The 113,785-nt window shown below is 66.9% G+C and carries 100 protein-coding genes (1 of these 100 cut by a window edge); 65 read left to right on the top strand and 35 right to left on the bottom strand.

Features of this window, described 5'->3' with window-relative positions:
• The 18 genes from O5O54_RS05270 to O5O54_RS05185 form a co-directional block, all read left to right on the top strand.
• A protein-coding gene (locus O5O54_RS05270) for an NADH-quinone oxidoreductase subunit D (RefSeq protein WP_279479623.1) crosses the window boundary here: on the top strand, window positions 1-878 show its 3' portion. 313 nt of this gene lie to the left of the window's left edge; only the last 878 of its 1,191 coding nucleotides appear in the window; its start codon lies off the left edge, out of view; its stop codon occupies window positions 876-878.
• A gap of 155 nt (window positions 879-1,033) precedes the next feature.
• On the top strand, window positions 1,034-2,221 hold the full coding sequence (gene nuoE / locus O5O54_RS05265) for an NADH-quinone oxidoreductase subunit NuoE (protein WP_279479621.1): 1,188 nt from the start codon (window positions 1,034-1,036) through the stop codon (window positions 2,219-2,221).
• 14 nt (window positions 2,222-2,235) lie between these two features.
• The gene (nuoF, locus tag O5O54_RS05260; RefSeq protein WP_279479619.1) at window positions 2,236-3,543 is read left to right on the top strand and encodes an NADH-quinone oxidoreductase subunit NuoF; all 1,308 of its coding nucleotides are present in this window, start codon (window positions 2,236-2,238) and stop codon (window positions 3,541-3,543) included.
• Between the two features lie 4 nt (window positions 3,544-3,547).
• Entirely contained in the window at window positions 3,548-3,817 is a 270-nt protein-coding gene (locus tag O5O54_RS05255) for a hypothetical protein (protein ID WP_279479618.1), read from the top strand.
• Window positions 3,818-3,826: 9 nt separating this feature from the next.
• The gene (gene nuoG / locus O5O54_RS05250) at window positions 3,827-5,902 is read left to right on the top strand and encodes an NADH-quinone oxidoreductase subunit NuoG (protein WP_279479616.1); all 2,076 of its coding nucleotides are present in this window, start codon (window positions 3,827-3,829) and stop codon (window positions 5,900-5,902) included.
• 15 nt (window positions 5,903-5,917) lie between these two features.
• A complete protein-coding gene (gene nuoH / locus O5O54_RS05245) occupies window positions 5,918-6,964 on the top strand; it encodes an NADH-quinone oxidoreductase subunit NuoH (RefSeq protein WP_279479614.1) in 1,047 nt (348 codons plus the stop codon).
• Between the two features lie 98 nt (window positions 6,965-7,062).
• Window positions 7,063-7,554, top strand: coding sequence for an NADH-quinone oxidoreductase subunit NuoI (nuoI, locus tag O5O54_RS05240; RefSeq protein ID WP_279479610.1), 492 nt, complete (start codon window positions 7,063-7,065; stop codon window positions 7,552-7,554).
• Between the two features lie 117 nt (window positions 7,555-7,671).
• Entirely contained in the window at window positions 7,672-8,289 is a 618-nt protein-coding gene (locus O5O54_RS05235) for an NADH-quinone oxidoreductase subunit J (RefSeq protein WP_279479608.1), read from the top strand.
• Between the two features lie 19 nt (window positions 8,290-8,308).
• Complete coding sequence (nuoK, locus tag O5O54_RS05230; protein ID WP_055884692.1) at window positions 8,309-8,617, top strand: NADH-quinone oxidoreductase subunit NuoK; 309 nt, start codon at window positions 8,309-8,311, stop codon at window positions 8,615-8,617.
• A 10-nt stretch (window positions 8,618-8,627) separates the two neighbouring features.
• Complete coding sequence (nuoL, locus tag O5O54_RS05225; protein ID WP_279479599.1) at window positions 8,628-10,607, top strand: NADH-quinone oxidoreductase subunit L; 1,980 nt, start codon at window positions 8,628-8,630, stop codon at window positions 10,605-10,607.
• Complete coding sequence (locus O5O54_RS05220) at window positions 10,607-12,118, top strand: NADH-quinone oxidoreductase subunit M (protein ID WP_279479596.1); 1,512 nt, start codon at window positions 10,607-10,609, stop codon at window positions 12,116-12,118. Before nuoL ends, O5O54_RS05220 begins: the two co-directional genes overlap by 1 nt.
• 21 nt (window positions 12,119-12,139) lie before the next feature.
• Entirely contained in the window at window positions 12,140-13,585 is a 1,446-nt protein-coding gene (nuoN, locus tag O5O54_RS05215) for an NADH-quinone oxidoreductase subunit NuoN (RefSeq protein ID WP_279479594.1), read from the top strand.
• Window positions 13,586-13,592: 7 nt separating this feature from the next.
• Window positions 13,593-14,363 (top strand): biotin--[acetyl-CoA-carboxylase] ligase, encoded by a 771-nt coding sequence (locus O5O54_RS05210; protein ID WP_279479593.1) that lies wholly within the window; start codon window positions 13,593-13,595, stop codon window positions 14,361-14,363.
• Between the two features lie 149 nt (window positions 14,364-14,512).
• Window positions 14,513-16,126 (top strand): ribonuclease J, encoded by a 1,614-nt coding sequence (locus tag O5O54_RS05205; protein ID WP_279479918.1) that lies wholly within the window; start codon window positions 14,513-14,515, stop codon window positions 16,124-16,126.
• Between the two features lie 81 nt (window positions 16,127-16,207).
• Complete coding sequence (locus O5O54_RS05200; protein WP_279479591.1) at window positions 16,208-16,474, top strand: DUF1467 family protein; 267 nt, start codon at window positions 16,208-16,210, stop codon at window positions 16,472-16,474.
• 393 nt (window positions 16,475-16,867) lie between these two features.
• Window positions 16,868-18,190, top strand: coding sequence for a proline--tRNA ligase (proS, locus tag O5O54_RS05195; RefSeq protein ID WP_279479590.1), 1,323 nt, complete (start codon window positions 16,868-16,870; stop codon window positions 18,188-18,190).
• An 80-nt stretch (window positions 18,191-18,270) separates the two neighbouring features.
• Window positions 18,271-19,497, top strand: a complete 1,227-nt coding sequence (locus O5O54_RS05190; RefSeq protein WP_279479917.1) for a lipoprotein-releasing ABC transporter permease subunit — start codon at window positions 18,271-18,273, stop codon at window positions 19,495-19,497.
• A complete protein-coding gene (locus tag O5O54_RS05185; protein ID WP_279479587.1) occupies window positions 19,494-20,186 on the top strand; it encodes an ABC transporter ATP-binding protein in 693 nt (230 codons plus the stop codon). Before O5O54_RS05190 ends, O5O54_RS05185 begins: the two co-directional genes overlap by 4 nt.
• Window positions 20,187-20,229: 43 nt before the next feature.
• Here O5O54_RS05185 and O5O54_RS05180 read toward each other — a convergent pair whose 3' ends face one another.
• Entirely contained in the window at window positions 20,230-21,147 is a 918-nt protein-coding gene (locus O5O54_RS05180; protein ID WP_279479585.1) for a DMT family transporter, read from the bottom strand.
• Window positions 21,148-21,224: 77 nt separating this feature from the next.
• Here O5O54_RS05180 and O5O54_RS05175 point away from each other — a divergent pair, with 77 nt between their 5' ends.
• Together O5O54_RS05175 and dnaE are read left to right on the top strand one after the other, a co-directional pair.
• A complete protein-coding gene (locus O5O54_RS05175) occupies window positions 21,225-21,821 on the top strand; it encodes a TetR family transcriptional regulator C-terminal domain-containing protein (protein ID WP_279479583.1) in 597 nt (198 codons plus the stop codon).
• A 788-nt stretch (window positions 21,822-22,609) separates the two neighbouring features.
• On the top strand, window positions 22,610-26,209 hold the full coding sequence (gene dnaE / locus O5O54_RS05170; protein ID WP_279479582.1) for a DNA polymerase III subunit alpha: 3,600 nt from the start codon (window positions 22,610-22,612) through the stop codon (window positions 26,207-26,209).
• Between the two features lie 30 nt (window positions 26,210-26,239).
• Here the strand turns inward: dnaE and O5O54_RS05165 are convergent, their stop codons facing one another.
• Together O5O54_RS05165 and O5O54_RS22340 are read right to left on the bottom strand one after the other, a co-directional pair.
• Window positions 26,240-26,920 (bottom strand): hypothetical protein, encoded by a 681-nt coding sequence (locus O5O54_RS05165; RefSeq protein WP_279479580.1) that lies wholly within the window; start codon window positions 26,918-26,920, stop codon window positions 26,240-26,242.
• Window positions 26,917-27,360, bottom strand: a complete 444-nt coding sequence (locus O5O54_RS22340) for a DUF3572 domain-containing protein (RefSeq protein WP_347814869.1) — start codon at window positions 27,358-27,360, stop codon at window positions 26,917-26,919. Before O5O54_RS22340 ends, O5O54_RS05165 begins: the two co-directional genes overlap by 4 nt.
• Between O5O54_RS22340 and O5O54_RS05155 the strand changes: the two genes are divergently transcribed.
• Window positions 27,344-27,715: a response regulator gene (locus tag O5O54_RS05155; protein ID WP_279479578.1), complete on the top strand. Its 372-nt coding sequence runs from the start codon at window positions 27,344-27,346 to the stop codon at window positions 27,713-27,715. The genes O5O54_RS22340 and O5O54_RS05155 overlap by 17 nt on opposite strands.
• A gap of 404 nt (window positions 27,716-28,119) precedes the next feature.
• On the opposite strand, the gene rpmG is transcribed toward O5O54_RS05155, so the two are convergent.
• The 10 genes from rpmG to O5O54_RS05105 all read right to left on the bottom strand — a co-directional run bounded on the left by rpmG (window position 28,120) and on the right by O5O54_RS05105 (window position 39,888).
• Window positions 28,120-28,287: a 50S ribosomal protein L33 gene (gene rpmG / locus O5O54_RS05150; RefSeq protein WP_119538359.1), complete on the bottom strand. Its 168-nt coding sequence runs from the start codon at window positions 28,285-28,287 to the stop codon at window positions 28,120-28,122.
• A gap of 193 nt (window positions 28,288-28,480) precedes the next feature.
• Complete coding sequence (locus O5O54_RS05145; protein ID WP_279479575.1) at window positions 28,481-29,665, bottom strand: MFS transporter; 1,185 nt, start codon at window positions 29,663-29,665, stop codon at window positions 28,481-28,483.
• Entirely contained in the window at window positions 29,662-30,360 is a 699-nt protein-coding gene (locus O5O54_RS05140) for an NUDIX hydrolase (RefSeq protein WP_279479573.1), read from the bottom strand. The genes O5O54_RS05145 and O5O54_RS05140 overlap by 4 nt, the downstream gene beginning before the upstream one ends.
• A complete protein-coding gene (locus tag O5O54_RS05135; protein ID WP_279479570.1) occupies window positions 30,357-30,767 on the bottom strand; it encodes a DUF983 domain-containing protein in 411 nt (136 codons plus the stop codon). Before O5O54_RS05135 ends, O5O54_RS05140 begins: the two co-directional genes overlap by 4 nt.
• Window positions 30,764-33,040: a ribonuclease R gene (gene rnr / locus O5O54_RS05130; protein WP_279479569.1), complete on the bottom strand. Its 2,277-nt coding sequence runs from the start codon at window positions 33,038-33,040 to the stop codon at window positions 30,764-30,766. The genes O5O54_RS05135 and rnr overlap by 4 nt, the downstream gene beginning before the upstream one ends.
• Window positions 33,041-33,045: 5 nt before the next feature.
• Window positions 33,046-35,766 carry a type I DNA topoisomerase gene (topA, locus tag O5O54_RS05125; protein ID WP_279479567.1) on the bottom strand — a complete coding sequence of 907 codons (2,721 nt, stop codon included), beginning with the start codon at window positions 35,764-35,766 and terminating at the stop codon, window positions 33,046-33,048.
• Window positions 35,767-35,878: 112 nt separating this feature from the next.
• Window positions 35,879-37,009 carry a DNA-processing protein DprA gene (gene dprA / locus O5O54_RS05120; RefSeq protein WP_279479565.1) on the bottom strand — a complete coding sequence of 377 codons (1,131 nt, stop codon included), beginning with the start codon at window positions 37,007-37,009 and terminating at the stop codon, window positions 35,879-35,881.
• On the bottom strand, window positions 37,009-37,617 hold the full coding sequence (gene plsY / locus O5O54_RS05115) for a glycerol-3-phosphate 1-O-acyltransferase PlsY (protein ID WP_279479563.1): 609 nt from the start codon (window positions 37,615-37,617) through the stop codon (window positions 37,009-37,011). Before plsY ends, dprA begins: the two co-directional genes overlap by 1 nt.
• A gap of 4 nt (window positions 37,618-37,621) precedes the next feature.
• Entirely contained in the window at window positions 37,622-38,938 is a 1,317-nt protein-coding gene (locus O5O54_RS05110; RefSeq protein ID WP_279479562.1) for a dihydroorotase, read from the bottom strand.
• Window positions 38,935-39,888, bottom strand: coding sequence for an aspartate carbamoyltransferase catalytic subunit (locus O5O54_RS05105; protein ID WP_279479561.1), 954 nt, complete (start codon window positions 39,886-39,888; stop codon window positions 38,935-38,937). Before O5O54_RS05105 ends, O5O54_RS05110 begins: the two co-directional genes overlap by 4 nt.
• Before the next feature lie 156 nt (window positions 39,889-40,044).
• On the opposite strand from O5O54_RS05105, the gene O5O54_RS05100 reads away from it, so the two are divergent.
• Window positions 40,045-40,551 carry a hypothetical protein gene (locus O5O54_RS05100; protein ID WP_279479560.1) on the top strand — a complete coding sequence of 169 codons (507 nt, stop codon included), beginning with the start codon at window positions 40,045-40,047 and terminating at the stop codon, window positions 40,549-40,551.
• Complete coding sequence (locus tag O5O54_RS05095; RefSeq protein ID WP_279479559.1) at window positions 40,551-40,868, top strand: DUF6105 family protein; 318 nt, start codon at window positions 40,551-40,553, stop codon at window positions 40,866-40,868. Before O5O54_RS05100 ends, O5O54_RS05095 begins: the two co-directional genes overlap by 1 nt.
• On the opposite strand, the gene ruvX is transcribed toward O5O54_RS05095, so the two are convergent.
• On the bottom strand, window positions 40,820-41,299 hold the full coding sequence (gene ruvX, locus O5O54_RS05090) for a Holliday junction resolvase RuvX (RefSeq protein WP_279479558.1): 480 nt from the start codon (window positions 41,297-41,299) through the stop codon (window positions 40,820-40,822). The two genes, O5O54_RS05095 and ruvX, sit on opposite strands and share 49 nt — an antisense overlap.
• An 86-nt stretch (window positions 41,300-41,385) precedes the next feature.
• On the opposite strand from ruvX, the gene O5O54_RS05085 reads away from it, so the two are divergent.
• The 8 genes from O5O54_RS05085 (at window position 41,386) to O5O54_RS05050 (ending at window position 47,391) form a co-directional block, all read left to right on the top strand.
• Window positions 41,386-42,087, top strand: a complete 702-nt coding sequence (locus O5O54_RS05085) for a metal-dependent hydrolase (protein WP_279479557.1) — start codon at window positions 41,386-41,388, stop codon at window positions 42,085-42,087.
• Between the two features lie 87 nt (window positions 42,088-42,174).
• Window positions 42,175-42,462 (top strand): Asp-tRNA(Asn)/Glu-tRNA(Gln) amidotransferase subunit GatC, encoded by a 288-nt coding sequence (gatC, locus tag O5O54_RS05080; RefSeq protein ID WP_279479556.1) that lies wholly within the window; start codon window positions 42,175-42,177, stop codon window positions 42,460-42,462.
• Window positions 42,459-42,986, top strand: coding sequence for a GNAT family N-acetyltransferase (locus tag O5O54_RS05075; RefSeq protein WP_279479555.1), 528 nt, complete (start codon window positions 42,459-42,461; stop codon window positions 42,984-42,986). Before gatC ends, O5O54_RS05075 begins: the two co-directional genes overlap by 4 nt.
• Window positions 42,983-44,464 (top strand): Asp-tRNA(Asn)/Glu-tRNA(Gln) amidotransferase subunit GatA, encoded by a 1,482-nt coding sequence (gene gatA, locus O5O54_RS05070; RefSeq protein WP_279479554.1) that lies wholly within the window; start codon window positions 42,983-42,985, stop codon window positions 44,462-44,464. Before O5O54_RS05075 ends, gatA begins: the two co-directional genes overlap by 4 nt.
• A gap of 61 nt (window positions 44,465-44,525) precedes the next feature.
• Window positions 44,526-46,025, top strand: a complete 1,500-nt coding sequence (gene gatB / locus O5O54_RS05065; RefSeq protein WP_279479553.1) for an Asp-tRNA(Asn)/Glu-tRNA(Gln) amidotransferase subunit GatB — start codon at window positions 44,526-44,528, stop codon at window positions 46,023-46,025.
• Complete coding sequence (locus tag O5O54_RS05060) at window positions 46,022-46,525, top strand: GNAT family N-acetyltransferase (protein ID WP_279479552.1); 504 nt, start codon at window positions 46,022-46,024, stop codon at window positions 46,523-46,525. The genes gatB and O5O54_RS05060 overlap by 4 nt, the downstream gene beginning before the upstream one ends.
• Window positions 46,526-46,582: 57 nt before the next feature.
• On the top strand, window positions 46,583-46,963 hold the full coding sequence (locus tag O5O54_RS05055; RefSeq protein WP_279479551.1) for an NADH:ubiquinone oxidoreductase subunit NDUFA12: 381 nt from the start codon (window positions 46,583-46,585) through the stop codon (window positions 46,961-46,963).
• Window positions 46,964-46,992: 29 nt separating this feature from the next.
• Complete coding sequence (locus O5O54_RS05050; RefSeq protein WP_279479915.1) at window positions 46,993-47,391, top strand: DUF2155 domain-containing protein; 399 nt, start codon at window positions 46,993-46,995, stop codon at window positions 47,389-47,391.
• Here O5O54_RS05050 and aat read toward each other — a convergent pair.
• From aat to O5O54_RS05025, 5 genes are all read right to left on the bottom strand, one after another.
• Window positions 47,334-47,921, bottom strand: a complete 588-nt coding sequence (gene aat / locus O5O54_RS05045) for a leucyl/phenylalanyl-tRNA--protein transferase (protein ID WP_407061666.1) — start codon at window positions 47,919-47,921, stop codon at window positions 47,334-47,336. The genes O5O54_RS05050 and aat overlap by 58 nt on opposite strands.
• Before the next feature lie 91 nt (window positions 47,922-48,012).
• Window positions 48,013-49,365, bottom strand: coding sequence for an acetyl-CoA carboxylase biotin carboxylase subunit (accC, locus tag O5O54_RS05040; protein ID WP_279479548.1), 1,353 nt, complete (start codon window positions 49,363-49,365; stop codon window positions 48,013-48,015).
• Window positions 49,366-49,409: 44 nt separating this feature from the next.
• Window positions 49,410-49,892, bottom strand: a complete 483-nt coding sequence (accB, locus tag O5O54_RS05035) for an acetyl-CoA carboxylase biotin carboxyl carrier protein (RefSeq protein ID WP_407061665.1) — start codon at window positions 49,890-49,892, stop codon at window positions 49,410-49,412.
• A gap of 212 nt (window positions 49,893-50,104) precedes the next feature.
• Window positions 50,105-50,878, bottom strand: a complete 774-nt coding sequence (locus O5O54_RS05030) for a DsbA family protein (protein ID WP_279479544.1) — start codon at window positions 50,876-50,878, stop codon at window positions 50,105-50,107.
• A complete protein-coding gene (locus tag O5O54_RS05025) occupies window positions 50,875-52,218 on the bottom strand; it encodes a M48 family metalloprotease (RefSeq protein WP_279479542.1) in 1,344 nt (447 codons plus the stop codon). The genes O5O54_RS05030 and O5O54_RS05025 overlap by 4 nt, the downstream gene beginning before the upstream one ends.
• A gap of 140 nt (window positions 52,219-52,358) precedes the next feature.
• Between O5O54_RS05025 and O5O54_RS05020 the strand changes: the two genes are divergently transcribed.
• Window positions 52,359-53,534: a pyridoxal phosphate-dependent aminotransferase gene (locus O5O54_RS05020; protein WP_279479538.1), complete on the top strand. Its 1,176-nt coding sequence runs from the start codon at window positions 52,359-52,361 to the stop codon at window positions 53,532-53,534.
• 40 nt (window positions 53,535-53,574) lie between these two features.
• Here the strand turns inward: O5O54_RS05020 and O5O54_RS05015 are convergent, their stop codons facing one another.
• Window positions 53,575-56,346, bottom strand: a complete 2,772-nt coding sequence (locus O5O54_RS05015) for a ribonuclease E/G (protein ID WP_279479537.1) — start codon at window positions 56,344-56,346, stop codon at window positions 53,575-53,577.
• A 547-nt stretch (window positions 56,347-56,893) separates the two neighbouring features.
• Between O5O54_RS05015 and O5O54_RS05010 the strand changes: the two genes are divergently transcribed.
• The 3 genes from O5O54_RS05010 to prfB all read left to right on the top strand — a co-directional run bounded on the left by O5O54_RS05010 (window position 56,894) and on the right by prfB (window position 61,967).
• The gene (locus tag O5O54_RS05010) at window positions 56,894-58,072 is read left to right on the top strand and encodes an N-acetylmuramoyl-L-alanine amidase (RefSeq protein WP_279479535.1); all 1,179 of its coding nucleotides are present in this window, start codon (window positions 56,894-56,896) and stop codon (window positions 58,070-58,072) included.
• Between the two features lie 186 nt (window positions 58,073-58,258).
• A complete protein-coding gene (locus tag O5O54_RS05005) occupies window positions 58,259-60,700 on the top strand; it encodes a penicillin-binding protein 1A (RefSeq protein ID WP_279479533.1) in 2,442 nt (813 codons plus the stop codon).
• A 138-nt stretch (window positions 60,701-60,838) separates the two neighbouring features.
• A protein-coding gene (gene prfB / locus O5O54_RS05000) for a peptide chain release factor 2 (RefSeq protein ID WP_279479532.1) occupies window positions 60,839-61,967 on the top strand; the annotation gives its coding sequence in 2 pieces (ribosomal slippage) (window positions 60,839-60,907 and window positions 60,909-61,967; 1,128 coding nt in all).
• A 71-nt stretch (window positions 61,968-62,038) separates the two neighbouring features.
• Here the strand turns inward: prfB and O5O54_RS04995 are convergent.
• The 3 genes from O5O54_RS04995 to O5O54_RS04985 all read right to left on the bottom strand — a co-directional run bounded on the left by O5O54_RS04995 (window position 62,039) and on the right by O5O54_RS04985 (window position 64,629).
• The gene (locus tag O5O54_RS04995) at window positions 62,039-63,241 is read right to left on the bottom strand and encodes a M23 family metallopeptidase (RefSeq protein WP_279479530.1); all 1,203 of its coding nucleotides are present in this window, start codon (window positions 63,239-63,241) and stop codon (window positions 62,039-62,041) included.
• Between the two features lie 87 nt (window positions 63,242-63,328).
• Complete coding sequence (locus O5O54_RS04990; protein WP_279479528.1) at window positions 63,329-64,150, bottom strand: ferritin-like domain-containing protein; 822 nt, start codon at window positions 64,148-64,150, stop codon at window positions 63,329-63,331.
• On the bottom strand, window positions 64,147-64,629 hold the full coding sequence (locus O5O54_RS04985) for a peroxiredoxin (RefSeq protein WP_279479526.1): 483 nt from the start codon (window positions 64,627-64,629) through the stop codon (window positions 64,147-64,149). Before O5O54_RS04985 ends, O5O54_RS04990 begins: the two co-directional genes overlap by 4 nt.
• 175 nt (window positions 64,630-64,804) lie before the next feature.
• On the opposite strand from O5O54_RS04985, the gene O5O54_RS04980 reads away from it, so the two are divergent.
• Window positions 64,805-68,155 carry a hypothetical protein gene (locus tag O5O54_RS04980; RefSeq protein WP_279479523.1) on the top strand — a complete coding sequence of 1,117 codons (3,351 nt, stop codon included), beginning with the start codon at window positions 64,805-64,807 and terminating at the stop codon, window positions 68,153-68,155.
• 2 nt (window positions 68,156-68,157) lie between these two features.
• On the opposite strand, the gene tyrS is transcribed toward O5O54_RS04980, so the two are convergent.
• Both tyrS and O5O54_RS04970 read right to left on the bottom strand, forming a co-directional pair.
• Window positions 68,158-69,408 carry a tyrosine--tRNA ligase gene (gene tyrS / locus O5O54_RS04975; RefSeq protein WP_279479521.1) on the bottom strand — a complete coding sequence of 417 codons (1,251 nt, stop codon included), beginning with the start codon at window positions 69,406-69,408 and terminating at the stop codon, window positions 68,158-68,160.
• A 59-nt stretch (window positions 69,409-69,467) separates the two neighbouring features.
• Window positions 69,468-70,142: an alpha/beta hydrolase gene (locus tag O5O54_RS04970; protein WP_279479520.1), complete on the bottom strand. Its 675-nt coding sequence runs from the start codon at window positions 70,140-70,142 to the stop codon at window positions 69,468-69,470.
• A 239-nt stretch (window positions 70,143-70,381) separates the two neighbouring features.
• Between O5O54_RS04970 and O5O54_RS04965 the strand changes: the two genes are divergently transcribed.
• From O5O54_RS04965 to O5O54_RS04930, 8 genes are all read left to right on the top strand, one after another.
• Window positions 70,382-71,536: a cysteine desulfurase family protein gene (locus O5O54_RS04965; protein ID WP_279479518.1), complete on the top strand. Its 1,155-nt coding sequence runs from the start codon at window positions 70,382-70,384 to the stop codon at window positions 71,534-71,536.
• 136 nt (window positions 71,537-71,672) lie between these two features.
• Entirely contained in the window at window positions 71,673-73,211 is a 1,539-nt protein-coding gene (sufB, locus tag O5O54_RS04960; protein ID WP_279479516.1) for a Fe-S cluster assembly protein SufB, read from the top strand.
• A 73-nt stretch (window positions 73,212-73,284) separates the two neighbouring features.
• A complete protein-coding gene (gene sufC / locus O5O54_RS04955; protein ID WP_279479512.1) occupies window positions 73,285-74,040 on the top strand; it encodes a Fe-S cluster assembly ATPase SufC in 756 nt (251 codons plus the stop codon).
• Window positions 74,040-75,275 (top strand): Fe-S cluster assembly protein SufD, encoded by a 1,236-nt coding sequence (gene sufD / locus O5O54_RS04950; protein WP_279479511.1) that lies wholly within the window; start codon window positions 74,040-74,042, stop codon window positions 75,273-75,275. Before sufC ends, sufD begins: the two co-directional genes overlap by 1 nt.
• A gap of 53 nt (window positions 75,276-75,328) precedes the next feature.
• On the top strand, window positions 75,329-76,573 hold the full coding sequence (locus O5O54_RS04945; RefSeq protein ID WP_279479509.1) for a cysteine desulfurase: 1,245 nt from the start codon (window positions 75,329-75,331) through the stop codon (window positions 76,571-76,573).
• 11 nt (window positions 76,574-76,584) lie between these two features.
• Window positions 76,585-77,010 carry an SUF system Fe-S cluster assembly protein gene (locus O5O54_RS04940; protein ID WP_279479508.1) on the top strand — a complete coding sequence of 142 codons (426 nt, stop codon included), beginning with the start codon at window positions 76,585-76,587 and terminating at the stop codon, window positions 77,008-77,010.
• Between the two features lie 73 nt (window positions 77,011-77,083).
• Window positions 77,084-77,467, top strand: a complete 384-nt coding sequence (gene sufA, locus O5O54_RS04935; RefSeq protein ID WP_279479506.1) for a Fe-S cluster assembly scaffold SufA — start codon at window positions 77,084-77,086, stop codon at window positions 77,465-77,467.
• 7 nt (window positions 77,468-77,474) lie between these two features.
• Window positions 77,475-77,849 carry a TfoX/Sxy family protein gene (locus O5O54_RS04930; protein WP_279479504.1) on the top strand — a complete coding sequence of 125 codons (375 nt, stop codon included), beginning with the start codon at window positions 77,475-77,477 and terminating at the stop codon, window positions 77,847-77,849.
• Between the two features lie 6 nt (window positions 77,850-77,855).
• On the opposite strand, the gene O5O54_RS04925 is transcribed toward O5O54_RS04930, so the two are convergent.
• From O5O54_RS04925 to parE, 3 genes are all read right to left on the bottom strand, one after another.
• The gene (locus O5O54_RS04925; protein WP_279479503.1) at window positions 77,856-79,394 is read right to left on the bottom strand and encodes a DEAD/DEAH box helicase; all 1,539 of its coding nucleotides are present in this window, start codon (window positions 79,392-79,394) and stop codon (window positions 77,856-77,858) included.
• 241 nt (window positions 79,395-79,635) lie between these two features.
• The gene (locus tag O5O54_RS04920; RefSeq protein WP_279479500.1) at window positions 79,636-80,223 is read right to left on the bottom strand and encodes a hypothetical protein; all 588 of its coding nucleotides are present in this window, start codon (window positions 80,221-80,223) and stop codon (window positions 79,636-79,638) included.
• A 38-nt stretch (window positions 80,224-80,261) separates the two neighbouring features.
• Window positions 80,262-82,301, bottom strand: coding sequence for a DNA topoisomerase IV subunit B (gene parE / locus O5O54_RS04915; protein WP_279479498.1), 2,040 nt, complete (start codon window positions 82,299-82,301; stop codon window positions 80,262-80,264).
• A gap of 217 nt (window positions 82,302-82,518) precedes the next feature.
• On the opposite strand from parE, the gene O5O54_RS04910 reads away from it, so the two are divergent.
• Together O5O54_RS04910 and O5O54_RS04905 are read left to right on the top strand one after the other, a co-directional pair.
• Window positions 82,519-83,415, top strand: a complete 897-nt coding sequence (locus O5O54_RS04910; protein WP_279479495.1) for an alpha/beta hydrolase — start codon at window positions 82,519-82,521, stop codon at window positions 83,413-83,415.
• Between the two features lie 43 nt (window positions 83,416-83,458).
• Window positions 83,459-84,397, top strand: coding sequence for a glutaminase (locus tag O5O54_RS04905; protein ID WP_279479493.1), 939 nt, complete (start codon window positions 83,459-83,461; stop codon window positions 84,395-84,397).
• A gap of 10 nt (window positions 84,398-84,407) precedes the next feature.
• Here O5O54_RS04905 and O5O54_RS04900 read toward each other — a convergent pair whose 3' ends face one another.
• On the bottom strand, window positions 84,408-84,593 hold the full coding sequence (locus O5O54_RS04900) for a DUF2735 domain-containing protein (RefSeq protein WP_279479491.1): 186 nt from the start codon (window positions 84,591-84,593) through the stop codon (window positions 84,408-84,410).
• A 373-nt stretch (window positions 84,594-84,966) separates the two neighbouring features.
• On the opposite strand from O5O54_RS04900, the gene O5O54_RS04895 reads away from it, so the two are divergent.
• On the top strand, window positions 84,967-86,007 hold the full coding sequence (locus tag O5O54_RS04895; RefSeq protein WP_279479489.1) for a glutamine synthetase beta-grasp domain-containing protein: 1,041 nt from the start codon (window positions 84,967-84,969) through the stop codon (window positions 86,005-86,007).
• A 369-nt stretch (window positions 86,008-86,376) separates the two neighbouring features.
• Here O5O54_RS04895 and glnA read toward each other — a convergent pair whose 3' ends face one another.
• Together glnA and O5O54_RS04885 are read right to left on the bottom strand one after the other, a co-directional pair.
• The gene (glnA, locus tag O5O54_RS04890) at window positions 86,377-87,786 is read right to left on the bottom strand and encodes a type I glutamate--ammonia ligase (protein ID WP_279479487.1); all 1,410 of its coding nucleotides are present in this window, start codon (window positions 87,784-87,786) and stop codon (window positions 86,377-86,379) included.
• Between the two features lie 58 nt (window positions 87,787-87,844).
• Window positions 87,845-88,183 carry a P-II family nitrogen regulator gene (locus tag O5O54_RS04885; protein WP_279479485.1) on the bottom strand — a complete coding sequence of 113 codons (339 nt, stop codon included), beginning with the start codon at window positions 88,181-88,183 and terminating at the stop codon, window positions 87,845-87,847.
• 250 nt (window positions 88,184-88,433) lie between these two features.
• Here O5O54_RS04885 and O5O54_RS04880 point away from each other — a divergent pair, with 250 nt between their 5' ends.
• Window positions 88,434-89,870, top strand: a complete 1,437-nt coding sequence (locus tag O5O54_RS04880) for an NAD(P)H-hydrate dehydratase (RefSeq protein WP_279479482.1) — start codon at window positions 88,434-88,436, stop codon at window positions 89,868-89,870.
• A gap of 6 nt (window positions 89,871-89,876) precedes the next feature.
• On the opposite strand, the gene uvrA is transcribed toward O5O54_RS04880, so the two are convergent.
• Complete coding sequence (uvrA, locus tag O5O54_RS04875; protein ID WP_279479480.1) at window positions 89,877-92,753, bottom strand: excinuclease ABC subunit UvrA; 2,877 nt, start codon at window positions 92,751-92,753, stop codon at window positions 89,877-89,879.
• Between the two features lie 324 nt (window positions 92,754-93,077).
• On the opposite strand from uvrA, the gene ssb reads away from it, so the two are divergent.
• The 10 genes from ssb (at window position 93,078) to O5O54_RS04825 (ending at window position 104,371) form a co-directional block, all read left to right on the top strand.
• Window positions 93,078-93,629, top strand: coding sequence for a single-stranded DNA-binding protein (ssb, locus tag O5O54_RS04870; RefSeq protein WP_279479479.1), 552 nt, complete (start codon window positions 93,078-93,080; stop codon window positions 93,627-93,629).
• 313 nt (window positions 93,630-93,942) lie between these two features.
• Window positions 93,943-94,995, top strand: coding sequence for a tyrosine-type recombinase/integrase (locus O5O54_RS04865; RefSeq protein WP_279479477.1), 1,053 nt, complete (start codon window positions 93,943-93,945; stop codon window positions 94,993-94,995).
• Window positions 94,992-96,554: a site-specific integrase gene (locus O5O54_RS04860; protein WP_279479474.1), complete on the top strand. Its 1,563-nt coding sequence runs from the start codon at window positions 94,992-94,994 to the stop codon at window positions 96,552-96,554. Before O5O54_RS04865 ends, O5O54_RS04860 begins: the two co-directional genes overlap by 4 nt.
• Window positions 96,551-98,524 (top strand): hypothetical protein, encoded by a 1,974-nt coding sequence (locus tag O5O54_RS04855; protein ID WP_279479472.1) that lies wholly within the window; start codon window positions 96,551-96,553, stop codon window positions 98,522-98,524. Before O5O54_RS04860 ends, O5O54_RS04855 begins: the two co-directional genes overlap by 4 nt.
• 454 nt (window positions 98,525-98,978) lie before the next feature.
• On the top strand, window positions 98,979-99,374 hold the full coding sequence (locus tag O5O54_RS04850; RefSeq protein WP_279479471.1) for a hypothetical protein: 396 nt from the start codon (window positions 98,979-98,981) through the stop codon (window positions 99,372-99,374).
• Window positions 99,375-99,409: 35 nt separating this feature from the next.
• Window positions 99,410-99,823, top strand: a complete 414-nt coding sequence (locus tag O5O54_RS04845; protein WP_279479469.1) for a hypothetical protein — start codon at window positions 99,410-99,412, stop codon at window positions 99,821-99,823.
• A gap of 35 nt (window positions 99,824-99,858) precedes the next feature.
• A complete protein-coding gene (locus tag O5O54_RS04840; RefSeq protein ID WP_279479468.1) occupies window positions 99,859-101,736 on the top strand; it encodes an AAA family ATPase in 1,878 nt (625 codons plus the stop codon).
• A 32-nt stretch (window positions 101,737-101,768) separates the two neighbouring features.
• Window positions 101,769-102,518 carry a phage Gp37/Gp68 family protein gene (locus O5O54_RS04835; protein WP_279479466.1) on the top strand — a complete coding sequence of 250 codons (750 nt, stop codon included), beginning with the start codon at window positions 101,769-101,771 and terminating at the stop codon, window positions 102,516-102,518.
• 7 nt (window positions 102,519-102,525) lie between these two features.
• On the top strand, window positions 102,526-103,656 hold the full coding sequence (locus O5O54_RS04830) for a three-Cys-motif partner protein TcmP (RefSeq protein ID WP_279479464.1): 1,131 nt from the start codon (window positions 102,526-102,528) through the stop codon (window positions 103,654-103,656).
• A gap of 103 nt (window positions 103,657-103,759) precedes the next feature.
• Entirely contained in the window at window positions 103,760-104,371 is a 612-nt protein-coding gene (locus tag O5O54_RS04825) for a hypothetical protein (RefSeq protein ID WP_279479462.1), read from the top strand.
• Between the two features lie 145 nt (window positions 104,372-104,516).
• Here O5O54_RS04825 and O5O54_RS04820 read toward each other — a convergent pair whose 3' ends face one another.
• Entirely contained in the window at window positions 104,517-104,666 is a 150-nt protein-coding gene (locus O5O54_RS04820) for a hypothetical protein (protein WP_279479460.1), read from the bottom strand.
• Window positions 104,667-104,822: 156 nt separating this feature from the next.
• Between O5O54_RS04820 and O5O54_RS04815 the strand changes: the two genes are divergently transcribed.
• Window positions 104,823-105,542, top strand: a complete 720-nt coding sequence (locus O5O54_RS04815) for a TIR domain-containing protein (RefSeq protein WP_279479458.1) — start codon at window positions 104,823-104,825, stop codon at window positions 105,540-105,542.
• Window positions 105,543-105,840: 298 nt separating this feature from the next.
• Here O5O54_RS04815 and O5O54_RS04810 read toward each other — a convergent pair whose 3' ends face one another.
• Complete coding sequence (locus O5O54_RS04810) at window positions 105,841-106,479, bottom strand: MarC family protein (RefSeq protein WP_279479914.1); 639 nt, start codon at window positions 106,477-106,479, stop codon at window positions 105,841-105,843.
• A gap of 283 nt (window positions 106,480-106,762) precedes the next feature.
• Here O5O54_RS04810 and gyrA point away from each other — a divergent pair, with 283 nt between their 5' ends.
• Complete coding sequence (gene gyrA, locus O5O54_RS04805; RefSeq protein ID WP_407061664.1) at window positions 106,763-109,444, top strand: DNA gyrase subunit A; 2,682 nt, start codon at window positions 106,763-106,765, stop codon at window positions 109,442-109,444.
• A 56-nt stretch (window positions 109,445-109,500) separates the two neighbouring features.
• Here the strand turns inward: gyrA and O5O54_RS04800 are convergent, their stop codons facing one another.
• The gene (locus O5O54_RS04800; protein ID WP_279479454.1) at window positions 109,501-109,629 is read right to left on the bottom strand and encodes a hypothetical protein; all 129 of its coding nucleotides are present in this window, start codon (window positions 109,627-109,629) and stop codon (window positions 109,501-109,503) included.
• Window positions 109,630-109,823: 194 nt separating this feature from the next.
• On the opposite strand from O5O54_RS04800, the gene coaD reads away from it, so the two are divergent.
• The 5 genes from coaD (at window position 109,824) to tgt (ending at window position 113,678) form a co-directional block, all read left to right on the top strand.
• Window positions 109,824-110,318, top strand: a complete 495-nt coding sequence (coaD, locus tag O5O54_RS04795) for a pantetheine-phosphate adenylyltransferase (protein WP_279479451.1) — start codon at window positions 109,824-109,826, stop codon at window positions 110,316-110,318.
• A 20-nt stretch (window positions 110,319-110,338) separates the two neighbouring features.
• Window positions 110,339-110,881: a peptidylprolyl isomerase gene (locus O5O54_RS04790; protein ID WP_279479448.1), complete on the top strand. Its 543-nt coding sequence runs from the start codon at window positions 110,339-110,341 to the stop codon at window positions 110,879-110,881.
• 100 nt (window positions 110,882-110,981) lie between these two features.
• Window positions 110,982-111,452, top strand: a complete 471-nt coding sequence (locus O5O54_RS04785; protein ID WP_279479446.1) for a peptidylprolyl isomerase — start codon at window positions 110,982-110,984, stop codon at window positions 111,450-111,452.
• Window positions 111,453-111,462: 10 nt separating this feature from the next.
• Window positions 111,463-112,542 (top strand): tRNA preQ1(34) S-adenosylmethionine ribosyltransferase-isomerase QueA, encoded by a 1,080-nt coding sequence (gene queA, locus O5O54_RS04780; RefSeq protein ID WP_279479444.1) that lies wholly within the window; start codon window positions 111,463-111,465, stop codon window positions 112,540-112,542.
• The gene (gene tgt, locus O5O54_RS04775) at window positions 112,539-113,678 is read left to right on the top strand and encodes a tRNA guanosine(34) transglycosylase Tgt (RefSeq protein WP_279479442.1); all 1,140 of its coding nucleotides are present in this window, start codon (window positions 112,539-112,541) and stop codon (window positions 113,676-113,678) included. Before queA ends, tgt begins: the two co-directional genes overlap by 4 nt.
• Window positions 113,679-113,785 lie beyond the last annotated feature (107 nt).

Here is a 113,785-nt window from a genome sequence, read left to right as displayed (position 1 = left end):
AGATCGGCCGTATCCTCTCGCACCTCCTCAACGTGACGACCCAGGCCATGGACGTCGGCGCGCTGACCCCGCCGCTGTGGGGCTTCGAGGAGCGCGAGAAGCTCATGGTCTTCTACGAGCGCGCGTCCGGCGCGCGCCTCCATGCGGCCTATTTCCGGCCCGGCGGCGTCCACCAGGACCTCGACCCGAAGCTCGTCGACGACATCGGCGTCTGGTGCGACGAGTTCCTGCCGCGCCTCGCCGACATCGACGAGCTCCTGACCGAGAACCGCATTTTCAAGCAGCGCAACGTCGATATCGGCGTCGTCAGCCTCGAGGATGCCTGGGCCTGGGGCTTCTCTGGCGTCATGGTGCGCGGTTCGGGCGCCGCATGGGACCTGCGCAAGTCGCAGCCCTACGAGTGCTACGACCAGATGGAATTCGACATTCCCATCGGCAAGAACGGCGACTGCTACGACCGGTACCTCATCCGCATGGAGGAGATGCGTCAGTCGACCGCCATCATGAAGCAGTGCGTCGAGCGGCTTCAAGGCCGCGACCGGGCAGGGCCGTTCGCTTCGACCGAGGGCAAGGTCGTGCCGCCCAAGCGCGGCGAGATGCGCCGGTCGATGGAAGCGCTGATCCATCACTTCAAGCTCTACACCGAGGGCTTCCACGTGCCTGCGGGCGAAATCTACGCGGCCGTCGAGGCGCCCAAGGGCGAGTTCGGCGTCTATCTTGTGGCGGACGGCACCAACAAGCCCTACCGCTGCAAGATCCGCGCCCCCGGCTTCGCCCATCTCCAGGCTATGGACTTCCTCTGCCGCAACCACATGCTAGCCGACGTTTCGGCCATCCTGGGGTCGTGCGACATCGTGTTCGGCGAGGTCGATCGCTAGCCGGTCCGGCCTGACCGAAGCGCCCCGGTCCGGGGCGTTCGAAATTCGAGGAGACACAGTGTCCGGCAAGGGTTCGGGCGCTGGTCTTTCATGCTTAATGTGTTAGAACGCGCCGCAACACGGGTGTGTTGGAACCGTTCTGAAGTCGAGGTCCGATGTCCGTCAGACGTCTTGCGGAAGATGCCGTTCAGCCTCAGGGTTTCGCCTTTTCGGCGCAGAACGCCGAATGGGCCGAGGCGACGATCCGCAAATATCCCGAAGGGCGCCAGCAGTCGGCCGTCATTCCCTTGCTTATGCGCGCGCAGGAGCAGGACGGATGGGTGACCAAGGCCGCGATCGAGCATGTGGCCCAGCGGCTGCGCATGCCCATGATCCGCGTCCTCGAGGTGGCCACCTTCTACACGCAGTTCCAGCTCGCGCCGGTCGGCACCCGCGCCCATGTCCAGGTCTGCGGCACGACGCCCTGCATGCTGCGCGGCTCGGATGACCTCAAGCGCGTCTGCCGCGAGAAGATCCACGAGCATCCGTTCCACCTGAACGAGAGCGGCACGCTCTCGTGGGAGGAGGTCGAGTGCCTCGGCGCCTGTGTCAACGCGCCGATGGTGATGATCTTCAAGGACACCTACGAGGATCTGACGGGCGAACGCCTGGCCGAGATCATCGACGCGTTCGATCGCGGCGAGGGCGCTTCCGTGAAGAAGGGTCCGCAGATCGACCGTCATCTGTCGGTGCCGGTCGGCGGCCTGACGACGCTCAACACGTTCGACGACGAAGAGGGCGAGGGTGAGGACGAGGCTCGCAAGGCGCCTCAGTCCGAGGGCTCGTCCGCGCCGAGTGCCGGAGGCGCGGGTGTCGCGCCCTCGCAGGCCGGCCGGGTCGATACGCATGCGCCCGAGACCGACCCGACGATCAAGGGTCCCGAGGGCGCGCCGAAGACCCATCCCGCCGCCGAGGAAGCCAAGAGCGTCGATCTGACCGACGGGGCCGCCGAAGGGCGGACCGGCGGCACGCAGCAGGGTCCGACGGGCGCGGCGTCCACCGATGCCGCAGCAGAGCAGAAGAAGGCCGAGACGGTGGACGGCGAAGCCCGCACCGACGGCCCGCTGAGCAGCAAGGGCGCCGCCGCCGAGGATGCCGTGGTGCAGGAGCACAAGCGCGTGGACGACGAGGGTCGTCCGTCGCCGGCCAGCGGCTCGGAGGACCTTTCGGGCAAGGACCACACGGCGACCGGCACGCTGGAGGCCAACCGCACCGAGACGTCGGACGTTCAGCCCGGCCCGGACATGGGCAAGGGCGAGCCGGCCAAGGGGCGCCGGGGCACCAAGCCCAAGGCGTCGGAATAGGCGAGGATCGGAACATGCTTCAGGACAAGGACCGGATCTTCACCAACATCTACGGCCTTCGGGACAAGAGCCTGAAGGGCGCGATGAAGCGCGGCCATTTCGACGGGACGGCCGACATCATTGGCAAGGGCCGCGACTGGATCATCAACGAGATGAAGGCGTCCGGCCTGCGCGGCCGCGGCGGCGCGGGCTTCCCGACGGGTCTCAAGTGGTCCTTCATGCCGAAGGAAGTCGGTGAGCGGCCGCACTATCTCGTCGTCAACGCCGACGAATCCGAGCCCGGGACCTGCAAGGACCGGGAGATCATGCGCAACGACCCGTTCACGCTGATCGAAGGCTGCGTGATCGCCGGTTTCGCCATGGGCGCGCATGCCGCCTACATCTACGTTCGCGGCGAATACATCCGCGAACGCGAGGCGCTGCAGCTCGCGATCGACGAGTGCTACGATGCGGGGCTGCTCGGCCGCGACAACAAGTGCGGCTGGGACATGGACGTCTTCGTCCACCACGGCGCCGGCGCCTATATCTGCGGCGAGGAGACCGCGCTGCTCGAGAGCCTTGAGGGCAAGAAGGGCCAGCCGCGCCTCAAGCCGCCGTTCCCGGCCAACATGGGCCTCTACGGCTGCCCGACGACGGTCAACAACGTCGAGTCGATCGCGGTCGCGCCGACGATCCTGCGTCGCGGCGGCGGCTGGTTCGCCGGCATCGGCCGTCCCAACAACACGGGCACCAAGCTCTTCTCGATCTCGGGCCACGTGAACCGGCCCTGCACGGTCGAGGAGGCGATGGGCATCCCGTTCCGGGAGCTGATCGACCGCCACTGCGGCGGCGTGCGGGGCGGCTACGACAATCTCCTGGCGGTGATCCCCGGCGGCTCATCCTGTCCGCTGGTGCCCGGCGAGCAGATCCTCGACGCGCCAATGGACTTCGACGGCATGCGCGAGGTGAAGTCCTCGTTCGGTACGGCCGCCGTGATCGTCATGGACAAGTCCACCGACATCGTCCGCGCGATCGCCCGGCTCGCCTATTTCTACAAGCACGAGAGCTGCGGCCAGTGCACGCCGTGCCGCGAGGGCACGGGCTGGATGTGGCGCGTGATGGAGCGCATGGTCGTCGGCAACGCGCAGAAGCGCGAGATCGACATCCTGCTCGACGTGACCAAGCAGGTCGAGGGCCACACGATCTGCGCGCTGGGCGACGCGGCCGCTTGGCCGATCCAGGGCCTGGTGCGCCATTTCCGCCCGGAGATCGAGCGCCGCATCGACGAGTTCTCCCGCAACGCCGACGCGGATCGCAAGCCGATCCTCCAGGCTGCGGAGTAAGACCGTGAGCGAGAGCGATACGCTCCAGAGCATGTTCCGGCTTCTCCATGAGATCCGGTCGAAGCAGGGCGAACACGACTCTCGCTTCAGTCGTATCGACAACCAGCTTGCTGGACTGAACAAGAGATTCGACGACTGGCAGGAAACGACGGCCACCCGACTCGGCCTCGCTACCCACGCCAACCTCCGCAACACGGCCATCGAGGCCGAACTCGAAGCCCTGAAGCGCCGCGTTGAGGCGCTGGAAGGCTCGCTGCGCCCGACGGGGCACTGAGAGAAGCCAATGGCAAAGATCAAAGTCGACGGCAACGAGATCGAGGTTCCCGACCACTACACGCTGCTGCAGGCGGCGGAGGAGGCGGGTGCCGAAATTCCGCGCTTCTGCTTCCACGAGCGCCTGTCGGTCGCCGGCAACTGCCGCATGTGTCTGATCGAGGTGAAGGGCGGCCCGCCCAAGCCGGCGGCCTCCTGCGCCATGGGCGTGCGCGACCTGCGTCCCGGCCCGAACGGCGAGGCGCCCGAGATCTTCACCAACACGCCGATGGTGAAGAAGGCCCGCGAGGGCGTCATGGAATTCCTGCTGATCAACCACCCGCTGGATTGCCCGATCTGCGATCAGGGCGGCGAGTGCGATTTGCAGGACCAGGCCATGGCCTTCGGCGTCGATTCCTCGCGCTACAAGGAGAACAAGCGCGCGGTCGAGGACAAGTACATCGGCCCCCTCGTGAAGACGATCATGACGCGCTGCATCCACTGCACGCGCTGCGTCCGCTTCACGACCGAGGTCGCCGGCATTTCCGAGCTCGGTCTCGTCGGCCGCGGCGAGGATGCCGAAATCACGACCTATCTCGAGCAGGCGATGACCTCCGAGCTCCAGGGCAACGTGATCGACCTCTGCCCGGTCGGCGCCCTGACCTCGCGTCCCTACGCCTTCCAGGCGCGGCCGTGGGAGCTGTCGAAGACGGAATCCGTCGATGTGATGGACGCCGTCGGCTCGGCCATCCGCGTCGATACGCGCGGCCGTGAGGTCATGCGCATCCTTCCGCGCATCAACGACCTCGTCAACGAGGAGTGGATCTCCGACAAGACGCGCTTCGTCTGGGACGGCCTTCGAACGCAGCGCCTCGACCGGCCCTATGTGCGCCGCGACGGGCGGCTGCAGCCGGTCTCCTGGCCGGAGGCCTTCGAGGCGATCCGCCAGAAGCTGTCCGGTGTCGCGGCCGACCGCGTCGGTGCCATCGCCGGCGACCTGTCGGCGGTCGAGGACATGTGGGCGCTCAAGCGCCTCATGGGCCAGCTCGGCTCGGCGAATCTCGACTGCCGCCAGGACGGCGCGAAGCTCGACCCGGCCGACGGCCGGTCGTCCTATCTGTTCAACACCACGATCGCCGGTATCGAGGAGGCGGACGCGCTCCTGATCATCGGCGCCAACCCGCGCTTCGAGGCGCCCGTCCTCAACGCGCGCATCCGCAAGCGCTGGCGCCGCGGCGACTTCCCGGTCGGCTTCATCGGCGAGAAGGTCGACCTGCGTTACGCGACCACCTATCTCGGCGCCGGCCCGCAGACGCTTTCCGACATCGAGAACGCCAACGGCGAGTTCTTCGACGCGTTGAAGAATGCCGCCAAGCCCATGATCATCGTGGGGCAGGGCGCCATCTCCGGCGAGAACGGCGCCGACGTCCTGGCGAGCGTCGCGGCGCTCGCCCGCGAGATCGGTGCGGTCACCGACGGCTGGAACGGCTTCAACGTCCTGCACACCGCCGCCGCGCGCGTCGGCGGTCTCGACATCGGCTTCGTGCCGGGCGAGGGGGGCAAGACGGCGGCCGAGATGGCGGTTGGTGGCGTCGACGTCCTGTTCAATCTCGGCGCGGACGAGATCGAGATCGCGCCGGGCGCCTTCGTGGTCTATGTCGGCACCCATGGCGACAAGGGCGCGCATCGCGCCGACGTCATCCTGCCCGGCGCCGCCTATACCGAGAAGTCGGGCACCTGGGTCAACACCGAAGGCCGGGTCCAGACCGGCTCGCGTGCTGGCTTCCCGCCGGGCGACGCGCGGGAGGAGTGGGCGATCTTCCGCGCGCTCTCGGCAGTTCTCGGCCAAGCGCTGCCCTTCGACTCGCTGGGTGCCCTGCGTCGCGACCTCGCGGCCGCGCATCCGGTGTTCGCCGGAGCCGAACTCCAGGCCGCGGATGCCGGAGCGATCACGACGCTGGCCGACCGGGCAGGGGCGCCTTCCGGCGCCGCGTTCCGCCCGAGCATCGGCGACTTCTATCTGACGAACCCCATCGCCCGGGCCTCCAAGGTCATGGCGGAATGCTCGCGCCTCGCGCATGCCGAGCATCTCGAAGCGGCCGAGTAAGGACGGTACGAACCCATGGAGCTGTTCTCCGCCTATATCTGGCCCGCCCTCGTCATCATCGGACAGAGCCTTCTGTTCCTGGTGGTCCTGCTGGTTCTGATCGCCTACATCCTGCTCGCCGACCGCAAGATCTGGGCGGCCGTCCAAATGCGTCGCGGTCCCAACGTCGTCGGCCCCTTCGGCCTGTTCCAATCCTTCGCCGACCTTCTGAAGTTCGTGCTGAAGGAGCCGGTGATCCCGGCCTCGTCCGACAAGGTCGTGTTCCTGCTTGCGCCGCTCGTCGCGGTGACGCTGGCGCTCGCAACCTTCGCGGTCGTGCCGGTGGCGGACGGCTGGGTGATCGCCGACATCAATATCGGCATCCTCTACATCTTCGCGATCTCGTCGCTCGAAGTGTACGGCGTCATCATGGGCGGCTGGGCATCGAACTCGAAATACGCCTTCCTCGGCGCGCTCCGCTCGGCGGCGCAAATGGTGTCCTACGAGGTCTCGATCGGCTTCGTGATCGTCACCGTCCTGCTCTGCGCGGGATCGTTGAACCTCAGCGAGATCGTCCTGTCGCAGTCCACGGGCGTCGGAACGGCCGTCGGCCTGCCGTCGAGCTTCCTCGACTGGTACTGGCTGCCGCTCTTCCCGATGTTCATCATCTTCTTCATCTCAGCGCTCGCCGAGACGAACCGGCCGCCCTTCGACCTTCCGGAGGCCGAGTCCGAACTGGTCGCCGGCTTCATGGTCGAGTACGGCTCGACCCCGTACATGATGTTCATGCTCGGCGAGTATGCGGCCATCACCCTGATGTGCTGCCTGATGACCATCCTGTTCATGGGTGGCTGGCTCCCGCCCTTCGGCTTCGCGCCGTTCACCTGGGTGCCCGGCGTCATCTGGTTCCTCGCCAAGGTCGCGCTGTGCTTCTTCATGTTCGCGATGGTGAAGGCCTTCGTGCCCCGCTACCGCTACGACCAGCTCATGCGCCTGGGCTGGAAGGTCTTCCTGCCGCTCTCGCTCGGTATGGTGGTCCTGGTCGCCCTCGTCCTCCAGCTGACCGGCTGGGGCGCCGCCTGATCCGGCGCGGGGCCTGATCGGCCCCGCCGCCCGCCTATGAATGCAACGGCGAGGCGCCGCCTCGCACCAAGCTCCGCTTTCGGAGATCGGATCGTTCGATGAGTGCTCTGGCTCAGTCCGTCAAATCCCTGTTCCTGATCGAGTTCGTGAAGGCGTTCCGCCTGTCGATGCGCTACTTCTTCGCGCCGAAGGCGACGGTGAACTACCCGTTCGAGAAGGGTCCGGTCAGCCCGCGCTTCCGCGGCGAGCACGCGCTGCGCCGCTATCCCAACGGCGAGGAGCGCTGCATCGCCTGCAAGCTCTGCGAGGCGATCTGCCCGGCGCAGGCGATCACGATCGAGGCCGGCCCGCGCCGCAACGACGGCACGCGCCGCACGGTTCGCTACGACATCGACATGGTGAAGTGCATCTATTGTGGCTTCTGCCAGGAGGCCTGCCCGGTCGATGCGATCGTGGAAGGCCCGAACTTCGAGTTCTCGACGGAAACGCGCGAGGAACTCTACTACGACAAGGAAAAGCTGCTCGCGAACGGCGACCGTTGGGAGCGTGAAATCGCCCGCAACATTGCGCTGGACGCGCCGTACCGCTAATCCGCACCGTGTGGCGCCCCGCTCGGCGCCGCGCTCCGAACCGAATCTTCCGGCGGCGAACGGGCCATCCGTCCGCCCGCCGCGTCATGCTACCGCGATTTCAGGGGGAGCCCGACAATGTTGGGGCTGCAAGCCTTCTTCTTCTACGTCTTCGCCATCGTCTCCGTCGGTTCGGCGATGATGGTGGTGCTCTCCCGCAATCCGGTCCACTCGGTCCTGTTCCTGATCCTGACCTTCGTGGCGGCGGCCGGGCTCTTCCTCCTGACGGGGGCCGAGTTCCTGGCGCTGATCCTGATCGTCGTCTATGTCGGCGCGGTGGCGATCCTGTTCCTGTTCGTCGTCATGATGCTGGACCTCGACTTCGGTCGCATCAAGCAGGGTGCCCTTCAGTATGCGCCCATCGGCGCGGTGATCGGCCTGATCCTGCTCGCCCAGCTCGTCATCGCCGTGACGGGGAGCTACTACGACCCGCAGCTGAGCGCACAGACCGTCCTGCCGACGCCGCCGCTGGAGCAGCTTTCCAACATCGAAGCGCTCGGGCACGTGATCTACACCCGCTACATCCTGTTCTTCCAGATGGCGGGCCTGATCCTCTTCGTCGCTATGATCGGCGCGATCGTGCTGACCCTGCGCCACAAGCCGGGTCTGAAGCGCCAGTCGATCCCGACCCAGGTCGCGCGCAACCCGGCCACCGCGATCGAGGTGGTGAAGGTCGAGAGCGGCAAGGGCATCTGAGGCGGATAGGAAAAGAACCATGGCTGTCGGTCTCGGACATTATCTCACGGTCGCCGCGATCCTCTTCGTTACGGGGGTCTTCGGCATCTTCATGAACCGCAAGAACATCATCACGATCCTCATGTCGGTCGAGCTGATCCTCCTGTCGGTGAACCTCAACCTCGTCGCCTTCTCGGCCTTCCTGAACGATCTGGCGGGGCAGGTCTTCGCCCTGTTCATCCTCACGGTTGCGGCCGCCGAGGCTGCGATCGGCCTGGCGATCCTGGTCGTCTTCTTCCGGAATCGCGGCTCGATCGCCGTCGATGACGTCAACACGATGAAGGGCTGAGCGCGCGGCGATGTATACCCTGATCGTCCTCCTGCCGCTGGTCGGCTTCCTCATCGCCGGCCTGTTCGGCAACCGGATCGGCGCCGCGGCGTCCGAATACGTGACCAGCGGCCTCGTGATCGCGGCGGCCGTCCTGTCCTGGATCGGCTTCCTGTTCTTCGGCGGCGAGACCCTGCACATCCCCGTTCTTCAGTGGATGCAGGCCGGCAACCTCGACATCGCGTGGCAGCTGCGCATCGACCGCCTGACGCTCGTCATGCTGGTCGTCGTCAACACCGTGTCGGCGCTCGTCCACGTGTACTCGATCGGGTACATGCACCACGACGACTCCCGTCCGCGCTTCTTCGCCTACCTCTCGCTCTTCACCTTCGCGATGCTCACGCTCGTGACGGCCGACAACCTCGTGCAGATGTTCTTCGGCTGGGAAGGCGTCGGTCTCGCGTCCTATCTCCTGATCGGCTTCTGGTACCAGAAGCCCTCGGCCAACGCCGCAGCGATGAAGGCCTTCGTGGTCAACCGCGTCGGCGACTTCGGCTTCCTGCTCGGCATCTTCGGCCTGTTCGTGGTGTTCGGCTCGGCCAACCTGAACGACATCTTCGCCGGTGCCGGTCAGATGGTCGGCACGATCTATCCCGAAGGCGGAGAGGCGGCCGCCAACGCCGCCGCGCCGATCCTCGAGTTCGCGGGCTACTCGCTCTCGGCCGGCGGCGCGATGACGGTGATCTGCCTGCTGCTCTTCATGGGCGCGATGGGCAAGTCTGCGCAGATCGGCCTCCACACCTGGTTGCCGGACGCGATGGAAGGCCCGACCCCGGTCTCCGCGCTGATCCACGCGGCGACCATGGTCACCGCCGGCGTCTTCATGCTGGCCCGCCTGTCGCCGGTCTTCGAGCTCAGCCATTCGGCGCTAACCTTCGTCACCTTCATCGGCGCGACCACGGCCTTCTTCGCGGCCACGATCGGCCTCGTCCAAAACGACATCAAGCGCGTCATCGCCTATTCGACCTGCTCGCAGCTCGGCTACATGTTCGTGGCGCTCGGCGTCGGCGCCTACGGCGCGGCGATCTTCCACCTGTTCACGCACGCCTTCTTCAAGGCGCTCCTGTTCCTCGGCGCCGGCTCGGTGATCCACGCCGTCGACGGCGAGCAGGACATGCGCAACATGGGCGGCCTCCGGAAGCACATCCCGATCACCTACTGGACCATGATGATCGGGACGCTGGCGCTGACCGGCTTCCCGTTCACGGCCGGCTACTACTCCAAGGACGCGATCATCGAGAGCGCGTTCGCGGGCGAGAACGCCTTTGCCATGTACGGCTACATGATGACCGTGATCGCCGCGGCGCTGACGAGCTTCTACTCCTGGCGCCTCGTCTTTCTCACTTTCCACGGCAAGCCGCGCGCGAGCCACGAGGTGATGCACCACGTCCACGAGTCGCCGCCGGTCATGACCGTGCCGCTCTACGTGCTGTCCGTCGGCGCGCTGCTGGCCGGTATCGTGTTCTATCCCTTCTTCCTGGGCGACAACTACGAGACCTTCTGGCACACGGCGCTCTTCGCCGGCCCCGAGAACCACATCATCCACGAGTATCACCACGTTCCGGCGCTGGTAGTGTGGTCGCCGACGATCGCGATGGCGCTCGGCTTCGTCCTCGCCTACGTCTTCTACATCCGTCAGCCGCAGCGCCCCGCGCAGATGGCCGCGCGAAACCCGGGCCTCTACCAGTTCCTCCTCAACAAGTGGTACTTCGACGAGCTCTACGACTTCCTGTTCGTGCGCTCGGCCAAGTGGCTCGGCCGCTTCCTGTGGAAGAAGGGCGACGTTGCGGTCATCGACCGGCTCGGCCCGGACGGCATCTCGGCGCGGGCGCTCGACGTCTCGGGCTGGGTGGTGCGCCTCCAGACCGGTTACCTCTACCACTACGCCTTCGTCATGCTGATCGGCGTCGCCGCGCTGGTGACCTTCATGATGTTCCGGGGAATGCTCTGATGTCCGGCTGGCCGATCCTATCGACCATCACCTTCGCGCCGCTGGTCGGCGTGCTGATCATCCTCTTCACCCGGGACGATTCCGAGCTCGCGCGCCGCAACATCCGCAACGTCGCGCTGCTCGTCACCATCTTCACCTTCGTCCTCTCGCTCTTCATCTGGATCGGCTTCGACAAGTCCGTCGCGGGCTTCCAGTTCGTGGAAGAGGCCGAGTGGCTTTCGGGCGGCATCGCCTACCGGATGGGCGTCGACGGCATCTCGATGCTGTTCGTGATCCTCACGACCTTCCTGATGCCGATCTGCATCCTGGCCAGCCGCGACTCCATCACCGTGCGGGTGAAGGAGTACATGATGGCCTTCCTGGTGCTCGAGACGCTCGTCATCGGTGTCTTCTGCGCGCTCGACATCGTGCTCTTCTACCTCTTCTTCGAGGGCTCGCTGATCCCGATGTTCCTGATCATCGGCGTCTGGGGCGGCAAGCGGCGCGTCTACGCGTCCTACAAGTTCTTCCTCTACACGTTCCTCGGCTCGGTGCTGATGCTCGTCGCCATCATGGCGATGTACTGGACCGCCGGCACGACCTCGATCCCCGAGCTGCTGGCCTACCAGTTCCCGGCCTCCATGCAGACCTGGCTCTGGCTCGCGTTCTTCGCCTCTTTCGCGGTGAAGATGCCGATGTGGCCGGTCCATACCTGGCTGCCGGACGCGCACGTCGAGGCGCCGACGGCGGGCTCGGTGATTCTGGCGGGCATCCTCCTGAAGCTCGGCGGCTACGGCTTCCTGCGCTTCTCGCTGCCGATGTTCCCCCTGGCCTCGGCCGACTTCGCGCCCTTCGTCTTCGTGCTTTCCGTCGTCGCGATCATCTACACCTCGCTGGTCGCGCTGATGCAGGAGGACATCAAGAAGCTGATCGCCTACTCTTCGGTCGCGCATATGGGCTTCGTGACCATGGGCATCTTCGCGGCCAACGAGCAGGGCGTGCAGGGCGCGATCTTCCAGATGCTCAGCCACGGCCTCATCTCGGGCGCGCTGTTCCTCTGCGTCGGCGTCGTCTACGACCGCATGCACACCCGCGACATCGCGGCCTATGGCGGCCTCGTGAACCGCATGCCCGCCTATGCCGCGATGATGCTGCTGTTTACCATGGGAAATGTCGGCCTTCCGGGCACGTCCGGCTTCGTCGGCGAGTTCATGACGCTGATGGGCGTATTCCGCGTGAACTCCTGGGTCGCGATCTTCGCCGCGACGGGCGTCATCCTCTCGGCCGCCTACGCGCTGTGGCTCTACCGCCGCGTGATCCTCGGTGCGCTCGACAAGGACAGCCTCAAGTCGATCCTCGACCTGACGCCGCGCGAGAAGGCGCTTCTCTATCCGCTGGCCGTCCTGACCATCTTCTTCGGCGTCTATCCGATGCCTGTCTTCAACGTGACGACGGCCTCCGTCGACCAGCTCCTGTCGAGCTACACGGCAGCCATCGAAGCGGCGTCCAGCGTCGCCTCGATCCAGAACTAAGAGAACGGGCAGGGCGAACCGATGTTTTCGCAATTCGTGGCTGACAGCCTTCCCATCGTCGGACCGGAGCTGATCCTCGCGGTCGGGGCGATGGCCCTGCTGATGATCGGAACCTTCCTCGGCGAAAAGAGCGCCGGGCTCGTCACGTCGCTGACGGTCGGCACGATCCTCTTCGCGCTGGTCTGGCTCCTGTTCGCGACTCCGCTCGGCGTCGCCTTCGGCGGCTCGGTCATTCTCGATCCGTTCGCCCGCTTCATGAAGGCGTTGGTGCTGATCGGCGCGGCCGCCGCCGTCCTGATGTCCACGGGCTACGCGCAGCGCGAGCGCTTCGCGAACTTCGAGCTGCCGGTCCTGATCGTGCTCTGCACCACGGGCATGCTGGTCATGGTCTCGGCGGGCGACCTGATCGCCCTCTATATGGGCCTCGAACTCCAGTCGCTCGCGATCTACGTCATTGCAGCGATCCACCGCGACCACGTGAAGTCCACGGAGGCCGGCCTCAAGTACTTCGTGCTCGGCGCGCTGTCCTCCGGCATGCTGCTCTACGGCGCCTCGCTGGTCTACGGCTTCACCGGCCAGATCGAGTTCCGCGCCATCGCCGAGGCCGTCGCGCAGGACGGTGCCCGCACGCTCGGCCTGATCGTCGGCCTCGTCTTCGTCCTCGCGGGCCTCGCGTTCAAGATCTCCGCCGTGCCGTTCCACATGTGGACGCCCGACGTCTACGAAGGCGCTCCGACGCCGGTCACCGCGCTTCTCGCGGGCGCGCCCAAGGTCGCGGCCATCGCGCTCCTCACGCGCTTCACCGTCCAGAGTTTCGGCCCGATGACGGCCGACTGGCAGCAGGTCGTGGTGTTCCTCTCGATCGCCTCGATGCTCTTCGGCTCCTTCGCCGCGATCGGTCAGCGCAACATCAAGCGGCTGATCGCCTATTCCTCGATCGGCCACATGGGCTACGTGCTGGTCGGCCTCGCGGCCGGCACGCAGGCCGGCGTCCAGGGCGTCCTGATCTACATGGCGACCTACATCACCATGACCCTCGGCACCTTCGCGCTGATCCTCGCGATGCGCCGCCGCGACGGCATGGTGGAGGACGTCTACCAGCTCGCCGGCCTGTCGCGCACCAACCTGCCGATGGCGGTCGCCATGACGATGCTAATGTTCTCGCTGGCTGGCGTGCCGCCGCTCCTCGGCTTCTGGGGCAAGTGGTACGTCTTCAGCGCGGCCGTCGGCGCCGGGCTGATCCCGCTCGCGGTGATCGGCGTGATCGCCTCGACGGTCGGCCTGTTCTACTATCTGCGCGTCGTGAAGGTGATGTGGTTCGACGAGCCGCTCGCCGGGTTCGAGCCGATGAGCATGGAACTGAAGCTGGTGGCGGGCGTCGCGACGCTCTTCATCTTCCCCGCCTACATCGTCTTCGCCGGTCCGCTCTTCGCGGCGGCTGCGGCGGCGGCGCAGACTTTCTTCTGATCGGGGAATGATGAAGCGGCCCGCCGGGCTCAGGCGACATCTCGCGCTGGACGAAGTGGGCTCGACGAACGTCGTCGCGCTGGAGGCTGCACGGTCGGGCGATCCCGGCCGGCTCTGGATCACCGCGGCCCGCCAGACGGCGGGTCGTGGCCGTCGTGGCCGCAGTTGGGCGTCCGAGCGGGGCAATCTCTACGCCACGCTGCTCCTCGTCGATCCGGCGTCGGACGAGCATGTCGTGGACCTGCCGCTGGTGATCGCGCTGGGCGTGCGCAACGGCCTTGCGAAGCTCCCGGGCCTCGATCCCGATGTCGTGCGCATCAAATGGCCGAACGACATCCTGTTCGCAGGTGCCAAGTCGGTCGGGATCCTCCTGGAAAGCGAGCGGGGGGCCGATGGGCGCCGCGCCGTTGCCGTCGGCTGCGGCATCAATGTCACGACCGTGCCGGATGGGACTCCCTACGCCGTCACGAGCCTTCGCGCCGCCGGCTACACCGGCACGCTGGACGCGGTTTTTGCTAGCGTCGCGGAAGGTGTCGAGGCGGCTCTGGACTTATGGGACGCGGGTCGCCACTTCAGCGAGGTGAGGGCGGAATGGCTGCGCCATTCGGTCGGCCGCGGCGAAGCCTGCCGGATCAACCTGCCAGACGGAACGGCGGTCGAGGGCGTCTTCGTCGATCTCGACGCCGGCGGCCGCCTGGTGCTCGATCGGGGGCAGGGCGAGCGGCGCCACTTTTCGGCCGGCGATCTGTTCTTTCTGCGCAACGCGCCCGGCGCTTGAGCCTTTCCGGCTCGCGCCGCAACGAATCTCCGGGAAGCCCCCGGCCTGTGAATGACGAAAGACGGCATGCGTCCGCATGCCGACAAGGAAAGTGTGAACGCTTGAACGAGCTAGTTTTCGTGCCGCTGGGCGGCATCGGCGAAATCGGAATGAACTTCGGCCTCTACGGCTACGGCCCTCCGGGCCAGCGGGAATGGATCGCGGTGGACTGCGGCGTCTCCTTCGCCGGGCCGGAATTTCCGGGCATCGACCTCGTGATGCCCGACCTGTCCTTCATCGAGGCGCGCCTCGACCGGCTGAAGGCCATCATCATCACCCATGCGCACGAGGACCACTACGGCGCCGTCCTCACGCTCTGGCCGCGCCTTAAGGCGCCGGTCTACGCAACCCCCTTCACCGCCGCGCTGCTCCAGGCCAAGCGCGAGGGCGAGCCCGGCGCGCCCAAGGTGCCGCTGGAAATCTTCAAGGCGGGTGACCGCTTCGACATCGGCCCGTTCTCGATCGAGGCGATCAACGTCACGCACTCGATTCCCGAACCGGTGGCGCTCGCCATCCGCACCCCGGCCGGCACCGTGCTTCACACGGGCGACTGGAAGATCGACGCGACTCCGGCGCTCGGCGCCCCGACCGATGAGAAGCGCCTGCGCGAGATCGGCGACGAGGGGGTCTTGGCGCTGGTCTGCGATTCCACCAACGCCATGCGCGAGGGCGTCTCGCCTAGCGAGCAGGACGTGACGCAGTCCCTCTCGCAGATCATCCGCGAGGCGAAGGGGCGCGTCGCCATCACCACCTTCTCCTCCAATGTCGGGCGCGTGCGCTCGATCGCGAAGGCCGCGGCCGACGCCGACCGGCAGGTGCTCCTCCTCGGCCGTTCGATGAAGCGCGTCGCCGATGTGGCCGAGGAGCTCGGCTATCTCGAAGGCATTGCGCCCTTCGTCAGCGAGCAGGACTTCGGCTACCTGCCGGCCGACAAGGCCGTCATCGTCCTCACCGGCAGCCAGGGCGAGCCGCGCGCGGCGCTCGCCAAGCTCGCGCGCGATGAGCACCCGACGGTAGCGCTCTCCAAGGGCGATACGGTGATCTTCTCGTCGCGCTCCATTCCGGGCAACGAGAAGGCGATCCTCGACATCAAGAATGCCCTGATCGAGCGCGGCGTGCGGGTGATCGAGGACCACGACCAGCTCGTTCACGTCTCCGGCCACCCCCGCCGGAGCGAGCTGCGCCAGATGTACGAATGGGTGCGGCCGAAGATCGCGGTGCCCGCGCATGGCGAGGCGGCGCACCTGATGGCCCATGCGCAGCTTGCGCGCGAACTCGGCGTGTCCGAGGTCGTCACCATCCGCAACGGCAAACTCCTGCGCCTCGCGCCCGGCGCCGCGACCGTGATCGACGAGGTGCCGGTCGGCCGCATCTACAAGGACGGCCACCTCGTCGGCACGGCCGACCAGATGGGCATCGGCGAGCGCCGCCGCCTGTCCTTCGCCGGCCACGTCTCCGTGCTGGTGGAGCTCGATCCGAAGCTCGAGCTCGACATCGACCCCGAGGTCGTCGCCATGGGGCTGCCCGAAAAAGACGAGGAGGGCGAAGAGTTCGTCGACGTCCTGATGGAGGCGGCCGCCGGCGCGGTGGAGAGCATCCCGCGCGGTCGGCGCAAGGATCTCGAACTCGTGCGCGAGGCGGTGCGTCGCGCGGTGCGCGGCGAAGCCTACGACGTCTGGGGCAAGAAGCCGGCGGTCACCGTCTTCGTCACCCGCGCCGGCTGACGCCACGCTAAAGCCGCATCGGTCGGCTTCCTGATCCGGGTGCAGTCGCTCGGATCCGGGCGTTTCGAAGGGGAGGGACGCATGGGCATTCTTACCGCGATCGCGATCTACTTCGTCATCTGGTGGACGGTTCTGTTCCTCGTCCTGCCCATCCGGATGCGGTCCCAGGCGGACGAAGGCGACATCGTGCTCGGCACCGCCCACAGCGCGCCCGCGCAGTTCAGCCTGGCCCGCACGGCGTTCTTCAACACGCTTCTGGCGACCGCTGTCTTCGCCCTGTTCTATCTCGTGACGGAGGTCTGGGGCATCGGCCCGGGCTCGTTCCCGCACATCGTGCCCGGAACCTGATCCGGAAATCTGCACAAAAAAAATGCGAAGCTCGCGCTTCGCATTTTTAGGTGCTCCGTCCGGGTTTTCATCCGATGTCGAGATCGGGGCAGCGCCTACAGCGCGCCGAAAACCGCGTCCTCCCAAACTGGACCGAGCGAGTCGCGCCTTGAAAGCGCTTGTCGTGACAGGCCCTATCTATGCGGCTGCAAGGGGTGTTGTCGACTCGAATGATGACGTTTGTGACATTTTTCCGTCGCCCTGCCTTAAATCTCGGCAAGCTCGTTTCTCGGTCGGCTTGGCTTGCTTCAAACCGTCCGGCGCCGCGCCCGATCGCTTCCCAAGGTCGGGGCGAGTGGTTAAGAGCAGGCTGACGTCTCGTCTCCCGTCCGAACGCGAACCTCGCGAGTTTTCATGCGTCTGTCCCGCTACTTCCTCCCGATCCTGAAAGAGACCCCGAAGGAAGCCGAGATCGTGTCGCATCGGCTGATGCTGCGCGCCGGCATGATCCGCCAGCAGGCGGCTGGCCTTTATTCCTTCCTGCCGCTCGGCAAACGCGTGCTCGACAAGGTCACGAAGATCATTCGCGAGGAGCAGGACCGGTCCGGCGCCATCGAGCTGCTCATGCCGACCATCCAGTCGGCCGACCTCTGGCGCGAGAGCGGGCGCTACGACGACTACGGCAAGGAGATGCTGCGCATCCAGGACCGCCATGAACGCGATCTCCTCTTCGGCCCGACCAACGAGGAGATGATCACCGACATCTTCCGGTCCTACGTGCGCTCCTACAAGGATCTGCCGCTCAACCTCTACCACATTCAGTGGAAGTTCCGGGACGAGGTGCGCCCCCGCTTCGGCGTGATGCGCTCGCGCGAGTTCCTGATGAAAGACGCCTACTCGTTCGACATCGACTACGAATCATCCAAGACCGCCTACGACCGCATGTTCGTGGCGTATCTGCGCACCTTCGCCCGCATGGGTCTGAAGGCGATCCCCATGCGCGCCGACACCGGCCCGATCGGCGGCGAACTCTCCCATGAGTTCATCATCCTCGCCTCCACCGGCGAGTCGGAAGTCTTCTGCCACAAGGACTATCTGGAAATGGCCGTGCCGGGCGAGGGCGTCGATTTCGGCGACGCCGCCGCGCTGGCTGCCACCGTCCAACAGTGGACGACGCCCTATGCGGCGACGGAGGAGATGCACGACGAGGCGGCCTGGAACGCCGTGCCCGAAGCCGATCGCCTCGCCGCGCGCGGCATCGAGGTCGGCCACATCTTCCATTTCGGCACCAAGTATTCCGAGCCGATGGGCGCGACGGTCACCGGGCCGGACGGCAAGGAAGTGCCCGTGCAGATGGGCTCCTACGGCATCGGCCCGAGCCGCCTGATCGCCGCCATCATCGAAGCGAGCCACGACGAGAACGGCATCGTCTGGCCGAAAGGCGCCGCGCCCTTCGACGTCGGCCTCATCAACATGAAGCCCGGCGATGCCGACTGCGACGCCGTCTGCGAGCGGCTCTATGCCGAGTTGCAGGCCGCCGGCCACGACGTCCTCTACGACGACGAGGATACGCGCGCCGGCGCCAAGTTCGCCACGATGGACCTGATCGGCCTGCCGACCCAGGTTATCGTCGGCCCTCGCGGCGCCAAGGCCGGCGAGCTCGAGCTCAAGGATCGCGCGACAGGCGCCCGCGAGACGCTGCCCGTCGGCGACCTCCTGGCCCGGCTGTCCGCGTGAACCGCAGCGAGACCCTGGAGGCCGCCGTCCACGGCGGGGAGGCGCCGGGCAAGACCCGCCCCTTCTCGCGCTTCGAGTGGATGATCGCGGGCCGCTACCTGCGCTCGCGACGCCGCGACGCGGGCGTGTCGGTGATCGCCGGCTTCTCCTTCATCGGCATCATGCTGGGCGTCGCCGCGCTCATCATCGTCATGTCGGTGATGAACGGGTTTCGCGGCGAACTCCTGACCCGCATTCTCGGCGTGAACGGCCATGTGATCATGCAGCCGATCGACACGCCGTTGACCGACTACGACGCGGTGGCCCAACGCGTCGCGGGCGTGCCGGGCGTCGCCTACACGATGCCCCTCGTTCAGGGTCAGGTGCTGGCGACCGGCGCAGGCTCGACCTCCACCGGCGCACTGGTCAAGGGCGTGCGTGGCGCCGACCTCCAGAAGCTGACGCCTGTCTCGAGCAACATCCAGCTCGGCTCGATCGACCATTTCGACACGAGCCAGGGCGTGGCCATCGGCTCGCGGCTGGCCGAATCCCTCGGCCTGACGCTGGGCGCCTCGATCACGCTCGTGTCGCCCGAAGGCGACGTCACCCCGCTCGGCGTCACCCCGCGCGTGAAGGCCTATCCGGTGGTCGCGATCTTCGAGATCGGCCTCTCGGAATACGACGCGTCCTATGTCTACATGCCCTTGTCGGAGGCGCAGCTCTTCTTCAACTCGGAGGATAAGGCGCAGTCGATCGAGATCTTCCTCGACAATCCCGATCAGGTCGCCTCGATCCAGGCCGCGATCGAGCAGGCCGCCGGACGCCCGAACTACACCGTCACCTGGCAGCGCATGAACGAGAGCTTCTTCTCGGCGCTGGAGGTCGAACGGAACGTCATGTTCATCATCCTGACGCTGATCGTGCTGGTCGCCGCGCTGAACATCATCTCCGGCCTTTTCATGCTGGTGAAGGACAAGGGCCGCGACATCGCCATCATGCGCACGATGGGCGCGACGCGGGGCTCGATCATGCGCGTCTTCCTGATCACCGGCGCCTCGATCGGGGTCGCCGGCACGCTCGCCGGCTTCGTACTCGGCACGCTCTTCTGCCTCAACATCGAGAACCTCCGGCAGTTCTTCTCCTGGGTGTCCGGCACCACGCTCTTCAACCCGGAATTCTACTTCCTGTCGCGCCTGCCGGCCGAGATCGACCCGAGCGAGGTCGTCACCGTGGTCGCCATGGCCATCGGCCTGTCGTTCCTCGCCACGATCTTCCCATCCTGGCAGGCCTCGAAGCTCGATCCGGTCGAGGCGCTGCGCTACGAATGAGCACGAATCCCTCTCTTCGCCTGACGGAGGTCGAGCGGCACTACAGCCAGGGCGAGACCCGTCTGACGATCCTCGACAGGGCCGACATGGAGATCGGCGCCGGCGAGATGGTCGCGCTCGTCGCCCCGTCCGGCGCCGGCAAGTCGACGCTCCTTCACATCGCCGGCCTCCTGGAGAAGCCCGACGGCGGCGACGTCTTCGTCAACGGCACCTCCTGCGCCGGCCTGGACGACGCCGGCCGCACCGAGATGCGCCGTTCCTCCATCGGCTTCGTCTACCAGTTCCACCACCTCCTGCCCGAGTTCTCGGCGCTGGAGAACGTGATGCTGCCGCAGCTCATCCGCGGCCTGCCCCACAAGGTCGCGTCAGACCGGGCGCGGATGCTGCTCGAATACATGCGCCTCGGCCAGCGGGTCACGCATCGCCCGGCCGAGCTGTCGGGCGGCGAGCAGCAGCGCGTGGCCATAGCCCGCGCCGTCGCCAACAATCCCTATGTGCTCCTCGCCGACGAGCCCACCGGCAACCTCGACCCCTCGACTTCGTCCTACGTCTTCGAGGCCATGACGGCCCTCGTCCGCCAGTCCGGCGTCGCGGCCCTGATCGCGACCCACAATCACGACCTCGCCCGCCGCATGGACCGCGCGGTGACGCTCAAGGGCGGAAAGATCGTGGACCACGTGCTGGGGTAGGGGGCGGGTCCATCGCTCCTCCGCTAGCCCGCGCCGCGCCCAGTCATGACGCGCGTGTCCGGCTGTCCACGCAGGCGTGCGTCGCGCCACACGGCGCTGAAACCGTGACATCCCGCTGCCGTCCGAGACCCGGGCTGAGGTACCAGATCACGGCGGCCAGAACGATGGCGCCTCCCACGAGCGCTCCCATGCCCGGGCGCTCCGAGATTACAAGCCACACCCAGAGCGGACCCAGCACCACGTCGAGCAGCGATATGAGCGCCGCTTCCGTGGACGGAATGTGACGTCCCCCTTCCAGGAACAGTAGGAAGGACAGGGCCGTCGTCAGGATGCCAAGTCCGGCGGCAAACAGAAGGGTCCTGGGGTCGGGCACCGTGCCCGAGACGAGCGGAGCCGCCACGAGGACGCAGAGACACGCGGCAACGGCATTGACCCGCGTCAGGTGGAGACGGCCGAAGCGGCGTGTCATGACGAGAAGCCCGGCAAAAGTGACGGTCATCACGACCGCGAGCCCGTTCCCCGCCAAATCCGCCAACCGAAGCGACTGGCCAGCGACCAGCACGACACCCGCCAGCGACACGGCGCTGGCTACGAGCATTCGCGCCGTACAGCGCTCCTTCAGCAGGATCCAGGCAAGGCCGGCGGTCATGAAGGGAAGGGTGGCGTAGACGATGAGGACGTTCGCCACGCTCGTCAATGTCAACGAGGCGGCATAGGCGGCCATTGTGACGGCCGCGAGGATCGAGGCGCCGACCCCTATCCAACCGAACGTCGCACCCGGCGAAGGCCTCAAGATCGAGATCGCGAAAAGTGCCGCTCCGGCGAAGGCGCATCGCCAGAAAATCAGATCCCAGACCGGTAGATCGATCAGGCGCACGAAAAGGCCGGCCAAGCTCCAGAGAAGAGCCGCAACCGTTACGAGCAGGAGCCTGTACCTGCGTCGATGCGTAACTGCGTGCATGCTTCTCCTCCACGAATCTAAGACGACCGGTCTAATGGTAGCGTTGACTATCCAAGACGACCAGTCTATTTTTTGGTATGGCCAAAAGAGACACACGCGAGATCCTGATTGAGGAAGGCGTCAAAGCCTTTCTGGCGCGAGGCTTCGAAGGGATCGGGATTCAGCCCATCCTCTCAGGCGCGGGCGTCCCGAAGGGCTCCTTCTACAATTTCTTTCCGAGCAAGGAGGCCTATGCGATCGCGGTGATCGATGCCTATGCGGCACGATACCAGGCGATTCGGCGGGCGGCCTTCGAATCCTCCGGCTCGCCGCTGCAGCGGATGCGGCGATACTTCGAGGCGTTGGAGGCCAAGGGGGAGCAGCCCGGCGAAACGGCGGGGTGCCTTTACGGCGTCCTGTCGCAGACCAGCGCCCCGCACAGCGAGGCCTTGAGAGCGCGGCTGAAATCCGCCTTCGCCGACTGGCGCTCCGACATGACGAGCCTTCTCGACGAGGCGAGAGCGTTCGGCGAGCTGGCGCCGACGGCCGACACGGTGGCTCTGTCCGATGCTATCATCGACGCCTACGAGGGCGCCGCCGTGCGAATGCGCGCGGAAGGCGATGCGGCCCCGATGCGACGCTTTCGCGAGAAGACGATGGAAGCGCTTCTCGCCGCCAATGCCAGACGCCTCTGACGGAAGAATTCCCTCCAGCTCGGCCGACGGCTTAGCCCAGGAAAAGCTGAAACTTAATCTCGTTCTATCCCCGCCCTCCCGCGCCTCGCCTAACCTCTTCCCATCGCCCCCCATCGAATGGGCGCGAATGATCACCGGATCGTTCGGAGGGGTGGCGAGCGGTGTCCGCGATGCGTCTCCTGCCGGAGGAGGCGTGGCCCGGACGGTTCCTATCGGCACATGGGGGTTGGCTGCCCAAAACGAGGCGGCTCTTCGACAACTCGGCGTTGGAGACAGCCCAAGGCAAGCGGGGTGACAGACCGCCGCCAGATCGGGCCGAGACGCCCTGCGTAATCCCCGAACAAAAGGCCAGGGCCGGCTTCGCATCCCGGTCCGGAACCGCAACCACCGCGCGGGTCGCCGGAGGCGGACCACTTCTATCGCATACCCACGGAGGTTCGCCTCCGGCGGCCCGTCGCCCGTTCCGAGGAACGGCGGCACAAGACGGAACCACGCCATCACCCCGGCCGCGATCAGCGGTGCGGGCGCTTTCGCGCGTCCGTTCCAGTTTTCAGAAAACTTTCACCATATGCGCCGTCCCCCCTTGATCTCCCGACCCCGATGGAACAAAAAAGGAACATAGGAACGAAAGGGGAACGACATGCTGATCCTGAAGGAACTCGCTTCGCTGACCGCTCTCTCGCTCTTCTTCGGAAGCTTCGCGCTGGTGATCCACATTCTCTGATCTTATCTGGGGATGGGTCCTCGGGGGCGGGTCCATCCCGAATTCCGAGGCTGGACTCCGCCCTATGGATTGGAACACTGACGAATCTTCTGACGCCGAGAGGGCACCCGAGTCGTTCTACGACGACATCGGCTACCTCCGGCCGGTCGGCGAGTTGTCCGAGGACGACGCGCCGACGATCGAGGAGATCGCCGTGTCCGACCAGCTCGAACCGATCGCGCCGCCGCGTTTCGTCCACCTTCGGGTTCACAGCGCCTTCTCCCTCCTCGAAGGTGCGTTGCGGATCGACCAGATCGTCAAGTTCGCCAAGGGCGACGGCGCGCCGGCCATCGGCATCGCCGACACCAACAATCTCTTCGGCGCGCTGGAGTTCTCGGAGAAGGCGGCCAAATCCGGCATCCAGCCGATCATCGGCTGCCAGCTCGAAGTCGATTTCGCCGATGCCGAGGTCAACCCGCGCGACCGCTCGGGCTTCGGTCCCTCGGCCCCGATCGCCTTCATCGCGGCGACGGAGCGCGGCTACGAGAATCTCGTCGAGATCGTCTCGCTTTCTTATCTCGCGCACGACGGCAACGTGCGCCCGCATGTGCCGGTGGCCTGGCTGGAAGGGCGCACCGAAGGGCTGATCGTCCTGTCCGGCGGCCCGCTCGGGCCGATCGGGGCGGCCATCGCGGCGGGCCAGGGCGGTCTCGCCCGCGCCCGGCTGGAGAAGCTCGCCGCGCTCTACGGCGACCGGCTCTATGTCGAGCTGCAGCGCCACGGCGGACGCGAACGGCGCACGGAGCACGAGACGGTCTCGCTCGCCTACGAGCTCGGCCTGCCGCTCGTCGCCACCAACGAGCCCTTCTTCTTCTGCGACGAGGATTTCGACGCCCACGACGCCCTGATCGCCGTCGCCTCCAACCGCCTCGTTAGTCACGAGGACCGGCGTCGCCTGACGCCCGATCATTGCCTGAAGAGCCAGGACAAGATGGTCGAGCTTTTCGCCGACCTGCCGGAGGCGCTGGAGAACACGGTCGAGATCGCGCGGCGCTGCGCCTATCGCGTGCGCACCCGAAAGCCGATCCTGCCGCGCTTCGCCGGTGCGGATGCCGACGCCGCTGAGGCGGAGCTGGCCGAGGCCGCCGAGCTTCGCCGCCAGGCGGAGGAGGGGCTGGAGGCGCGCCTCGCCGCCCACGGTCCGGCACCCGGCCAGACCGTCGAGATCTATCGCGAGCGTCTGGAGTTCGAGCTCTCCGTCATCGAGCGGATGAAGTTCCCCGGCTACTTCCTGATCGTGTCGGACTTCATCAAGTGGGCGAAAGCCAACGGCATCCCCGTCGGCCCGGGTCGCGGCTCGGGCGCGGGTTCGCTGGTGGCCTACTCGCTCACCATCACCGACCTCGACCCCTTGCGCTTCGCGCTCCTCTTCGAGCGCTTCCTCAATCCCGACCGCGTGTCGATGCCCGACTTCGACATCGACTTCTGCCAGGACCGGCGCGAGGAGGTGATCCGCTACGTCCAGGAGAAGTACGGCCGCCAGCAGGTCGCCCAGATCATCACCTTCGGCTCGATGCAGGCCCGCGCCGTGCTGCGCGACGTCGGCCGCGTGCTCGAGATGAGCTACGGCCATGTCGACAAGCTCTGCAAGCTCGTGCCGCAGAACCCGGCGAACCCGGTGACGCTCGCCCAGGCTCTGGAGGACGAGCCGCGCCTCCAGGAAGCGCGCAAGGCCGAGGAGGTGGTCGATCGCCTCCTCGCCATCTCGCTGAAGCTCGAAGGCCTCTACCGCCACGCCTCGACCCATGCCGCCGGCATCGTGATCGGCGACCGGCCGCTGTCGAAGCTGGTGCCGATGTATCGCGATCCGCGCTCCGACATGCCGGTCACCCAGTTCAACATGAAATGGGTGGAGCAGGCGGGCCTCGTGAAGTTCGACTTCCTCGGCCTCAAGACGCTGACGACGCTGAAGACCGCGGTCGATCTGATCGCCCGCCGCGGCATCGACATCGACCTCGGCGCGCTGCCGCTCGACGACGTTGCGACCTACCAGCTCCTGACGCGCGGCGAGACGGTCGGCGTCTTCCAGGTGGAATCGGTCGGCATGCGCAAGGCGCTGATCGGCATGCGGCCCGACTGCTTCGAGGACATCATCGCCCTCGTCGCGCTCTATCGCCCCGGCCCGATGGAGAACATCCCCGTCTACAACGCGCGCAAGCACGGCGAGGAAGAGGTCGAGATCATCCACGAGAAGATCGAGCCCATCCTGCGCGAGACGCAAGGCGTCATCGTCTACCAGGAACAGGTGATGCAGATCGCCCAGGTCCTGTCGGGCTATACGCTCGGCGAGGCCGATCTCCTGCGCCGCGCCATGGGCAAGAAGATCCGCGCCGAGATGGACGTCCAGCGCGTGCGCTTCGTCGAGGGCTGCGAGCGGGGCGGCATCAAGAAGGCGCAGGCCAACACGATCTTCGACCTTCTGGCCAAGTTCGCCGACTACGGCTTCAACAAGAGCCACGCGGCCGCCTATGCGCTGGTGTCCTACCAGACCGCCTATCTCAAGGCGAATTATCCCGTGGAGTTCCTGGCGGGCTCCATGACGCTCGACATGGGCAACACCGACAAGCTCAACGACTTCCGCCTCGACGCCAAGCGGCTGGGCATCGAGGTCGTTCCGCCCTCCGTTCAGACCTCGTACAAAGCCTTCGAGGTCCGGGACGGCAAGATCATCTATGCGCTCGCGGCCATCAAGGGCGTCGGCGAACAGGCGGTCGAGCACATCGTGGAGCGCCGGGAAGACGGCGGGGACTTCCAGAGCCTGGAGGACTTCTTCGCGCGCATCGACCCGAAGATCGTCAACAAGCGGACGCTGGAGCATCTGATCTGCGCCGGCGCGCTCGACTGCTTCGGCCACGACCGCGCGCGCCTCTGCGGCAATCTCGAGCGGCTGGCGGGCTATGCGGCGCTGGCGCAGACCGGCCGCACCTCCGGCCAGCACGACATGTTCGGCGGCGCCAACGCCGGGCCTGAGCCGCTGCGCCTCGTCGAGGTGCAGGGCTGGACCTCGGCCGAGCGACTCCTGAAGGAGTTCCAGGCGATCGGCTTCTACCTCTCGGCCCATCCGCTGGACGAGTACAAGGCCGCGCTGAAGCGCCTGAAGGTGCAGTCCTATGCCGAGGTGGTCGCGGGCGTGCGCCGGGGCCAGACGGCGGGGCGCCTCGCCGGCACGGTGACCTCGCGCCAGGAGCGCAAGACCAAGAGCGGCGGCAAGATCGGCATCGTGCAGCTGTCCGATTCCACCGGCCAGTACGAGGTCGTGCTCTTCACCGAGACGCTGATCCACTTCCGCGACATGCTGGAGCCCGGCGCCTCGGTCATCGTCACCGTCTCGGCCGAGGACCGCCCGGAGGGCATCTCGCTGCGGGCCTCCGCCGTCCAGTCGCTGGAGGGCGAGGCGGAAAAGATGCAGAAGGCGCTTCGCGTCACCCTGCGCGACTCGAAGCCCTGGCCGGCGATCATGGCCCATCTGAAGCCCGGCGGCGAAAGCCAGGTCTCGCTGATCCTGCTGCGCAACGACGGCGAGCGGGAGGTCGAGATCGACCTCGAAGGTCGCTTCCGCGTCTCGCCGCAGATCGCCAGCGCCATCAAGGCCGCGCCCGGCGTCGTCAACGTCGAGCTCGCCTGATCCAACGAAGCGGGGCGCGTCTCAGCGCCCCTACTTGTCCTCGACCGTCGCCCCATCGCCTAGGATGTCGGCGAGGATCGCCTCCAGGCCCGTCCAGTCGTCCGCACGCAGCGTGCCAGGCGGCATGGGCGGCAGGTGCGGGCGGAACTCGGCATTGGCCATGAAGTGCACGAGATGGGCGCGCGGCAGGCTGCGGCGGACGCCTTCGAGGTTCGGAGGCAGGTCGTCCACGAAGGCGACGGGACCGTCTTGGCGCTCGGCCAGTTCCGCGACGAGTCCGCCCTTGGAGCGCTCCGTCGCGATCATCGGATAGGGCAAACCGGCCGCGTCGAGGAGACGTCGCCGATGGTCGTAGAACGAAGGCGTCATCGCCGTCAGGAACACGATATCGGCCGTCTCCGACAGCCGCCGCAGGGCCGGCGCGACGCCCTCCACCGGGGCCTGCCGCCGCTCCTGCTCGGCGTAGAGCCGCTCGGTCACGCCGTCGAGCTCGTGCCCCGTCAGCGCGGCGCCGGTGGAGATCGAGCGCACGTTGCCCGTGAGCCGGAAGCTGTCGAAGTGGAGGCGCGCGCCGTACTCGGCCAGCAGCTCGCAGAAGGGGGCGATGAAGTGCAGCACGACCTCGTCGACATCGAGGATCGCGAGGCCAGCGTGCCGCCGCTCGATTTCGGCCGGTGAAGGTCCGCGCGTCACGGGCGCAGACTTCGTCAAGAGAAGGACTCGGCGTAGTCCGTGCCGAGCGCCCGGCGTGCGGCGACCACGGCCTGCGGCTCGACGCCGGCTTCGGTCGCGAAATCGATCAGCGTCGCCTCGTCCGCGATGACGAAATCGAGCACCCCGGCGAGGAAAGCCGGCTCGCCGGCGGCGGCACGCAAGTTCTCCAGTTCCAGTCCCGTCAGGCGGAGGAACCGGTTGAACAGGACCGTGTCGGCCGCCACGAACGACAGGGCATCGATCGCTAAGGAAGACGCATGATCTTCCGACGGAGGATCCATCCCGAAGCCTTTTTTAACCATGATGATGTCTCTCACGCCTGGGTGATGCATTTCCACCTTTGTTAAATCAAATGTCGGGTACTTTTGCGAACCGGTACAGGAGCGGAAGCGACTGGATTCTGCCAGGAAGGTTGCGACAATGACCAAGACCGTCATGATCGTCGAGGACAACGAGCTCAACATGAAGCTCTTCCGCGACCTCATCGAGGCCCATGGCTACCGCACCGTCCAGACCCGCAGCGGCCTGACCGCCATGGACCTCGCGCGCGAAAGCCAGCCGGACCTGATCCTGATGGACATCCAGCTTCCGGAAATCTCTGGCCTCGAGGTCACGCAGATGCTGAAGGCCGACCCGGATCTCAAGCGCATCCCCGTCATCGCCGTGACGGCCTTCGCCATGAAGGGTGACGAGGAGCGCATCCGGCAGGGCGGGTGCGAGGCCTATATCTCGAAGCCGATCTCCGTCACCAAGTTCATCGAGACGATCAAGTCGTTCCTCGGCGAGTCCTGACGAGTCTTCGCGGACCGCTCGACCTTAGCGCGCCGGACTCGGCCGCAAGGTTAACCATTCATGAAAAGATCACGTCGGCATTTTGTCGTTCGGATTGATTCCCGAACGATTCTCGGCAAGTCTAGGGGCGTGGGAAAAAGGGCGCAGGCAAGCTTCTCCCTTCCAGTTTCCCCATGGAATGCTCAGGTCCGCCGCATCTCCTGGGTCCCGTGGGGCGGTCGGCCGGCATCTGGTCTTCAACGGTTTCCTCGTACCGTGACCCGATCGCCGGCCGGCCACTTATCCCGCCGATCTCCCATCGCCTCTATCATGGCCGGACTTGCGCAGCCGGCGTGAGACGATCGCCCAACGCAAAACGCCGCCCCGAAGGGCGGCGCTGCGACATCGTCGAAGCCGGTTTGGGCTTACTTGATCTTGGTCTCGCGGAACTCGACGTGCTTGCGCGCGACCGGGTCGTACTTGGTCTTCACGAGCTTGTCGGTCATGGTGCGGCTGTTCTTCTTGGTCACATAGAAGAAGCCGGTATCCGCCGTGCTCAGCAGCTTGATCTTGATGGTCGTTGCCTTGGCCATGGTCTTCGGTCCGTCCGTCTGTCAATTGTCGCATCCTGCGCCGGGCGGTGCGATGGACAACCGTCGCACGGGGCATGCAGGACTCGGGGTTCGAGAAGATTCGAGTACCGGACCGGGTTCAGGCTCGATGCTCGACGGGGCGGACGAGCCGCCTCGACTATCGCGGCGGACACTACGCATGGCGGCGCTCAAGTCAAGAGGGACGCACGACGGTGCGCGCCCCGATCGTCACGAGATAGGCCAGAAAACACACCGCGAGCGCGTAGGCGAAGCCGCTCGGGCCGAACAGATCCATCGACAGGCCGAGGGATTGCGGACCGACGAGCATGCCGAGCGAGTAGCAGAAGATGAAGGCGGCGTTGGCGGCCGCGAGATCCGCGCCGCTGAGGCGCGAGCCGAGATGGGCGAGTCCGACCGTGTAGAGGCCCGCCACGACGCCGCCCCAGACGAAGAGCACCAGCGCGAGGAGCACCCAGTTCGTCTCCAGGTGCGGCAGGAGCAGCGAGCCGGCGAGCCCGATCGCGGCGAATGCGAGGAGAAGGTGCCGGCGGTCCCGCACCCGGTCGCTGAGGAGGCCCAGCGGGATCTGGAGCGCCACGCTGCCGAGCCCGACGGCGGTGAGCAGGCGCGCCGCCCCGCCTTCGCTGAAGCCGATCGACAGGCCGTAGATGGGAAACAGCGCCAGCCCGCCCGATTCCACCGCTCCGAACACCAGGACCGCGCCCGTCGCCGCCGGGACGACCCAGAGATAGCGGTGAAAGGGCGTCCGATGCTCCGCTTCCAGTTCGGGCTCCGACCGGCCCGCGAAGAGGAGCGGGAACGCCGACAGGAGGATCATGCCGGCCCCGAGGCCGAATGGCAGGAAGCCCCGGCTGCCCACGAGGGAAAACAGGAACGGGCCGATGGCAAAGCCGAGCGCGAGGACGGTGGCGTAGATGCCGAGGATCAGGCCGCGGCGGTGGGGCGGCGAGACCGACCCGATCCAGAACTCCGACAGGATGAACATCAGCGTCACGGAGAAGTGGAAGACGAGGCGCAGCGGGAACCACGTCCAGAACGGCTGGAGGAGATAGAAGCCGACAGCCGAGGCGGCCCCGGCGAGGATCGCCAGGAACATGGTCCCGCGCACGCCGAACCGCCGCGCCAGGGGAATCACGGCCGGCGCCGCCAGCAGGGAGGCGACGCCCGCCACCGCCGTGTTCAGGCCGATCATCGTGTTGGAGATGCCGCGATTCTCGAGGACGACGCTCAGCAGCGGCAGTCCGAGGCCGAGTGCCAGCCCGACCGCGCCGATGGACCCGATGGCGGCGATCAGACCCGGCCAGTCGATACGTTCGCGCCCGGCACCGGCCGAAAGGTCCTGAACGTCTGCCGTCATAGATGCTCGACCGTGTGCGTCAGGCCGCGGCGGCGGAAGAAGGGAATCGGCGCCGAGACGTCTCCATGCGATCCCTCGTCGATACGGGCAAAGGCGGCTTCCAGGATGAGTCGCGTGATGTCGGCGACGCGAAAGGCCTTAAGCTCTTCCGATCCCACCCATATGACGGTCTCGAACTCGTCGGACGGCGGCGCGATCGGGTCGGGCCGCTCCAGCAGACAGTCGGCGGGCGCCAGAAAGAACCGGGCGTCGAAACGGCGCGGCATGCCGGGCGGCGTGACGGCGCGGGCGAGCGGCACGAGAGCGCGTGGGCAGGGCACGGCGCCGGCCCGCGCGAAGGGTGCGAAGGCATCCGGCAGCGGCGGTGAGGCACCGCGCTCGGCGAAGAGCAGCCCGGTCTCCTCCTGCGTCTCGCGAATGGCGGCGAGCGCGAGCGCCGCTGCCCGGCGGCGCGACGCGAGCTTCGGGCTGCCGCGCATGAGCCGCTCCGTCACCGCCGCGTCGAGTGGCAGATGGCGGGCAAGCGCGACGTCCGACGCTTCGAGGCGGCCGCCGGGAAACACGAGATGGCCGGGCATGAAAAGGTGGCCGCTGGCGCGCACCCCCATCAGGAAGCGCGTGCGCCCGCCGCTCCGATCGAACAGGACGAGGGACGCGGCGTCCCGGATGCGAACGCGCGGAGCCGCCCCGCTCAATGATCGGCTTCAGCCGGAGCGCCGCCGAACCCGTGCATCCGGATCGCCCATTGCAGGCCGATCGTCGCGCCCTTAAGCGGCTGGAGGAGAACCAGGGATAGGATCAGGGTGACGGGGATCCAGATTGCGAGATGGGCGGCGAGCGACAGGTCGCCCCAGGTCTCCGCGCCCATGAACAGCGCCACCACGATGTGGCCGACGATGAAGACCGTGAGATAGGGCGGCAGGTCGTCGGCGCGGTGGTGCGAATAGGTCTCGCCGCAGCGCTCGCACTGGTCGACGCTCTTCAGGAAGCCGCGGAACAGTTTGCCTTCGCCGCAATGGGGGCAGCGCATGCGAAAGCCGCGCCACATGGCCGGCAGAACGTCGCGCCGCTCGGGCGCCGTGTGCTGGGAATCGGAGCTCATCGCTTCTTCCTCACCTTGCCCGCCACGTTCTTGGCCCGGAACGGGCGGTCCGGGCGGCGGCTGCGGGTACGCGTCTTGTGGAACGAGCCCGTCGTGCCCGGAAGCTCGCGCGCCTCGGTCAGCATCTCGAAGCGCATGGCGCCGGAAAGCGGCGCCGCTTCTACGAGCCGGACCTCCACCGTGTCGCCCAGCCGGTAGCCGAGGCGCGTGCGCTCGCCGACCAGCGTATGGGCGGCCTCGTCATAGTGGAAGTAGTCGCGGCCGAGGGTGGAAATGGGAACGAACCCGTCCGCCCCATAGGCCGGAAGCTGAACGAAGAGTCCGGCGCGGGTGACGCCCGTGATGCGGCCGACGAACTCCTCCTCGATCCGCCCGGCCAGATGCTGGGCGATCAGCCGGTCCACCGTGTCGCGCTCGGCCGCCATGGCGCGGCGCTCGGCCTGGCTGATCTCCTCGGCGGTCCGGTCGAGCTCGACCTCCTCCTCGCGCGTGATGCCGCCAGGCCCGAGTTCCAGCGCCTTGACCAGCGCGCGGTGAACCACGAGGTCGGCGTAGCGCCGGATCGGCGAGGTGAAGTGCGCATAGCGCATGAGGTTCAGGCCGAAATGGCCGATATTTTCCGGCGAGTAGTTCGCCTGGCTCTGCGAGCGGAGCACGACTTCGTTGACGAGGCTCTCGTGCTCGGTGCCGCGCACCGCCTTGAGGATGCCGTTGAAATGGACCGGCCTGAGGTTGCCGCTCTTCGCCAGAGGCAGTTCCAGCGTGCGCAGGAAATCGCGCAGCGACTCCATCTTGGCCATGGAGGGCGCATCGTGCGCCCGATAGATCAGGGATTGCTTTTGCCGCTCGAGCGTCTCGGCCGCCGCGACATTGGCCTGGATCATCATCTCCTCAATGAGGCGATGGGCGTCGAGCCGGTCGGGCACGATCACGCGGTCGACCTTGCCCTCGCCGCTGAGGAGGATCTTGCGCTCCGGCAGGTCGAGGTCGAGCGGCTGGCGCTCGCTGCGCGCCGTCACCAGCGTGCGATAGGCCGCCCAGAGCGGGCGCAGGACGGTGTCGAGGATCTCCGGCGCGACGCCGTTCTCGCGCCCGTCGATCGCGGCCTGCGCCTCCTCGTAGGCGAGCTTGGCGTGGCTGCGCATCATGATGCGGAAGAACGTGTGCTTGCGCTTCTCGCCTTGCGCGTCAAAGACCATGCGGACGGCGAGCGCGGGGCGATCGACGCCTTCGCGCAGCGAACACAGGTCGTTGGAAATGCGCTCCGGCAGCATCGGCACGACGCGGTCGGGGAAGTAGACCGAGTTGCCGCGCAGGCGCGCCTCGGCGTCGAGCTTGGTGCCGGGGCGGACGTACCAGGAGACGTCGGCGATCGCCACGATGACGACGAAGCCGCCGGGATTGGCAGGGTCCTCGTCTGGCCGCGCGTGCACGGCGTCGTCGTGGTCCTTGGCGTCGCGCGGGTCGATGGTGACGAGGGGCAGGTCGCGCCAGTCCTCGCGATGCTCCATCGTCGCCGGCCCGGCGCGCTCGGCCTCGGTGAGAACGGCGTCCGGGAAGACATGCGGGATCGAGTGGGCGTGGAGGGCGATGGTGGAGATCGCGCGCTCGGTCGCCATCGAGCCGATCACGTCGGCGATCGAGCCGGTCGGGAGGCCGCGGCGCTGATGCTCGGCCGGTTCGACCTCCACAAGGTCGCCGTCCTCCGCGCCGCGCGTCGCGCCGGGCGGGATCATGTATTCGAGCTGGCGCCGCTCCACGGGCTCGACGCGGCCGCCGCCGCCCGGCGTCTTACGGAACACGCCGATGGCGCGCGCCGTGCGCCGCTCCAGCTTGCGGATGACCTTGGCGTTCGCGCCCTCGTCGTCTTCGGCATAGGTAAGCTGAGCCAAAACCCGGTCGCCGATGCCGACCGCCGGGCCGGACTGCGTGCCCGCCAGAGCGAAGCGGGGGCGGGGGCCGCGCTCCTCCTCGTCCCAGCCGACGGGGTCGGCGAGGAGGCCCCCGTCCGCGTCGCGCGCGCGGATCTCGAGGACGCCGACGGTCGGCAGCTCTCCAAGCCGGCGATAGCTCCTGCGCCCGCCTTCCAAGACACCCTCGGACTGCAGGTCGGCGAGGATGTCCTTGAGGACGTAGCGCTCGTCGCCCTTCACGCCGAAGGCCTTGGCAAGGTCGCGTTTGGTGGCGCGGCCGGGATTCTCGGCGAGGAAGCGAAGCACCGCCTCCCGGCTCAGCGAGCGCGTTTCTCCACCGGGTTTCGCTCGCCTTGCCATGTCGTTCAGTCCGCCTTCGCCTTGGCCTTGGCGGCCGGCTTCTTGGTTGCGGCGGGCTTCTTGGCCTCGCCCGTCTTGGCTGTCGCCGTTCGCCGAGCGGCGGGCTTCTTGGCCGCCGTCTCGTCGCCTTCGGCCTTGGCGGCCTTGGCCGTCTTCTTGGCCGGCGCCTTCTTAACCTTGGTTCCGGTCTTCTCGGCGCGCTCGTTGAGGATCTGGATCGCCTCTTCCAGCGTCACGCTGGCCGGGTCCTTGCCGCGCGGCAGCGTGGCGTTGACCTTGCCGGCGTTGACGTAAGGCCCGAAACGCCCTTCGCGCACGGTGATCGGCCCGCCGATCGTCGGATGCTCGCCGAGCGTCGCCAGCGCCGCCGGCGTCGAGCGGCCGCGGCCGCCGCGCTCCTTCTTCTCGGCGATCACCGTGACCGCGCGGTTGAGGCCGACCGTCAGCACGTCCTCGATCGATTCGAGATTGGCATAGGCGCCGTCGTGCTGGAGGAACGGCCCGTAGCGGCCGAGGCCGGCCAGGATCGGCTTGCCGGTCTCGGGATGGAGCCCGACCTCGCGCGGCAGCGACAGGAGCTGTCGCGCCTTCTCGAAGTCGATATCGGCCACCTGCCAGCCCTTCGGCAGGGACGAGCGCTTGGCCTCCTTGCCCTCGCCACGCTGAACGTAAGGTCCGAAGCGTCCGGAGCGCAGGGTCACGGGCTCGCCCGTCTCCGGGTCGGTGCCGAGTTCCTTGGGCTCGTTCAGCCCGCCGTCGCCCTCGACGCCCTCCGCCTGGAGGTTGGAGCCGAGCTGCCGCGTGAAGCCGCATTCGGGGTAGTTCGAGCAGCCGACGAAGGCGCCGAACTTGCCGAGCTTGAGGCTGAGCCGTCCGTCGCCGCAGCGCGGGCAGGCGCGCGGGTCCGTCCCGTCGCCCTTGTCGGGGAAGACGAGCGGGGCGAGCTCTTCGTTCAGGGCGTCCAGCACGTCGGAGACGCGCAGTTCCTTGGTCCCGTCCACCTGGGCCGAGAAGTCGCGCCAGAACTCGCGCAGCACGTCCTTCCAGGAGAGCTCGCCCGCCGAGATGCCGTCGAGCTTGCCCTCGAGATCGGCCGTGAAGTCATACTCGACGTAGCGCTCGAAGAAGTTGTGCAGGAAGGCCGTCACCAGCCGACCCTTGGAATCGGGGAAGAGCTTGCGCTTGTCCTGAACGATGTATTCGCGGTCCTGCAGCGTCTGAAGCGTCGCGGCATAGGTCGAGGGACGCCCGATGCCGAGTTCCTCCATCCGCTTGATGAGGGAAGCCTCGGAGTAGCGCGGCGGGGGCTCGGTGAAGTGCTGGGTCGGGTCGACCGACAGCCGCTTCAGCGGGTCGCCCGACGCGATCTCGGGCAGGCGGGCGCTCTCGTCCTCCTCCTCCGGCGCTTCGGTCGGGGCCTTGGAATCGTCGCGGTGGTCCTGATACGCGCCGATGAAGCCGTCGAAGCGGATCACAGAGCCGGTGGCGCGCAGCATCGCCTTGCGTCCCGCTCCGGTCGCCTCGATCTCGGCCGTCGTGCGCTCGATCTCGGCCGAGGCCATCTGGCTGGCGATCGCGCGCTTCCAGATCAGGTCGTAGAGGCGCGCCTGGTCGCGATCCAGGAACTTCTCCATCTCCTTCGGATGGCGGTCGAAGCTCGTCGGGCGGATGGCCTCGTGGGCCTCCTGCGCGTTCTTGGCCTTGGTCGAATAGAAGCGCGGCTTCTCCGGCACGTAGCGGGCGCCGAAGGTCTTGGTCACCGCCTTGCGAGCGTCGTCGATGGCTTCGGGCGCCATCTGCACGCCGTCGGTTCGCATATAGGTGATGAGGCCGACCGTCTCGCCGCCGATGTCCATGCCCTCGTAGAGACGCTGGGCGATCTGCATGGTGCGCGAGGCGCCGAAGCCGAGCTTGGCGGACGCGGCCTGCTGGAGGCTCGACGTGGTGAACGGCGGCGAGGGGTTGCGCCGCGTCGGCTTCGCCTCGACCGACACCGCCTTGAAGGAGGCGCCGTTCAGCATGTCGCGGATGGCGAAGGCGCGCGCCTCGTTGCCGATCGACAGGCGCTGCAGCTTCTCGCCGTCGAAGGCGGTGAGGCGCGCGGTGAAGTCCTCGCCCCGCGGGGTCGAGAGCCGGGCCGCGATCTGCCAGTACTCATCGGTCTTGAACCGCTCGATCTCGGCCTCGCGGTCGCAGACGAGGCGCAAGGCGACGGACTGGACCCGGCCGGCAGAGCGGGCGCCGGGAAGCTTCCGCCACAGGACCGGCGAGAGCGTAAAGCCGACGAGATAGTCGAGCGCGCGGCGGGCGAGATAGGCGTCCACCAGCGGCACGTCGATTTCGCGCGGGTTCGCCATCGCGTCCAGCACCGCCTTCTTGGTGATGGCGTTGAAGACGACGCGGCTGACCGGCTTGTCCTTAATGACCTTCTTCTGCTGCAGCACCTCCAGCACATGCCAGGAGATGGCCTCGCCCTCGCGATCCGGGTCGGTCGCGAGGATCAGACCGTCGGCGCCCTTCACGGCCTGCGCGATCTCGGTCAGGCGCTTCTGCGAGGGCTTGTCGACCTCCCAGTCCATGGCGAAGTCGTCGTCCGGGCGCACGGAGCCGTCCTTGGGCGGCAGGTCGCGCACATGGCCGAAGGAGGCGAGCACCTTGTAGTTGCTGCCGAGGTATTTGTTGATCGTCTTCGCTTTGGCCGGCGATTCGACGATAACGACTTCCATGAGCGGACGGTCCTGGGGAACGGGGCGGGCGCGAACGGGGACCGCCAAAAACTTTAAGCTTCGCTCACATGGACAGGCCGGACGCGCCGGTCAACCCCGCGTCGCATCTGGCTCAGGGCAAGAGGCTCAGGCGTCCGCCGCTGTGGCGCTGGAGCCGACCGGCGAGATCGAGTTCCAGGAGAACCACTTGCGCGGCGCTCCATTCGACGCCGGAATGGGCGACGAGATCGTCGAGCGAGACGGGCGTCGTGCTCAAGGAGCGGACGAGACGCGCGCAGTCGCTCTCGCCGGGCTCCTCGAATCGTTCCTCCTCTAACGTCTCCTCGAAGAGGCCGGAACCGCGGGCGGCACGCGAATCCAGCGGCGCGAGGGCGGCGATGATGTCGGACGGCTCGGTCACGAGGGTCGCGCCATCCTTGATCAGCGCGTTGCAGCCGGCGGACTTGGCGTCGAGCGGCGAGCCCGGCACGGCGAAGAGCAGGCGACCGAGTTCGCCAGCAAGCCGGGCGCTGATGAGGGTGCCGGAGCGCATCGCCGCTTCCACCACGAGCACGCCCATGGACAGCGCCACGACCACACGGTTGCGGCGGGGGAAATCGACCGCGCGCGGCTCCCAGCCGAAGGGCATCTCCGTGACGAGGCAGCCGCCGCCGTCCACGATCCGGCGCATCAGCGGCCGATTCTCCGGCGGGTAGGGACGGTCGAGCCCGCCGGCGAAGACGCCGATCGTGCCTGTGGCAACGCTCGCCTCGTGCGCCGCCGTATCGATGCCACGCGCGAGGCCCGAGACGACCGCATGGCCTTCCGAGCCCAGACCTTCGGCGAAAAGTCGCGCCAGCTTCGCGCCGGCGGCGGTCGCCGAGCGGGCGCCGACGATCGCGACGGCCGGTCGGCGAAACAGCGCGGCCTCGCCCATGACGGCGAGCACCGGCGGCGCCGCCTCGGTGCGCAGGAGCATCGGGGGATAGTCGGCCTCGCCCCGGACGACGAAGCGCGCGCCCATGCGGCGGGCGGTCGCGAGTTCGGCCTCGACGGCATTAGGCGTGGCGATGTCCACCCGCCGCCGCGCGCCGCCCCGGGCGGCGAGTTCGGGCAGGGCCTCCAGCGCCGCCGCGGCGGAGCCGAAGCGGGCGACGAGCTTGGCGTAGGTGACGGGGCCGACATTCTCGCTGCGGATCAGCCGAAGGGCCGCAAGGCGCTCCGGCTCGGGCATGACCGGCGAAGATGTCGCCGGCTCGGCCATCAGCCTTTCGATCCGATCCGGCTTTCCGTCCCGGCCAGCAGCCGGCGGATATTGGGAGCGTGCTTGATATAGACGAGCACCGAAAGAAGCGCGGTCAGCCCCGCCGCCAGCATGTTGCCGAGGAGGAGGTAGGCGACCGGGACGATCAGCGTGGCGAGAAGCGCAGCGAGCGAGGAATATTTCCAGATCTTCGCCGCGCCGAGCCAGACGGCAGCGAACACCAGGACGCCGACTGGCGCGAAGCCGAGCAGGACGCCGAGATAGGTCGCGACGCCCTTGCCGCCCTTGAAGCCGAGCCAGACGGGGAAAAGGTGCCCGAGGAAAGCGCCGAAGCCCGCGACGGCGGCGGCCGGCGCGCCCCAGCGCCAGAAGATGAGGACCGGCACGGTGGCCTTCAGGAGGTCGCCGAGCAGCGTCAGCGCCGCGACCTTCTTGTTGCCGGTGCGAAGGACGTTGGTCGCGCCGATATTGCCCGAACCGATCGAGCGGAGATCACCGAGGCCGAAGAGCCGCGTCAGGATCAGGCCGAAGGCGATCGTGCCGCAGAGATAGCCGACGAGGAGGGCGGCGAGGAGGATCGTCGGTTCGGTGCCCGCGAAGATGCCCATGGTCTCAGGCGGCCCCGTGCTGGAGGGAGAAGACCTCGCGGCCCCCGACGAAGGTCTTCACGACTTCGCCCTGGAAGCGCGCGTTCTCGAAGGCGGTGTTCTTGGAGCGCGAGCGGATGCGGCTCTTGTCGAAGACGTAAGGCGCATCGAGATCGACCAGCGCGAAGTCGGCCGGGCGACCGACCTGCAGCGTGCCTCGGTCGATCTTGAGGAGCTTCGCGGGCGCCACGGTCAAGGCTTCGACGATGCGCGCGAGGCCGACCTGGCCGGAATGGTGGAGCCGCAGCGAAGCGGGCAGGAGGGTTTCGAGTCCGATGGCACCCGCCTCGGCCTCAGCGAAGGGGCGGCGCTTGCCGTCGGCGTCCTGCGGATCGTGCGCCGAGCAGATGACGTCGATCGTGCCGTCGGCGAGCGCCGCGATCATCGCCTGCCGGTCGTCCTCGTGGCGCAGTGGCGGCGACAGGCGGAAGAACGTTCGGTACTCGCCGATGTCGTTCTCGTTCAGCGACAGGTGGTTCACCGACACGCCGGCCGTGGCGTCGACGCCTCGCGCCTTGGCGGCGCGCACGGCATCGGCCGAAAGCTCGGTCGAGATCTGCGCCGCGTGGTAGCGCACGCCCGTCAGCGCGGCGAGGCGAAGGTCGCGCTCCAACGGGATCAGTTCCGCTTCGCGCGGAATGCCGGGCAGGCCAAGCCAAGAGGCGAGAAGCCCCTCGTTCATGACGCCGGAGCCGACGAGGTCGGCGTCCTGGGTCTCGTGCGCGAACAGGGCGTCGAAATCGCGCATGTAGGTCATGATGCGGCGGATGAGGCCGCTGTCGCGAAGCGTGCGGCGGCCGTCGGTGAAGGCGCGGACGCCGGCCTGGGCGAGGAGGCCGATCTCGGTCATCTCCTTGCCCTTGAGGCCCTTGGTGAGCGCCGCCGCCGGAAAGACGTTGACCGACGCCGTCTCGCGCGCGGTGCGCATCACGAACTGGACCAGCGCCTGGTCGTCGATCACCGGGTCGGTGTCGGGCATGGTGAGGATCGAGGTCACGCCGCCGGCGGCCGCCGCGCGGCTGACGGAGCGGATCGTCTCGCGGTGCTCGCTGCCCGGCTCGCCTATATGGACGCGCACGTCCACGAGGCCAGGAATCAGTAGGAGCCCACCGGCATCCACCACCTCGGCGCCGTCCGGGATTCCCTGGTTGGCCGCGGCGGCACCGACGGCCGCGATGGCGCCGTTCTCGACCAGGAGGTCGCCGCGCTCGTCCAGCCCCTGCGATGGGTCGAGGATGCGGGCGTTGCGGACGAGGAGGGGGCGGGCGTCGGAGCCGGTCACGATGCGGTCTCCTCGTTGCCCATCATCCATTCCATCACCGCCATGCGCACGGCGACGCCCATCTCGACCTGTTCCTCGATGACGCTCTGCGGCCCGTCGGCGACTTCCGACGCGATCTCGACGCCCCGGTTCATCGGCCCGGGATGCATCACCAGCGCGTCGGGCTTGGCGCGCGACAGGCGCTGGGCGTCGAGGCCGAAGAGGCGGAAATACTCGCGCACCGAGGGGACGAAGGAGCCCTCCATCCGCTCGCGCTGGAGGCGCAGCATCATGACGACGTCCGCGCCTTCCAGGCCGCGATCCATGTCGTGAAAGACGCGCACGCCCATCTGCTCGATGCCCTTCGGCAGGAGCGTCGAGGGACCGACCACGCGAACGTCGGCGCCCAGCGCATTGAGGAGGAGGATGTTGGAACGCGCGACGCGGCTGTGCAGGACGTCGCCGCAGATCGCCACCGTCAGGCGGGCGACACGACCCTTTCGGCGGTGGATCGTCAGGGCGTCGAGAAGCGCCTGCGTGGGGTGCTCGTGCGCGCCGTCGCCAGCATTCACAACCGAGCAGCCGACCTTCTGCGACAGAAGGGCGACGGCGCCCGCCGCGTGATGGCGCACGACCAGGATGTCGGGGCGCATGGCGTTGAGGGTCATCGCCGTGTCGATCAGGGTCTCGCCCTTCTTCACCGACGAATTGGCGACCGACATGTTCATGACGTCGGCGCCGAGCCGCTTGCCGGCGAGTTCGAACGAGGCCTGCGTTCGCGTCGAGGCCTCGAAGAAGAGGTTGATCTGGGTTCGGCCCTTGAGTGCCGTCTTCTTCTTGTCGCGCCCGAGGCTGACGGCGATCTCGCGCTCGGCGAGCTCCATCAGCGTGTGGATGTCGGGGAGCGACAGGCCCGCGATCCCTAGAAGGTGGCGACGCGGGGCGGCGGAGGGGGGCGAGGACGCTGTCATGGCGAGCACCGCCTATAGGAGAAACCGAGAAGAGCCACAAGCGGAGGGCGGCTGAGGGCTCGGGAATTAACCATGCCGGAGGGTTCGCGTTGCGGGCCGGGAGCGAAGGGAGGATGTTGGCGTTAAGGTTTCGTTAACTGTTCGGAGGAGCGGCCCGTGAAGCGCATACCCACGACCTTCGCCCTCTCGGCCTGGGCCGGCTTCTTGGCCGTGACCGGCGCCAACGAGATCTTCCATCTCAACGGCGACGTCGCGATCGCCGGCGTCGCCCTGGAACTACCTGCCGCCGCGGGTGCTGTAAGCTGGGGCGTCGCGCTCCTCTGCGTCGGCACGGCGGCGCTCCTCGCGGTCGGCCTGATCCGGCTGCACGGCGCGAGCGATGCCGACGTCCGGCAAGGCGAGATGATGGGCTTTGCCGGGATCGGCATCTGCTCGGCCATGGTGTTCGCGGCCGCCTTCTTCGGCGTGCCCTTCGCCGCCGTCTTCGACCGGATCGACCTAGCCGTCTGGGCGATCGGCCTGAGCCTCTTCGCCCTGGCCTTCGACGCCTGCATCTTCGCCCCGGACGACGAGGACGACGAACTCGCCTTCCGTCGGACGGTCGCGGCGATCAACGCCTCGATTCCTCGCAAGAGCGACGAGCGCGGCCAGGGCGAAAGCTGATGCGCTGGCTCCTGTCGTTCTGGTTCGTGCCGATCGCCTTCCTGGTCCTGTGGCTGACGCTCGGGGCCAACGACTGGAGCTTCGGCATCCACTTCTTCTCGCGCGACATGTACGACACGGTCTTCGGCGTCTACGCCGGGGTGCTCGGCGTCCCTGCCGAATCCCTGCCGCCGCTCGTGGTCCGCGCGCTGTTCCTCGACAGCCTGATCGTCCTGGCGCTCCACGCGTTCCGCCGCCGCAAGACGATCGCAAGCTTTCTGCGGGAGCGCTACTCGCGCGGCTCGGCCAGTCTCGAGAGCCTGTCCAAGGCGCCTTGAAGGATGAAGGACGCGGCGGCCGAATCGATGCGTTCGGCGCGCTGGCGGCGGGAGACGTCCATCTCCAGGAGCCCCCGCTCGGCCGCCACCGTGGAGAGACGTTCGTCCCAGAATACGACGGGGCGGGGATCGACGCGCTCGTAGTTCCGGACGAAGGCGCGTGTGGACTGGACGCGCGGCCCTTCCGACCCGTCCATGTTGAGCGGCAGGCCCATGACGAGGATACGCGCGTCGATCGCGTCGAGAAACGCTTTCAACGCAAGGGCATCAGCCTGGAACTTCACGCGTCGGATGACCGGCCGCGGCGTCGCGAAGCGCCAGCCGAGGTCGGACGCGGCGAGGCCGATCGTCTTGGTGCCGAGGTCGAGCCCCACCGCCGTTCCGCCGGCGGCGCGCAGGGGCAGGATATCCGCGAGATCGGAGATCGGCATGTCGCATCCTTGATGTGAGGGCGGTTGCGCTAGCTTCCACGGCCGAACGATACGATCGTCGGCGGGCGAATCTGGAGATCCCTAGCATGAAGATGACCTATTTCGGCCACTCGGCCTTCCGCATCGACACGAGCCGCTCGGTCATCCTGATCGACCCGTTCCTCTCGGGGAACCCGCATTTCCAGGGCGACGTCGCAGCGGCGAGCGAGGGAGCGACACATATCCTCCTGTCGCACGGCCATTCCGACCATGTCGGCGACACGGTGGAAATCGCCAGGCGGACCGGCGCGCGGGTTGTCGGCACCTATGAACTGGTGAGCTGGCTGAAGGGCAAGGGCGTCGCCGATATCGAACCCGCCAACACCGGCGGTACGGTGAAGTTCGCCGACTTCTCCGTCACCCTCACCCAGGCCTTCCACTCCTCGGCCGACATTTCCGAGAACGGCACGGTCACCTATCTGGGCATGCCCAACGGCATCGTGATCCATTTCGACGATGGCAACAGCGTCTACCACATGGGCGACACCGACATTTTCGGGGACATGGCCCTGATCGAGGAGCTGCACCAGCCCAAGATCGGCCTCGTGCCGATCGGCGACCGGCTGACCATGGGCGGCGCGGTGGCGGCGCTTGCCTGCCGCCGCTACTTCAATTTCAAGACCATCATCCCACTGCACTACGGGACGATGCCGATCCTCGACGCCGACCCCGGCCGCTTCCTCGAGGCGATGGAGGACGAGGCCTCGCGCGTGCGCCTGCCGGAGATCGGGCAGCCGTTCGACATCTGAAACGGCCGCGCTCGGGCCTTCGACGGCGTTGCCTCCGGGCAACCCCGTCGATATAGCACCGTCTCGACCATCAGTTCGGGAAAGCGCATGTCCGTCGATACCGCCACCGTTCGTCGCGTCGCCCGTCTTGCCCGCATCGCGGTCACCGAGGACGAGGTCGCGACCATGCAGGGCGAGCTGAACGCCATTCTCGGCTTCGTCGAGCAGCTCGGAGAGGTGGACGTGTCCGGCGTCGAGCCGATGACCTCCGTCACGCCCATGGCGATGAAGAAGCGCGACGACGCGGTCACCGACGGCCACAAGGCCGAGGACATCGTCGCCAACGCGCCGGCCACGCAGGAGCATTTCTTCCTGGTGCCTAAGGTCGTGGAATGACGGCCGGCGACGTCGCGATCGGCATCGAGACGCCGCTGCAGGACGATCTGCGCGCGCTGATCGCCGAACTCAACGACGCGATCGACGCTCAGGAGCCGGAAACGCCGGACGAGTTCAAGTTCCGCATGACCGCCGAGGAGATGGCGCGCCCCGACACGGTGACGTTTTTGGTGCGGATCGACGGCGAGGCGGTCGGCTGCGGCGCGCTGAAGCGCCACGACGACCGGCTCGGCGAGGTGAAGCGCATGTATCTGCGGCCCGCGGTGCGCGGCCGCGGTCTCGCCGCGCGCCTGCTCGATCGGATTGAGGCCGAAGCGCGCTCCCAAGGCCTCACCGAACTCGCGCTGGAAACCGGCATCGGCTTCGCTGCCGCGCGCCGGACCTACGAACAGGCCGGCTTTTCGACCTGCGGTGCCTTCGCGGACTATCCCGACAGCGGCTATGCCGCCTTCTATCGAAAGACGCTCGCGCGACGCGAGGCCGAAGAGGCCGCGTCCCGACCATTCGACCCAGCGAGACCATGACCGATCTGACCGACCTCACCATCGCCGAAGCCCGTGACGCGCTGAAGGCCAAGACCTTCAAGGCCGCCGAGCTGACCGACGCCTATCTCGGCGCCATCTCGGCCGCCAACGGGGCACTCAATGCCTACGTGGCCGTGACCGAAGACAAGGCGCGTGCGATGGCCGCCGCCTCGGACGAGAAGCTCGCCGCCGGCCAGGGCGGTGCCCTGGAGGGCATTCCGCTCGGCGTGAAGGACCTCTTCGCGGTGGAAGGCGTGCGCACGCAGGCCTCCTCGCACATCCTCGACGGCTTCAAGCCGCGATACGAATCGACCGTCACCGCCAACCTCTGGTCGGACGGCGCGGTGATGCTTGGCAAGCTCAACATGGACGAGTTCGCCATGGGCTCGTCCAACGAATCCAGCCATGACGGGCCGGTGGTCAGCCCCTGGCGCCGCCAGGGCTCGGACGTCGCATTGGTGCCGGGCGGCTCGTCCGGCGGCTCGGCGGCGGCCGTCGCCGCGCGGCTTTGCGCCGGCGCCACGGCCACCGACACCGGCGGCTCCATCCGCCAGCCCGCGGCGCTGACCGGCACGGTGGGCATCAAGCCGACCTACGGCCGCTGCTCGCGCTGGGGCGTCGTCGCCTATGCCTCGTCGCTCGACCAGGCCGGCCCGATCTCGCGCGACGTGCGGGACGCGGCGATCCTCCTAAAATCGATGGCCTCCGTCGACCCGAAGGACACGACCTCGGTCGATCGTCCGGTGCCGGACTACGAGGCGGCCGTCGGACGTTCGGTGAGGGGCCTGCGCATCGGCATCCCGCGCGAATATCGCGTCGAAGGCATGCCGGCCGAGATCGAGGCGCTCTGGCAGAAGGGTATCGCGACGCTGCGCGATGCCGGCGCCGAGATCGTCGACGTCTCCCTGCCGCACACGAAATACGCCCTGCCGGCCTATTACATCGTCGCCCCCGCCGAAGCCTCGTCCAACCTCGCGCGCTATGACGGCGTGCGCTACGGTTTGCGGGTGCCCGGCAAGGACATCGCCGAGATGTACGAGAACACCCGCGCCGCCGGTTTCGGCCGCGAGGTGAAGCGGCGCATCATGGTCGGCACCTATGTGCTCTCTGCTGGCTACTACGACGCCTACTACCTGAAGGCGCAGAAGGTCCGCACGCTGATCAAGCGCGACTTCGAGACCGTCTTCAACGAGGGCGTGGACGCCCTGCTGACGCCGACGACGCCCTCGGCGGCCTTCCCGATCGGCGACGCCGCGCTCGCGGCCGATCCGGTCGCCATGTATCTCCAGGACGTCTTCACGATCACGGTGAACCTCGCCGGCCTGCCGGGCATCGCCGTGCCTGCCGGTCTGTCGAGTGAGGGTACCCCGCTGGGCTTGCAGCTCATCGGCCGCCCGTTCGACGAGGAGACGCTCTTCGCCACCGCGTCCGTCATCGAGAAGAGCGCCGGCCGCCTCGCACCGACGCGCTGGTGGTGACCGGCCGGACCGACAGGCTGCCTGCCATCCGCTTGGACCCAGAAATTTACGAGTTCGCCCGATGACCATCGTCGATACCCGCACCCCCGATCCGAAGAAGCTGATCCCCGGCGCGACCGGCGACTGGGAGATCGTGATCGGCATGGAGGTCCATGCGCAGGTCCTGTCGGAATCCAAGCTCTTTTCCGGCGCTTCCACCGAGTTCGGAGCCGAGCCCAACGACAACGTCTCGCTGGTCGACGCCGCCATGCCCGGCATGCTGCCGGTGATCAACGTCGAGTGCGTCCGCCAGGCGGTGCGCACCGGGCTCGGGCTGAAGGCGCAGATCAACAACCGCTCGGTCTTCGACCGCAAGAACTACTTCTACCCCGATCTGCCGCAGGGCTATCAGATCTCGCAGTTCAAGCAACCGATCGTCGGCGAGGGCACGGTGATCGTTTCCGTCGGTCCCGATTCCAAGGGCCAGTTCGAGGAGATCGAGGTCGGCGTCGAGCGCCTGCACTTGGAGCAGGACGCCGGCAAGTCGCTCCACGACCAGCACGCGACCATGTCCTTCGTGGATCTCAACCGTTCGGGCGTCGCGCTGATGGAGATCGTCTCCAAGCCGGACATGCGCTCGGCCGACGAGGCGCGCGCCTATCTCACCAAGCTGCGCACCATCCTGCGCTATCTCGGCACCTGCGACGGTAACATGGACGAGGGCTCCATGCGCGCCGACGTGAACGTGTCGGTGCGCCGACCGGGCGGCGAATTCGGCACGCGCTGCGAGATCAAGAACGTCAACTCCATTCGCTTCGTCGGTCAGGCCATCGAATCCGAAGCCCGGCGCCAGATCGCGATCCTCGAGGACGGCGGGGCCATCGACCAGGAGACGCGCCTGTTCGATCCCGCCAAGGGCGAGACGCGGGCCATGCGCTCCAAGGAGGACGCGCACGACTATCGCTACTTCCCCGACCCGGACCTGCTGCCGCTGGAATTCGACGACGCCTTCGTGGAGGAACTGAAGGCCCATCTTCCGGAGCTGCCGGACGACAAGCGCCTGCGCCTGATGAACGAGGCGGGCCTTTCCGCCTACGACGCCTCGATCCTCGTGTCGGAGAAGTCGATCGCCGACTTCTTCGAGAAGGTCGCCAAGGGGCGCGACGCCAAGCAGGCGGCGAACTGGGTGATCAACGACCTTCTCGGCGCCCTGAACAAGAGCGGCAAGGGGATCGAGGAGACGCCGGTCTCGGCCGAGCAGCTCGGCGCGGTGCTCGACCTGATCCGCGAGGGCACGATCTCGGGCAAGATCGCGAAAGACCTGTTCGAAATCGTCTGGAACGAGGGCGGCGACCCGCGCGAGCTGGTCGAAAGCCGCGGCCTGAAACAGGTGACCGACACGGGTGCCATCGAGAAGGCCGTGGACGAGGTGATCGCGGCCAATCCCGACAAGGTCGCCCAGGCACTCGCCAAGCCGACGCTGGCCGGCTGGTTCGTCGGTCAGGTGATGAAGGCGACGGGCGGCAAGGCCAACCCGCAGGCGGTCAACGATCTCGTCAAGGCAAAGCTCGGGCTCGAATGAGCACGTTCTTCATCCGCACGGCAACGCCGCGCGACATGGCCGCCGTCAGCGAGCTTCTCGCCGAGACCTGGCAGGCGACCTACGGGGCGATCTACGACGCCGAGCGCGTCGCCGAGATCACGGGCATGTGGCACACCGAGAAGGCCCTGCGCGCCCGCCTCGGCCAGCCGGACTCGGAGTTTCTCGTCGCCGACGATGGAACGCGCCTCGGCGGCATGGCCTTCGCACGGGCGGCTAGCGACGATCGGACGCTGCTCGTGCTGCACCACCTCTATGTGCGCCCGGACGCACAGGGGCAGGGCGTCGGCACGGACCTCTTCTCCGAGATCGCCGGCTGCTTTCCGCAGGCGACCCGGATCCGCGTCGAGGTGGAAGAGGCCAACGACAAGGCGGTCGGCTTCTATGTCGGCCTGGGCTTCGCGCGGGTCGGCACGTCGGACGGCGGGATCGGCCTGCCGGCCCTCGTCTTCGAGCGTCCGCTGGGCGCTTTCGACGCCTAGACTTTTCCCCGCCCCGGCAGCATAACCGCCGCGACGGCTCCTTACGGACATGATGCGATGAAACCCTGGCTGCTGCAGATCTTCACCTGGTGGAACGGGCAGACGATCGGAACGCGCTTTCACACCTGGCGCTTCGGCAAGCGTGTGGGCGAGGACGAGCGCGGCAACGTCTACTACCAGTCCGCCGACGGCAAGCGCCGGTGGGTGATCTATGCGGGCGAGGCCGAAGCCACGCAGATCGGTCCCGGCTGGCACGGCTGGATGCACCACCGCGTCGACACCCCGCCGGTGGACGAGAACTACAAGCCCCGCGACTGGCAGAAGCCGCACGTGCCCAACCAGACCGGCACGCGCTTCGCCTACCGGCCCAAGGGCTCGCTCCTCAACACGGCCGAGCGGCCGCGCGTGACGGGCGACTACGACGCCTGGACGCCCTGACGGGGCCGGGCATCCGCATGCGCTTTCCGATGTCCGCCCGCCGGGCCGCCCTCGTGGCGGCGGCGCTCGCCTGCGCGCTTCCGCAGGTCGCCTCTGCCGCCCGGATCGAGAACCGGGAGGCGGTGTTCTCCGGCCTCGACAAGATCACCGGCCGCATCACCACCTTCGACGTGGCGATCGGGGAGACCGTCCAGTTCGGCGCCCTGCAGGTGACCCCGCGCGCCTGCTTCACGCGCACGCAGGACGAGGCGCCGAAGACCGACGGCTTCGTCGAGGTGGACGAGATTACGCTGGAGCGCGAGATCCGCCGCATCTTCACGGGCTGGATGTTCGCGGACTCGCCCGGCCTCAACGCCGTCGAGCATCCCGTCTACGACGTCTGGCTCAAGGACTGCAAAACCGATTCAAGCGTCCCGCCTGCGCAGTGAAAATCGGCCTCGCGGGCGATCGCGTCCTCCAAGAGGGCACGGTATTGCGCGCGGCGGATCTCGATCGCGCCGAAGCGCTGGAGGTGGCCGGTGATGAACTGCGTGTCGAGCAGGGTGAAGCCGCCCCGCCTCAGCCTGTCCCACAGGTAGACCAGCGGCACCTTGGAGGCGTCGGTGCGGCGCGAGAACATGCTCTCGCCGAAGAAGGCGGCGCCCAGGCTGACGCCGTAGAGCCCGCCGACCAGCTCGCCATCCGCCCAGGCCTCCACCGAATGGGCATGGCCCATGCGGAACAATCCGAGATAGAGCTCGCGGATTTGCGCGTTGATCCAGGTCTGGTCGCGGCCGGGCGCCGGCTCGGCGCAGGCATCCACGACGGCCGCGAAGGCGGTGTCGAAGCGGATGTCGAAGGGCTGCTGGCGGATCGTCTTGCGCAGCGAGCGCGGCACGTGGAACCCGTCGAGCGGCAGGATGCCACGGAAGGTCGGGTCGACCCAGTGGATCGACGGATCGCCCGCATCCTCCGCCATCGGGAAGATGCCGGCGGCATAGGCGCGCAGCAGGATTTCGGGTGTGATCAGCGGCTCGTCGCCGTCCCGCGTGCCGCGCGCCAATGGAGTGTCAGGCCGCCTTCGCGGCCGCGGCGAGATACTGCTCCAGCCAGTGGATGTCGTAGTTGCCGGCCTGAATGTCCGGATTCTCCACGAGGTCCTGGAAGAGCGGCAGCGTCGTCTTCACGCCGTCCACGATGATCTCGTCCAGCGCGCGACGCAGGCGCATCAGGCACTCATTGCGCGTGCGCCCGTGCACGATCAGCTTGCCGATGAGCGAATCGTAGAAGGGCGGGATCGTGTAGCCCTGGTAGACGCCGGAATCGACGCGAACGCCGAGTCCGCCGGGCGCATGGTAGTAGCTGATCTGGCCGGGCGAGGGCGCGAAGGTGCGCGGGTCCTCGGCGTTGATGCGGCACTCGATCGCGTGGCCGTTGAACTTCACGTCGTCCTGGGTCACCGACAGGCCGAGGCCGGCGGCGACGCGGATCTGTTCGTGCACGAGGTCGAGGCCGGTGATCGCCTCCGTCACGGGATGCTCGACCTGCAGGCGGGTGTTCATCTCGATGAAATAGAACTCGCCGTTCTCGTACAGGAACTCGATCGTGCCGGCGCCGCGGTACTTCATCTTGGCCATGGCGTTGGCGCAGATCTCGCCGATCCGCTGGCGCTGGGCGTCGTCCAGCGCCGGCGAGCGGGCCTCTTCCCAGACCTTCTGGTGGCGGCGCTGGAGCGAACAGTCGCGCTCGCCGAGGTGCACCGCCTTGCCCATGCCGTCGCCGAAGACCTGCACCTCGATATGGCGCGGCTTGCCGAGATACTTCTCGAGATACACGGCGTCGTCGCCAAAGGCCGCGCCGGCTTCGGCGCGCGCCGTCGAGAGGGCCAGCGACAGGTCGGCCGGCGTGTGCGCGACCTTCATGCCGCGCCCGCCGCCGCCGGCCGAAGCCTTGACCAGCACGGGGAAGCCGATCTCAGTCGCCACGCGCATCGCCTCGGCGTCGTCCGTCACCGCGCCGGCCGAGCCGGGCACGACGGGGATGCCGAGGGCCTTGGCCGTGCGCTTGGCCTCGATCTTGTCGCCCATCACGCGGATATGCTCGGCCGTCGGGCCGATGAAGGCGATGTTGTGCGCCTCCAGGATGTCGGCGAAGCGGGCGTTCTCGGACAGGAAGCCGTAGCCGGGATGCACGGCGTCGGCGCCCGAGATCTCGCAGGCGGCGAGGATCTGCGGAATATTGAGATAGCTGTCGCGCGCGGGCGGCGGGCCGATGCACACGCTCTCGTCCGCGAGGCGCACGTGCATGGCCGCGTTGTCGGCGGTGGAGTGCACGGCCACCGTCGCGATGCCGAGCTCCTTGCAGGCCCGCAGCACGCGGAGCGCGATCTCGCCGCGATTGGCGATGAGTACCTTGTTGAACATGAATGCCTTTCCGATCCTCGCCCGCCCGAACCGATCTTCGAGGATCAGCCGATGACCACCAGCGCCTCGCCGTATTCGACCGGCTGGCCGTTGTCGACGCAGATGCGCTTGATGGTGCCCGAGCGCGGCGCCGGGATCTGGTTCATGGTCTTCATCGCCTCGATGATGAGGAGCGTATCGCCCTCGTTCACCGTCTGGCCGATCTCGATGAACTGCTTGGCGCCGGGCGCCGAGGCCAGATAGACCGTGCCGACCATGGGCGAGGGGACGGAGCCGACCTCGGGGCCGCTGGAAGCGGCGGGCGCGGCCGGCGCGGCGGCGGGCGCTTGGGGCGCTGCGGCCGGCATCGGGGCCGGAGCGGGTGCGCCGTAGCTGTAGCCTGTGGCGGCCACGTATTCCTTCTGGCGCGAGACGCGGATCCGCAGGTCGCCCTGCTCGATCTCGATCTCCGTCAGGTCCGTGTCGTTCAGGATGTCGGCGAGCTCGCGCACCAGCGAACGGTCCACAGTCGAATCCTTTTCCATAATGGTCCTTCGAACTCGCCGAGCAGGCGGTCCGGGGAAAGGCCCGGCCGCCGTCGGTCAATCATGCAACGACGAGCCGGAGGGCTCGTGAGGTTCGGGCGTCGGCCTGCCCGGCATTGGCGTGTGACGGAGCCAACGCCGAAGCGTCGCGTCCGTTTCGATCCGTGCCGTATAAACACTTGCGGGCGGCGGGAAAAGCGCCGATGCGCCCCCGATCAGTTCGCGGTGGGCGGGCAGGTGGCCGATCCGCAGGCGCGAACGCTCGCGATCTTCTCGGCCAGGGCATCGGCACCGACGGCGCCGGGCACCAGCTCGTCGCCGATGACGTAGCTCGGCGTGCCGTTGATGCCGAGTGCCGTGGCGAGTTCGCCGCTCTCCGAGAGGGCCGCGTTGACGGCGGCGCCGGCCATCAGCGGGCGCAGCGTCGCCTCATCGACGCCCATGCCGGCGGCGACTTCCAGCGCCCGCGCTTCGTCCACCTGCGCACGGGAGGCGAGGAGCGCCTTCTGGTAGGCCGGGTAGCTCTCCGGCTTGGCCTCGCGGAAGGCAAGGCTGACGCGCGCGGCGGCCTCGGACGCCGGCCCCAGGACCGGAATCTCCTTGTAGACGACCCGCAGCTTCGGATCGCTTTCCAGAAGGACCTGCAGGTCGCTGGCCGCGCGACGGCAATAGCCGCAGTTGTAGTCGAAGAACTCGACCAGCGTGACGTCGCCCTCCGGGTTGCCCGCCACTGTGCCGGACGGCGAGGTCTCCAGCCGCTGGCGAAGCTGGGCGATCGTCTCGCTCTGACCGGCCTTCGCCTCGGCCGCGCGCTTCGTCTCCAGCGCCTGCAACGATTCGAGCAGCACTTCGGGATGCGCGATCAGGTAGTTGCGGACGATCGTCTCGATCTCGCCCGTCTGCGCCTCGTCGAACGCGTGCGCGGGTGCGGCCAGAAGCGTGGCGCCAAGGAGGAGCGGCGCGAGCGCGCGCAGCCGGGCAGGGGTCATTTGCGGTTCACCTTCGTCGTGATGATGTCCTGCGCCTGCCGCCACTGCGGGGAGTTCGGACGGAATTTCTGCTGGGCGCGCGCCGCGAAGATCTTGGCTTGCCGGAAGTTGCCGGCCTCCCAGTAGCCTTCCGCCGTGGCCAGCTCGGCCGCGCCGACGTCTCCCGTCTTGCCGTAGGCCATCGCGAGGAACTGGTAGGCGGTGGAATTGCCGGGATCGCGTTCGAGGCCCTTCCGGATCTGCGAGATCGCGTCCTTCATGCGCTCCGGTTTGCCGCCCGTCACCAGAGCCTGGCCGACCGCGGCCTCCAGGATGCCGGAATCCGAGGGATCGAGCTTGGCCGCCTTGGAGAAGGCCGCCGCGGCTTCGTCCGAGCGGCCGGCGGCCATCAGGATCTCACCGCGCACCTCGTGGAACCAGGGCGTGCCCGGCGACTCGGCGATCAGCGCGTCGATCTTGGTGAGCGCCGCCTTGGGCGAGCCGGCGAGATGGGTCGCGATCGCGTCGCCGTAGCGCGCGGGGAGGCTCGTCAGGTTGCGGCCGAAGGCGCGTCGAACCTGACCGGCGCCGCCGTTATAAGCCGCGATCTTCGCGCGGGCGAGATCGTGGCGGAGCTGCAGGGCCGGCGGGTCCACCTTGTCGAAATAGGGGCTTTCCTTGGCCGCCGTCTGGAGGAAGCCGATCCGGTCCTGCGGCGCCGGGTGGGACGAGACGTAGCGGTCGGACGAGACGCCCGACAGCATGTTCTTGCGCATCAGCCCGGCGAAGCTGTCGAGCAGACCTTTAGGCGACTGCTGCGTCTTCAGGAGATAGGTGAGGGCGGAGCGGTCGGCGGTGGTCTCTTCCGTCCGCTGGTAGGCGAACAGGCTGCGCTGCGCGATGCCGCCGCCGCTACCCATGAGGCCGCTGCCGATGGCCGCCGCGCCGCTGGAGCCGCCGGCAGCGCCGGCCACTGCGACGCCCGCTCCCAGAAGGCTCGCGACCACGGCGATGGTCTTGGCGCGCTCGATCTGCTCGCGCAGCCGTTCCTGGTGGCCGCCGGCCAGATGCCCGACCTCGTGCGCGAGCACGCCGATCGTCTCGTTCGGCGTTTCCGAATCGAGGATCGTGCCCGTGTTGATGAAGATGCGCCGCCCAGCGACGAAGGCGTTGAAGGCGAGGTCGTTGACCAGCACGATCTCGACCCGCGACGGCGACAGGCCCGCCGCCTTGAGGATCGGTGTCGAATAGTCCCGGATCAGGCTCTCGATCTCGGCATCGCGCACCACGGGCAGCGAACGCCGAGCGGTCTGCGCCTCGGCCGCCGGCATCGCGATCGTCAGCGCGAGTACGGCAGTCATCCCCTTCGCGAACAGGCGCTTGAACAAAAAAACCATCCCAAGTCTTCCCAGGCTTGTCCGCGGACTTCTAGAACGCGGGTTCCCGGCCGGCCATCCCTCCTTTGGGAAGCACATCCTTTTCCGGCGTTTATGAGGCTTTCATGTACGAGAATCAGCCGATTCCGGCGTCGCGCCGCTCCGACGTCGATCCGTTCCGCGCCATGGACGTGATGGCGGCGGCGAACCGGATGATCGCGGCCGGCGAGGACGTGATCTCGCTCGCGGTCGGGCAGCCCTCGGCGCCGGTGCCGTCCGTCGTCGCCGAGGCGGTCGGTGCCTTCCTCGCGAAAGGGCGGGTCGGCTATACCGACGCTCTGGGACGCGCGAGCCTGCGCCATCGCATCGCCCGGCACTACGGCGAGGCCTATGGCGTCGAGGTTTCGCCCGAGCGGGTGATGGTGACGACGGGGTCCTCGGCGGGCTTCAACCTCGCCTTCCTCACCGCCTTCGACGCCGGCGACCGCGTCGCGATCTCGACGCCGGGATATCCGGCCTACCGCAACATTCTGAAGGCGCTGGGCATCGTGCCCGTCGAGATCCCGGTCGGCCCGGAGGACGATTACATCCTCACCGCCGCCGCGCTGGAGCGCGCGCATTGGGACGCGCCTCTGAAGGGCGTGCTGATCGCAAGCCCCGCCAACCCGACCGGCACCGTCACGCCGCTGGACGAGCTGCGGCGGCTGATCGAATTCGCGGACGCCGAAGGCATCGTCTTCGTCTCCGACGAGATCTATCACGGCCTCGCCTTCGGTCGCGAGACCGCCTCGGCACTTCAGTTTTCCGAACGGGCGATCGTGGTGAACTCGTTCTCCAAGTACTACTGCATGACGGGCTGGCGCATCGGCTGGCTGGTCCTGCCGCCTCATCTGGTGCGGCCATCCGAGCGCGTCGGGCAGAGCCTCTACATCTCGGCGCCCGAGCTCAGCCAGGTCGGCGCGGAAGCGGTGTTCGGGGCGACGGACGAGCTGGAAGCCGTGAAGCTCGGCTACGAGCGGAGCCGGCGGCTGCTGATGGAAGCCCTGCCGCAGCTCGGCTTCGGCGACATCGCGCCGATCGACGGCGCCTTCTACGCCTATGCCCGCATTCCCGAAGCTTTCGAGGACGCGACGGCGCTGGCGAAGCACATCCTGGAAACGGCGCATGTCGCCGCGACACCCGGCCTCGACTTCGACCTCCAACGCGGCCATCGGACCATGCGTCTGTCCTATGCCGGCGATCCCGACGAGATCGCGGAAGCCGTCCGACGGCTGCGGGCGGTGCCCGGCCTCGGGAGCTAAATCCAAACGAAAAGGGCGGCCTTTCGGCCGCCCCTGATTGTCACTCGGCGCTCTTGCGCGACCACCAGCCGCGACGCTTCGGCTTTTCCTCGGCTGCCTCGTCCGAGGCTTCCTCGCCGTTGGCGATCAGGCGAAGGCCGCGGCGGACCTCGACCACTTCGGCCTCCGGCTCGTCGCCGGGGAAGACGGCGTCCAGCGGCGGATTGCCGTCGATCGCGGCGCCGGCCTCGGCGGTCGCGGCCATCACCTCGTTCTCGTCCGGCACGGCAACATCGGCGCTCGTGCGGGCCTCGTCGATCTCCGACGCGTCGCCCTCGATCGCCTCAACGGCCTCCGTCATCTCCGGCTCGAAGGACGCATCCGGCTCGGCTGCGGCGAGAGCAGGCAGTTCGGGCGCAGCGTCCTCGTCCGCGACGGCGGTCGTCCCGGTGCCGTCGGCTTCGGACTCGTCCGATGCCTCGCTGCGGGTCTCTTCGTCGCGGTTGCGACGACCGCCGCGACGGCCGCGACGGCGGCGCTTGCGATCGCCCCCGTTGCCTTCGTCGTCCGACGTCTCGGCCGTCACCGACTCGCCGGCAGCCTCGTCGGTCGCGACATCGGAGACGGCGTCGTCTTCGCTCTCGTCATCGGAGCGGGCCGAAGTGCCGTTGCCGTTCTCCTCGTGCCGGCGCCCACCCCGGCGGCGGCGCCGACGACGACGCGAACCGTCGCGCGCTTCCTCGGTTTCCGAACCGTTGGCCCGGGCCGACGCAGCCTCGGGCTCCTCCGCCGTTTCGGCGTCCGCCTCGATCACCGCGTCCTCGATCTCCACCGTGTCGGGCGCGACGGTCGAGAGGGTCGCGATCGCTTCCGGCTTCACGCGACGCGTCGCCTCGGCGCCATGCTCGATGGCGACATGCTGATGGCCGAAGCCTTCCACGGCCTCCAGAAGGATGCGCAGGCCGTAATGGCGCTCCAGCTCGTCCAGCGTCGAGCGCTTCTCGTTCAGGACGTAGAGCGCGGTCGCGGTCGGCACCTTCACGATCAGGTCGTGCGTGCCGTGCTTCTGCAGGTGCTCCTCGATCGAGCGCAGCACGTGCAGCGCCAGCGAAGACGCGGACCGGATGAAGCCGTTGCCGTTGCAGATCGGGCAGGTCTGCGTCGTGGATTCCAGCACGCTGGCGCGGATGCGCTGGCGGCTCATCTCGAGCAGGCCGAAATGCGAGATCCGGCCGACCTGGATGCGCGCGCGGTCGTCCTTCAGCGAATCCTTGAGCCGCTTCTCGACGTTCCGGTTGTTGCGCTTCTCCTCCATGTCGATGAAGTCGACCACGATGAGGCCGGCAAGGTCGCGCAGGCGGAGTTGGCGGGCGACCTCCTCGGCCGCCTCCAGGTTGGTCTGGTAGGCCGTGTCCTCGACCGAGTGCTCGCGCGTCGAGCGGCCGGAGTTCACGTCGATGGCGACCAGCGCCTCGGTCTGATTGATGATGATGTAGCCGCCGGACTTCAGGGTCACATGCGGCTGCATCATCTTGTCGAGCTGGCCCTCGATCCCCTGGCGGGCGAAGATCGGGCTCGGGTCGCGATAGGGCTGCACCACCTTTGCCTGGCTCGGCATCAGCATGCGCATGAAGTCCTTGGCCTCGCGGTAGCCGGCCTCGCCAGCCACGAGGATCTGGTCGATGTCCTTGTTGTAGAGGTCGCGGATCGACCGCTTGATAAGGCTGCCTTCCTCGTAGACGAGGGCAGGGGCGGTGGACTGGAGCGTCAGCGTGCGCACCGTCTCCCACAGGCGCATCAGGTATTCGTAGTCGCGCTTGACCTCGGCCTTGGTGCGGTTGGCGCCGGCCGTGCGCAGGATGATGCCCATGCCCTTCGGCACTTCGAGATCGCGCGCGACCTCCTTGAGGCGCTTGCGGTCGGCCGCGTTGGTGATCTTGCGCGAGATGCCGCCGCCGCGCGCGGTGTTGGGCATCAGCACGGAATACCGGCCGGCCAGCGACAGGTAGGTCGTGAGAGCCGCGCCCTTGTTGCCACGCTCTTCTTTAACGACCTGAACAAGCAGGATCTGGCGGCGCTTGATGACCTCCTGGATCTTGTACTGTTTGCGCGGCGCGCGGTTGCGGACCGGCACCTCCTCCATCGCGTCCTCGCTGCCGAGGTCGTCCACCTCGTCGGCTTCGTCGGTGGCAGGCTCTTCCTCGGTCTCGCGCGAGCGGCGCGACCGGCGGCCGCGGCGCGGCTTCTCGTCCTCGTCGCCCTCGGACTTCGCATCAGTGGGCTCGCCGGCATCGTCGCCTTCGGGCGCGGCTGTCGCTTCGGTCTCGGTGCCCGCCTTGTCCGTCGCTTCCGCGACGGCACCCTCGGTCACGTCCGCCGGGGCCTCGGCCGGCGCGGCGTCGTCGCCGGCCTCGCCCTCGACCACTTCGGACACGCTGTCGTCGCTGGCCTCGGCGGCCTTGGCCTCGCCCGAACGCGACCGGCGGCCGCGCGTGCGGGCGGCCTTGGCGGGCTTGCGCTCCTCGGCCTCCTCGTCCTCCTCGGCCTGGGCGAGGTCGTGCTCGATCAGCGCCTGACGGTCGGCGTGCGGGATCTGATAGTAGTCGGGATGGATCTCGTTGAAGGCGAGGAAGCCGTGGCGGTTGCCGCCGTATTCCACGAAGGCCGCCTGGAGCGAGGGCTCCACGCGGGTCACCTTGGCGAGGTAGATGTTTCCCTTGATCTGCTTCTTGTGTTCGGACTCGAAGTCGAACTCCTCGACCCGGTTACCCTTGACGACGACGACCCGGGTTTCTTCCGGGTGGGCCGCGTCGATCAGCATCTTGTCTGCCATGTAATCTCAACTCCGGGACCCGCCGCAGCCCGGATCGCGCGACGTGGAACGTCGGCCCTGGCGCTGTCGTGTGGGGGTCCGCAATGGTTCGTTCAGGGCGCGGTGGGGCAAGCATCCGCGACGCACGGGCGTCCGGCCCGGAGGGGCGGAGCGCAGGCATCGATGGGAGCCGGTATGCCGAAGACACGCGTGAACGACCTGCAACAATGAATGGCTGCTCACGCAGCCGACGAAAGCGCGAAGTCGGCGGAATCCTATCCATGCCTCGTTCGCGTGGCGACCGGAGAGCGTGTGAGACCCTTCCGGCGAAATCTGTTCGAGTTTCCTGCGCCGGGCGGATTGTGCGACGGTCGAGGAGGTCGGCCCAATGGGACGATGAAATCGACGACGCACCCGCTCTGATGACGCGAGAGCCTCAATTAAGCTTGTAAGGCGCTATAGTCGCGCAAACAAGGGGAAAGCCTTTCGAAGCGGCAGCGTCCCGGTTTGCCGCTCTCGTGGTCGGTTCCTCGTCACGAAACCTCCATCCTTCGACGGCCGCCGCCCAGTGACCCGACGTCCCGACCGCATCACCTCCGCCTTCCGATTCGCCGTCCTCGCGCTCGCGCTCGCGCTTTTCTGCCTGCCGCAGGGGCGGGCGCTGGCGGATGATCCGTCGATCGTCACGGCAATCGCCAAGGCCGACGACGCAAGCGCCTTCGGGCTCGACATCGACGTGGCGGGCCCGGCCAAGCCCGCTCTCGTGCTCCTGCGCCATCCCTATCGCGTCGCGCTGGACTTCGACGCCACGCTGGCGGCCGCCAAGCTTCCGGAGCTGAAGGGCGACAAGCTGGTCAAGGACATGCGCCACGGCCTGATCGGCGCGGACCGCTACCGTCTGATCCTGACACTCACCGGCGCCGCGCGGCCCGAGCTGACCGTGACGCCGCAGGCCACCGGATCGCGCGTCGGGCTGCGGCTGATGCCCGGCGACGACGCGGCCTTCGCCGCCGCCGCGGCGACGACGACCCGGAAGATCGAGGCGAGCGCCAAGGTCAGCGCCCGGCCGCAATTCGTCGTCGTGCTCGACCCCGGCCACGGCGGGATCGACAACGGCGCGACCGGCGAGAAGGGCACGGAGGAAAAGACAGTCAATCTCGCCTTCGGGATCGCCCTGCGCGACGCGCTGGCCGAGTATCCGGAAGTGAAGGTACTCATGACGCGGGAGGACGACACGTTTATTCCGCTCAACGAGCGCGCGGCGATCGCCCGGCGGGCGGGCGCCAATCTCATGCTTTCGCTGCACGCCGATTCGATCCGCTACCGGGACCTGCGCGGCGCGACGGTCTACACCCTGTCCGAGAAGGCCTCGGACAGCCTGTCGCGCGAAATCGCCGACTCGGAAAACTCGTCGGACCGCTTCGCCGGACCGGAATGGGACCAGGACGCGCCGGAGATCCACGACATTCTCGTCGACCTCGTCCGGCGCGAGACCGAGGGCCTGTCGGAGCATTTCGCCCTTCGGCTGGTGACGGACCTGCGCAACGGCCAGATCCGGCTGATCAACAACCCGAAGCGGTCGGCGGGCTTTCGGGTGCTGCGAGCGCCCGACGTGCCCTCCATCCTTCTGGAAATGGGCTATCTCTCCAATCCCGACGACGAGAAGGACCTGACCTCGGAACGCTGGCAGAAGCGTCTGGCCGGGATCCTCGCCCATTCGATCGCCGACTTCGCCAAGAGCCGCTGACGCAGAGATCGTTGCACGGGCGCAACAGTCGCATCGGCAAGGGCCCCCGACCATCCGTCCGCCGCATTCTCCGCGCATGCACGATGCGTTAGGAATTCGCGCGATGCGGGTCGATCCCGCCTTGCCGGGCCGACCATGCCGAACGGCAGTTCGGGCGCCGTGCAGACGGCGGCCCATGGAGAGACGATGATCAGACTTCTCGGCTACCTGTTCGGCATCGGAACCGTGTTCGCGCTGATCGTCGCCGGCGGCGTCGCCTGGTACGTGGCGGACATGAGCCAGGACCTGCCGGACTATCAGGTGCTGGAGCGCTACGAGCCGCCGGTCACGACGCGCATCCACGCCTCCGACGGCGCGCTCATGGCCGAATATGCCAAGCAGCGGCGGCTCTACCTGCCGATCCAGGCCATCCCGCAGCGGCTGAAGAGCGCGTTCCTCTCGGCCGAGGACAAGAACTTCTACAACCATCCCGGCATCGACCTCGAAGGAATCGGTCGCGCGGCGCTTCTCTACGTGCGCGGCGGCCCGATGCAAGGCGGCTCGACCATCACGCAGCAGGTCGCCAAGAACTTCCTCCTCACCAACGAGCGCTCGATGGAGCGCAAGGTGAAGGAGGCGATCCTCTCGCTGCGCATCGAGCAGGCCTATTCCAAGGACCGCATCCTCGAGCTCTATCTCAACGAAATCTATCTCGGCATGGGCTCCTACGGCGTCGCCGCCGCCTCGCTCGCCTATTTCGACAAGTCGGTGAACGAGCTGGAGATCCAGGAAGCGGCCTATCTCGCCGCGTTGCCCAAGGCGCCGGAGAACTACAACCCGTTCCGCAGCCCGGACGAGGCGATCGGCCGCCGCAACTGGGTGATCCAGCGCATGGCCGAGAACGGCTACATCACGCAGGACGAGGCGCTGGAGGCGATCGCCAAGCCGCTTGGCGTGAACCCGCGCCCGGGCGGCACCTATCTCGCCTCCGCCGAGTACTTCACGGAAGAAGTGCGGCGTCAGGTTATCGCGCGCTACGGCGTGGACGCGCTCTACGAGGGCGGGCTGTCCGTTCGCTCGACGCTCGATCCGCAGATGCAGGTCGAGGCGCGCACCTCGCTGCAGCACGCGCTGGTGCAGTACGACCAGACGCGCGGCTATCGTGGTCCGGTCGAGTCGATCGAACTGGCCGGCGACTGGGGGCCGGCCCTCAACAAGATCGAGCCCTATGCCGACGTGCCGGAATGGCGCCTCGCCGTGGTCCTGTCGGCCGACGACAACTCGGCCAGCATCGGTCTGCAGCCCAAGCGCGAGATTTCGGGCCGTCGCGGCCCCGAGCGCGACATCGCGACCCTGAACCTGTCCGACATGAAGTGGGCCATGCGGCAGGACCGCGACGGCAAGCGCAGCACGGCGAAGGCGGTCGACCAGGTCCTGGCGCGCGGCGACGTGGTCTATGTCGAGCCCAAGGCGAACGGCGAGGGCTACGTGCTGCGCCAGCCGCCGAAGGTGCAGGGCGCGCTGGTGGCCATGGACCCGCATACGGGCCGCGTGCTGGCCATGGTCGGCGGCTTCTCCTACGCCCAGTCGGAGTTCAACCGCGCGACGCAGGCGATGCGCCAGCCCGGCTCATCCTTCAAGCCCATCGTCTACGCCGCGGCGCTCGACAACGGCTATACCCCGGCATCGGTGATCCTCGACGCGCCGGTCTCGATCCCCGACGGTCGCGGCGGCTTCTGGGAGCCGAAGAACTACGGCGGCGAAGCGGCCGGCCCTTCGACACTGCGGCTCGGCATCGAGAAGAGCCGCAACCTGATGACCGTGCGCCTCGCCGACGATATGGGCATGAAGCTCGTCGCCGAATATGCCGAGCGCTTCGGCGTCTACGACAAGATGGCGCCCTATCTGCCGATGGCGCTGGGCTCGGGCGAGACGACCGTCATGCGCATGGTCACGGCCTATTCGGTCATGGCCAACGGGGGCCGCTCCATCGACCCGTCGGTGATCGACCGCGTGCAGGATCGCTACGGGCGCACGGTCTACCGCCACGACAACCGCAAGTGCGAAAGCTGCAACGCCGCCGCCTGGGACGGTCAGAGCGAGCCCGAGCTCGTGGACGAGCGCCAGCAGGTGCTCGACCCGATGACGGCCTACCAGATCACCTCGATGATGGAAGGTGTCGTCCAGCGCGGGACGGCCACTGTCGTGCGGGAGCTCGGCGTACCCGTGGCCGGCAAGACCGGCACCACCAACGACGAGAAGGACGCCTGGTTCGTCGGCTTCACGCCGAACCTCGTGACCGGCGTCTATCTCGGCTACGACAACCCCGAGCCGCTCGGCCACGGCCAGACGGGCGGCGGCTTCGCGGCGCCGGTGTTCAACGAGTTCATGAAGCAGGCGCTGGCCGGCAAGCCGGTGGTGGACTTCCGCATCCCCGACGGCATGACGCAGGTGGCGGTGAACCGCTCGACCGGCATGGCCGCGGCGCCCGGCGCCGAGGGCTCGATCATCGAGGCCTTCAAGCCGGGCACCGGCCCGTCGGACCAGTATCAGGTCATCGGCGGAACCTATGCCAGCGCGCCGGCCGAACAGGCGATCTCGCCCGAAGCCGCGCAGGCGATCGCGAGCGGGGCCGGCGGCTTGTTCTGACGCTCCGGCTCTTCGCCGACCGTTCATTTACCGGCCCCGGCGGCTCCATCCGTCCGGGGCCGATCCGCTTTACAGCCCGGCGTGCCGTCCCTATGGTCCGCGCCACTCACCCAAGACCGTTACGAGGGGAATGCCGGCATGCGTGCCGAAATCGAATCCATTGTCTCCGACATCAAGCAGGCCGTAAGCCTGCTGAGGAGGCATCTTTGACTGGGATCAATCGGTCCGAGAACTCGATCGCCTGAACGCGGCCGCCGAGGATCCGTCCCTCTGGAACGATCCCGCCGAGGCCCAGCGCCTGATGAAGGAGCGCCAGCGCCTGGAGACCGCCATCACCGGCATCCGCGCGCTGGAGCAGAGCCTTCAGGACAATATCGAACTCATCGCCATGGGCGAGGAGGAGGGCGACGCCGAGGTCGTAACGGAGGCGGAGAACGCCATCCGCGGCCTGGAAAAGGACGTCGCGGAGCGCCAGATCGAGACCCTGCTCTCGGGCGAGGCCGACGCCAACGACACCTATGTGGAAATCCACTCGGGCGCCGGCGGCACGGAAAGCCAGGACTGGGCGTCGATGCTGCTGCGCATGTACATGCGCTGGGGCGAGCGCGCGAAGATGAAGGTCGAGGTGCTGGAGCAGAACTCCGGCGAAGAGGCCGGCATCAAGTCCGCCACCATCCTGCTGAAAGGCCACAACGCCTACGGCAAGATGAAGGTGGAATCGGGCGTTCACCGGCTCGTGCGCATCTCGCCCTACGACAGTCAGGCGCGGCGGCACACGTCCTTCGCCTCGGTCTGGGTTTACCCGGTGGTCGACGATTCGATCGAGGTGGACGTCAGCGAAGGCGACGTGCGCATCGACACATATCGCGCTTCGGGCGCGGGCGGCCAGCACGTCAACACGACCGATTCGGCGGTGCGCATCACGCATCTGGCGACCGGCATCGTGGTCCAGTGCCAGAGCGAGCGCTCGCAGCACAAGAACCGCGCCACGGCATGGAACATGCTGCGCGCGCGGCTCTACGAGGAGGAGCTGAAGAAGCGCGAGGAGAAGGCCAACGCCGAGGCCGCGTCCAAGACCGACATCGGCTGGGGCCACCAGATCCGCTCCTACGTCCTCCAGCCCTACCAGATGGTCAAGGACCTGCGGACGGGCGTCGAAAGCACCGCTCCGGACGACGTCCTGGACGGCAAGATCGACGGCTTCATCGAGGCGGCGTTGGCGCAGCGCGTGTTCGGCGGGGACGTCGAGGTCAGCGACGTCGACTGACTCTCAAGTTGAAAGCCGCAACGAAGAAGGGCCGGCCGTCGCCGGGCGGCCCTTCTTCGTTTGGGAGACGTTCAAAGAGCGGCCCAGCGGTGGCCGGCGTCGATGTAGCGCTGTGGGTTGACCGGCTCGCCGTTGACGCGGACCTCGTAGTGAAGGTGCGGGCCGGTGCTGCGGCCGGTCGAGCCGATGAGTCCGAGGCGCATGCCCGGCTGCACCGTTTGGCCGACGCTGACGTCGATGCGCGACATGTGGGCGAAGCGGGAGGTGAGGCCGTTGCCATGGTCGATCTCGACGGCCAGGCCGTAGCCGCCCTGGTCGCCGGCCGAGACCACGCGCCCTTCGCCGGTGGCGCGGATGGGCGTGCCTGACGCGCCGGCGAAGTCGATGCCCGTGTGGAGCGCCTCGCGCCCCAGAAACGGATCTGTGCGCAGGCCGAAGGTGGAGGTGCGCACGGTGCCTTCCGGCTTCGGATCACCAAGGGGTAGACGCTCGGCTGCGCCGCGCAGGTCGTCCATGCGCGAGAGCATGTCGCCGAGCTGCCGGATCTGGGCGTCGAACGAGGCGTCCGCCGGCGGCGGGACGAAGATGCCGCCTTCGCCGGTCTCCAGTCCCAGCGGCCGCAGGAGCTCGCTCATCCGATCGACGCGCTCGGCCGCGTCCTGCGAGAGCTTGGCGATGCCAGCCACCTGCTGGCCTTCCACGAGGCCGACGCTTTCGCGGATCGAAGGGAGGACGACGTCGCGGATATGATCGACGGGGTCGGCCTTTGTCGTCTTCAGCGGCGTGAAGATCTCGCCGATGCTGTCCAAAACGCTTCGAGAGCCGGTCTGGGGCTTGGTCGAACCGTTGCTTGCCGCGTCGATCAGGCCTTCGCTCGCCGCCTGGTCGAGCAGCGGCTCCAGCTTCTCGAAGCGGCCGACGAGCTGCGCCTGCTGCGACAGGAGCGATTCGAGCTGCTTGGCGATCTGCTCGCGCTCGATGTGCTGGCGGGTGGTGAGCCGGTCGAGCTCCTGGCGCAGCCCGCTGATGCGCTTTTCATAGGTGTTGGTGGCGCGGATTTCGCGGTCGATCATCATGCGCACGACGCTGTCGCCGGACAGCGATAGGCCCACGGCCCCGACGCCGCCGATCACCGTGACCACCGCACCCACGGCGATCGTGCCGAGAAGCCAGGACGGCACGGTCCAGTGACGCACGCGCTCGCCGCGGGCGATGACGATCGTATGGGATCTGGCCCGGTTTCCGAAAACCGAGCCGCGAAGCTGCGAACTCATGCACCCGCTCCACGCCGGCCGGGTCGTCGGCCATGGAGAGGAATTAGAAACCGTTAAGGTTAAGGGCGCGTTAGCGGCGCGCGCCGGCTACTGCGAGAGCGAGGAGAGGCTGCGGTAGAAGGTCGGGGTGAGGCCGGCTTCGGCGCGGGCGCGGTCGTTGAAAGGCGCCTTGACCTCGCCCCGGAAGCACTCGCGCACCAGTTCCTGGAATCGGCGCGCCGGATCGATGCGCTGGCGCGCGCACAGGAAGCGGAACCACTTGGCGCCGACCGCGACGTGGCGTTTCTCGTCGTTGTAGATGACCTCGAGGATAGCCGCCGTTTCGGGGTCGCCCACCTCGTGAAGCTTGGCGAGGAGCGAGGGCGTCACGTCGAGACCGCGCGCTTCGAGAATCAGCGGCACCACGGCGAGACGGGCAGCGAGGTCGTGGGCGGTGACCTCCACCGCCTGCCATAGGCCGTCGTGGGCGGGCATGGCGCCGTAGCGCGAGCCGAGGCGGTGGAGGCGGTCCTCCAGGAGGCCGAAGTGCCGCGCCTCGTCGGTCGCCACCATCATCCAGCCGTCGAAGAACGAGCGCGGCACGGGCTGGCCGCAGAAGCGGGCCACGATGTCGAGCGCGAGGTCGATGGCGTTGAGCTCGATATGGGCGAGCGCGTGGATCATGGCGATGCGCCCTTCGACCGTATGGGCCGAGCGGCGCGGCACATGCCGCGGCGATACGAGCGGCGGCTCAACCGGGCGGCCGGGCCGCGCGGGCAGGGGCGGGTCGGAGGGTGCGGACAGGCCGAGCGTGCGCGCGGCCCAGCGCTCGCCGGCAAGCCGCGTCAACCGCCGCTTCTCGTCGAGGTCGGGCTCGCGCAGCGCCTCGATGGCGAGGCCGCGAAGCGTCGGCGTCGTCAGTCGGCTCAAGCTTTCGCACCCGCGAGCTGGCGGGCCTCCGCGAGCACTTCCTTCGCGTGCCCGTCCACCTTCACCTTGGGCCAGACGCGGTGGATGCGGCCCTCGGCGTCCACCAGGACAGTGGTGCGTTCGACGCCCAAGTAGGTCTTGCCGTACATGCTCTTCTGGACCCAGACGCCAACGGCTTCCAGAAGGGCATGCTCCTCGTCGGCGAGAAGCGGCACCTGGAGGCCGTGCTTGTCCCGGAACTTGCAGTGCTTGGCGACTGGGTCCGGCGAGACGCCGTAGACGGGAACCCCGACAGCCGCGAAGTCCTTGGCCAGAGCGGTGAAGTCGAGCGCCTCCAGCGTGCAGCCGGACGTGTCGTCCTTGGGGTAGAAGAACAGGACGAAGGGCTTTCCCTTCAATCGATCGTCCGAGACATGGCTTCCGTCGTCGGCTGGAAGGTTGAAGTTCGGAAATGCCTGTCCCGCCGTCAACGTCGCCATGCTGCCCTCCTTGCGGCTTCCGCGATCCGCCCGCCCCGTGAGCCCGGTGTCCGCGCTTTAATCGCCCTCTATCATAGCGCCGGCAAGTCGAAGGCAAGCTATGGCCGCAATGTTGCGGCTTTGATGGGTTCATAGCCCTGCGCGCCCTCCACCACTCGGGAAACGATCGGACCTGATGAGAAGAATCACCCGTCTCGTCGGTGCGATCCTCAGCTTCGTGTTCCTGCTGCTCGTCGTGGGCATCGGTGGACTCGTGTTCCTGCTCGGCACGGAGCCGGGCGAGCGATTCGTCCAGGCCCAGACGACGGCCGCGCTCTCGCGTCTGCTCGGCCCCCGCTACGAGGCGACGCTCGGCCGCCAGCAGCTCGAATTCCGAGGCGACGGCACGCTGGCGCTCAACTGGTACGATGCCGCCTTGCAACGGACAGACGATCCGAACAGCAAGTCGCGGGTCGAACGGGTCTCGGTCGCGCTGCGGCTGATGCCGCTGGTGGGCGGCTCGCTCGAATTCGGCCGGTTGGAGATCGCCGGTGCCGACCTCAACCTCGCGGCTTTCGCCGGAAGCCGGCCGCAACCGCCGGTGCCGAGCGGCGGCGAGGCGGCGGCGCCGTCCGGCGGATCGGTACTGGCGCAGACCATCGACAAGGGTGTCGGCGCCCTGGAGCGGCAGCTGCAGGCCCTGCAGGCCTTCCATTTCGATACGCTGAGCCTCCAGGACATCCGGGTCGTCGGCTTGCCGGGCACGGCAGGACGGTGGTCCGACCTCACCCTCCGGCATGCCGAACTGCACCGTGCGCTCGACGGAACGTTGCGCCTCGTGACCAATGTCGAAACCGGCGGCATGCCGCTGCTGATTTCGGGAACGGCCGAGTTCGACGAGGACACGAGCCGCTTGACGCGCCTCGCCGTCAGTTCCGGCCGCATCGATCTCGGCGCGGTCCTGCCGCCCGCCGATGCGGCCGACGAGAAGGACGAGCGGCCCTTCGGCAGCGATTCCGAGACCTGGTTCGACCTGTCGCTCGACCGTGCCGGCGCGGATGATCTGCCGACCCTGCGCGCCAGTGCCCATGTGGGAGCCGGCGACCTCCAGCTCGGGCTGAACCGCACGCGGATCGAGAGCGGCCAGCTCGACCTGACCTATCGCCAGGGCGACGAGCGCCTGGTCGTCGAGCCGAGCCCGTTCCGCTTCCGGGACGTGGCCTTCGAACTGTCGGGATCGGTGGAGCAAACCAATCGCAACGCGCCGGGCGAGCCGCCTGTCTTCGGCTTCCGACTGGCCGCGCCCGCGATCCGCTCGCTCGTCGGCCAGGAAGACGGGTCCGAGGCGAAGCCCCAGGTCGCCGACCTCGAACTCTCGGGGCGGATCGCCCCAGTCGCCAAGAGGCTGGAGCTGACCTCCGCGCATCTGACGGCAGGCGGAGGCACGCTGGAGGGAAGCGCCGGCTGGGACGGGTCGGCACCCGACGCGCGGACCTTCCTGAACCTCCGGGCGACTTCGCTTCCAGCCGCTTCGGTCAAGGCCTTCTGGCCGTTCAACATCTCGGGCAAGGCGCGCAAATGGGTGCTGGCGCACCTGTCGAACGAGGGCGAGGTGCCGATGGGCACCATCGCGGTCGACCTCGTGCGCGACCGGATCCACGACGCGTTCAAGATCGGCGGAACCCCGGGCGAAACCGAACTGCAGCTCGACATTCCCGTGCGCGGCGTTTCGCTCTCCACGGTGGGCGACCTTCCGCATATTCGAGGCGCGGACGGCACCATCACCGTGCGCGGCATCCGCACGGAAGTCTCGCTCGAACGGGCGTCGGTGGAGGGGCTGGAAGGCGTCGCGATCCAGCCGTCGACACTGGTCCTGCAACGCCCGGCGGACGGCAATCCGCGTGACCTCGGCCTGGTGCTGGATCTCCAGGCCTCCGGAGAGGTGGCGCAGCTGCTCGCGATCGCCGATCGCGATCCCATCCATGCCTTCCGAAACGTGCCGCTCCAGATCGATCCCTTCAAGGGAAAGGCGAGCGCCAGGGTCGGAGCGACCCTGCGGCTGGGCGACGACATTCCCCGCGACCGCCAGGTCGAGACCTGGAGCGTCGAGGCCGATCTCGATGGCGTCGATCCGGGGCAACCCGTCGAAGGGCGCCAGCTTTCCGGTCTCGACGGGCTGTTCCATGCCATTCCCGGCCAAGCGAGCGGGTCGTTCGACGGGACGCTGGACGGCATCCCGGCCAAGCTCAGCTTCGCGCTGCCCTTCGGCGAGACCCCGGTCGGCACCCGCAGCATCGAGGCAGACCTGAAGGTGCCCTCGGCGAAGGTCGTGGAGCTCGTCCCGGCGCTGGACGGCGTGATCAAGGGGCCTATGGCGGCGCGGGTGACCGACGACGCCGACGGCATGCGCGCCAGCGTCGACCTCGGCCAGACGACGCTCGACCTGCCCGCCGTCGCCTGGAAGAAGGGCGCGGGCATTCCGGCGGACCTGACCTTCACGCTGCGCCGCGACGGCGACGTGACGGAGCTTCGCGATCTCGATCTGAAGGGCGACGGGTTTCGGGCCAGCGGGACGATCGCGGTAGACAAGCGCGGCCTGCGCAAGGCCGCCCTCAGCCGCGTCGCGCTCAACCCCGGCGATTCCGTCGCGGTGGACGTGGAGCGGCACGGCGACGGATTCGGCATCCAGGTGAGCGGCGATCGCTTCGACGCCCGGCCGATCCTGGCGGAGATCAAGGCCGGCGTCGGCCAGGATAAGAAGGGCCGCGTCGGCGGCGGCACGTTCGACGTGACGCTCGATGTCGGCCGGCTTGACGGGTTCAACGGCCGCGGCATCGACGGGTTCTCGCTCAACTACGCGTCGGCCGACGGGCGAATGGCGGCGCTGGCGCTCGGCGGCTCGATCGGCGGAGCGAACGTGGTCGGCGATCTCGCTCCGCGCGACCAGGGACGCCGTATCCGCATCGCGTCGCAGGACGTGGGCGGTCTTCTCGGCTTCGCGGGGCTCTACGGCCACATGGAGGGCGGGCAGGGCACCTTGTCCCTCACCGGGTCACCGGACGCCGGTTATGCGGGGGAGCTGAAGCTGACGAACTTCAACCTGGTGGACGAGCCGCGCCTGTCGCGCATCGTGGGCTCGTCACCGGCGCCCGGCACCGCGAGCCTGTCGCAGGCGATCGGGCAGGAGCTGCGCACCGAACGCGCCTTCTTCGACCACGCCTCGGCCAAGCTTGCCTACGATCGGGGAACGCTGCGAGTAGCTGAAGGCATCGTCCGAGGCCCGATCTTCGGATCGAGCTTCGCCGGGGTGGTTTACGATCCGAGCGGTCAGATCGATGTGTCCGGATCGTTCATGCCGGCCTACGGGATCAACCGAGTGTTCGGCGCGATCCCGATCCTCGGCCAGATCCTCGGCAACGGGCAGGAAGGCGGGCTGATCGGGATCACCTACCGCCTCAGCGGGGCGATGGCCTCGCCGACGCTGGTGGTGAACCCGATCTCGGCCATCGCGCCGGGCATCTTCCGGCAGATCTTCGCTTTCGACTGACCTCAGTCGAAGGCCTTGACGAGAACGTGGCGCTTCTTGCCGAGCGAGAGCTTGGCGACACCCTCGCTAAGCGCGGAGGCGTCGACGGTGAGGCGCTCGTCCGAGACCGGCTGGTCGTTGAGGCGCACGGCGCCGCCCGCGACATGGCGCCGCGCTTCGCCGTTGGACGCGGCAAGGCCCGCCTTGACGACGAGCGACAGGATGCCGACGCCGGCCTGGAGCTCGGCTTTCGGCAGAAGCACCGTCGGCAGCGTATCGGCCAGCGCGCCTTGCTCGAAGGTCGTGCGGGCGGTCTCTTCGGCCTGGGTCGCGGCCGTGCGTCCGTGGACGATGGCGGTCGCCTCCGTGGCGAGAACCTTCTTCGCCTCGTTGATCTCGGCACCGCCGAGTGCCGCGAGCCGCGCGATCTCGTCCAGCGGCAGGCGCGTGAAGATCTTGAGGAAGCGGCCGACGTCGGCGTCCTCGGTGTTCCGCCAGTACTGCCAGAAGTCGTAAGGGGAGAAGAGGTCGCCGTTGAGCCAGACGGCCCCGGACGCCGACTTGCCCATCTTCTCGCCGGAGGACTTGGTGAGGAGCGGCGTCGTCAGCGCGTAGAGCTGCGGACCGCCCATGCGGTGGCTGAGATCGACGCCGTTGATGATGTTGCCCCACTGGTCGGAGCCGCCCATCTGCAGGACCGTGCCGTAGCGCCGGTTGAGCTCCGTGAAATCGTAGCCCTGCATGATCATGTAGTTGAATTCGAGGAAGCTCAGCGACTGCTCGCGATCGAGTCGCAGCTTCACCGAATCGAAGCTCAGCATCCGGTTGACCGAGAAATGCCGGCCGACGTCGCGCAGGAACTCGACATAGTTGAGCTTCAGCAGCCAGTCGGCATTGTTGACCATGATGGCCGGGTTCGGCCCGTCATAGCGCAGGATGTTGCCGAAGACGCGCTGGATGCCGTCGATATTGGTCTGGATCTGCTCGGGCGTCAGCATGCCGCGCTGGCTATCGCGGAAGGACGGGTCGCCCACCATCGACGTGCCGCCGCCCATGAGGCTGATCGCCTGGTGGCCCGTTTCCTGGAGCCAGTAGAGCATCGTGACCGAGATCAGGTTGCCGATGTGGATCGAGGTCGCGGTCGCGTCGTAGCCGACATAGCCGGTGATCCGGCCCTTGTGCGCGAGAGCGTCCAGCCCTTCGGGATCGGAGATCTGATGGATGAATCCACGCTCGTCGAGAACGCGCAGGAAGTCGGATTTGAAGCGGCTCATGGAAACTGTTCCGTCGGGAGGGCGGCGGCGCGCCCTCGCGCGGCCGCCGACGATCGATCTTACTTCAGGCGCTTGGGGCGGGCGTCGGAGAGCTCGCCCGCGAGGCGGCGGTCGAGATACTCGGCGCACTCGGCCATCAGCTCCTCGGTCTGCTCCGAGAAGAAGTGGTTGGCGCCGGCCAGCGTCTTCTGCGTGATCATGATGCCCTTCTGGGTCTTCAGCTTGTCGACCAGGCCCTGGACATCCTTGGGCGGTGCCACCTTGTCCTTGTCGCCGTGGATGATCAGGCCGGACGAGGGGCAGGGCGCCAGGAACGAGAAGTCGTAGGAGTTCGGCTGCGGGGCGATGGACATGAAGCCCTCGATTTCCGGCCGGCGCATCAGGAGCTGCATGCCGATCCAGGCGCCGAACGAGTAGCCCGCGACCCAGCAATGCTTGGAATCGGGGTGCAAAGCCTGGATCCAGTCGAGCGCGGCCGCCGCGTCCGACAGCTCGCCCGCGCCGTGGTCGAACTCGCCCTGGCTGCGCCCGATGCCCCGGAAGTTGAAGCGCAGCGTCGTGAAGCCGCGCTCCACGAACATGTAGAAGAGCTGGTAGACGATCTGGTTGTTCATCGTGCCGCCGAAGCGGGGATGGGGATGCAGAACGATCGCGATCGGCGCGTTCTTCTCCTTCGCCGCCTGATAGCGACCTTCCAGGCGGCCGGCCGGTCCGTTGAAGATGACTTCGGGCATTGCAAAACCTCGAGGAGGGCAGAGGCATCCGGCGAGGCCGGGCACCTTGACGGGGAATGGGCAGCCTCTTAAAGTTCTTGGTTAGAACGATTCAAAACTACACGGGTCCTATAGGGGCGCTATGTAGTCCGCCGAGCGCTCCGAATACAAACATTTTCGAGCGTCGGCTCTCCAGCGAACCCTCGACGGGCCAATCGGAAAATCACGAAGGCCGGCTGTTGCGAGAGACGCGTCTTTACTTGGATCACAATGCGAGCGCGCCGCTCCTGCCCGAGGCGCGGGACGCGATCGTCGCCGCGCTGGCGGTCGAGGGCAACCCGTCGTCGGTTCACGCGGAGGGGCGGGCCGTGCGCTCGCTCGTGGCGCGCGCGCGCGCGGACGTGGCCGGCCTCGTCGGTGCCGAACCGGACACCGTCGTCTTCACCAGCGGCGCGACCGAAGCCGCCGCCACCTGCCTGACGCCGCATTGGACACGAGACGGCCGCGAGGCGAACTTCGCCCGGCTGGCGGTTCTGAATACGGATCATCCCTGCATCCGCGAAGGCGGACGCTTCCAGGCGGACAGCGTGACGCGCCTGCCCGTGAAGGCGGACGGTGTTCTCGACCTCTGCGCGTTGGACGCCTGGCTGGAGGCCGGCCCGCCCGGGGTCGTCGCCGTCTGTGCCGCCAACAGCGAGACGGGCGTTCTCCAGCCGATGCGCGCGATCGTCGAGCGCGCCCATGCCGCCGGCTCGCTCGTGGTTTGCGATGCCGTCCAGATGGCCGGGCGGCTTCCGCTGAACGCGGCGGCGATCGGAGCCGACGCGCTGATTCTTTCGGCGCACAAGCTCGGCGGTCCGAAGGGCGTCGGCGCCTTCGTTCTACGATCCACGGGCCAGCGCCCGGCGCCGCTCCTGACCGGCGGCGCGCAGGAAACGCGGCAGCGGGCCGGCACGGAAGCGACGGCTCTGATCGCAGGCTTCGGAGCCGCGGCGATGGCGGCCGCCCGGTCGATCGACGACAGCGACCGCCTGCGCGGGCTTCGCGAGCGGCTGGAGAGAGGCGTCCTCGCGCTGTCGCCCGACTTCTCGGTGCTCGGCGGCGGCGCGGAGCGACTGCCGCAGACCGCAATGCTGCATCATCCGGCCCTGCGCGCCGAAACCGCCCAGATCGCCATGGACCTGGCGGGCATCGCCGTTTCGGCAGGCTCGGCCTGTTCGTCCGGCAAGGTCGGCGGGTCGGTCGTGCTGGACGCCATGGCGCGTGCCGGGGCAGCTATCGATCCCGACATGGGCGGACTGCGCGTCAGTTTCGGACCCCGGACGGACGAGGCCTCGATAGACCGGTTCCTTGCGGCATTTCGCGCCTTCTGGGAGCGGACGGGCGCGGCAGAGCCTGCACGACGGGTCGCCTGACGGACGGAATCTAATCTGGTCCGGCGCCTTCAACTTTTGAGGCCGGACCCCCATTTGAACCGTTGTGAACTGCCGCTATAGGGCAGGGCACAAGCCAACCACCGGACCTTGACTCCGGCGAGTGTGGAGAAAGACGATGCCAGCAGTCCAGGAGACGATCGATCAGGTCCGCCAGATCGACGTCGATCAGTACAAGTACGGTTTCGAGACCGTCATCGAGATGGACGTCGCCCCGAAGGGGCTGAACGAAGACACGATCCGTCTGATCTCGGCCAAGAAGAACGAGCCGGAATGGATGCTGCAGTGGCGTCTTGACGCGTTCGAGCGCTGGAAGTCGATGGAGAGCCCGTCCTGGGCGCGCCTCGACTATCCGCCGATCGATTTCCAGGACATCCACTACTACGCCGCGCCGAAGTCGATGTCCGGACCGGCCTCGCTGGACGAGGTGGATCCGGAGATTTTGCGCACCTACGAGAAGCTCGGCATCCCGCTGAAGGAACAGGAAATCCTGGCCGGCGTGCGACGGGCCGACGAGCCCTCGCAGTTCGACAGCGAGGACGATTCCGGCGTGCCGCCCTCCGAGGGCAGCTACGGTGGCCGCGTGGCCGTCGATGCCGTGTTCGATTCGGTCTCGGTCGCGACGACCTTCAAGAAGGAGCTCTCGAAGGCCGGTGTGATCTTCATGCCGATCTCAGAAGCCATCCGCGAGCATCCCGAGCTGGTGCAGAAGTACCTCGGCTCGGTGGTCCCTGTGTCCGACAACTTCTTCGCCACGATGAACTCGGCCGTCTTCACCGACGGGTCGTTCGTCTACGTGCCGCCGGGCGTGCGCTGCCCGATGGAGCTGTCCACCTATTTCCGCATCAACGAGCGCAACACCGGCCAGTTCGAGCGCACGCTGATCATCGCCGACAAGGGCTCCTACGTCTCCTATCTCGAAGGCTGCACGGCGCCGCAGCGCGACGAGAACCAGCTTCACGCAGCCGTGGTCGAGCTGGTCGCGCTGGATGACGCCGAGATCAAGTACTCCACCGTCCAGAACTGGTATCCGGGCGACAAGGAGGGCAAGGGCGGCATCTACAACTTCGTCACCAAGCGCGGCGACTGCCGCGGCGCGAACTCGCGCATCTCTTGGACGCAGGTGGAGACGGGATCGGCCATCACTTGGAAGTACCCGTCCTGCATCCTGCGCGGCGACGGCTCGCGCGGCGAGTTCTATTCGATCGCGGTGTCCAACGGGCGTCAGCAGATCGACTCGGGCACCAAGATGATCCACATCGGCAAGAACACGTCGAGCCGGATCATCTCAAAGGGCATCTCGGCCGGCAACTCCAACAACACCTATCGCGGCCAGGTTACAGCCATGCGCAAGGCGGCGAACGCGCGCAACTTCACGCAATGCGACTCGCTGCTGATCGGCGAGGAGTGCGGCGCGCACACCGTGCCCTACATCGAGGCGAAGAACGCGACGGCGCAGTTCGAGCACGAGGCGACGACCTCGAAGATCTCCGAGGATCAGCTCTTCTACTGCATGCAGCGCGGCATCCCCGAGGAGGAGGCCGTGGCGCTGATCGTCAACGGCTTCGTCAAGGACGTGATCCAGCAGCTCCCGATGGAGTTCGCGGTGGAAGCGCAGAAGCTGATCGGCATCTCACTCGAAGGTAGCGTTGGCTAAGACCGACGCTTTCCCCATCGCCTTTACCCGACCGCGCCCGTCGTGGCGCCGACCAACGCTTAGAAGAACGAAGATGCTGGAAATCAGAAACCTGCACGCCCGCGTGGCGGACACCGACACCGAAATCCTGCGCGGTCTCGACCTGACGGTCGCGGACGGCGAGGTGGCGGCGATCATGGGGCCGAACGGGTCGGGCAAGTCCACCCTGTCCTACATCATCGCCGGCCGCGAGGACTACGAGGTCACCGAGGGCGACATTCTCTACAACGGCGAGTCGATCCTGGAGATGGACGCGGCCGAGCGGGCGGCGTCGGGCGTGTTCCTGGCCTTCCAGTATCCGCTGGAAATCCCCGGTGTCGCGACGATGACCTTCCTCAAGACGGCGCTCAACTCGCAGCGCAAGGCGCGCGGCGAGGGCGAACTGACGACACCCGAGTTCATGCGCCGCGTGAAGGCCTCGGCGGCCGATCTCAAGATCGAAGCCGACATGCTGAAGCGCCCGCTGAACGTCGGCTTCTCCGGCGGCGAGAAGAAGCGCGCCGAAATCCTCCAGATGGCGCTCCTGGAACCCAAGCTCTGCGTCATGGACGAGACCGATTCCGGCCTCGACATCGACGCTCTGAAAATCGTGGCCGACGGCGTCAACGCGCTGCGCGGGCCGGACCGCTCCTTCCTCGTCATCACGCACTACCAGCGCCTGCTCGACTATATCGTGCCGGATAAGGTCCACGTCCTCTACAAGGGCCGTATCATCAAGTCGGGCGACAAGTCGCTGGCGCTGCAGCTCGAGAATGAGGGCTACGCCCAGATCATCGGCGAGGCGGCGTGATGTCGGCTGTCACCCAGCCCCGCACCAAGGCGGAACTGGCGCTGATCGAGCGCGGACAAACGGCGGTGGCCACCGACGCGCAGCGCCGCGCGCTCGACGTCCTGGCCGCCGAGGGCCTGCCGAGCCGCCGCGTCGAAGCCTGGCACTACACGGACCTGCGTGTCCTTCTTGGCCGTCAGGTCGAGGCGGGAACGGAGCGGGGCGAGCCGACCTTCCTGACACCCTTCCTGCCGCATAGCGTGGTGGTGGAACTCGGGACGGCGGGCGCCGGCAACGATCCCGCGCCGGGCGTTTCCGTCGAGACGACCGACGAACCGCTTGCCTTCGACCATGTGGCGAACCATCTCGACCGCGCGGTGGATACGGTGCGCCTCGTCAACACGGCGATGGGCGCCAAGGGCTCGCGCATCCGCGTGACCAAGACGGACGGCGCGGAAAGCGTAACCGAGCTTCGCGCGCAGCCGGGTGCCGGCGGCAGCCACGCCTTCTCCACCGTGGAAGTCGGTGCGGGCGCGCGTGCGACGCTGGTCGAGCGCGCGCCGGCGGGCGCGGCGGGCGATCTGTCGTCTGCCGTCCACCATCTCGACATCGGCGACGGCGCCGAAGCGCTGTGGATCGTGGTGCAGGAGAAGGGCACGGCCGAGACGCATCTCGGCCAGCTCAACGTGCGGCTCGGGGCCGACGCCAAGCTCAAGCTCTTCGTGCTCAACGCCGGCGGTGCCGTGGTCCGCCAGGAGGTGCACGCGGAAACGGTCGGCGAGGGCGCCGACATCCAGATCCGCGGCGTGAACCTTCTGGAGGCCGGGCAGCACGTGGACGTCACCACGACGCTGAACCACAATGTCGCGCATACGACCTCGACGGAAATCTTCCGAAACGTCGTGTTCGGCGGGCACGGCGTGTTCCAGGGCATGATCCGCGTCGCCAAGGGCGCGCAGAAGACCGACGCGCGCCTCGCCTGCAACACGCTGCTCCTGGCCGACGACGGCGACTTCTCGGCCAAGCCCGAGCTCGAGATCTTCGCCGACGACGTGCAGTGCGGCCACGGCGCGACGGCCGGCGAGATCAACGCCGATCACCTCTTCTACCTCATGAGCCGCGGCATTCCCGAGGCCCCCGCGCGGGCGCTTCTCGTGAAGGCCTTCGTCGACGAGGTGGTGGAAGACCTGGAGGACGAGGCCGTGGTCGAGGCGCTGGAAGCGCGGATCGACGACTGGCTGGCGCGGGATCGCTGATCCCGCGTGAGCGTCCGAGCCGGCGAGACGCCGGGAACCCGGAGAGCGGACCGATGAACATTCAGACCCTGCCGACCGAGCGCTACGACGTCGAGGCGATCCGTCGCGACTTTCCGATTCTCGCACGGGAGGTCCACGGCAAGCCGCTGGTCTATCTCGACAACGGCGCCTCGGCGCAGAAGCCGGCCCGAGTGCTGGACGTCATCCAGGCCGCCTACGCGAACACCTATTCGAACGTGCATCGCGGCCTTCATTTCCTGTCGAACAAGGCGACGGAGGACTTCGAGGCGGCACGCGAGACGGTGCGCGCCTTTCTCAACGCCAAGAGCCACGACGAGATCATCTTTACGCGCTCGGCCACCGAATCGATCAATCTCGTCGCCTACGGCTACGGGATGAAGGAGATCGGCGAGGGCGACGAAATCGTGCTCACCGTGATGGAGCACCATTCCAACATCGTGCCTTGGCACTTCCTGCGCGAGCGCAAGGGCGCCAAGCTCGTCTTCGTGCCGGTGGCGGACGACGGCTCGATCGCGCTGGAAGACTTCGAGAAGGCGATCACGCTGCGCACCAAGCTCGTCGCCTTCACGCATATGTCGAACGTGCTCGGCACCGTGACACCGGCCAAGGCGGTGACGGAACTGGCGCATTCGCGCGGGATTCCGGTGCTGATCGACGGCAGCCAGGGCGCCGTCCACCTGCCGGTGGATGTGCAGGATATCGGCTGCGACTTCTACGTCTTCACCGGGCACAAGGTCTACGGACCGACCGGCATCGGCGTCCTCTACGGCAAGTTCGACATGCTCGACCGGATGCAGCCCTTCAACGGCGGCGGCGAGATGATCGTTGAGGTGAGCGAAGAGGGCGTGACCTACAACGCCCCGCCGCACCGCTTCGAGGCCGGCACGCCCCCGATCGTGCAGGCAATCGGCCTTGGTGCCGCGCTGGACTACATGCGCGCGGTCGGACGCGAGAAGATCGCGGCGCATGAAGAGGCATTGCGCGACTATGCCCATCGCCGCTTGAAGGACATCAACTCGCTGCGCATCTACGGCGAAGCGCCGGGCAAGGGGGCGATCGTCGCCTTCGACCTGGAGGGCATCCACGCCCACGACGTGTCGATGGTGATCGACCGCGAGGGCGTCGCCGTGCGCGCCGGCACGCACTGCGCGCAGCCGCTGCTCAAGCGCTTCGGCGCAACCTCGACTTGCCGCGCTTCGTTCGGCATGTACAACACGATGGCCGAGGTGGACCGCCTGGCCGAAGCGCTGGAAAAAGCGCGCCGCTTCTTCGCCTGAGGAGCCATCTGATGGCCGACACACACGACACGGTGGCCGACAAGCCGCCAGAGACGACGGAAGCCGAACGCGTCGGCGCCAATATCGAGACGGCGGGCGCCGCAAAAGAATCCGCGATTCCCGCGGACGAACTGGCGCGCCTGACCGACGACATCGTCGCCGCGCTGAAAACCGTCTACGATCCCGAGATCCCAGCCGACATCTACGAACTCGGCCTGATCTACAAGATCGACATCGACGACGATCGCAATGTCGACATCGACATGACGCTGACGGCGCCGGGTTGCCCGGTGGCCGGCGAGATGCCGGGCTGGGTGGAGAACGCCGTCGGCTCGGTGGAAGGCATCCAGGTCGTCAAGGTCGAGCTCGTCTTCGATCCGCCCTGGACGCCCGAGCGCATGAGCGAGGAAGCACAGGTGGCAGTCGGCTGGTTCTGATCGCCCCGGCGGCTTGCGCAAACGCGCCGGCCGTCCCAAATTCCGAGCATAGACCGCATTCGAGGAGCCTTCCATGGGCCGCTTCTCCGTTCTCTCCCTGTCCGACGCCGCCGCCGAGCGCGTTCGCGCGATCGTGGACGCGCGGGGCGGGGACGCACAGGGCATCCGCGTCGGCGTGAAGAAGGGCGGCTGCGCGGGCATGGAATACACGATCGACCTCGTGACCGAGCCGAAGCCCGGCGAGGACCTGGTGGAGCACGCGGGCGCCAAGGTCTTCGTCGCGCCCGAAGCCGTCCTGTTCCTCTTGGGAACGCGGATGGACTACGAGGAGACGACGCTGCGTTCGGGCTTCACCTTCACCAACCCGAACCAGACCTCGGCCTGCGGCTGCGGCGAATCGATCGAGCTGAAACCCGCCGACGGCGCGGCGGTCGCGGCGGCACGCTCGGCGGCCTGACCCGCCCGTGGACGACGAGACGCTCCACGAGCTTTTCGCGTCCCTCCAGCCGATCTCGATCCGCCGCATGTTCGGCGGCAAGGGCATCTATGCCGAGGGGCGGATCGTCGCCGTGGTCCTTGACGACGAACTCCTGTTGAAGACAGACGCCGAGACCGCGGCACGCTTCGAGGCGGCTGGCGGGCGGCGCTGGACCTATCAGCGCGAAGGGCGCACGCCGGTCGCGATGCCCTATCACACGCTGCCCGACGAGGCTTTTGACGATCCGGATCTCATGGCCGACTGGGCGCGGCTGGCGGTGGAGGCGGCTATCCGCCACGGCATGAAAAAGCCGCCGGCCCGCAAAAGGGGCACGGCGGCTCGTCTGGAAGACGATATCTAAGACGCGTCAGGCGCTGGTGCGGATCAGCATGAAGGCGGGGATTTCGTCGCCGAAGCCGACAGGCGAGGGCTCCTCGCGGCCGGAGCCGCCGCGCTCGGACGAGCGGCGGCCGTTGTTCTGCGGACGGTCGCGCTCGTTGCGGCGGGGTGCCGGGCGGGCCTCCTCGCGGGGCTCCGCGCGCTTGGCCGGCTCCGCATGCGGAATGGCCGCCAGGAGGTCGGTCGCCGCCTCTTCCACGTTGTTTCCGCTCTCGTCGTCCACGATCGCCTCCACGGCGGTCTCGCGGCCGCGACGCGAGGTCCGGCCAGAGCGAGAGGACGACCGGCGCCCCTCCGTCTCGCCGCTACCCCGACGGCTGGAGCCGCGACGACGCTCGGCCGGCTTCTCGTCCGATTCCTCGACCGCGGGCAGGGACGAGACGTCGCCGTCGAGCCACTCGATCTGTTTGCCGATCATGGTCTCGATCGCGTCGAGATACTTCTTGTCGGCCTTCGAGACGAGCGTGAAGGCCTTGCCCGAGCGACCCGCGCGGCCGGTGCGGCCGATGCGGTGGACATAGTCCTCCGCGTGGATCGGCACGTCGAAGTTGAAGACGTGGCTCACCATCGGAATGTCGAGGCCCCGCGCGGCGACGTCGGACGCGACGAGAAGCGTCAGCTTGTTGTCGCGGAAGGCCTGGAGCGTCATGGTGCGGGCGCGTTGGTCCATGTCGCCGTGCAGGGCGCCGACGGAGAAGCCGTGCTTCTCCAGCGAGCGGAACAGGAGCGACACGTCGCGCTTGCGGTTGCAGAAGATGATGGCGTTGGTCAGCTCGTCGCCCTGGTCGCGGATGACACGGCGCAGCGTCTCGCGCTTCTCGTAGTCTTCCTTGCGGGTGGCGACGAGGCGCTGCTCGACGGTGAGCGCCGTGGAGGACGCCTTGGCGACCTCGACGCGGACCGGATTCTGCAGGAACTGGTCGGCGAGGCGCGTAATTTCGGGCGGCATGGTGGCCGAGAAGAAGAGCGTCTGGCGCGTGAAGGGGATCATCTTGCAGATGCGCTCGATGTCCGGGATGAAGCCCATGTCGAGCATGCGGTCGGCCTCGTCGATGACGAGGATCTCGACGCCGGTCATCAAGAGGCGGCCGCGCTCGAAATGATCGAGCAGGCGGCCGGGCGTCGCGATCAGGACGTCTACGCCGCGCTCCAGCTTCTTGTTCTGCTCCTCGAAGGACACGCCGCCGATCAGGAGCGCGACGTTCAGGCGCTGGTTGACGCCGTACTTGACGAAGCTCTCCTCGACCTGCGCCGCCAGCTCGCGCGTCGGCTCGATGATGAGCGTGCGCGGCATGCGGGCGCGGGCGCGGCCCTGCTCGAGAAGCGTGAGCATCGGCAGCACGAAGGATGCCGTCTTGCCCGTTCCGGTCTGCGCGATTCCCAGGACGTCCCGCCGCTGGAGCGCATGCGGGATCGCTTGTGCCTGGATCGGCGTCGGCTCGCTGTAACCGGCCGCCTCGACGGCGGACAGAACCTTCGCACTCAGACCAAGATCGGAAAAGGGCATGAAATCGGATGTCTCTTGCTGCCGGACTTGGGAGCAAGTCCGAAGGAGCTTCGTATCCCCTAGGGGGCGATAGGCTTCCAAGTCCGCTCTGTCAACCAGAGAACAATTGCGCGCGCTTGTTATCCGCCGCCGAAGACTAATTCGGCGGCGGCGAATCTACGCATCGACTTTCAGCGCCGAGTTATTGGCAGCGCGAGAGCGGCAGCATCCGGTTCTGCTGCCCGCCGTGGGCGGCGAAAGCTCAGTTGGACGCCGGGCCGAAGCGATAGGGCTGGCCGGGCGCGACGAAGAGTTCGTAGGTCTCGGAAATCTCGCCATCGAGCGGCACGATGTCGAAGAACAGCGTGAGGTTGCTTTCCTGGCCCTCGGCCGGCGCATCCGCGCGATAGCCGACGATCGCGCCGTTCACTTCGGCGATCTCGGTGACCTCGGTGCTCGCGATCACCACCGGCTTGCCGTCCTGCTCCTGCACCTGCTGGAAGAAGAAGCGGCTACCCTTGGTCTCGCCCATCGCTTGGGTCATGATCGTACGCCAGACGCCGTTGCGCTCGCCGTCCGCCCAGGGGCCGACGATCTGCACGTCGCCGATCAGCGGTGACAGGCCGGCGATGGCCGCCATCACATCGGCATTCTGCTCCACCGTGGCAGCGGACGAAGCGGGCGGTGCGGCGGGCGGCGCCTCCGGAGCCGGCGCGGCGGGCTCGGCCGGCGCCGCAGAGGCGGCTGACGCGGCCGGCGCCTGATAGGGTGCAGGGGCCGCCGGGGCGGTTTCCTGCGCGGCCGCCGGCACGGCGGTCACGATGGCCAAGGCGAACGCGGTGCGGATCATTCGAGACATGGTCGTGCCCTCGGCTTGCAGAAGAATGGTCAGACGTCGAGGTCCCGGACGAAGGCCGCCCGGTCCTGGATGAAGCGGAAGCGCGCCTCCGGCTTGTTGCCCATCAGCGCATCCACCGCACCCGCCGTCCCGGCTTCGGGAGAAGCATCGATCTCGACGCGAAGCAAGGTCCGCTTGCGCGGGTCCATCGTGGTTTCCTTGAGCTGCGAGGGCAGCATCTCGCCGAGGCCCTTGAAGCGGCTGACCTCGACCTTCCCCTTGCCCTTGAACTCGCGCGCCGTGATGCGCTCGCGATCGGCGTCGTCGCGGGCGTAGATCGTCTTGCCGCCTTGCGTCAGCTTGTAGAGCGGCGGGACGGCGAGGAAGAGATGGCCGCCGCGAATCAGCTCCGGCATCTCCTGGTAGAAGAAGGTGATGAGAAGCGAGGCGATGTGGGCACCGTCCACGTCGGCGTCGGTCATGATGATCACGCGCTCGTAGCGCAGGTCGTCGTCGCGATACTTGCCGCGCGTGCCGCAGCCGAGCGCCAGCGTGAGGTCGGCAAGCTGCTGGTTGGCGCCGAGCTTCTCGCGACCCGCCGAGGCGACATTGAGGATCTTGCCGCGCAGCGGAAGCACGGCCTGACGGGCTCGGTCGCGCGCCTGCTTGGCCGAGCCGCCGGCCGAATCGCCCTCGACGATGAAGAGCTCGGCGCCCGCCGCCCCCGTCTGCGAGCAGTCCGCCAGCTTGCCGGGCAGGCGCAGCTTGCGCGTCGCGGTCTTCCGGCTGACTTCCTTCTCCTGCTTGCGCCGGAGACGCTCGTCCGCGCGCTCCACCACCCAGTCGATCAGACGCGAGGCGTCCTGCGGCGACGAGGCCAGCCAGATGTCGAAGGAATCGCGGATCGAGTTCTCGACGATGCGCTGCGCCTCGGCCGTCGCCAGCCGGTCCTTCGTCTGGCCGACGAACTCCGGCTCGCGGATGAAGACCGAGAGCATGGCCGAGGCCGTGATCATAACGTCCTCGGCGGTGATCGCGGCGGCCTTGCGATTGCCCTGGAGTTCGGCGAAGGCCTTCAGGCCGCGCAGGAGCACGGCGCGCAGGCCCGCTTCGTGCGAGCCGCCCTCGGGCGTCGGAATGGTATTGACGTAGGAGCGGACCGCACCGTCCTCCTGCGTCCAGGACACCGCCCATTCCACCGCGCCGTGGCCCGAGACCTTTTCCGAACGTCCGGCGAAGATCTGGGACGTCACCCGCGTCTGCCCGTCGAGCGAGGCTTCCAGATAGTCCTTCAGGCCGCCGGGGAAGTGGAAGCTGGCGCGCGCCGGAACCTTCCCGCCTTCGGTCAGGAGCGCGGGCGCACACGACCAGCGGATCTCGACGCCGCCGAAGAGATAGGCCTTGGAGCGCGCCATGGCGAAGAGGCGGGCGGGCAGGAACCGCGCGCCCTCGCCAAAGATCGCCGTGTCCGGACGGAAGCGGACCCGCGTGCCACGCCGGTTCTGGATCTCGCCGACCTCGACGAGGCCGGAGGTCGGGATGCCGCGCGAATAGGTCTGCCGGTAGAGCTTGCGGTTGCGGGCGACCTCGACCTCCAGCGCATCGGACAACGCGTTCACGACGGAGATGCCGACGCCGTGGAGACCGCCGGAGGTTTCGTAGACCTTGGAATCGAACTTTCCGCCGGCATGGAGCGTCGTCATGATGACTTCGAGCGCCGACTTGTCGCGGTATTTTGGGTGCGGATCGATCGGGATGCCGCGCCCGTTGTCGGTCACCGCGAGGAAGCCGTCCTCGTCCAGGGCCACCTCGATGAAGTTGGCGTGGCCGGCCACCGCCTCGTCCATCGAATTGTCGATCACCTCGGCGAAGAGATGGTGCAGCGCCTTCTCGTCGGTGCCGCCGATATACATGCCGGGACGGCGGCGGACGGGCTCCAGCCCCTCCAGCACCTCGATGTCGGCGGCCGTGTAGTCGGCGCCGGCCGTCGGGGCGGCAGGCGCCTGCGCAGCCGGCCGGGCGGCGCGCTCGGGGGCGGTCCGGGAGGTGGCGGCACGCGCCGGATTTGCGGCGAAAAGATCCTGGCTCATACGTGTTTCCGGCCTCGGACAGGCCACTCGCTGACGTGCTGCGGCATGGTGTCGAGGTAACCCCTCGGTCGATGTTCTGCAAGTGTTCTCACCCGGCGCGCAGGGCGCCCCGGGTCGCTCGGCGACGTTTATCCCGCACATGGCGCATCGCCGCAACGCCTGCAGCCATCCCGTTCGGCCTATGCTGCGCCATCGGACACGGCAGGGGAGCCGGATCATGCGCAAGGTCGGACGGCTGGCGATCCTGATGACGGTGCTGGCGATGAGCGGCGTGGCACAGGCCGCGCCCTTCGCGCCCTACAAGGACATGCTCTTCGCCTATCCCGGGCCGGTGGCCAGCCTCGACGGCGGCCGCCGTCTCGACGTGCCCTACGACGAGGTGCGGGACATCGACCGGCGAGACGCGATTCCCGAGCGGCAGGTGAAGAGCGTCTACATCGACCTTCGCGCCGTCGGCCGGGTGCGGGAACAGGAGATCACGACGCCGGGCGGCCCGCTTCGCTACGCCACGGTAGGGACTGCCGCACCGGGCGGTCCGGTGGTCGTCTTCGTACATGGCCGCAACGGCGACCACCGGCTGGGGATGAAGGACGGCTCGTTTGGCGGCAACTTCAACCGGCTGAAGAACCTCCTCGTCCGTGCGGGAGGCCAGTATGTGACCGTCGACGGCGGGCAGCTCGCCGCGGCGGACGCGGCACGGATCGGCCATCTCCTGGCTGAGATCCGCCGCGAGCGCCCGGCGGCGATGCTGGTGCTCGCCTGCGCCTCCATGGGCGGCCAGGTCTGCTGGACCCTGGCGACGGGCGAGGGGGCCAAGATGTTCGACGCCATGGTGCTCCTCGGTTCCGATTCGAGCGCCGAACGCTTCGCCGCCATGCGCCGGGCGCATGATGCCATCGTGCCGATCCTTCTCGCCCACGGCACGCGCGACAAGGTCTACGCCTTCGACCGCCAGCTCACCTTCTTCGAGGCGGTGCGCAAGCAGTCGCCGGCCTACCCCATCCGCTTCGTTGGGTTCGACGGCGGCAACCACGGCACACCCATCCGCATGGTGGACTGGCGCGACACGTTGAACTGGATCGCCGGCGAGGTTAGCCCTTCCGCATCGCGCTGAGGGTTCGGGACCCCGTGCGACACCTCTGGACAAGGAGCTCCGCGTGTTCGCCGTCCCACAGCTTCGATCGCTCGTCACGGATATCGCGGACGAGATGCGCGCGCGGACCGACCGCGGGCGCATCGCGGACTACATTCCCGAGCTCGCGCGGGTCGATCCGGGCTTCTTCGGCATGGCCGTCGCCTTGCCGGACGGGACGGTGGTGACGGCGGGGGACGCCGAGACGCCCTTCTCGATCCAGAGCATCTCCAAGGTCTTCACGCTGACGCTGGCGCTCGGCATCGCCGGCGACCGTCTATGGAAGCGCGTGGGGCGCGAGCCGTCCGGCACCGCGTTCAACTCCATCGTTCAGCTCGAGAGCGAGAAGGGCGTGCCGCGCAACCCCTTCATCAACGCCGGCGCCATCGCCGTGACCGACGTGATCCTGGCGGGTCACAAGCCGAGCGTCGCGCTCGGCGAGATCCTGCGCTTCATGCGCTTCCTGTCGGACGACCAGACCGTGACGATCGACAAGGCCGTGGCGGAGTCCGAGCAGCGCACGGGCTTCCGCAACATGGCGCTCGCCAACTACATGAAGTCGTTCGGGGTGATAGAGAACCCGGTGGACTATACGCTCGGCGTCTACTTCCACCATTGCGCCATCGCCATGTCCTGCCGCCAGCTCGCGCTGGCGGGGCGCTTCCTGGCCCATTCCGGGCGCAATCCGGACACCGGCCATTCGGTGATTTCGTCCGAGCGGGCGCGGCGCATCAACGCGATCATGCTGACCTGCGGGCATTACGACGGCTCGGGCGACTTCGCCTATCGCGTCGGGCTTCCCGGCAAGAGCGGCGTGGGCGGCGGCATCCTCGCGATCGTGCCAGGGCAGGCGTCGATCGCCGTCTGGTCGCCCGGGCTCGACGACGCCGGCAATTCGCATCTCGGGCGCATCGCACTGGAAGCCTTCGCGAAGCGGTCCGGCGTCTCGATCTTCGGCGCCTGAGACGAGGGGATCAGGCGTTGCCGCGCGGCTTCTCGTCGTCCATGGCGGCTTGGTGATACCAGGCGTCATAGTCGACGACCGTCTCCTGCGGCAGGTCGGCCTGCGCCGGCTGCGCGCCCCAGGCCCGGGCGCCACGACGCCCGCCGACCGGAAACGCCAGAATGGTTGCGCCTTGGATCGATGCAGTCCGTTCCATTGCGATCTCCTCTCCGAGGATATGCCGCGCATTTCGGCAGCGCGACCTGTTCATTCCATACTCAATATGCACTCAATTTCATCAGATGGAAGGGCCACCTTGGTCCTGCAAAGGAAAGTGTCCCACCATCGGATTTCGTTTTCGAAAATTTTCTACGCGTGTCGTCGCGTGGCACGAGATGGAGGATCGGGCGGATTCAAGCCGACTTGGGACGATAACGACTGCGCGCGAGAGCTGATCCACGGCCCTTAGCCGCCTTGCGATCCGGCACGCCACTCAACTGGCACGGGATATGCATGGTGTATGGCAGGCTGGGTCTGGTCGGGCGCCATGTGAGGCGCACGAGAACCGGCCAGCGCTTTGGAGAGTTGGGATGACGAAATACAAGCTCGAATACATTTGGCTCGACGGCTACACCCCGGTGCCGAATCTTCGTGGCAAGACGCAGATCAAGGAATTCGCCGAGTTCCCGAAGCTGGAAGAGCTGCCGCTCTGGGGCTTCGACGGCTCGTCCACGATGCAGGCCGAAGGCCGCAGCTCGGACTGCGTGCTGAAGCCGGTCGCCGTCTATCCCGATCCGGCCCGCACCAACGGCGTCCTCGTCATGTGCGAGGTCATGATGCCCGACGGCGTGACGCCGCATGCCTCCAACGCCCGCGCCACCATCCTCGACGACGAGGACGCCTGGTTCGGCTTCGAGCAGGAATACTTCTTCTACAAGAACGGCCGTCCGCTCGGCTTCCCCGAGAGCGGCTACCCGGCGCCGCAGGGTCCGTACTACACGGGCGTCGGCTATTCGAACGTGGGTTCGATCGCGCGCCAGATCGTCGAGGAGCATCTCGACCTGTGCCTCGCCGCCGGCATCAACCACGAGGGCATCAACGCCGAGGTGGCCAAGGGCCAGTGGGAATTCCAGATCTTCGGCAAGGGCTCCAAGAAGGCCGCCGATCAGATCTGGATGGCACGCTACCTGCTGCAGCGCCTGTGCGAGAAGTACGAGATCGACATCGAGTGGCACTGCAAGCCGCTCGGCGACACCGACTGGAACGGCTCCGGCATGCACTGCAACTTCTCCACGGCCTACATGCGTGAGGTCGGCGGCAAGGAGTACTTCGAGCAGCTCATGGGCGCCTTCGAGAAGAACCTCGAAGCCCATATCGCTGTCTACGGCCCGGACAACCACCTGCGCCTGACCGGCAAGCACGAGACGGCGCCCTGGAACAAGTTCTCCTACGGCGTGGCCGACCGCGGCGCCTCGATCCGCGTGCCGCATTCCTTCGTCAACAACGGCTACAAGGGCTATCTCGAGGATCGCCGCCCGAACTCGCAGGGCTGCCCCTACCAGATCGCCAGCCAGGTGCTGAAGACGATTTCCGAAGTGCCGCTCGGCGCCAAGGTCTCCGCGGCGGCCTGAGCCTTCGCGACATCCTATGCAAGGAAAGGCCTGGCGGAGCGATCCGCCGGGCCTTTTTGCGTTCAGGGGACAGCAAACGTCCTGCTCATCCGCAGCGTGATCCTCGGGCTTAAGTCGAGGATTTGCCACGTCGAAGCAGCCGGACCGTGGTAGATTCTCGGCTCGAGGCCGAGGATGACGGGTGGATGTGATTGGCGGAATGGCCGGCCTTCGGCTGCCCCCGTGATCCTTTCGTCCTGTATGGGGGGCGACGGCCTGACGGCGGGCGGTGCCGCAAACCACAGCGGCTGCGGACGTCGCCGACGCCAAACGAAAAAGGCCCCGGCGGTTTCCGCCGGGGCCTTGTATGCGCGGGTCGATCGAAACCGATCAGACCGAGTAGTACATGTCGAACTCGACCGGGTGCGGCGTCATTTCGAAGCGCAGCACCTCGGCCATCTTCAGGTCGATGAAGGCATCGATCTGGTCGTCGTCGAACACGCCGCCGGCCTTCAGGTAGTCGCGGTCGGAATCCAGGCTCTCCATCGCCTCGCGCAGCGAACGGCAGACGGTCGGGATTTCCTTCAGTTCCTCCGGCGGCAGGTCGTAGAGATCCTTGTCCATGGCGGCGCCCGGGTGGATCTTGTTCTTGATACCGTCGAGGCCGGCCATCAGCATGGCGGCGAAGGCGAGGTACGGGTTCGCGGTCGGATCCGGGAAGCGGACCTCGACGCGCTTCGACTTCGGCGACTGGCCGAAGGGGATGCGGCAGGAGGCCGAGCGGTTGCGCGCGGAATAGGCGAGCAGCACCGGCGCCTCGTAACCCGGCACCAGACGCTTGAAGGCGTTGGTGGACGGGTTGGTGAAGGCGTTCAGCGACTTGGCGTGCTTGATGATGCCGCCGATGTAGAACAGCGCGTTCTCGGACAGGCCGGCATACTCGTTGCCCGCGAAGGTCGGCTTGCCGCCCTTCCAGATCGACTGGTGCACGTGCATGCCGGAGCCGTTGTCGCCGAAGATGGGCTTGGGCATGAACGTCGCCGTCTTGCCGTAGGCGTTGGCGACCTGGTGGATCACGTACTTGTAGATCTGCATCTTGTCCGCGTTGCGGACGAGGGTATCGAACTTGATGCCGAGCTCGTGCTGCGCGGCCGCCACCTCGTGGTGATGCTTCTCGACGGCGACGCCCATCTCGGCCATCACGGTCAGCATCTCGGAGCGCATGTCCTGGCAGCTGTCGATCGGCGGGACCGGGAAGTAACCGCCCTTGACGCGCGGACGGTGACCGAGGTTGCCCGTCTCGTACTCGGAGTCGTCGTTGGACGGCAGCTCGGTCGAGTCCAGCTTGAAGCCCGTGTTGTACGGGTCGGCCTTGTAGCGGACGTCGTCGAAGATGAAGAACTCGGCCTCGGGGCCGAAATAGGCGGTGTCGCCGATGCCGGACTGGTTGAGGTAGGCCTCGGCCTTCTTGGCGGTGCCGCGCGGATCGCGGTTGTAGCTCTCGCCCGAGACGGGATCGAGGATGTCGCAGTAAAGGACCATCGTGGACTGCGCGAAGAACGGGTCCATGTGCGCGGTCTCGGGGTCCGGCATGAGCGTCATGTCGGACTCGTTGATCGCCTTCCAGCCGGCGATCGACGAACCGTCGAACATCGTGCCTTCCGAGAACATGTCTTCGTCCACGATGGACTGGTCCATCGTCACGTGCTGAAGCTTGCCCCTGGGGTCGGTGAAGCGCAGGTCGACGAACTTGACGTCGTTGTCCTTGATCTGCTTCAGAATGTCGTTGCCCGAAGTCATGAGTGTCCTTTCCTCCTGGACGACTGTACTCGTATGGCTGGCCGGCAATTGCCGGATTTCAGATCGCGTCGACGCCCATTTCGCCGGTGCGGATGCGCACGGCTTCCTCGACATGCGACACGAAGATCTTGCCGTCGCCGATGCGCCCGGTCTGGGCCGCCTTGCGGATCGCCTCCACGGCGGCCTCCACGGCCTCGTCGGCGAGAACGATCTCGATCTTCACCTTGGGCAGGAAGTCGACGACGTATTCGGCGCCGCGATAGAGCTCGGTGTGGCCCTTCTGGCGGCCGAAGCCCTTGGCTTCGATGACCGTGATGCCCTGGAGGCCAACGTCCTGAAGGGCTTCCTTCACTTCGTCGAGCTTGAAGGGCTTTATGATCGCTTCGACCTTCTTCACCGAAGTCCCTCTCCCCCTAGCTACCCCGGCCTTGCGGCGAACTTCGAATTCGCGCCGGCCGCGCAGCGTGTCGCGTCTAAACCCGACCGTGTCAATGCGGCAAATGCCTTTGGGTGGTGTAGCGGATGACTGATGCGAAAACTAGCGAACACTCGATCACGCCTGCACAGAGCCACGGCAAATTCTGCCTGTCTTCTGTGCAATTGATGAAAAATCGGACATGGTAAGCTCCGCGCGACCGCTTATCGCTTTGATCGACGGCGACGGTGTCAAGGCGGCCGATCGGCTTGCGGTTGCCGATGGCTTCACGTTGGAGCAACTGATCCGCGCGGCCGGACACGCGATCGCCGGCGTCGCCGAGGCGGGCCTGCCGGCAGGTTCACGCATCGCCGTCTGGGCCGGCCCAGGAATGAACGGCGCCGACGCACGCGTCGCGGCGGAACGGCTCGCTGAACGTCACCAGGTAACAATCTTCTCGTTGCGCGGTGCCAAAGGACCGTCGCTGGACGAGTTTCCCGACGCGCCCTTCGATCTCGTGATCGACGGTCTTTTCGGGACAGGCCTTCAGCGCCCGCTCGACGCAACATGCCGCGAGGCGATCCGACGGCTCGAAGCCGGCGGCTCCCCGGTTCTCTCCATCGACGTTCCCAGCGGAATCCATACCGCGTCCGGCGCCGTCCTCGGCGCGGCGGTGCGGGCGCAGCGCACCGTCACCTTCCAGAGACGGCGGGCCGCGCATCTGCTGATGCCGGGGCGGCTCCATTCCGGCCAAGTGATCGTCGCCGACATCGGGATCCCCGACAGCGTCTGGGAGCGCGTTCCAGCCGTCGCTCAGGCGAACGAGCCGCCCCTCTGGCTCGGTGAACTCCGGCATCCCTCCGATGCCGGACACAAGTACGATCGCGGGCACGCAGTGGTCTTCTCCGGCGCGCTCGAGAAAAGCGGGGCGGCGCGACTTTCGGCCATCGGGGCGCTGCGCGGCGGCGCCGGACTAGTGACTCTAGCAGCACCCCGCGCGGCGCTGGCGGGACTATCGGCACAAGTGACCGCGATCATGCTGCGCGGTTGCGACGACGGGGCGGGCCTCGCCACCCTCTTGGAGGACGAACGGTTCAACACCTTCGTGCTGGGTCCAGGCTTCGGGGATCAGGACAAGGCGCGCGCGTTTGCCGGGCTGATCCTTGAGGCCGGCCGCGCGCTGGTTCTGGATGCCGACGGGATCACCGCTTTCGGAGCGGAGCCGGACACCCTGTTCGCGCTCCGCCGCGACGCGGCCGCTTCGCGCGTGGTGCTGACGCCCCATGACGGCGAATTCAAGCGTCTGTTTCCCGACTTGGCGGGCGACGCAGCGCCGTCGAAGCTCGACGCGGCGCGGGCGGCGGCGCAAAGGGCGGGGGGAATCGTCGTCTACAAGGGCGCCGATACGGTCATCGCCGCACCGGACGGGCGGGCGGCTGTCAACGCGACCGGAACGCCCTGGCTGGCCACCGCCGGGACAGGCGACGTGCTGGCCGGCATCGTCGCGGCTCAGCTCGCTCAGGGCACGCCGGCCTTCGAGGCAGCCTGCGCGGGCGTCTGGATGCACGGGCGCGGGGCCGAGCTGTTCGGTCCCGGGCTGATCTCCGAAGACCTTCCCGGCGCGCTGCCGCGGGTCCATGCCGAGATCGCCGCCCTTCGCGGCGGGTGAAGCGGCCTATTCGGCCGCTTCCGCCTTGGCGAGCGGCCGGCGTTCCAGAAGCTCCTTGAGGAAGTGCCCGGTATAGGAGCGGGGCACCTTGACCAATGCCTCCGGCGTCCCGGTCGCGACGATCTCGCCGCCGCCGTCGCCGCCCTCCGGGCCGATGTCGATCACCCAGTCGGCCGTCTTGATCACCTCGAGATTGTGCTCGATCACGACCACCGTGTTACCTTGGTCCACGAGCTCGTGCAGCACTTCGAGGAGCTTGGCGACGTCGTGGAAGTGAAGCCCGGTGGTCGGCTCGTCGAGAATGTAGAGCGTGCGTCCGGTCGCGCGACGCGACAGTTCCTTGGCGAGCTTCACGCGCTGCGCCTCGCCGCCCGACAAGGTGTTGGCCTGCTGGCCGACCTTTATGTAGCCGAGGCCGACCTCGTTGAGGGTCACGAGCTTGTCGCGAACGGCCGGCACGGCCGAAAAGAACTCGACGCCTTCCTCGACGGTCATGTCGAGCACGTCGGCGATCGACTTCTCCTTGAAGGTGACCTCCAGCGTCTCGCGGTTGTAGCGCTTGCCGTGGCAGACGTCGCAGGTGACGTAGACGTCGGGCAGAAAGTGCATCTCGATCTTGATGACGCCATCGCCCTGGCACGCCTCGCAGCGCCCACCTTTCACGTTGAAGGAGAAGCGACCGGGCTGGTATCCGCGGGCCTTGGCCTCGGGCAGTCCCGCGAACCAGTCGCGGATCGGCGTGAAGGCCCCGGTATAGGTGGCGGGGTTCGACCGGGGCGTGCGGCCGATGGGCGACTGATCGATGTCGATGACCTTGTCGAGCAGTTCCAGCCCGTCGACGCGGTCGTGGTCGGCCGGCACGTCGCGCGCGCCGGAAATGCGCCGGGCGGCCGCCTTGAACAGCGTCTCGATCAGGAAGGTGGACTTGCCGCCGCCCGACACGCCGGTGACGCATGTGAACACGCCCATCGGCACTTCGGCGGTGACGTTCTTGAGGTTGTTGCCCCGCGCGCCGACGACCTTGATCGCCTTGCCCTTCTGCGGCTTGCGGCGCTTGGGCGGCACCGGCACGCCACGGGCGCCCGACAGATAGGCGCCCGTCAGCGAATTCGGGTTGGCCATGACCTCGGCCGGCGTGCCCGAGGCGATGACCTGGCCGCCGTGGACGCCGGCGGCCGGGCCGATATCCACGACATGGTCGGCCATCATGATGGCGTCCTCGTCGTGCTCGACCACGATCACCGTGTTGCCGATGTCGCGCAGGTGCTTGAGCGTCGCGAGCAGGCGCTCGTTGTCGCGCTGGTGAAGGCCGATCGAGGGTTCGTCCAGCACGTAGAGCACGCCCGTGAGGCCGGAGCCGATCTGCGACGCCAAGCGGATGCGCTGCGACTCGCCGCCAGACAGGGTGCCGGAGGAGCGCGACAGCGTGAGGTATTCGAGGCCGACGTCGTTGAGGAAGCGAAGGCGCTCGCGGATCTCCTTGAGGATCCGGACGGCGATCTCGTTCTGCTTCTGCGTCAGCTTCTCCGGCAGCGCTTCGAACCAGGCGCCGGCCTGGCGGATCGACTGCTCGCTGACCTCGCCGATATGGAGCCCCGCGACCTTGACCGCGAGCGCCTCCGGCTTCAGCCGGTAGCCGGCGCAGGCCGGGCAGGGGGTCGCCGACATGTAGCGCTCGATCTCCTCGCGCGACCAGGCGGAGTCGGTCTCCTTCCAGCGGCGTTCGAGATTGGGGACGATGCCCTCGAACGTCTTGGTGGTGGAATAGGAGCGCAGACCGTCGTTGTAGCGGAACTCGATCTTGGTCTTGCCGGTGCCGTTGAGGATCGCGTTGCGCGCGGCTTCGGGAAGCGCGGACCAGCGATCGGTCTGTTTGAACCCGTATTCGCGCCCCAGCGCCTCCAGCGTCTGGCCGTAGTAGGGCGAAGTGGACTTCGCCCAGGGCGCGATGGCGCCGCCCTTGAGGGTGCGGTTCTCGTCGGGGACGATCAGCTTTGGGTCGATCTGCTGCTGCGAGCCGAGGCCGTCGCAGCGCGGGCAGGCGCCGAACGGGTTGTTGAACGAGAAGAGTCGCGGCTCGATCTCGGGGATGGTAAAACCCGAGACGGGGCAGGCGAACTTCTCGGAGAAGAGGATCTGCCTGGGCTTGCCGTTGTCGTCGAGCCCGTCGGCGAACTCGGCGACAGCCAGACCCTCGGCCAGACGGAGCGCCGTCTCGAGCGAATCCGCCAGACGCGACTTCATGTCGGCGCGCACGACGATGCGGTCCACAACGACGTCGATGTCGTGCTTGAACTTCTTGTCGAGCGCCGGCGCATCGGCGATGTCGTGGAACGTGCCGTCGATGCGGACGCGCTGGAAGCCCTTCTTCTGAAGCTCGGCCAGCTCCTTCTTGTACTCGCCCTTGCGGCCGCGGATCATCGGCGCGAGCAGGTAGAGGCGGGTGCCTTCCTCCAGCGCCAGGATGCGGTCCACCATCTGGCTGACGGTCTGGCTCTCGATCGGCAAGCCCGTCGCTGGCGAATAGGGCACACCGACGCGCGCGAAAAGGAGGCGGAGATAGTCGTAGATCTCCGTCACCGTGCCCACCGTGGAGCGCGGGTTCTTGGAGGTCGTCTTCTGCTCGATCGAGATGGCCGGCGACAGGCCGTCGATCTGGTCGACGTCCGGCTTCTGCATCATCTCCAGGAACTGGCGGGCATAGGCCGACAGGCTCTCGACGTAGCGTCGCTGCCCTTCGGCATAGATCGTGTCGAAGGCGAGCGACGACTTGCCCGAGCCCGACAGGCCGGTCATCACGATCAGCTTGTCGCGCGGCAGGTCGAGATCGACGTTCTTCAGGTTGTGCTCGCGAGCACCACGGATCGAGATGACGTTCTTCATGGAGTTCGCCGCGCTGTGTCGAATTCGAGAGCTTGAATGAATGCCGCAAGGATCGGTTCGGCCGAAGCGATGCGGTTTTCCCCGGACCCTCCGCCCATATCGGAAGAAGCTGGCGAAGAATCAAACGCCGCGCAGGCAGGCTGGCATCGACTCGACCCCGTTCCTACTTTGTTCTAAACGGAATGTCGCAGCTCGGCAATCGGGTCGAGTCGCTTGCCGGTTGGAAAGATCCCGAAGAGTTGGGGATCGCGTGTCGCGGGCGGTATCGAAGGCGTCGCGTTGCCACTAGGGTCCGCGCGACGAGCGTTCATACGGAGAAGAAGAATGGCGGGTAGCGTCAACAAGGTCATCCTCGTCGGAAATCTGGGCGCCGATCCGGAGATCAAGCGGCTCAATTCCGGCGACGCGATCGCGAACCTGCGCATCGCGACCTCCGAGACCTGGCGTGACAAGAACTCGGGCGAGCGCAAGGAGCGCACCGAGTGGCACAGCGTGGTGATCTTTAACGAGAACCTCGTGAAGGTCGCCGAGCAGTACCTGAAGAAGGGCTCGACGGTCTATATCGAGGGTCAGCTCCAGACGCGCTCCTGGGAAGACCAGCAGGGCCAGAAGCGCTACACGACCGAGGTCGTGCTCCAGCGCTTCCGCGGTGAGTTGCAGATGCTCGGCGGACGCGGCGGCGATGGCGGCGGCTCAAGCTACGAGGGTGGCGGCGGCGAGCGGTCGGGCGGCGGCTCGCGCGGCGGCGGAGACTACGGGCGCGGCGGCGGTTCGGGTGGCGGCAGCGGACGTGGCTCGGGCGGCGGTGGCGGCTATGGCGGTGGCGGGGGCGGAGGTCGCCCGTCCGACGACATGGACGACGAGATTCCGTTCTAGAAAAGGGTAGTTTGCAGTTGTAAACACGAATCGGTAACCAACTGATTCGATTATGGTTTGGCCGACGAGGCTGGACATCTTCTGCAAACTTTTCGCGTTCTTAAATGGTGGGAGATGGGTTTTGTAAACTCCCACCATCTAGGGCGTTGATTTGGTTACGGAAAAACGGAACTTCCGCGTAAAGACAACGACATTCCCGTCGACGGGCGAGCGTTTCGTCCTCGTCGAGGGTCCGCCTGACGGGATCGCTCTCGAAGCGACGACCCTCTACGGTCTCATGGTTCTGCGGGAGCGAGGCTGTTCGCCCAACACCATGTATCTTTCGATGCAGGCCGTCGCGATCATGCTGGAATGGGCATGGAAGCGGGAGCCGAGGATCGATCTTCAGGAGCGTCTCGGAACCGGCATCCTGTTCGAGGCAGCAGAGATCCACAGCCTCCGTCGCGAACTGCGTCTGAAGCTCCCGGCGTCGTCCGGAGGCGAAGACGCTGTCACGGTGGGCTCGGGGCACTACTACAATCGATGCCATGCCGTGCGGGACTACGTCACCTGGCACGCGGAGAACGTGCTCCGCCGTATCCCGACCCGTGAGCACGGACGCGCCGTCGAGCATAGGCGGCGCCTTGAGGATTTCCGGGTGTCAATGGTGGCGAACCTGCCGTCGCCTCGCACCAAGGCGCGTGAAGGCGTCGACGAGGAGGTCCAGCGGCTTTTCCTCGAGGCGATCCGTCCAGGCAGCCCGACCAACCCCTTCCAGGCGCAGCACCAAGCTCGCAACTACGCTCTTCTCCTCCTCTACTTCCTCCTCGGCGTGAGGCGGGCCGAAGCGCTCAAGGTCAAGGGCGAGGATCTCTACCTGACAGGTGCGGAGCCCAAGATCCGGATCGTCGTGCGCGTGGACGAGATCGACGATCCGCGAAGGGTCGAGCCACGGGCGAAGACGCAGGGACGGGATCTGCCTCTCGGACCGGCCCTCGTCGAAGCGTTGCGAGAATGGGTCGTCGTCCATCGCAAGACCTATCCGGGACACAAGAAGACGCCGTTCGTCTTCATCAACAGGATGGGCGGGCCGCTCTCTCTCGAGGCGGTGAACGACATGTTCGAACTGCTTCGTCGGCGCGTGGACGGCCTCCCGGCGGACTTCACCACGCACCACCTCAGGCATACCGCCAACGACAGGCTCAGCGACCTGGCCGACGAGGAAGGCTGGGGTGAGGGGGAGGAGAAGCAGCGCAGGAACTATACGTTCGGCTGGACCAAGACCTCGAACCAGGGGGAAGCATACCAGGCGCGCAGTACCCGTCGGAAGGCTGCGGCGGCCTCCCTCCGCATGCAGAAACGGAGTTGGGAGGGGCAGGCGAAATGAAGACTCTTCCAGTTCGCGAACGAGCCTATTGGCTGCGCGAGCCGCTGCTCGACCTTGCCGGTATGAAAGTCGCTTCCGTGGGCTCGACGTGGCGCCTCAATTTCCTGTCCACCAACAGGGCGGTCCTCGACTGGCAGGCATTTGCTCAGTTGCCCGACGATCTGTTAGGCGCGGTGGTCGGCTTCATGAAATCGGTCGTTGAAAGCCAAAGTCCTGCGTCGGTTTCGAACACGTTCAGCGCCCTTCGATTGATTTTCAGATCGTCAGCGTTTCTTGACGTCCTGGATCGTGGCGGCGATATACCGCTCACGGTGTTCACCGAACTTCTCGGTCAGGATCGTACTGACACCTATCGCGTGCATTACGTTCGCCAGTGGTATCAGTGGTGCGCCGCCCACGACTATCCCCGCTTCGACAAGGATGTCGCTTTCGAAGTCGAACGACTTCGCATTGGCGGCAATACGAAGGGTCAGGCCGTTCTATCGGCTGATCCTGAATCAGGACCCTTAAGCGATCTAGAGATCACCTGCTTCCTCAACGCATTGAGGACCGCAAGGTCGAGCAATGTGCTCTCGATCGAGGAAGAGGCTGCACTGTGGCTTCTGGTGGCATTCGGTTCCAACCCGGAGCAGATCGCACTTCTACGGACGTGCGATGTCAAAATTTTCGAGACCGGCGACGCTACTCAGACGTTCGTTCAGATCGACCTACCTCGAATGAAAAAGCGCGCCGCTTTTCTCCGGAGCGAATTCCGGCCCCGACGCCTCACCGCGGAGATTGGCGAAGTAGTTCTTCAGCTTGCGCAAAATTCGGAACGCCGACGTAGCGAACTAACGAACGTTCCGTCTACAGTGGCAACCCCATTGATCAGCCGGAAGAAGCCTCGTGTCTCCATGCTGAACACGCCGATGGAGCAATATGCTTTACATCTTTCTTCGGTCGAAGTGACGAGGCTGATCACCAAGGCCGTTGATAAGCTGGACGTGAAATCTCACAGGACCGGTCAACAGCTACACGTCACTCCACGCCGGCTCCGATACACATTCGCATCGCGCCTCGTCCGAGAGGGCGTCCCGAAGCGCGAGGTGGCGGATCTGCTAGATCATACCGACCTCCAAAACGTGGCGGTGTATTTCAACATCAAGTCGGACATCGTCCCCAAGCTCGACAAAGCGATGGCGGTAAAACTCGCGCCGGTCGCGCAGGCGTTCATGGGTAAGATCGTTCCAGGTGAGGGTGATGCACTGCGCGGGAATGACCCGACGAGCCGCGTCGCTGTGATCGACAAGGACGCTGGTGCGGTAAAGCCAGTCGGAACCTGCGGATCGTTCTCGTTCTGCAGGCTGATGGCGCCCGTCGCCTGTTACACCTGCGACTCCTTCCAGCCCTGGATGGACGGGCCCCATCATCTGCTTCTCGACGATCTCCTGAAGGACCGTGAGCGGCGGGCCGTGGCAGGGCAGGACGGCCGGATGGTCACTCTCATGGACGACACGATCCTCGCGGTCGCCGACGTCATCGAGCGGATCGGGGTCGCCAGGAACGGAGTGTCGGTATGAACGTCGTCGTCCTTCCATCGGCGCGTACTCTCGACGCATCGGCCGCGCTGACGAGCTACATCGCGAAGGCCAAGGCGTGCTTGGCCTTCGGCCCCGTCGAATGGGATCAGGACATCTGGCGAGACGTCACGCTAGCCAAGGCAATCCGAGAAACCTCAGGCAAGACAGGCGCGAAGGCGCTGCACTTTCTGGCGGGCAAGGGCGGCGCCAGGGGCAACGATTCCTCGGTCGCCCTCGAGCGTCCGTTCTCGGACTTTCTGAAGGCTGTCGTACGGCTTCGTGAGGCCGCCCGACCTCAGTACGCGGAAAATCACCGGGTGATGATCCGGGCCGGACGATTCCTCCACGATGTCCTGGCTGGCGACGAGTACGATCCCTGCCGACTTCTACCTCGACACTTCGACGAGGCGGCAAGGCAAGCCAAGGCTTCGGAAGCGGCTGCGTCCGCCTACGCGACCGGGAAGATGCTCGCGGAGATCGGACGGGAGATCGATGCGTATAACCTCTCGCGGGTTCGGATCGGCTGGAAGAACACAATCTCGCGCCCCAGCAGCGACGACCGGATCACGGTAGAGGCCGCGCAGCGCAGAGAGAGCCGCCTTCCATCGCAGGCCGCGCTGGACGCACTGCCGCGGATCTCGGCCTTGGTGACCGAAGACATGGACGTCCTGCGGATGCGGGTCGTCGAACTCCTGGTCTGTGGCGGATGGCGAATCAACGAACTGCTGTCGATCCCGGTCGACTGCGAGGTCGAGGAGGAGGCGTACGAAAATGGTGAGCCGCTGATCGGAGACGATGGTGAACCGGTCATCCGATACGGAATTCGGTATCACGCGGAGAAGGGGTTCGGCGCCACGATCAAGTGGATTCCATCGGCCATGGTCGACGTCGCTAGGCGGGCTGTCGCGGACTGTCGCCGGCTCACCGAGGCTGTTCGGAACGACGCCTCGTGGATGCACCAGAACCCAGGACGTATCCCGATCGACCGTCTTGACAGGGAAGGGGACGCTTCGCTCACGACCGGTGAGGTCGCCGACGTTCTCGGTCTAGCCGGCCGGGGCGGCGGGCGTCAGTGGTGCGTCGGAAAAGGCATCACGATGATCGCAGGCGCCGGGGGCGTCCAATCGGTTCCACGACAGGCCATGGTCGATGCGATGTTGTCGGATCTACCGACGATCTCGAAAGGGTTTCCCGTTCCGCTTCACCGGCACATGTTCCTCGTACGGGAGAACGCCCTGCATCCCGGCCGAGCGACGATCCCACGGACGGTACGCCTTCTCCAGTCGCAGGCCATGAGCGACTTCATCACCGGTCGCCACGGCAAGCGGTCGATCTTCGCCGCATTCGGCTTTACCGAGCCGGACGGATCGCCGATCGAGATGACCACTCACCAGTTCCGGCACTGGCTCAACACCCTGGCCCAGGAGGGTGGTCTCGCCCAGGAACTCGTCGCGAGGTGGTCGGGCCGGAAGGACATGTCGCAGAACGCCGCATACGACCACGTCAGTGGCCGTGCACTCGCAGAGCATGTCAGGACCCTGGCCGAGAAGGGCGAGATGCGCGGTGGCCTGGCCGCCGTGCGCGAGCGACTGCCGCCGGCCGAACGCACCGCCTTTCTAGAGGCACAGATCGCCACGGCGCACGTAACGGAGATCGGCCTCTGCATCCACGACTGGAGCCTAGCCCCCTGTCCGGTCCACGGCGACTGTTCGACGTGCAACGAGCATGTCGTCGACAAGGGAAACCTTGCCCATCGGGACGAGGCCGAACGGCAGGCCGCTGAGATCGGCATGGCCCTGCAGATCGCGGCTCTCGAGGCGGCGGACGGCACCTACGGCGCGTCGCGGTGGGAGGAGGCACATCGTCGGAAGCAGGCCGGCCTCGAGGCCGTCATCGCGATCCACGCCGACGACAGCATACCCGATGGCACGCTCGTCCATCTGGGTGCGTCGACCTCCGCCCGCGCCTGAGATCGGAGCCACTCTGTTAACGACCGGTTTACCATGAAACCGGTCGGCGCTTGCCAGGCACTTGCTGATGTGCATCGCGCCCCGATATCCATCTTCCATACGGACAAACTTCGTCTCGACGATCCCAGGGGCAACGAGCCTCCAGGCGCCTGCGCGCCCCCGTGATCGTCATCCAGAGCCAAGACCGCCGCCCTGCGGCGGCCCGACGACGCTTGCCCGGACCGCAACCGAATTTTGAAAGGTTGGATGCAATCTTCGAATGCAATCCTCGAACCTAGGTCGGCATCGGCCACCCCAGTTGCATGTGAAGGGCCGGAGCGTGGCGACCAGAAAACCGCCTGGAGAGGGTGCACGGAGGGTTCGCGGGGCTCCGAGATCGGCCGGCCGGCGCTTCCTGGAGGAGAAGGACGTCGAGGCCATCAGGGCTCTGATCCTGGCATGGCCCGCCCTGCCGATGACCTGGGCGGATGTGTGCCGGCGGGTCGCCCGCGACATCCAGAAGATCGACGATACGAAGCCTCGGTTGGGATCGGACGGCAAGGGCTGGACCCGTCAGGCCCTGGCCCGGCACCTCCGTATCCAGGAGGCGTACGAACTTCGCTCCACCCAACTCCAGGCGGAGAAGACCCGGACGGATCGCAATCCGAGAAGGAACCACGATCCCGAAGTGGTGGTGCTGCGCCGCGAACGCGACGCGATCCGGCAGGAGAACGAGGAGCTTCGCCGGAAGCTCGCGGCCTATGAGGAACGGTTCTCGATCCTGACCTACAACAAGGCGCTGGGCGCACAGTCCGAGGAGGAGATGGCACGGCCGCTTCCGAAGAAGTTCGATCGGCAGGGTCGAACGTGAACGCTCGGTCCGGCACGGATCTTGGGGCCGAGAACGTGGCGCGGCTCGAGGCTTACCTCGATGCGGTGACAGCCGCCGGTGACGCCCTCCCGATGCGAAACGGGAAGCCCAACCTGTCGGCCATCGCGATCGCGTGCGGCTTCGACCGTCAGGTGCTCTACAAGAACCCCGGTGCGGTATCGCTCTTGGCCGCCTTCTTCGAACGGCAACCGTCGACGGCGTCGACGAGCAGTAACCCTGACGACCCAGAGGACGATCAGAAGCCCGTTCACGATCGGAAGGACCGACGGATCCAGCAACTGGAACAGCAGCTATCCGCCGTCCGGGCCGAGAATGTCGCCCTTCGTGAGAAGCTGCGCCGACTGCAGCATCTCGAGGACTACATGGTCGAGACAGGCCGTCGCGTCGTGTCCTTCGGACCGTCGCTCGAGAAGACCGGAAAGCCGTGAACCGCCCTTCGCGGCCTTCGGCCTCCCAACCGACGATGTCCTCGACCGATGCCGTTGCCCGTCATCTGGCCACGAGCCCGGAGTTCGAGGGGATCGGCTTCGCTCGCGCATCCAGGCTCGCGGAGGCGTTCGGAGAGAAACTGGCGTCCGTGCTGGGCTCGGGCGATCCGACGCCCTTGGTGCCGATCCTCGGTGCGGATCTCGCGACATCCTTGATCGAAGCCTGGCGGACGAACCTCGCCCGAGGCGACGTTGTCGTCTGGCTCTCCGAGAACGGCTTCGATCCGCGTCTCGCCACACGCGCCGTGGATCTGTGGGGCGCGGAGGCCGCCCGCATCGTCTCGGAGAACCCCTATTCGCTGATGGCGTTCGAGAGCTTCCGGAAGATCGACGCGGTGGCCATGCGGCTCGGCTGGCGTCCGGAGCACGCGTTCAGGATGGCTGCGGCCGTCGAGGACGTGCTCTACAGGAGGCTCGACGCCGGCCATACGTGGATCGCCGACGATCATCTTCGGAACGACGTCGCGGCTACGATCGGCCAGGACCTGTCCTCCTACGCGGTCGGGATCGCAGCGGACGATGGAGCGGCGTTCGCCCTCGGGGACGGCTGGCAGAGCGCCGGGTGCGCCGCAATGGAGGACTACGTGGCGGCCCGCCTCCGGACGATGGTGGCGACGCCTCCCTCCGGCGATCTCGTCGCCCGGCGCGTCGATCCGGGCGAGATCGCCACATTCCTGAATGACTGGACCTCACGCCATCGGCTCTCCCTCGACGAGGACCAGGCGAGGGCGGTCCGCGTCGCCACGACGGAACGGATCGCGATCGTCACCGGCGGCGCCGGCGTCGGGAAGACGACCGTCCTTAAGGCGATCGGGGCCGCCTGCGACACCTTCGGACGGACCACGGTCATGGTGGCTCTGGCTGGGCGAGCCGCCATGCGCATCACCGAGACGACAGGTCGTCCCGCGATGACGATCGCCGCGTTCCTGAAGAAGCGGTCTGCCGGCGACATGCCCATGGGCGCCGAGACGCTTCTCGTCGTGGACGAGGCTTCGATGCTCGATCTCCCGACCCTCTACCGCATCCTGCGGGCCATGCCCGACGAAGCTCGGCTCCTCCTCGTAGGCGACCCTGGTCAGCTTCCGCCGATCGGCTTCGGTCTGACACTGCACGTGCTGGCCGGGATCCCGATCATTCCGAAGGTCGAACTGACCCGCGTGTATCGTCAGACCGGGCGATCCGGCATTCCGGCGATCTCCCGTGCGGTCCGTGAGGGGCGGATCGAGATGCCCCCGGCCTTCGACGGACTTGGCACCGGTGTCTCGGTCGTCGCGTGTCATCCCGAGCGGATCAAGGACACCGTCGTCGATCTCGCGGCGGAGATCGGCGGGATAGGAGGCGACCTGCGGATCCTGTCGGCCGTTCGTTCACCGGCCTGGGGGACCGAGAGCCTGAACGGCACCTTCCATCGAATCGTCTCGGGTGGGCGGCCGGCGTGGCATGGGTTCTGCGTCGGCGAACCGGTCATGTATCTGCGGAACGACTATCAGCGTGGGCTTCGAAACGGCTCGTTGGGCGTCGTCACGGCGATCGGCGAAACAGGGATGGTCTGCGACTTCGGAGATGGACCTGAGCAGTTCACGACGTCCGATCGGGCGAACCTGTCGCTCGCCTACGCGATGACGGTGCACAAGGCGCAGGGATCGCAGTTTCCGCGGGTCATCGTCCCCGTCGTCGCAAGCCGCATCCTAGACCGCTCCCTGATCTACACGGCGATCACGAGGGCTAGCGAACAGGTCGTGCTTGTGGGTGACCCGAACGTGTTGGAAAAGGCCGTTCGAGATGATCCAGTGGCTTCTCGCAGATTGGTGGGCCTAGGCTCTCGGCTAGTTGGCGATCCGAGGAATCGCTAGCACATTCCGGGCGATTGTTCTATTTTCGTTCCATGGCTGCGACCTCGGACATTGAGTGGACGAACTCAACTTGGAACCCCGTCACGGGCTGTACGAAAGTCAGCGCCGGCTGCGACCTCTGCTATGCTGAGCGTTTCTCTGAGCGGTTTCGCGGTGTGCCGGGACACCCATTCGAGAATGGTTTCGATCTGACGTTGCGGCCGAAAAGGCTAGACCAGCCTTTGTCGTGGCGACGTCCCCGCATGATCTTCGTCAACTCGATGAGCGACCTATTCCACAAGGACGTACCGACAGACTTCGTCGACAGGGTATTCAACACCATGGAGGCGGCCGACTGGCACGAGTACCAGATCCTGACGAAGCGGAGTTCGCTGCTCAGGGACTACGTCAACAGGCGTTACGCGGACCGGACGCCGCCCGAGCATATTTGGCTCGGCGTCTCGGTCGAGGACGGACACATGCTCACGCGCGTCCGTCATTTGCGTCAGGCCAGGGCTGGCGTGCGTTTCCTCTCGATCGAGCCGCTGATCGGGCCCGTCGGCGACCTGGACCTGACAGGCATCCACTGGGTGATCGTCGGTGGAGAGAGCGGCCCGCGAGCCAGGCCGATGGATCCTGCTTGGGTCCTCGACGTCCGCAACCGGTGCCGGGCTGCCGGCGTTCCGTTCTTCTTCAAGCAGTGGGGAGGGCGGACGCCCAAGGCGGCCGGTCGCACGCTCGAAGGTGAGGTGTTCAACGAGTGGCCCGCTGCCGCGAGGGCGTCCCTGATCGCGGCCGAGTGAGGGACGGATGGCTGCGCCGAAGACGACAACGTGGGCCCTCGAGGAGCACACGAAAGCCAAGCATGCCATCCTGAGGCGCTATCTGGACGCCTGGATCCCCATCCTGAGCCACGGCGGGTTCCCCCGCATCGTCTTCGTGGACGGCTTCGCCGGGCCCGGCGTCTACGACGACGGATCGGACGGATCGCCGATCATCGCCCTGAACGCCTATCTTGCACAGGCGGCGACGATCTCGGCCGAGGTGGATTTCCACTTCGTGGAGGTCGATCCCGGTCGTGCCGCCTTGCTGAAGCAGGCCGTCGATGCCCTGCTGGCGTCTGCGCCCCGGTGCCCGCGCCTGAAGGTCCATATCCATTCCGGACGCGGTTTCGACGAGGTCTACAACGCCGACATCCACCCGACGCTCGGTCAGGGCGTGCCGGTGTTCGCCTTCATAGATCCCTTCGGATGGCGGATCTCAATGGCGACGATCGCCCGGATCATGGCGCTCGGCTCGTCCGAGGTGCTGGTGAACTTCATGTTCGAGGAGATCAACCGCTTCCTGGCCCATCCCGACCAGGTGGAGAACTTCGACACGCTGTTCGGTGGCGACGAGTGGAGGAGGATCGCCCGCATGGAGGGGCAGGCCCGTCGGAACGCCCTCCGCGACCACTTCGCTGAGCGGCTCAAGTCCGTGGGTCGGGCCACCCACGTCCGCCACTTCGAGATGAGGAACCGTCGTTCCCAGGTCGACTACTACCTGTTCTTTGCGACCCGGAAACGTAAGGGGCTGGTGAAGATGAAGGAGGCGATGTGGAAGGCTGATCCTGCCGGCGCCTTCACGTTCTCGGACGCCACCGATCCGAACCAGATGGTGATGTTCGGCGCCGAGGCGGATCTGGCCCGGCTCGAGCGGGAGATCTGCGGGAGGTTCGCCGGAGAAGCCTGCCTCGTGTCGGAGATCGAGACGTTCGTGATCGACGAGACCGCGTTCCGCGACAGCCACTACAAGGGCGTCCTCAAGGCCATGGAGAAGGCCGGAAGGTTGGAGGTCGTCGCCGCCAAGCCACGCCGGCGCAGGGGCACCTTTCCGGAGGGGACGGTGGTCCGTCCCTCGCCGGCCTACGGTGGCGCGATCCCGCTTCGACTGGCGCTATGATACCTGCGTGGCCGCCTCAGTGAGACCGAGCTTCGTCCGTGCTCGGAGGACGTGGTCCGACCTTTCGGAGTTCGTCGTCCATCTCGCCCGAGGCAATGACCCGATGGACAGCTACCACAACATCATCGGCATCCTCAGCTCCCGGTGCATCCGCGCTACCGGTCCTGTCGGCATGGCAAGGTTCGAAGCGCCGGCCGCGACGACCCAGATGGCCGTGTCCTTCAGCGAGATCCCGGTCCACCTGCTGGAGCGACTGGCTCGTCGGCGCATGCGTGGCGGGCCGTCGAGTTGGCACGGCATAGCCTTCCGGAAGGATCACCTGATCAGCCAGGGCGGAAACCCGATCCTCTACGCCTACCAGGGATCCCCGTTGGAGGCGGGCATGCGCGGCTTGATGGATCGCGCTTTGGCGGACGATCACCCCGCAGACGATCCCGTGTGGGGGATCACGCCGTTCGTCGACGCACCAGGCCATTACGCCGGCAAGCCGCGCTTCTTCGAGTGGGAGCGCGAGTGGAGGATCGCGAGTCGCGACTTCGAATTCTCGGAAGACGACGTCGCGTTCCTGGTCATGCCGGAGGTGTTCCATGAACCCGCGGTAGGCTTCTTCGAACAGGCATACGCGGAGCATACGGGACCATCATACAGATGCCCGTTCGTTGATCTCACTTGGTCACCGGTCCGAATCGGAACGGTTCTCGACAACATCCCGTAATCACAGGGCCAGCGAACAGGTCGTGTTTGTGGATGATCCCGACGTGCTGCGAAAGGCAGTCGAGGCGGGCCCGATCGCGTCGAGGCGATCGGTGGGATTGGGGACGCGCCTTCAGACCTGAACCGGATCGGTACCGTCAGAAGGCTTACTTCTTCGACTTTCCCCCCTTCTTGTCCGGCGCCTGCGACAGCGCGGAGCCGGCTGCGGTCTTCGAGTCCTTGCCCGTCCGCCCGTCCTTCAGGACGTTGGAAGCCGCCTTCGCCGCTTTCGGACCCGTCTTCTCGTTCTTACCCATGGTGCCCTCCCAGACTCGCAGGCGTCTACCGATCCAGAACATCCCGTCGGTCGCCGGGATCGATGATGATCTTGGGTTGTGCTTTCCGCAATGGAAAAGAACACTGGGTGAACGACGAGGCGAATCGCTTCGGATGCAGCGCGACAGACGGACCCCATGACAATCCGGATCTTCGTTTCATACAGCCACCGTGACGACGCTCACCGGATGCGGTTGTCAACGCACATGGCGGCCCTCGAACGGGAAAAGGACGTGGTGGTCTGGTTCGATGGCGACATCGAGCCGGGACGCGAGATCACGCCCGAGATCCGGAAGCAGCTCAGGCAGACCGACATCTTCCTGGCACTCGGAAGTTCGAACTACCTCCATTCCGACTACTGCTATCGGCGCGAGTACAAGGTGATGCTGCGTCGGTCGAAGCAGGGACGCCCACGCGTCCTCGTCGCTCTCGTCGGCATCTGCGACTGGCCAAGCACGGAGATGGCGAAGTCGAAGATGCTGCCCGACGACGCCAAGTCGGTCGAGGAGCATGGACGCCCGAACAGGGCATACCTGCAGATCGTCCAGGGCCTACGGCGGGTGGTTCGGGCGGTAAGGCAGGAGAAGGGCAAGGAGCAGGCCGAGGCGGATCGGAAGGTCGTTGCCAAGGCGAGAGCTACGGCTGCCAGTAGAAGAAATTCCAAGGGTAGAGCAGTCGAATCCGCGCAGTCGCAGGCCGAGACCAGGAAGCCTGCTGCGAAGGTCCAGAAGCCGAAGACAAGGCCGGCTGCCAAACCACGCAACATGGAGACCGGCAGGAAGCCGAAAGGAGCATCGGCCCCGGCGAAACCCAGGACGACGTCGCGTACATCGAAGCCCCGCCGCCCAGCGAAGTAGACATGCAGCGTAACGAAGGGTGTCAGGGAAACCCGAGACAACGGGAGGCCGATCCGGCGCGAAGCCCCCGAAGCGTAGAGACGGGTCGGTCGGATCCAGCCGGTACGGACCGTTCCGCCGGCAACGACCGACCTGATCGACAAAGGCGTCGGAGCATGCGATCTTCAGCTTCGGAAACAGGTTTTAGCCGCCTCGTTGACGGCGCCATCGAAGCGGAAGTCGATTCTTCAATATTCTACAGGGGACTAACACACACAGTGGCGCTGTGTACCCGTCACAACCGTTCTGACCGGAGGGATCAGGCGACGGCGGCAGGGAACAAAGCCTTGATGCCGTCGCTGACGAACTGGACCGCCAGCGCCGCGAGAAGCACCCCGAGAAGGCGCGTTACCACGGCGCGGCCGGTATGGCCCATAAGGCGCTCCAGCCGGTCGGCCGCGATGAGGAACAGGTAGGCCACGAAGATCGTGATGGCGATCACCGCCAGCACGCTTCCCTGGCCGGCGGCGCTCGGCAGTTCGCCCGACAGGAGGATCACGGCCGAGATGGCGCCGGGTCCGGCCATCAGCGGGATGGCGAGCGGCACCGCGGCGATCTCGCCGGCCTCGTGCTCCGTCATCGCCGTCTGGGCGTCCTTTTCTTTCCGCGTCTTACGCTTCTCGAAGACCAGCTCGAAGGCGATCCAGAACAGGAACAGGCCCCCTGCCACGCGGAAGGCGCCGAGCGAGATGCCGAGCGCCGTGAGGACGCTCAGGCCCGCGAGGCCGAACACCGCCAGAATCGTGAAGGCGATCAGGCAGCCGTTGCGCGCGATGCGCCGGCGCTCTGCCTTCGCCAGGCCCGTCGTCAGCCCGAGGAAGATCGGCGCAAGGCCGATCGGATCGATGATCACGAACAGCGTGGCGAAGCCGTTGAGAAGGGTTTCGAGCATGCACAGGCCTTCGGCGACGGGACTTTGCGCCTTCATAGCGCCGTGAGAGCCAGGCGGCGACGCCCCTTGCGTCCACAGCGCGGCGCCGAGCGACGCGAAAAATGCAGGCAGTACCGCAAAGTATTGTTTTCTCTGCCTTATTTCATAGGCGACGATTTGCGTCTGCGAGCGTGATTCCTATATAAGGGCAAGACATTCTGCCCAGGATTTCATCTTGTCCGATCTTCCCCCCGATTCTACCCAGCCCGAGCGTCCGACGGGTATCGAGCCGGTCTCGATCATCGAGGAGATGCAGCGCTCCTACCTCGACTACGCGATGAGCGTGATCGTCAGCCGCGCGCTTCCCGACGTGCGTGACGGGCTGAAGCCGGTGCATCGGCGCGTGCTCTTCGCCATGAGCGAGATGGGGCTTGTCTGGAACAAGTCCTACCGTAAGTCGGCGGGCGTGGTCGGCGAGGTGATGGGCAAGTACCACCCGCACGGCGACGCCTCGATCTACGACGCCCTGGTGCGCATGGCGCAGGACTTCTCTCTGCGCGCGCCTTTGATCGACGGGCAGGGCAATTTCGGCTCGATCGACGGCGATCCGCCGGCGGCGATGCGATACACCGAATGCCGCCTCGAGAAGGTATCGGACGCGATCCTCGCCGACATCGACAAGGAAACCGTCGACTTCCAGGAGAACTACGACGGTCGCGAGCTGGAGCCGGTCGTCCTGCCGGCGCGGGTGCCGAACCTTCTCCTCAACGGCTCGGGCGGCATCGCCGTCGGCATGGCCACCAACATCCCACCGCACAATCTCGGCGAGCTAATCGACGGTTGCATCGCGCTGATCGACAATCCGGCGCTCCAACTGCCGGATCTGATGGAGATCATCCCCGGGCCGGACTTCCCGACGGGCGCCATCGTGCTCGGGCGGGCCGGCATCCAGAACGCCTATGCGACCGGGCGCGGCTCGATCCTCATGCGCGGCAAGGTGCATATCGAGGACATGCGCGGCGACCGCGAGGCCATCGTCATCACCGAGATCCCGTATCAGGTGAACAAGGCGACGATGATCGAGAAGATGGCCGATCTCGTGCGCGAGAAGCGCATCGAAGGCATCTCCGACATCCGCGACGAGAGCGACCGCGAGGGCTATCGCGTTGTGATCGAGTGCAAGCGCGACGCCTCGTCCGATGTCATCCTGAACCAGCTCTACCGCTTCACCCCGCTGCAGACGACCTTCGGCGCCAACATGGTGGCGCTGAACGGCGGCAAGCCCGAGCAGATGACGCTGCTCGACATGCTTACGGCCTTCGTCGCCTTTCGCGAGGAAGTGGTCCAGCGGCGCACCAAGTTCCTGCTGCGAAAAGCACGCGAACGGGCGCACGTTCTGGTCGGTCTCGCCATCGCGGTCGCCAATATCGACGAGATTATCAAGCTGATCCGCCATGCGCCCGATCCGTCCACTGCGCGCGAGCAGTTGATGGAGCGCGAGTGGGAGGCCAAGGACGTCGCGCCGCTGATCCGGCTGATCGACGACCCGCGTCACCGCATCAGCGACGCCGGCACCTATCGCCTGTCCGAGACGCAGGCGCGCGCCATCCTCGACCTGCGCCTCCAGCGCCTGACGGCGCTCGGCCGTGACGAGATCGGCGACGAGCTGAACGCGATCGGCAACGAGATCCGCGACTATCTCGAGATCCTGTCGTCGCGCGTGCGCGTGCGCGACATCATCAAGGAGGAACTCACGGCCGTCCGCGGGGAGTTCGCGACGCCTCGCCGCACGCAGCTCCTCGAAGGCGCGGCCGACCTCGACGACGAGGACCTTATCCCGCGTGAGGACATGGTGGTCACCGTCAGCCACGGCGGCTACATCAAGCGCGTGCCGCTCAGCGTGTACCGGGCGCAGCGGCGCGGCGGCAAGGGCCGCTCCGGCATGTCGCTGAAGGACGAGGAGGATTCGGTCACCCGCCTCTTCGTCGCCAACACGCACACGCCCGTCCTGTTCTTCTCCTCGCGCGGCATCGTCTACAAGGAGAAGGTCTGGCGCCTGCCGCTGGCGACCCCTCAGTCGCGCGGCAAGGCGCTGGTCAACATGCTGCCCTTGGAGAAGGGCGAGCGCATCACCTCGATCCTGCCGCTGCCGGTCGAGGAGGAGGCGGCCGAGCGGCTGAACGTCATGTTCGCCACGACCAAGGGCACGGTCCGCCGCAACGCGCTATCCGATTTCACGCAGGTGAACCGGAACGGCAAGATCGCCATGAAGCTCGAAGAGGCCGAGGACGAGATTCTCGCCGTCGCCGTGTGCGGCGAGGACGACGACGTGCTGCTCGTCTCCTCGGCCGGTCTCTGCATCCGCTTCCCGGTCACCGACGTGCGCGTCTTCACCGGCCGAAACTCGATCGGCGTTCGCGGCATGGCGCTCGGAGAGAAGGACCGGCTGATCTCCATGGCCATCCTGCGCCATGTCGAGGCCACGCCGGCGGAACGGGCGGACTATCTGCGCAAGCGACGCGCGGTGGAAGGCGAAGTCTCGGAGGAGCCGACCGACGAGGAGGCGACGGAGAGCGTCTCGATCACGCCCGAGCGCTATGCCGATCTCGGCGCGCGGGAGGAGTTCGTTCTGACCCTGAGCGAGTTCGGCTACGGCAAGCGCTCGTCGTCCTACGACTTCCGCACCAGCGGGCGCGGCGGCAAGGGCATCCGCGCGACGGATATCGGGCGCGTCAACGACATCGGGCGCCTCGTGGCCGGCTTCCCGGTCGAGCCGGGCGACCAGATCCTGATGATCTCGGACCGAGGGCAGATGATCCGCGTGCCCGTCGAGGGCATCCGTATCGCGGGCCGTGCGACCAAAGGCGTTACGATCTTCAACACGGCCGAAAACGAGCGGGTCGTTTCCGTGGAGCGCATTCCCGATCAGGGAACCGAGGAAAGTGAACTCGGCGAAACCGCGCCGCCGGCGTCGGACGAGCCGTCCAGATAGAGGCGACACGAAGTGTGAGCGGGGCCGGCTATGCCGGTCCCGCGACGTTCAGCCTGTCAGCCAAGGATCTTTGGCTTGCGGGCAATGGCTCGGGCGCGCTGCTTGCTCGCCTCGTTATGCATCGCAATGACCGTTGCGGTTGAGAGGGAGGCGACCATTGCGAGCGACAAGGCGAGGAACATCATTGATTTCTCTCCTGAATACAGCGCCATAACGCGAATGCCTAACGAATCGTTCCACAACCGGGCGGCTTCGTCGATCTTCGGTCACGACGTTGGACAAGGCCAAGTCTGCCCGCCGAATGCTTTGTAAAATGGTATCGCCGACCGCCCTTTCGCAAGGTCCGGAGCCGATCTCTCAGCATGGTTAGGAAGTCGTGATGTCGCGGATCGCCCTTTATCCCGGAAGCTTCGATCCGCCGACCGCGGGGCATGTGGACATCATCCGGTCGGCGATGAGGATCTTCGACGAGGTCGTGGTCGCCATCGGCGTTCATCCCGGCAAGGTGCCGCTCTTCGACGCCGAGGAGCGGGCGGAACTGGTTCGCGCCTGCGTCGGTCCGGCGGAGGGTCCGTCGGTGCGGGTGTCCTTCTTTTCCGACCTCGTGGTGGAGGAGGCGCGGCGGCAGGGCGCCTGCGCGCTCGTGCGCGGCCTGCGCGACGCGACGGACTTCGACTACGAGATGCAGATGGCGGGCATGAACGGGACCCTGATGCCGAATCTGACCACCGTCTTCCTGCCGGCGTCGCCGGCCACGAGGCCCATTACGGCCACATTGGTCCGCCAGATCGCCAAGATGGGCGGGGACGTGTCTCCCTTCGTGCCGGAGCACGTCGCCGCCGCCCTGAAACGCAAGCTCTCCCGATCCTCCTGAGAGCTGTCCGGAGTCCGCCGATGAAACTTCTTCCGACCCTTGGTCTCCTCGTCACGGTCGCGATGGCCGGGCTGGCGCCGGCCCACGCACAGATGGCGGCCGCCGGCGACACGCTCGTAATCGAGACCAACAAGGGCGAGATCGACGTCAAGCTGCGCCCAGATCTCGCGCCCAAGCATGTCGAGCAGATCAAGGCGCTGGCCAAGGAAGGCTTCTACAACGGCGTCGTCTTCCACCGCGTCATCGACGGCTTCATGGCCCAGACGGGCGACCCCACCGGAACAGGCATGGGCGGTTCGGAGAGGCCCGATCTCCAGGCCGAGTTCTCCGACGCGCCGTTCAAACGCGGCGTGGTCGGCATGGCACGGGCGCAGGATCCGAACTCCGCCAATTCGCAGTTCTTCATCATGCTCGCCGACGGCGACTTCCTGAACGGCCAGTACACGGTCGTCGGCGAGGTGACCAAGGGCATGGACGTCGTGGACAAGATCAAGAAGGGCGACGAGGCCAACAACGGCACGGTCGAGAACCCCGACAAGATGGTCAAGGTCGAGACTCGCTGACATCAGCCTTGCAACTGCGGGGCGGTTCATCCATTCAGCAAAGCAGACGGGCGGTCCGGTCCAGCCGGATCGCCCTTGTTCATTCATAAGGAGACTGGCCATGGCCTTCGAGGATCCCGAAAACACGCTGGTTCTGGAAACGACGAAGGGGCAGGTCGTCATCAAGCTGCGCCCCGACCTCGCGCCCGGCCACGTCGCCCGCGTGAAGGAGCTCGCTCGCGAAGGCTTCTACGACGGCGTCGTGTTCCACCGCGTGATCGACGGCTTCATGGCCCAGACGGGCGATCCGACCGGAACCGGCACCGGCGGCTCCGACAAGCCGGACCTCAAGGCCGAATTCTCGGCCGAGCCGCACAAGCGCGGCACGGTCTCGGCCGCCCGCACAGCCAACCCGAACAGCGCCAACTCGCAGTTCTTCATCTGCTTCGAGCGCGCGCCCTGGCTCGACCGGCAGTACTCGGTCTGGGGTGAGGTGATCGAGGGCATGGACGCCGTCGACAAGATCAAGCGCGGCGAGCCCGTGCGCGATCCCGACCAGATCACCACCATGCGCGTCGCCGCGGACATCTGATTCGGGCGCCGTGCAGGTCGATCTCTTCGACTTCGAACTTCCGGAAGAGCGGATCGCGCTGCGGCCCGCTCTTCCGCGCGAATCGGCCAAACTCCTGCGCGTGGCGGCAGATGGTCCGTTCGAGGACCGGCGCGTCGGCGATCTTCCCGCGCTCTTGCGCGACGGCGACGTCCTCGTCTTCAACGACACCAAGGTCATCCCGGCGCAACTGACCGGCGAGCGCCTGCGCACCGGTTCGGACGGCGCCACGCGCGTCGCCGTCGATGCGACGCTGCATATGCGCGTCGCGCTCGACCGCTGGAAGGCCTTCATGCGTCCGGGCAAGCGGATCAAGGTCGGCGACCGGATCGAGTTCGCCTCGCCGGGCGAGGGTGGGACCATGCTGTCCGCCGAAGTGGCGGAGAAGGGGGAGGGCGGCGAGGTCGACCTTCGCTTCGCCGCGAGCGGTCCGGATCTCGATGCAGCGATCGCGGCCGTCGGGCGGCTGCCGCTCCCCCCCTACATCGCATCCAAGCGCGCGGTCGACGCGGCGGACCTTGAGGACTACCAGACCGTCTTTGCCCGAGAGGAAGGCGCCGTCGCCGCCCCGACCGCCGGGCTCCACTTCACGCCCGAACTGCTGGCCGCCCTTTTGGCACGCGGCACTGCCCAGGAATACGTGACGCTCCATGTGGGCGCCGGCACCTTCCTGCCGGTCAAGGCCGACGACACGAGCCAGCACCGGATGCACAGCGAGATCGGCGTCGTGACGGCTGACGCCGCGCGGCGTCTTCAGGCCGCACGCGACGAAGGCCGGCGCATCGTCGCCGTCGGCACGACATCGCTGCGCCTTCTCGAGAGCGCCGCGCGCAAAACCGGCCGGATCGAGCCCTTCGCGGACGCGACCGACATCTTCATCACGCCGGGCTACGCGTTCCGCGCCGTCGACGCGCTGATGACCAATTTCCACCTGCCGCGCTCGACCCTCTTCATGCTGGTCTCCGCCTTCAGCGGCCTCGACCGCATGCGGTCGGCCTATGCCCACGCGATCGCCGAGGGCTACCGTTTCTATTCCTACGGAGACGCCTGTCTCCTGGAGCGAACCGCTTGACCGAATTCACCTTCCAAGTCTCCGCCACCGACGGTCTCGCCCGGCGGGGCACGATCTCCATGCCGCGCGGCGAGGTCCGGACGCCCGCCTTCATGCCGGTCGGGACGGCCGCGACCGTCAAGGCGATGTATCTCGACCAGGTCCGAGACCTCGGCTCGGACATCATCCTCGGCAACACCTACCACCTGATGCTGCGGCCGGGAGCCGAGCGGGTCGGGCGCCTCGGAGGCCTGCACGAGTTCGCCCGCTGGCCCTATCCGATCCTCACCGATTCCGGCGGTTTCCAGGTCATGTCGCTGGCGAGCCTTCGGAAGATGTCGGAGAGGGGCGTCACCTTCCGCTCGCATATCGACGGCACGGTCTACGAGCTGAGCCCCGAGCGTTCGATCGAGATCCAGGGGCTCCTCGACAGCGACATCCAGATGCAGCTCGACGAATGCATCCGGCTGCCGGCGGAACGCGCCGACATCGAGCGGGCGATGGAGCTCTCCCTGCGCTGGGCCGAACGCTGTGCGGTCGCCTTCGGCAATCAGCCGGGCAAGGCGATGTTCGGCATCGTCCAGGGCGGCGACGACATTCCCTTGCGCATCCGGTCCGCCGAGCGGCTCCGCGACATGAGCCTCAAGGGATACGCCGTCGGCGGCCTTGCGGTGGGCGAGCCGCAGGAGGTGATGCTGCGTACCCTGGACGAGACGGTTCCCGTCCTGCCGCAGGAGAAGCCGCGATACCTGATGGGCGTCGGCACTCCCGACGATATCTTGAAATCGATCATGCGCGGCATCGACATGTTCGATTGCGTGATGCCGACGCGCGCGGGCCGCCATGGGTTGGCGTTCACCCGGCACGGACGGATCAATCTGAAGAACGCGCGCCATGCCGAAGACGCGTCGCCCCTGGACGACCGGTCGGACTGTCCGGCGTCGCGCGACTACTCCCGCGCCTATCTCCATCATCTCGTCCGGACACAGGAAGCGCTCGGCGCCATGCTGCTTACCTGGAACAACCTTGCCTACTACCAGTCGCTCATGGCGGGAGCGCGGGCGGCGATCGAACGGGGGGCCTTGGCGGACTTCGTCGCCGAGACGACCGAAGGGTGGAGAAAGGGGGAAGAGGCGAGGGGGATTGTCCGCTCCTGATGTGGCTCCCCCGAGGCTAGGAAGGCCTTTCAGACGCGCCGGACGATTTTTCGAACTTTTTCGAATTCCCCTGTTGACCTCCACCGCTCCCGCCCCCTATATCGCAT

Source organism: Aureimonas sp. SK2, assembly GCF_029813115.1.
GTDB lineage: Bacteria > Pseudomonadota > Alphaproteobacteria > Rhizobiales > Rhizobiaceae > Aureimonas.
Note: the sequence above shows the minus strand (reverse complement) of the source record. Positions and strands in the feature narration are given on the sequence as shown.

What these genes read in the sequence shown, in the direction of transcription:
- nuoE (WP_279479621.1), top strand. Translation starts at nt 1,034, where the DNA reads ATGTCCGTCAGACGTCTTGCGGAAGATGCCGTTCAGCCTCAGGGTTTC.
- nuoF (WP_279479619.1), top strand. Translation starts at nt 2,236, where the DNA reads ATGCTTCAGGACAAGGACCGGATCTTCACCAACATCTACGGCCTTCGG.
- nuoG (WP_279479616.1), top strand. Translation starts at nt 3,827, where the DNA reads ATGGCAAAGATCAAAGTCGACGGCAACGAGATCGAGGTTCCCGACCAC.
- nuoH (WP_279479614.1), top strand. Translation starts at nt 5,918, where the DNA reads ATGGAGCTGTTCTCCGCCTATATCTGGCCCGCCCTCGTCATCATCGGA.
- nuoI (WP_279479610.1), top strand. Translation starts at nt 7,063, where the DNA reads ATGAGTGCTCTGGCTCAGTCCGTCAAATCCCTGTTCCTGATCGAGTTC.
- O5O54_RS05235 (WP_279479608.1), top strand. Translation starts at nt 7,672, where the DNA reads ATGTTGGGGCTGCAAGCCTTCTTCTTCTACGTCTTCGCCATCGTCTCC.
- nuoK (WP_055884692.1), top strand. Translation starts at nt 8,309, where the DNA reads ATGGCTGTCGGTCTCGGACATTATCTCACGGTCGCCGCGATCCTCTTC.
- nuoL (WP_279479599.1), top strand. Translation starts at nt 8,628, where the DNA reads ATGTATACCCTGATCGTCCTCCTGCCGCTGGTCGGCTTCCTCATCGCC.
- O5O54_RS05220 (WP_279479596.1), top strand. Translation starts at nt 10,607, where the DNA reads ATGTCCGGCTGGCCGATCCTATCGACCATCACCTTCGCGCCGCTGGTC.
- nuoN (WP_279479594.1), top strand. Translation starts at nt 12,140, where the DNA reads ATGTTTTCGCAATTCGTGGCTGACAGCCTTCCCATCGTCGGACCGGAG.
- O5O54_RS05210 (WP_279479593.1), top strand. Translation starts at nt 13,593, where the DNA reads ATGATGAAGCGGCCCGCCGGGCTCAGGCGACATCTCGCGCTGGACGAA.
- O5O54_RS05205 (WP_279479918.1), top strand. Translation starts at nt 14,513, where the DNA reads ATGAACTTCGGCCTCTACGGCTACGGCCCTCCGGGCCAGCGGGAATGG.
- O5O54_RS05200 (WP_279479591.1), top strand. Translation starts at nt 16,208, where the DNA reads ATGGGCATTCTTACCGCGATCGCGATCTACTTCGTCATCTGGTGGACG.
- proS (WP_279479590.1), top strand. Translation starts at nt 16,868, where the DNA reads ATGCGTCTGTCCCGCTACTTCCTCCCGATCCTGAAAGAGACCCCGAAG.
- O5O54_RS05190 (WP_279479917.1), top strand. Translation starts at nt 18,271, where the DNA reads ATGATCGCGGGCCGCTACCTGCGCTCGCGACGCCGCGACGCGGGCGTG.
- O5O54_RS05185 (WP_279479587.1), top strand. Translation starts at nt 19,494, where the DNA reads ATGAGCACGAATCCCTCTCTTCGCCTGACGGAGGTCGAGCGGCACTAC.
- O5O54_RS05180 (WP_279479585.1), bottom strand. Translation starts at nt 21,147, where the DNA reads ATGCACGCAGTTACGCATCGACGCAGGTACAGGCTCCTGCTCGTAACG.
- O5O54_RS05175 (WP_279479583.1), top strand. Translation starts at nt 21,225, where the DNA reads ATGGCCAAAAGAGACACACGCGAGATCCTGATTGAGGAAGGCGTCAAA.
- dnaE (WP_279479582.1), top strand. Translation starts at nt 22,610, where the DNA reads ATGGATTGGAACACTGACGAATCTTCTGACGCCGAGAGGGCACCCGAG.
- O5O54_RS05155 (WP_279479578.1), top strand. Translation starts at nt 27,344, where the DNA reads ATGACCAAGACCGTCATGATCGTCGAGGACAACGAGCTCAACATGAAG.
- O5O54_RS22340 (WP_347814869.1), bottom strand. Translation starts at nt 27,360, where the DNA reads ATGACGGTCTTGGTCATTGTCGCAACCTTCCTGGCAGAATCCAGTCGC.
- rpmG (WP_119538359.1), bottom strand. Translation starts at nt 28,287, where the DNA reads ATGGCCAAGGCAACGACCATCAAGATCAAGCTGCTGAGCACGGCGGAT.
- O5O54_RS05145 (WP_279479575.1), bottom strand. Translation starts at nt 29,665, where the DNA reads ATGACGGCAGACGTTCAGGACCTTTCGGCCGGTGCCGGGCGCGAACGT.
- O5O54_RS05135 (WP_279479570.1), bottom strand. Translation starts at nt 30,767, where the DNA reads ATGAGCTCCGATTCCCAGCACACGGCGCCCGAGCGGCGCGACGTTCTG.
- rnr (WP_279479569.1), bottom strand. Translation starts at nt 33,040, where the DNA reads ATGGCAAGGCGAGCGAAACCCGGTGGAGAAACGCGCTCGCTGAGCCGG.
- topA (WP_279479567.1), bottom strand. Translation starts at nt 35,766, where the DNA reads ATGGAAGTCGTTATCGTCGAATCGCCGGCCAAAGCGAAGACGATCAAC.
- dprA (WP_279479565.1), bottom strand. Translation starts at nt 37,009, where the DNA reads ATGGCCGAGCCGGCGACATCTTCGCCGGTCATGCCCGAGCCGGAGCGC.
- plsY (WP_279479563.1), bottom strand. Translation starts at nt 37,617, where the DNA reads ATGGGCATCTTCGCGGGCACCGAACCGACGATCCTCCTCGCCGCCCTC.
- O5O54_RS05105 (WP_279479561.1), bottom strand. Translation starts at nt 39,888, where the DNA reads ATGACAGCGTCCTCGCCCCCCTCCGCCGCCCCGCGTCGCCACCTTCTA.
- O5O54_RS05095 (WP_279479559.1), top strand. Translation starts at nt 40,551, where the DNA reads ATGCGCTGGCTCCTGTCGTTCTGGTTCGTGCCGATCGCCTTCCTGGTC.
- ruvX (WP_279479558.1), bottom strand. Translation starts at nt 41,299, where the DNA reads ATGCCGATCTCCGATCTCGCGGATATCCTGCCCCTGCGCGCCGCCGGC.
- O5O54_RS05085 (WP_279479557.1), top strand. Translation starts at nt 41,386, where the DNA reads ATGAAGATGACCTATTTCGGCCACTCGGCCTTCCGCATCGACACGAGC.
- gatC (WP_279479556.1), top strand. Translation starts at nt 42,175, where the DNA reads ATGTCCGTCGATACCGCCACCGTTCGTCGCGTCGCCCGTCTTGCCCGC.
- O5O54_RS05075 (WP_279479555.1), top strand. Translation starts at nt 42,459, where the DNA reads ATGACGGCCGGCGACGTCGCGATCGGCATCGAGACGCCGCTGCAGGAC.
- gatA (WP_279479554.1), top strand. Translation starts at nt 42,983, where the DNA reads ATGACCGATCTGACCGACCTCACCATCGCCGAAGCCCGTGACGCGCTG.
- gatB (WP_279479553.1), top strand. Translation starts at nt 44,526, where the DNA reads ATGACCATCGTCGATACCCGCACCCCCGATCCGAAGAAGCTGATCCCC.
- O5O54_RS05060 (WP_279479552.1), top strand. Translation starts at nt 46,022, where the DNA reads ATGAGCACGTTCTTCATCCGCACGGCAACGCCGCGCGACATGGCCGCC.
- O5O54_RS05055 (WP_279479551.1), top strand. Translation starts at nt 46,583, where the DNA reads ATGAAACCCTGGCTGCTGCAGATCTTCACCTGGTGGAACGGGCAGACG.
- O5O54_RS05050 (WP_279479915.1), top strand. Translation starts at nt 46,993, where the DNA reads ATGTCCGCCCGCCGGGCCGCCCTCGTGGCGGCGGCGCTCGCCTGCGCG.
- aat (WP_407061666.1), bottom strand. Translation starts at nt 47,921, where the DNA reads ATGGCGGAGGATGCGGGCGATCCGTCGATCCACTGGGTCGACCCGACC.
- accC (WP_279479548.1), bottom strand. Translation starts at nt 49,365, where the DNA reads ATGTTCAACAAGGTACTCATCGCCAATCGCGGCGAGATCGCGCTCCGC.
- O5O54_RS05030 (WP_279479544.1), bottom strand. Translation starts at nt 50,878, where the DNA reads ATGACCCCTGCCCGGCTGCGCGCGCTCGCGCCGCTCCTCCTTGGCGCC.
- O5O54_RS05025 (WP_279479542.1), bottom strand. Translation starts at nt 52,218, where the DNA reads ATGACTGCCGTACTCGCGCTGACGATCGCGATGCCGGCGGCCGAGGCG.
- O5O54_RS05020 (WP_279479538.1), top strand. Translation starts at nt 52,359, where the DNA reads ATGTACGAGAATCAGCCGATTCCGGCGTCGCGCCGCTCCGACGTCGAT.
- O5O54_RS05015 (WP_279479537.1), bottom strand. Translation starts at nt 56,346, where the DNA reads ATGGCAGACAAGATGCTGATCGACGCGGCCCACCCGGAAGAAACCCGG.
- O5O54_RS05005 (WP_279479533.1), top strand. Translation starts at nt 58,259, where the DNA reads ATGATCAGACTTCTCGGCTACCTGTTCGGCATCGGAACCGTGTTCGCG.
- O5O54_RS04995 (WP_279479530.1), bottom strand. Translation starts at nt 63,241, where the DNA reads ATGAGTTCGCAGCTTCGCGGCTCGGTTTTCGGAAACCGGGCCAGATCC.
- O5O54_RS04985 (WP_279479526.1), bottom strand. Translation starts at nt 64,629, where the DNA reads ATGGCGACGTTGACGGCGGGACAGGCATTTCCGAACTTCAACCTTCCA.
- O5O54_RS04980 (WP_279479523.1), top strand. Translation starts at nt 64,805, where the DNA reads ATGAGAAGAATCACCCGTCTCGTCGGTGCGATCCTCAGCTTCGTGTTC.
- tyrS (WP_279479521.1), bottom strand. Translation starts at nt 69,408, where the DNA reads ATGAGCCGCTTCAAATCCGACTTCCTGCGCGTTCTCGACGAGCGTGGA.
- O5O54_RS04970 (WP_279479520.1), bottom strand. Translation starts at nt 70,142, where the DNA reads ATGCCCGAAGTCATCTTCAACGGACCGGCCGGCCGCCTGGAAGGTCGC.
- sufB (WP_279479516.1), top strand. Translation starts at nt 71,673, where the DNA reads ATGCCAGCAGTCCAGGAGACGATCGATCAGGTCCGCCAGATCGACGTC.
- sufC (WP_279479512.1), top strand. Translation starts at nt 73,285, where the DNA reads ATGCTGGAAATCAGAAACCTGCACGCCCGCGTGGCGGACACCGACACC.
- sufD (WP_279479511.1), top strand. Translation starts at nt 74,040, where the DNA reads ATGTCGGCTGTCACCCAGCCCCGCACCAAGGCGGAACTGGCGCTGATC.
- O5O54_RS04945 (WP_279479509.1), top strand. Translation starts at nt 75,329, where the DNA reads ATGAACATTCAGACCCTGCCGACCGAGCGCTACGACGTCGAGGCGATC.
- O5O54_RS04940 (WP_279479508.1), top strand. Translation starts at nt 76,585, where the DNA reads ATGGCCGACACACACGACACGGTGGCCGACAAGCCGCCAGAGACGACG.
- sufA (WP_279479506.1), top strand. Translation starts at nt 77,084, where the DNA reads ATGGGCCGCTTCTCCGTTCTCTCCCTGTCCGACGCCGCCGCCGAGCGC.
- O5O54_RS04925 (WP_279479503.1), bottom strand. Translation starts at nt 79,394, where the DNA reads ATGCCCTTTTCCGATCTTGGTCTGAGTGCGAAGGTTCTGTCCGCCGTC.
- O5O54_RS04920 (WP_279479500.1), bottom strand. Translation starts at nt 80,223, where the DNA reads ATGATCCGCACCGCGTTCGCCTTGGCCATCGTGACCGCCGTGCCGGCG.
- parE (WP_279479498.1), bottom strand. Translation starts at nt 82,301, where the DNA reads ATGAGCCAGGATCTTTTCGCCGCAAATCCGGCGCGTGCCGCCACCTCC.
- O5O54_RS04910 (WP_279479495.1), top strand. Translation starts at nt 82,519, where the DNA reads ATGCGCAAGGTCGGACGGCTGGCGATCCTGATGACGGTGCTGGCGATG.
- O5O54_RS04900 (WP_279479491.1), bottom strand. Translation starts at nt 84,593, where the DNA reads ATGGAACGGACTGCATCGATCCAAGGCGCAACCATTCTGGCGTTTCCG.
- O5O54_RS04895 (WP_279479489.1), top strand. Translation starts at nt 84,967, where the DNA reads ATGACGAAATACAAGCTCGAATACATTTGGCTCGACGGCTACACCCCG.
- glnA (WP_279479487.1), bottom strand. Translation starts at nt 87,786, where the DNA reads ATGACTTCGGGCAACGACATTCTGAAGCAGATCAAGGACAACGACGTC.
- uvrA (WP_279479480.1), bottom strand. Translation starts at nt 92,753, where the DNA reads ATGAAGAACGTCATCTCGATCCGTGGTGCTCGCGAGCACAACCTGAAG.
- ssb (WP_279479479.1), top strand. Translation starts at nt 93,078, where the DNA reads ATGGCGGGTAGCGTCAACAAGGTCATCCTCGTCGGAAATCTGGGCGCC.
- O5O54_RS04865 (WP_279479477.1), top strand. Translation starts at nt 93,943, where the DNA reads ATGTATCTTTCGATGCAGGCCGTCGCGATCATGCTGGAATGGGCATGG.
- O5O54_RS04860 (WP_279479474.1), top strand. Translation starts at nt 94,992, where the DNA reads ATGAAGACTCTTCCAGTTCGCGAACGAGCCTATTGGCTGCGCGAGCCG.
- O5O54_RS04855 (WP_279479472.1), top strand. Translation starts at nt 96,551, where the DNA reads ATGAACGTCGTCGTCCTTCCATCGGCGCGTACTCTCGACGCATCGGCC.
- O5O54_RS04850 (WP_279479471.1), top strand. Translation starts at nt 98,979, where the DNA reads ATGACCTGGGCGGATGTGTGCCGGCGGGTCGCCCGCGACATCCAGAAG.
- O5O54_RS04840 (WP_279479468.1), top strand. Translation starts at nt 99,859, where the DNA reads ATGTCCTCGACCGATGCCGTTGCCCGTCATCTGGCCACGAGCCCGGAG.
- O5O54_RS04835 (WP_279479466.1), top strand. Translation starts at nt 101,769, where the DNA reads ATGGCTGCGACCTCGGACATTGAGTGGACGAACTCAACTTGGAACCCC.
- O5O54_RS04830 (WP_279479464.1), top strand. Translation starts at nt 102,526, where the DNA reads ATGGCTGCGCCGAAGACGACAACGTGGGCCCTCGAGGAGCACACGAAA.
- O5O54_RS04825 (WP_279479462.1), top strand. Translation starts at nt 103,760, where the DNA reads ATGGACAGCTACCACAACATCATCGGCATCCTCAGCTCCCGGTGCATC.
- O5O54_RS04820 (WP_279479460.1), bottom strand. Translation starts at nt 104,666, where the DNA reads ATGGGTAAGAACGAGAAGACGGGTCCGAAAGCGGCGAAGGCGGCTTCC.
- O5O54_RS04815 (WP_279479458.1), top strand. Translation starts at nt 104,823, where the DNA reads ATGACAATCCGGATCTTCGTTTCATACAGCCACCGTGACGACGCTCAC.
- gyrA (WP_407061664.1), top strand. Translation starts at nt 106,763, where the DNA reads ATGCAGCGCTCCTACCTCGACTACGCGATGAGCGTGATCGTCAGCCGC.
- O5O54_RS04800 (WP_279479454.1), bottom strand. Translation starts at nt 109,629, where the DNA reads ATGATGTTCCTCGCCTTGTCGCTCGCAATGGTCGCCTCCCTCTCAACC.
- coaD (WP_279479451.1), top strand. Translation starts at nt 109,824, where the DNA reads ATGTCGCGGATCGCCCTTTATCCCGGAAGCTTCGATCCGCCGACCGCG.
- O5O54_RS04790 (WP_279479448.1), top strand. Translation starts at nt 110,339, where the DNA reads ATGAAACTTCTTCCGACCCTTGGTCTCCTCGTCACGGTCGCGATGGCC.
- O5O54_RS04785 (WP_279479446.1), top strand. Translation starts at nt 110,982, where the DNA reads ATGGCCTTCGAGGATCCCGAAAACACGCTGGTTCTGGAAACGACGAAG.